Source organism: Pelagihabitans pacificus (assembly GCF_009371985.2).
In the GTDB taxonomy this organism is placed as follows: Bacteria; Bacteroidota; Bacteroidia; order Flavobacteriales; family Flavobacteriaceae; genus Pelagihabitans; species Pelagihabitans pacificus.
Genome location: NZ_VIKU02000007.1, coordinates 1 through 115,343, shown reverse-complemented (window position 1 = coordinate 115,343; position 115,343 = coordinate 1). Strand labels below are relative to the sequence as shown.

101 protein-coding genes (1 of these 101 running past the window's edge) are annotated in these 115,343 nt (G+C 44.3%); 32 read left to right on the top strand and 69 right to left on the bottom strand.

From position 1 onward, the window contains the following. From FK220_RS18425 to FK220_RS18405, 5 genes are all read right to left on the bottom strand, one after another. Positions 1-497, bottom strand: partial view of a thiol-activated cytolysin family protein gene (locus FK220_RS18425; RefSeq protein WP_152575835.1) — the start only. 1,576 nt of this gene lie to the left of the window's left edge; only the first 497 of its 2,073 coding nucleotides appear in the window; its start codon is at positions 495-497; its stop codon lies off the left edge, out of view. A gap of 240 nt (positions 498-737) precedes the next feature. Continuing rightward, positions 738-2,618, bottom strand: coding sequence for a tetratricopeptide repeat protein (locus FK220_RS18420; RefSeq protein ID WP_152575834.1), 1,881 nt, complete (start codon positions 2,616-2,618; stop codon positions 738-740). 136 nt (positions 2,619-2,754) lie between these two features. Then, positions 2,755-4,785 carry a glycosyl hydrolase family 95 catalytic domain-containing protein gene (locus FK220_RS18415; protein WP_152575833.1) on the bottom strand — a complete coding sequence of 677 codons (2,031 nt, stop codon included), beginning with the start codon at positions 4,783-4,785 and terminating at the stop codon, positions 2,755-2,757. 139 nt (positions 4,786-4,924) lie between these two features. Next, positions 4,925-6,688: a hypothetical protein gene (locus tag FK220_RS18410; RefSeq protein ID WP_152575832.1), complete on the bottom strand. Its 1,764-nt coding sequence runs from the start codon at positions 6,686-6,688 to the stop codon at positions 4,925-4,927. Between the two features lie 256 nt (positions 6,689-6,944). Continuing rightward, on the bottom strand, positions 6,945-8,807 hold the full coding sequence (locus FK220_RS18405; RefSeq protein WP_152575831.1) for a tetratricopeptide repeat protein: 1,863 nt from the start codon (positions 8,805-8,807) through the stop codon (positions 6,945-6,947). A 126-nt stretch (positions 8,808-8,933) separates the two neighbouring features. Between FK220_RS18405 and guaA the strand changes: the two genes are divergently transcribed. The 3 genes from guaA (at position 8,934) to FK220_RS18390 (ending at position 13,463) form a co-directional block, all read left to right on the top strand. Next, positions 8,934-10,469: a glutamine-hydrolyzing GMP synthase gene (gene guaA, locus FK220_RS18400; protein ID WP_152575830.1), complete on the top strand. Its 1,536-nt coding sequence runs from the start codon at positions 8,934-8,936 to the stop codon at positions 10,467-10,469. 2 nt (positions 10,470-10,471) lie between these two features. After that, the gene (locus tag FK220_RS18395; protein WP_238719108.1) at positions 10,472-12,640 is read left to right on the top strand and encodes a LysM peptidoglycan-binding domain-containing protein; all 2,169 of its coding nucleotides are present in this window, start codon (positions 10,472-10,474) and stop codon (positions 12,638-12,640) included. A 250-nt stretch (positions 12,641-12,890) separates the two neighbouring features. Further along, positions 12,891-13,463 (top strand): DUF922 domain-containing protein, encoded by a 573-nt coding sequence (locus FK220_RS18390; protein ID WP_152575828.1) that lies wholly within the window; start codon positions 12,891-12,893, stop codon positions 13,461-13,463. 66 nt (positions 13,464-13,529) lie between these two features. Here FK220_RS18390 and bshC read toward each other — a convergent pair whose 3' ends face one another. Continuing rightward, complete coding sequence (bshC, locus tag FK220_RS18385) at positions 13,530-15,137, bottom strand: bacillithiol biosynthesis cysteine-adding enzyme BshC (RefSeq protein WP_152575827.1); 1,608 nt, start codon at positions 15,135-15,137, stop codon at positions 13,530-13,532. Positions 15,138-15,526: 389 nt separating this feature from the next. Here bshC and FK220_RS18380 point away from each other — a divergent pair, with 389 nt between their 5' ends. The 4 genes from FK220_RS18380 to FK220_RS18365 all read left to right on the top strand — a co-directional run bounded on the left by FK220_RS18380 (position 15,527) and on the right by FK220_RS18365 (position 22,481). Continuing rightward, entirely contained in the window at positions 15,527-17,980 is a 2,454-nt protein-coding gene (locus FK220_RS18380; RefSeq protein WP_152575826.1) for a M14 family metallopeptidase, read from the top strand. Between the two features lie 176 nt (positions 17,981-18,156). After that, positions 18,157-20,574 carry a penicillin acylase family protein gene (locus FK220_RS18375; RefSeq protein WP_152575825.1) on the top strand — a complete coding sequence of 806 codons (2,418 nt, stop codon included), beginning with the start codon at positions 18,157-18,159 and terminating at the stop codon, positions 20,572-20,574. A gap of 48 nt (positions 20,575-20,622) precedes the next feature. Beyond that, positions 20,623-21,153 (top strand): CIA30 family protein, encoded by a 531-nt coding sequence (locus FK220_RS18370; RefSeq protein ID WP_317168348.1) that lies wholly within the window; start codon positions 20,623-20,625, stop codon positions 21,151-21,153. A gap of 242 nt (positions 21,154-21,395) precedes the next feature. Next, entirely contained in the window at positions 21,396-22,481 is a 1,086-nt protein-coding gene (locus tag FK220_RS18365; RefSeq protein WP_152575824.1) for a hypothetical protein, read from the top strand. 89 nt (positions 22,482-22,570) lie between these two features. Here the strand turns inward: FK220_RS18365 and FK220_RS18360 are convergent, their stop codons facing one another. The 6 genes from FK220_RS18360 to FK220_RS18335 form a co-directional block, all read right to left on the bottom strand. After that, positions 22,571-24,124 carry a serine hydrolase gene (locus FK220_RS18360; RefSeq protein ID WP_152575823.1) on the bottom strand — a complete coding sequence of 518 codons (1,554 nt, stop codon included), beginning with the start codon at positions 24,122-24,124 and terminating at the stop codon, positions 22,571-22,573. A gap of 109 nt (positions 24,125-24,233) precedes the next feature. Continuing rightward, complete coding sequence (locus FK220_RS18355; RefSeq protein ID WP_152575822.1) at positions 24,234-25,337, bottom strand: Gfo/Idh/MocA family protein; 1,104 nt, start codon at positions 25,335-25,337, stop codon at positions 24,234-24,236. A 13-nt stretch (positions 25,338-25,350) separates the two neighbouring features. Continuing rightward, positions 25,351-26,637, bottom strand: coding sequence for an aminotransferase class V-fold PLP-dependent enzyme (locus FK220_RS18350; RefSeq protein WP_238719106.1), 1,287 nt, complete (start codon positions 26,635-26,637; stop codon positions 25,351-25,353). A gap of 49 nt (positions 26,638-26,686) precedes the next feature. Further along, a complete protein-coding gene (locus FK220_RS18345) occupies positions 26,687-27,229 on the bottom strand; it encodes a DUF4287 domain-containing protein (protein ID WP_152575821.1) in 543 nt (180 codons plus the stop codon). A gap of 26 nt (positions 27,230-27,255) precedes the next feature. Beyond that, positions 27,256-28,416, bottom strand: a complete 1,161-nt coding sequence (locus FK220_RS18340) for a metallophosphoesterase (protein WP_152575820.1) — start codon at positions 28,414-28,416, stop codon at positions 27,256-27,258. Positions 28,417-28,552: 136 nt separating this feature from the next. Continuing rightward, complete coding sequence (locus FK220_RS18335; RefSeq protein WP_238719105.1) at positions 28,553-29,404, bottom strand: DUF5694 domain-containing protein; 852 nt, start codon at positions 29,402-29,404, stop codon at positions 28,553-28,555. Between the two features lie 148 nt (positions 29,405-29,552). On the opposite strand from FK220_RS18335, the gene FK220_RS18330 reads away from it, so the two are divergent. Then, entirely contained in the window at positions 29,553-30,137 is a 585-nt protein-coding gene (locus FK220_RS18330) for a GIN domain-containing protein (protein WP_152575819.1), read from the top strand. Positions 30,138-30,236: 99 nt separating this feature from the next. On the opposite strand, the gene FK220_RS18325 is transcribed toward FK220_RS18330, so the two are convergent. From FK220_RS18325 to FK220_RS18285, 9 genes are all read right to left on the bottom strand, one after another. Continuing rightward, on the bottom strand, positions 30,237-30,584 hold the full coding sequence (locus tag FK220_RS18325) for a hypothetical protein (protein ID WP_152575818.1): 348 nt from the start codon (positions 30,582-30,584) through the stop codon (positions 30,237-30,239). Positions 30,585-30,871: 287 nt separating this feature from the next. Beyond that, positions 30,872-31,585 carry a pirin family protein gene (locus FK220_RS18320; protein WP_152575817.1) on the bottom strand — a complete coding sequence of 238 codons (714 nt, stop codon included), beginning with the start codon at positions 31,583-31,585 and terminating at the stop codon, positions 30,872-30,874. A 267-nt stretch (positions 31,586-31,852) separates the two neighbouring features. Then, positions 31,853-32,491: a hypothetical protein gene (locus tag FK220_RS18315; protein WP_152575816.1), complete on the bottom strand. Its 639-nt coding sequence runs from the start codon at positions 32,489-32,491 to the stop codon at positions 31,853-31,855. Between the two features lie 374 nt (positions 32,492-32,865). After that, the gene (locus FK220_RS18310; RefSeq protein WP_152575815.1) at positions 32,866-34,194 is read right to left on the bottom strand and encodes a DUF58 domain-containing protein; all 1,329 of its coding nucleotides are present in this window, start codon (positions 34,192-34,194) and stop codon (positions 32,866-32,868) included. Positions 34,195-34,196: 2 nt separating this feature from the next. Continuing rightward, complete coding sequence (locus FK220_RS18305; RefSeq protein WP_238719114.1) at positions 34,197-35,141, bottom strand: AAA family ATPase; 945 nt, start codon at positions 35,139-35,141, stop codon at positions 34,197-34,199. 106 nt (positions 35,142-35,247) lie between these two features. Next, complete coding sequence (locus tag FK220_RS18300; RefSeq protein WP_152575813.1) at positions 35,248-36,459, bottom strand: DUF4350 domain-containing protein; 1,212 nt, start codon at positions 36,457-36,459, stop codon at positions 35,248-35,250. Then, positions 36,452-37,186 (bottom strand): DUF4129 domain-containing protein, encoded by a 735-nt coding sequence (locus tag FK220_RS18295; RefSeq protein WP_166204989.1) that lies wholly within the window; start codon positions 37,184-37,186, stop codon positions 36,452-36,454. The genes FK220_RS18300 and FK220_RS18295 overlap by 8 nt, the downstream gene beginning before the upstream one ends. Before the next feature lie 2 nt (positions 37,187-37,188). Then, positions 37,189-38,076: a hypothetical protein gene (locus tag FK220_RS18290; protein WP_152575811.1), complete on the bottom strand. Its 888-nt coding sequence runs from the start codon at positions 38,074-38,076 to the stop codon at positions 37,189-37,191. Then, positions 38,073-39,032: a stage II sporulation protein M gene (locus FK220_RS18285; RefSeq protein ID WP_152575810.1), complete on the bottom strand. Its 960-nt coding sequence runs from the start codon at positions 39,030-39,032 to the stop codon at positions 38,073-38,075. Before FK220_RS18285 ends, FK220_RS18290 begins: the two co-directional genes overlap by 4 nt. A gap of 33 nt (positions 39,033-39,065) precedes the next feature. Here FK220_RS18285 and FK220_RS18280 point away from each other — a divergent pair, with 33 nt between their 5' ends. Continuing rightward, on the top strand, positions 39,066-39,782 hold the full coding sequence (locus FK220_RS18280; RefSeq protein ID WP_152575809.1) for an RDD family protein: 717 nt from the start codon (positions 39,066-39,068) through the stop codon (positions 39,780-39,782). A 3-nt stretch (positions 39,783-39,785) separates the two neighbouring features. Continuing rightward, positions 39,786-40,400 (top strand): trimeric intracellular cation channel family protein, encoded by a 615-nt coding sequence (locus FK220_RS18275; protein WP_152575808.1) that lies wholly within the window; start codon positions 39,786-39,788, stop codon positions 40,398-40,400. Between the two features lie 119 nt (positions 40,401-40,519). Here the strand turns inward: FK220_RS18275 and FK220_RS18270 are convergent, their stop codons facing one another. Further along, entirely contained in the window at positions 40,520-41,257 is a 738-nt protein-coding gene (locus tag FK220_RS18270; protein ID WP_152575807.1) for a peptidylprolyl isomerase, read from the bottom strand. A gap of 3 nt (positions 41,258-41,260) precedes the next feature. Here FK220_RS18270 and FK220_RS18265 point away from each other — a divergent pair, with 3 nt between their 5' ends. Both FK220_RS18265 and FK220_RS18260 read left to right on the top strand, forming a co-directional pair. Beyond that, positions 41,261-41,902 (top strand): NUDIX hydrolase, encoded by a 642-nt coding sequence (locus tag FK220_RS18265; RefSeq protein ID WP_152575806.1) that lies wholly within the window; start codon positions 41,261-41,263, stop codon positions 41,900-41,902. A gap of 147 nt (positions 41,903-42,049) precedes the next feature. After that, positions 42,050-42,874: a lysophospholipid acyltransferase family protein gene (locus tag FK220_RS18260; protein WP_152575805.1), complete on the top strand. Its 825-nt coding sequence runs from the start codon at positions 42,050-42,052 to the stop codon at positions 42,872-42,874. 26 nt (positions 42,875-42,900) lie between these two features. Here FK220_RS18260 and FK220_RS18255 read toward each other — a convergent pair whose 3' ends face one another. From FK220_RS18255 to FK220_RS18245, 3 genes are all read right to left on the bottom strand, one after another. Continuing rightward, a complete protein-coding gene (locus FK220_RS18255; RefSeq protein WP_152575804.1) occupies positions 42,901-43,548 on the bottom strand; it encodes a hypothetical protein in 648 nt (215 codons plus the stop codon). Between the two features lie 4 nt (positions 43,549-43,552). Continuing rightward, on the bottom strand, positions 43,553-44,047 hold the full coding sequence (locus tag FK220_RS18250; RefSeq protein WP_152575803.1) for an RNA polymerase sigma factor: 495 nt from the start codon (positions 44,045-44,047) through the stop codon (positions 43,553-43,555). A gap of 146 nt (positions 44,048-44,193) precedes the next feature. Next, the gene (locus FK220_RS18245) at positions 44,194-45,621 is read right to left on the bottom strand and encodes an amidohydrolase (RefSeq protein ID WP_152575802.1); all 1,428 of its coding nucleotides are present in this window, start codon (positions 45,619-45,621) and stop codon (positions 44,194-44,196) included. 94 nt (positions 45,622-45,715) lie between these two features. Here FK220_RS18245 and FK220_RS18240 point away from each other — a divergent pair, with 94 nt between their 5' ends. Next, positions 45,716-47,005, top strand: a complete 1,290-nt coding sequence (locus FK220_RS18240; protein WP_152575801.1) for an NAD(P)/FAD-dependent oxidoreductase — start codon at positions 45,716-45,718, stop codon at positions 47,003-47,005. 76 nt (positions 47,006-47,081) lie between these two features. Here the strand turns inward: FK220_RS18240 and FK220_RS18235 are convergent, their stop codons facing one another. Together FK220_RS18235 and xerD are read right to left on the bottom strand one after the other, a co-directional pair. Beyond that, positions 47,082-48,767 (bottom strand): glycoside hydrolase family 13 protein, encoded by a 1,686-nt coding sequence (locus tag FK220_RS18235; RefSeq protein ID WP_152575800.1) that lies wholly within the window; start codon positions 48,765-48,767, stop codon positions 47,082-47,084. Between the two features lie 128 nt (positions 48,768-48,895). Then, positions 48,896-49,792: a site-specific tyrosine recombinase XerD gene (gene xerD / locus FK220_RS18230; protein ID WP_152575799.1), complete on the bottom strand. Its 897-nt coding sequence runs from the start codon at positions 49,790-49,792 to the stop codon at positions 48,896-48,898. Positions 49,793-49,923: 131 nt separating this feature from the next. On the opposite strand from xerD, the gene FK220_RS18225 reads away from it, so the two are divergent. The 4 genes from FK220_RS18225 to FK220_RS18210 all read left to right on the top strand — a co-directional run bounded on the left by FK220_RS18225 (position 49,924) and on the right by FK220_RS18210 (position 52,383). Then, the gene (locus FK220_RS18225) at positions 49,924-50,520 is read left to right on the top strand and encodes a porin family protein (RefSeq protein ID WP_166204987.1); all 597 of its coding nucleotides are present in this window, start codon (positions 49,924-49,926) and stop codon (positions 50,518-50,520) included. Positions 50,521-50,576: 56 nt separating this feature from the next. After that, positions 50,577-51,149, top strand: coding sequence for a porin family protein (locus FK220_RS18220; RefSeq protein WP_152575797.1), 573 nt, complete (start codon positions 50,577-50,579; stop codon positions 51,147-51,149). A gap of 220 nt (positions 51,150-51,369) precedes the next feature. Next, complete coding sequence (locus FK220_RS18215; RefSeq protein ID WP_152575796.1) at positions 51,370-51,891, top strand: hypothetical protein; 522 nt, start codon at positions 51,370-51,372, stop codon at positions 51,889-51,891. Positions 51,892-51,969: 78 nt separating this feature from the next. Continuing rightward, the gene (locus tag FK220_RS18210) at positions 51,970-52,383 is read left to right on the top strand and encodes a type II 3-dehydroquinate dehydratase (protein ID WP_152575795.1); all 414 of its coding nucleotides are present in this window, start codon (positions 51,970-51,972) and stop codon (positions 52,381-52,383) included. A gap of 223 nt (positions 52,384-52,606) precedes the next feature. Here the strand turns inward: FK220_RS18210 and FK220_RS18205 are convergent, their stop codons facing one another. From FK220_RS18205 to FK220_RS18160, 10 genes are all read right to left on the bottom strand, one after another. Further along, positions 52,607-52,903 (bottom strand): DUF3817 domain-containing protein, encoded by a 297-nt coding sequence (locus FK220_RS18205; protein ID WP_152575794.1) that lies wholly within the window; start codon positions 52,901-52,903, stop codon positions 52,607-52,609. 4 nt (positions 52,904-52,907) lie between these two features. Continuing rightward, positions 52,908-53,459 (bottom strand): PepSY-associated TM helix domain-containing protein, encoded by a 552-nt coding sequence (locus FK220_RS18200; RefSeq protein ID WP_152575793.1) that lies wholly within the window; start codon positions 53,457-53,459, stop codon positions 52,908-52,910. A 1-nt stretch (position 53,460) separates the two neighbouring features. After that, positions 53,461-54,852 (bottom strand): dihydrolipoyl dehydrogenase, encoded by a 1,392-nt coding sequence (gene lpdA / locus FK220_RS18195; protein WP_152575792.1) that lies wholly within the window; start codon positions 54,850-54,852, stop codon positions 53,461-53,463. A 211-nt stretch (positions 54,853-55,063) separates the two neighbouring features. Continuing rightward, a complete protein-coding gene (locus FK220_RS18190) occupies positions 55,064-56,122 on the bottom strand; it encodes a nucleoid-associated protein (protein ID WP_152575791.1) in 1,059 nt (352 codons plus the stop codon). 71 nt (positions 56,123-56,193) lie between these two features. Continuing rightward, entirely contained in the window at positions 56,194-56,688 is a 495-nt protein-coding gene (locus FK220_RS18185) for an IS1096 element passenger TnpR family protein (RefSeq protein WP_152575790.1), read from the bottom strand. Positions 56,689-56,714: 26 nt separating this feature from the next. Continuing rightward, positions 56,715-57,749, bottom strand: coding sequence for a COX15/CtaA family protein (locus tag FK220_RS18180; RefSeq protein ID WP_152575789.1), 1,035 nt, complete (start codon positions 57,747-57,749; stop codon positions 56,715-56,717). 145 nt (positions 57,750-57,894) lie between these two features. After that, entirely contained in the window at positions 57,895-59,325 is a 1,431-nt protein-coding gene (locus FK220_RS18175; protein ID WP_152575788.1) for a CCA tRNA nucleotidyltransferase, read from the bottom strand. Positions 59,326-59,470: 145 nt separating this feature from the next. Further along, positions 59,471-60,049, bottom strand: a complete 579-nt coding sequence (locus FK220_RS18170) for an L-threonylcarbamoyladenylate synthase (RefSeq protein WP_152575787.1) — start codon at positions 60,047-60,049, stop codon at positions 59,471-59,473. A 47-nt stretch (positions 60,050-60,096) separates the two neighbouring features. Beyond that, the gene (locus FK220_RS18165; protein WP_152575786.1) at positions 60,097-61,047 is read right to left on the bottom strand and encodes a glycosyltransferase family 2 protein; all 951 of its coding nucleotides are present in this window, start codon (positions 61,045-61,047) and stop codon (positions 60,097-60,099) included. A gap of 3 nt (positions 61,048-61,050) precedes the next feature. Beyond that, a complete protein-coding gene (locus tag FK220_RS18160; RefSeq protein WP_238719104.1) occupies positions 61,051-62,247 on the bottom strand; it encodes a glycosyltransferase family 9 protein in 1,197 nt (398 codons plus the stop codon). A gap of 14 nt (positions 62,248-62,261) precedes the next feature. Between FK220_RS18160 and FK220_RS18155 the strand changes: the two genes are divergently transcribed. Further along, positions 62,262-63,074 (top strand): glycosyltransferase family 2 protein, encoded by an 813-nt coding sequence (locus FK220_RS18155; RefSeq protein ID WP_152575785.1) that lies wholly within the window; start codon positions 62,262-62,264, stop codon positions 63,072-63,074. Here the strand turns inward: FK220_RS18155 and FK220_RS18150 are convergent. Both FK220_RS18150 and FK220_RS18145 read right to left on the bottom strand, forming a co-directional pair. Further along, complete coding sequence (locus FK220_RS18150; protein WP_152575784.1) at positions 63,056-63,850, bottom strand: glycosyltransferase family 2 protein; 795 nt, start codon at positions 63,848-63,850, stop codon at positions 63,056-63,058. The genes FK220_RS18155 and FK220_RS18150 overlap by 19 nt on opposite strands. A 96-nt stretch (positions 63,851-63,946) precedes the next feature. Beyond that, positions 63,947-64,762 (bottom strand): 2,3,4,5-tetrahydropyridine-2,6-dicarboxylate N-succinyltransferase, encoded by an 816-nt coding sequence (locus tag FK220_RS18145; RefSeq protein WP_152575783.1) that lies wholly within the window; start codon positions 64,760-64,762, stop codon positions 63,947-63,949. 104 nt (positions 64,763-64,866) lie between these two features. Here FK220_RS18145 and ruvX point away from each other — a divergent pair, with 104 nt between their 5' ends. The 4 genes from ruvX (at position 64,867) to FK220_RS18125 (ending at position 69,831) form a co-directional block, all read left to right on the top strand. Continuing rightward, positions 64,867-65,280, top strand: coding sequence for a Holliday junction resolvase RuvX (ruvX, locus tag FK220_RS18140; protein WP_152575868.1), 414 nt, complete (start codon positions 64,867-64,869; stop codon positions 65,278-65,280). Further along, positions 65,277-65,870, top strand: coding sequence for a peptide deformylase (gene def, locus FK220_RS18135; protein WP_152575782.1), 594 nt, complete (start codon positions 65,277-65,279; stop codon positions 65,868-65,870). The genes ruvX and def overlap by 4 nt, the downstream gene beginning before the upstream one ends. A 53-nt stretch (positions 65,871-65,923) precedes the next feature. Further along, positions 65,924-66,334, top strand: a complete 411-nt coding sequence (locus tag FK220_RS18130; protein ID WP_152575781.1) for a DUF5606 family protein — start codon at positions 65,924-65,926, stop codon at positions 66,332-66,334. A gap of 110 nt (positions 66,335-66,444) precedes the next feature. Further along, entirely contained in the window at positions 66,445-69,831 is a 3,387-nt protein-coding gene (locus tag FK220_RS18125; protein ID WP_152575780.1) for an amidohydrolase family protein, read from the top strand. 25 nt (positions 69,832-69,856) lie between these two features. Here FK220_RS18125 and FK220_RS18120 read toward each other — a convergent pair whose 3' ends face one another. From FK220_RS18120 to FK220_RS18030, 19 genes are all read right to left on the bottom strand, one after another. After that, a complete protein-coding gene (locus FK220_RS18120; RefSeq protein WP_152575779.1) occupies positions 69,857-70,513 on the bottom strand; it encodes a hypothetical protein in 657 nt (218 codons plus the stop codon). 673 nt (positions 70,514-71,186) lie between these two features. Next, positions 71,187-72,524, bottom strand: coding sequence for a S41 family peptidase (locus FK220_RS18115; protein WP_152575778.1), 1,338 nt, complete (start codon positions 72,522-72,524; stop codon positions 71,187-71,189). Then, positions 72,521-72,970, bottom strand: coding sequence for a MarR family winged helix-turn-helix transcriptional regulator (locus FK220_RS18110; protein WP_152575777.1), 450 nt, complete (start codon positions 72,968-72,970; stop codon positions 72,521-72,523). Before FK220_RS18110 ends, FK220_RS18115 begins: the two co-directional genes overlap by 4 nt. 373 nt (positions 72,971-73,343) lie before the next feature. Then, a complete protein-coding gene (locus FK220_RS18105; RefSeq protein WP_152575776.1) occupies positions 73,344-74,000 on the bottom strand; it encodes a hypothetical protein in 657 nt (218 codons plus the stop codon). Positions 74,001-74,014: 14 nt separating this feature from the next. After that, on the bottom strand, positions 74,015-74,509 hold the full coding sequence (locus FK220_RS18100) for a nuclear transport factor 2 family protein (protein ID WP_152575775.1): 495 nt from the start codon (positions 74,507-74,509) through the stop codon (positions 74,015-74,017). Between the two features lie 204 nt (positions 74,510-74,713). Beyond that, a complete protein-coding gene (locus tag FK220_RS20305) occupies positions 74,714-75,202 on the bottom strand; it encodes a LytR/AlgR family response regulator transcription factor (RefSeq protein ID WP_394352436.1) in 489 nt (162 codons plus the stop codon). Between the two features lie 688 nt (positions 75,203-75,890). Then, positions 75,891-77,426 carry a cryptochrome/photolyase family protein gene (locus tag FK220_RS18090; protein ID WP_152575773.1) on the bottom strand — a complete coding sequence of 512 codons (1,536 nt, stop codon included), beginning with the start codon at positions 77,424-77,426 and terminating at the stop codon, positions 75,891-75,893. Between the two features lie 6 nt (positions 77,427-77,432). Further along, the gene (locus FK220_RS18085) at positions 77,433-78,728 is read right to left on the bottom strand and encodes a DASH family cryptochrome (RefSeq protein ID WP_152575772.1); all 1,296 of its coding nucleotides are present in this window, start codon (positions 78,726-78,728) and stop codon (positions 77,433-77,435) included. A gap of 4 nt (positions 78,729-78,732) precedes the next feature. Next, positions 78,733-79,071, bottom strand: coding sequence for a DUF3140 domain-containing protein (locus tag FK220_RS18080; RefSeq protein ID WP_152575771.1), 339 nt, complete (start codon positions 79,069-79,071; stop codon positions 78,733-78,735). Positions 79,072-79,082: 11 nt separating this feature from the next. Next, positions 79,083-79,424, bottom strand: coding sequence for a DUF3140 domain-containing protein (locus tag FK220_RS18075; RefSeq protein WP_152575770.1), 342 nt, complete (start codon positions 79,422-79,424; stop codon positions 79,083-79,085). Positions 79,425-80,379: 955 nt separating this feature from the next. Then, positions 80,380-80,775, bottom strand: coding sequence for a VOC family protein (locus tag FK220_RS18070; RefSeq protein ID WP_152575769.1), 396 nt, complete (start codon positions 80,773-80,775; stop codon positions 80,380-80,382). Between the two features lie 48 nt (positions 80,776-80,823). Then, positions 80,824-81,210, bottom strand: coding sequence for a helix-turn-helix domain-containing protein (locus FK220_RS18065; RefSeq protein WP_152575768.1), 387 nt, complete (start codon positions 81,208-81,210; stop codon positions 80,824-80,826). A gap of 224 nt (positions 81,211-81,434) precedes the next feature. Beyond that, positions 81,435-81,632: a hypothetical protein gene (locus FK220_RS20135; RefSeq protein WP_238719103.1), complete on the bottom strand. Its 198-nt coding sequence runs from the start codon at positions 81,630-81,632 to the stop codon at positions 81,435-81,437. A gap of 646 nt (positions 81,633-82,278) precedes the next feature. Further along, positions 82,279-82,614: an amidohydrolase family protein gene (locus FK220_RS18055; protein WP_152575766.1), complete on the bottom strand. Its 336-nt coding sequence runs from the start codon at positions 82,612-82,614 to the stop codon at positions 82,279-82,281. A gap of 59 nt (positions 82,615-82,673) precedes the next feature. After that, positions 82,674-84,290, bottom strand: coding sequence for a family 20 glycosylhydrolase (locus FK220_RS18050; protein ID WP_152575765.1), 1,617 nt, complete (start codon positions 84,288-84,290; stop codon positions 82,674-82,676). Positions 84,291-84,415: 125 nt separating this feature from the next. Next, entirely contained in the window at positions 84,416-85,060 is a 645-nt protein-coding gene (locus tag FK220_RS18045; RefSeq protein WP_152575764.1) for a GDSL-type esterase/lipase family protein, read from the bottom strand. Between the two features lie 42 nt (positions 85,061-85,102). Further along, positions 85,103-85,984 (bottom strand): alpha/beta hydrolase, encoded by an 882-nt coding sequence (locus FK220_RS18040; protein ID WP_152575763.1) that lies wholly within the window; start codon positions 85,982-85,984, stop codon positions 85,103-85,105. A 19-nt stretch (positions 85,985-86,003) separates the two neighbouring features. Next, positions 86,004-86,729: an MIP/aquaporin family protein gene (locus FK220_RS18035; RefSeq protein WP_152575762.1), complete on the bottom strand. Its 726-nt coding sequence runs from the start codon at positions 86,727-86,729 to the stop codon at positions 86,004-86,006. A 50-nt stretch (positions 86,730-86,779) separates the two neighbouring features. After that, the gene (locus FK220_RS18030) at positions 86,780-88,015 is read right to left on the bottom strand and encodes a serine hydrolase domain-containing protein (RefSeq protein ID WP_152575761.1); all 1,236 of its coding nucleotides are present in this window, start codon (positions 88,013-88,015) and stop codon (positions 86,780-86,782) included. A 240-nt stretch (positions 88,016-88,255) separates the two neighbouring features. Between FK220_RS18030 and FK220_RS18025 the strand changes: the two genes are divergently transcribed. Further along, complete coding sequence (locus FK220_RS18025; RefSeq protein WP_152575760.1) at positions 88,256-88,588, top strand: DUF2853 family protein; 333 nt, start codon at positions 88,256-88,258, stop codon at positions 88,586-88,588. Between the two features lie 119 nt (positions 88,589-88,707). Continuing rightward, positions 88,708-90,921: a DUF5916 domain-containing protein gene (locus FK220_RS18020; RefSeq protein ID WP_238719102.1), complete on the top strand. Its 2,214-nt coding sequence runs from the start codon at positions 88,708-88,710 to the stop codon at positions 90,919-90,921. Positions 90,922-90,927: 6 nt separating this feature from the next. Here FK220_RS18020 and FK220_RS18015 read toward each other — a convergent pair whose 3' ends face one another. From FK220_RS18015 to FK220_RS18000, 4 genes are all read right to left on the bottom strand, one after another. Continuing rightward, on the bottom strand, positions 90,928-91,386 hold the full coding sequence (locus tag FK220_RS18015; RefSeq protein ID WP_152575759.1) for a DUF1569 domain-containing protein: 459 nt from the start codon (positions 91,384-91,386) through the stop codon (positions 90,928-90,930). 124 nt (positions 91,387-91,510) lie between these two features. Beyond that, positions 91,511-92,401 (bottom strand): SMP-30/gluconolactonase/LRE family protein, encoded by an 891-nt coding sequence (locus tag FK220_RS18010; RefSeq protein WP_152575758.1) that lies wholly within the window; start codon positions 92,399-92,401, stop codon positions 91,511-91,513. Positions 92,402-92,459: 58 nt separating this feature from the next. After that, the gene (locus FK220_RS18005; RefSeq protein WP_152575757.1) at positions 92,460-94,106 is read right to left on the bottom strand and encodes an N-acyl-D-amino-acid deacylase family protein; all 1,647 of its coding nucleotides are present in this window, start codon (positions 94,104-94,106) and stop codon (positions 92,460-92,462) included. Positions 94,107-94,116: 10 nt separating this feature from the next. Next, positions 94,117-94,950, bottom strand: coding sequence for a sugar phosphate isomerase/epimerase family protein (locus tag FK220_RS18000; RefSeq protein WP_152575756.1), 834 nt, complete (start codon positions 94,948-94,950; stop codon positions 94,117-94,119). 130 nt (positions 94,951-95,080) lie between these two features. On the opposite strand from FK220_RS18000, the gene mazG reads away from it, so the two are divergent. Further along, positions 95,081-95,854: a nucleoside triphosphate pyrophosphohydrolase gene (mazG, locus tag FK220_RS17995; protein WP_152575755.1), complete on the top strand. Its 774-nt coding sequence runs from the start codon at positions 95,081-95,083 to the stop codon at positions 95,852-95,854. A 102-nt stretch (positions 95,855-95,956) separates the two neighbouring features. On the opposite strand, the gene FK220_RS17990 is transcribed toward mazG, so the two are convergent. From FK220_RS17990 to FK220_RS17980, 3 genes are all read right to left on the bottom strand, one after another. Next, positions 95,957-96,484, bottom strand: coding sequence for a DUF1572 family protein (locus FK220_RS17990; RefSeq protein WP_152575754.1), 528 nt, complete (start codon positions 96,482-96,484; stop codon positions 95,957-95,959). A 92-nt stretch (positions 96,485-96,576) separates the two neighbouring features. After that, on the bottom strand, positions 96,577-97,077 hold the full coding sequence (gene msrB, locus FK220_RS17985) for a peptide-methionine (R)-S-oxide reductase MsrB (protein ID WP_152575753.1): 501 nt from the start codon (positions 97,075-97,077) through the stop codon (positions 96,577-96,579). A gap of 123 nt (positions 97,078-97,200) precedes the next feature. Then, entirely contained in the window at positions 97,201-97,779 is a 579-nt protein-coding gene (locus FK220_RS17980) for a collagen-like protein (protein WP_152575752.1), read from the bottom strand. A 202-nt stretch (positions 97,780-97,981) separates the two neighbouring features. On the opposite strand from FK220_RS17980, the gene FK220_RS17975 reads away from it, so the two are divergent. From FK220_RS17975 to FK220_RS17950, 6 genes are all read left to right on the top strand, one after another. After that, on the top strand, positions 97,982-99,919 hold the full coding sequence (locus FK220_RS17975) for an alpha-1,4-glucan--maltose-1-phosphate maltosyltransferase (RefSeq protein WP_152575751.1): 1,938 nt from the start codon (positions 97,982-97,984) through the stop codon (positions 99,917-99,919). Positions 99,920-99,921: 2 nt separating this feature from the next. Continuing rightward, the gene (locus tag FK220_RS17970) at positions 99,922-101,556 is read left to right on the top strand and encodes a maltokinase N-terminal cap-like domain-containing protein (protein ID WP_152575750.1); all 1,635 of its coding nucleotides are present in this window, start codon (positions 99,922-99,924) and stop codon (positions 101,554-101,556) included. Positions 101,557-101,686: 130 nt separating this feature from the next. Further along, positions 101,687-103,585, top strand: coding sequence for a 1,4-alpha-glucan branching protein GlgB (glgB, locus tag FK220_RS17965; RefSeq protein ID WP_152575749.1), 1,899 nt, complete (start codon positions 101,687-101,689; stop codon positions 103,583-103,585). A 101-nt stretch (positions 103,586-103,686) separates the two neighbouring features. Continuing rightward, positions 103,687-106,086, top strand: coding sequence for a glycoside hydrolase family 31 protein (locus tag FK220_RS17960; RefSeq protein ID WP_152575748.1), 2,400 nt, complete (start codon positions 103,687-103,689; stop codon positions 106,084-106,086). A 35-nt stretch (positions 106,087-106,121) separates the two neighbouring features. Then, positions 106,122-106,931 carry a M48 family metallopeptidase gene (locus FK220_RS17955; protein ID WP_152575747.1) on the top strand — a complete coding sequence of 270 codons (810 nt, stop codon included), beginning with the start codon at positions 106,122-106,124 and terminating at the stop codon, positions 106,929-106,931. 68 nt (positions 106,932-106,999) lie between these two features. Continuing rightward, positions 107,000-108,346 carry an MFS transporter gene (locus tag FK220_RS17950; protein ID WP_152575746.1) on the top strand — a complete coding sequence of 449 codons (1,347 nt, stop codon included), beginning with the start codon at positions 107,000-107,002 and terminating at the stop codon, positions 108,344-108,346. Between the two features lie 137 nt (positions 108,347-108,483). Here FK220_RS17950 and FK220_RS17945 read toward each other — a convergent pair whose 3' ends face one another. Genes FK220_RS17945 through FK220_RS17930 form a run of 4 tightly spaced genes read right to left on the bottom strand, consistent with a single transcriptional unit; the run spans position 108,484 to position 111,438 of the window. Beyond that, on the bottom strand, positions 108,484-109,209 hold the full coding sequence (locus FK220_RS17945; RefSeq protein WP_152575745.1) for a head GIN domain-containing protein: 726 nt from the start codon (positions 109,207-109,209) through the stop codon (positions 108,484-108,486). A 48-nt stretch (positions 109,210-109,257) separates the two neighbouring features. Beyond that, positions 109,258-110,343: a DUF4097 family beta strand repeat-containing protein gene (locus FK220_RS17940; protein WP_152575744.1), complete on the bottom strand. Its 1,086-nt coding sequence runs from the start codon at positions 110,341-110,343 to the stop codon at positions 109,258-109,260. Further along, positions 110,324-110,884, bottom strand: coding sequence for a hypothetical protein (locus tag FK220_RS17935; RefSeq protein ID WP_152575743.1), 561 nt, complete (start codon positions 110,882-110,884; stop codon positions 110,324-110,326). The genes FK220_RS17940 and FK220_RS17935 overlap by 20 nt, the downstream gene beginning before the upstream one ends. Next, the gene (locus tag FK220_RS17930) at positions 110,884-111,438 is read right to left on the bottom strand and encodes an RNA polymerase sigma factor (RefSeq protein ID WP_152575742.1); all 555 of its coding nucleotides are present in this window, start codon (positions 111,436-111,438) and stop codon (positions 110,884-110,886) included. Before FK220_RS17930 ends, FK220_RS17935 begins: the two co-directional genes overlap by 1 nt. Before the next feature lie 219 nt (positions 111,439-111,657). On the opposite strand from FK220_RS17930, the gene FK220_RS17925 reads away from it, so the two are divergent. Then, positions 111,658-115,343, top strand: a 3,686-nt coding sequence (locus FK220_RS17925) for a discoidin domain-containing protein (RefSeq protein WP_152575741.1), incomplete at its 3' end; no start/stop codon positions are given.

Here is a 115,343-nt window from a genome sequence, read left to right as displayed (position 1 = left end):
ACCGGTATATCTTGTGGAGTGGCCTTGTCCAAGGTTTTACCCTGCAATAGATTGCCCGGCCAGATTACGGAAGCGTTCGTATTGTAGAGAGGAAATGTATGGGTTCCGCCAGTTACATCCACCTCTTTTTCGGTACAGATCCACCGCTGTTCGATTAGCTCACCATCGGGACCGTCTTTTCGGGTATAGGGCTCATTTTCAGTTGTTTCGGTTCCAGAAACCTCTGTTTCCGTGGTGTTGGGTGGAAAATCTTCAAACTCATTTCCACTGGCTACGATGGCCGTAAGCCCGTTATCGTCAATAGGATTTTCAGGACACCCTTGATTACTTGCGGGGCCGGCCTCATTTGGGCAGGTATCGTTTTCATCGACAATACCGTCTTGGTCGGTGTCAATGGGCCCGGACGGGTCTGGATTATCGTCTTTACTACAGGCAACGATTACTACTAGAAGGAGCAACATTGCAAATTTGTTCAGTACTTTAAAATTTGTTTTCATCACATTGTTGTTTTGTGGTTAAACTTCATATGCTGTTTTGTGCGACCTGCCCGATTTTCGGACTGCAGTTCCTACCCCGGGCAAGACCACAAAACGGTTGTCATTGTCTAGATTGATTTCAATGACTCCACAAACCTAGCCTGATTGTTTTGGGAAGTAAAAAAACAAGGGTGGACATGAGGTGGACACTCCTAAAATAAACAGTGGACGAAAGGTGGACAGGCTTGTAATGCCTTTATTTTAAAGGCTTAAAACCAAATCTTGCAAAGAGTCTTCCGTGGTCAAATCCAACTTTTTACGCAGTCGATAACGGGCTTTTTTAATGCCTTCAGCGGAAATATTGAGGATATTGGCAATCTCTTTTGAGGATAAATTCATCTTTAAAAGTGCCAAAAGACGCAGTTCATTAGACGTAACATCAGGGTATTTGGTTTTCACGTTACTATTGAAATCTTTGTGTACTTCTTCGAAATAACGTGAGAAATTTTGCCAATTATTATCGTCTTGCAAATCGAAATTGATTGAGTGGATCAGTTGATTGTATCCCGCAACGCTAGATTCCTTGTCTTTTAGTTCTTGGGCCTTTAATTTTAGGTTTTCCAAGGTTTCATTCTTACGGGCTAGGTTCAAGGCATGGGTGGTGAGTTCTTTCTTTTTAAAGGCGAGTTCGGCATCCACTTTTTCTTTCTCCAATTTATTACGTTTTATTTTCTGGCGGACTGCATAGAAACCGATCAGGGATAAAAGAAGGCCAATACCCAATAGCAGTTTTTGAAGGTTACTTATTGATGCCTTTTGTTCCAATACGGTTATCTCCTTTTCTTGTAGCGCAATTTGTTGTTCTTTGGTTTCGATATCGAACATGGCGCGCATCTCCTCTATCTGCTGCGATTTTCTTACATTGAATAGACTATCGTTCAATTGGGCAAATTTGATATAATCGTCTAAAGCACTCTTATATTCCCTTTTTTTTCGTAGGGCCTTGGAGCGTTCGAAATAAGCGCTCCTTGTTTGTGGCAATGCCTTGAGACTGTCCGATATTCGAATGGATTCCTCCAAATATGTTATTGCCTGGTCTGGTTGATTCATTTGGTTGTATAATAGGCCGAGACTAGTATAGGTTTTATGTATTTCTGTTGGATTATCCATTTTCGAATACACTTCAAGAGATTTTTTCAAACTATTGATCGCCTCGGGGAATTTTCCCAAATTGGTATAAGCATTACCCAACAGGTTATACGCACTCGCCTCTTTCAACTGAAATTTATTTTCTCTGGATATGTCAATAGCTTTTTGAAGATATTTAATGGCCTCCTCGGGTTTGTTCAAGTACATGAGATTTTCTCCGATGAATCTTAACGCATCACTTTGCCATAAGAGATCTTCAAATTCGTTATAGACTTTGTATGCTTTTTCAAAGTGGCCAATACTACTTTTGTAGTTTTCCAATTTAATTTCTATTTGTCCCAGGAGGACATGGGCATCGGCGACAAAAAGTTGATTTTTTGCCCTATCCTTATATTCTCGCAGCGCCTTAAGTCCGTTCTGAAGAGCAAGATTGTATCGTCCTTGTTTTAAATCTATTTCTGAAAGCATGTAATAGGTTGAACCAATAAACTTGAAATCAATCTCACGGGCATATGAAATCGTATCCTTATTAGCATATATTTCTAAATTTGCAGCCAAATACTGTTTGGCCGTCTCAAAATCGTTTTGGCGATCATATAGGTTGGCGAAACGTGTGTTTGATGTTAGTATTCCGCCTATGTTTTGAGACTCGGTCACCATGTCATACGTAGCTTTTGTATAATAGTATGCGGAGTCAAGCTCGTCCCTATTGAAAAAATAAGAGCTTATCTGGTTTAACCCCCTTGCTACACCATCTTTATAGTCCAATTGCTTGGACATCTTGACCATTTCGTGAGCAAATTTGTATGCCCGTTCGGGATCAGTGTAAGTCAGGTTTTGAAGAATACGATCGGCAATGTTTACCTTAATGGTGTCAGTTGACCTTTTGTTATACGCATTCAGGAGGCTGTCAAGGTTCTTGTAGTCTTGGCCACAGAGCGGGGGAGATAGGGCACAAACAACCAAAAACCAACATATAATTTTGGACTTCATAGGTGTTTGGTTTGTTTTAAAGATACATTTTATTGTTAACAATCTTGTTCAGGAAAAATAAAAAACAGGCCTAAGCCTGCTTTCCATTTTTTCGATGTCATGCGTTTCTCAAGAACAACAAAATAAGTTTGATTATCTATTCCACCTTATAGGTTTTCTTTTCCGGTCCCACCCCGGTGATTGTAAGCGACTTCCATTCCTTGGGTAGTATCGGGTTTTTCTGTACGATACCCTCCTCGGTAATATGGAGTCCCCCAAAGCCAAATAATACTACCTGCAGCATGCCCCCGGCACCGGTCGCAAAATAGGGGTTATCGCTGGTGGCGGCCTCTGCCAAGGCTCCGAAGGGCGGACGTTTGTTGGGCTCGTAGCTGCGACGGAACAGGCGGTAGGCTTCTTTGGCATCGCCCAACCGGGCGTAGATGACCGCAAATACCGATTGCCCCATGGCCGGGCCTTCCTCAGCCAGTTTGGGCTCATAGTATTTCAAATCCTTGAGAACAGTTTCCTGGTCGTTCACGATATTCAGGGGATAGGTCAAGAGGTTCACATCGGCCTGTTTGATGCGTTCCCCGTCGTAGGTAGCATGTTCCCTGGTGGTGCCATCCTCGAATTTCAGGATGCGGATGTTGGAGGCTACATCGTTCCACATCAAGGGTATGGGCTCGCCTACTTCGGCAGCGGCCAGAATGGCGAACTGTAACGCAGTGATGGCCGATCCATTGGTAAAGGCGTTGTCATCTACGTTGGGAGCAAATTCGTTGGCACCGACCACGTTTTTGATGCTGTAGGAGCCATCATTGTTTTTGGTGGCCCGGCTGACCCAGTAATCGGCGACTTCCTTCATCAAGGGATAGCCCCGTTCCTTAAGCCACTCGAGATTTTGGGTTACCCGATAATAGTTCCAAAAGGCAATGGCCACATCGGCCGTGATATGGTGTTCAAATGTGCCGGTGAGTGCCCATGCCGGGGTGGCTTCCTCCCCGGTATCATCACTTTCCCAAGGGAACATAGCGCCCTTATACCCAAAATTGATCGCTTTTTCCTTGGCCTTGCCCAAACGGTCGGAACGGTAATTGACCAGGGAGCGGGCGATATCTTGGTTGAGCAGTAGGAGGGGAGGGAACATCCAAAGTTCGGTATCCCAAAAAATATGGCCGTTGTAGTTTTGGGAGGAGAGTCCCATCGGGGCGATGCTCAGGTTGGAATCCCCTCGGGAAAAAGCGTACAGATGATACAGCGCCAAACGCACATCCAATTGGTCTTGTACATTGCCCTCGATGATGATATCCCCTTCCCATAAGTCTTCCCATAGTTTGAAATGTTGACCTAGTAAATCGTTCCGAGGCGTCAATAAATTAAAGATGACAAAGCGCTCCGATTCGGTTTGGGGGTCTTCAAAGTCCTGGGTGGAACATTCGGCACCCGTCCATGCAAATTCAAAAACCTCTCCCTTTTTCAATTCTTGTTCAAAGGAAAGTCGATTGTCATATTCGGTTACTTTTTCGTGGGTGAGTTCGGGCCGTTGGTTTTCCCGGGTCGAATTGATGGCATGCCAAATAAAGGTGGCCGAGGTACCGACCGTGTGTCGCCCTAGACGGCTTTTGGCGACCGTTTGCAGAATCGGCATGGTCGTTTCCAGGTCCTGTAAGATGCGAAACGTACTGATGGGGTCTTGATACGTTTCGGGAGTGCTTATTTTTCCCGTTACCTTCAATTTTAACAATTTTGTAGGAATCACCTTAACATCAACATAACCAGTGTATTGCACATTCCGAAGTGCATAAATGGTATAAGAAATATTCGCTTTGTCCTTAAAGGTGAAGGAAGTGGTAAAAGCCGCGGTTTTCATGTCCAATTCCTGCCGAAAATCACTGATATTATCCTTGGTCACCAACTCCCCGTCGACTTCCATATCGAGATTGGCGAAGTTCATCCCAAGGAGAATTTTGCTTACCCCAAGAGGCGATTCCTTGTCATACACATTGTTGAGAATGATCGATTTGGTCTGAAAAGGTTTGTCCTCGGGAAGGATTCCAATACGTCCATTGGCAGCGACAATTCCAGTGTATTGATCCACCTTTCCACTCGAGATTGTCCAGCCGTCTTCTTGGGCAGTTCCTATGGCACTGAGAAGAAATAGTAAAGCGATTAAAAGAGGTTTCATATGTGATAGGTTTATCTCGTATTCGGACGATGAATATACCAAACCAAGCTTTTGCATGCAAACCGTGGATTGTTGCCCGATGGAAAATAAAAAACAGGCCCGAAGGCCTGTTTTGAAAACTTGCTCAAATCCGTAAGTTTTAATTTTGACAATTCGCGTTGACCTCTTGCACATCACTTTTAGAATTGAAGATCTTGTCCATGGTCGCAACACCTCGTATGGTGACCTCGGCATAATCGGGGCCGATTTGTGTGATTACCCCATCGAAACCATTAAAGTGGAATTGTGTAGCGATTTGCTTTCCGCTCAAGGCTTGATTGTTGATTTGGTTTCGACCTTTGACCTGAACCCGCTGAACAACGTTTACCTTTATGTTGTCATATCTTTGAAAAGCATCGTAGGCGAGAACGGCACTTTTGGCAGGTACCGTGATTGTACGTTCAGAGAAAAAGGTTTGACTTTTAGTACCGGTCGCTTCGTTCCAATTGCTTGTTTCCGTTGAGCTTTGGGTCGTAAATTGAGCACCTGCGGAAGCTTCTGCCGAATATTTGGCGCCGTTGCCGAAGAACTTACCTTCTACTTCCATGCCAACGGTCAGGGAGAAACTTGAAGTGTTGCTAGACATGAACGAAAAGCTTTCTTCCCAACCCACCGTGGTGATCGTTTCCTCGGTTTGTGAGTTGCCGATGGTCTGTTCCAAAGAGCCGCTACCGCAATTGGTCAGTGTACTGTTGTAGCTAAATCCATTTTGTGCTGCGGGCAACAAGGGCTCCAAATAGTGGGTTTCGATTTCTTGAACCTCCCAATCGATGTTCATGGGTACCAATCTCACCAATAATTCCTCACCTTCGGCGGCACCTACGGTAAGACCGACACCGGGTGTAACTTTGATAGGTTCAAAATAGGCATCCGTCACACGGTAAACCCCATTGGTTACTTTATGTAAAACAAATTGTTGGTTTAGCCTATCGGTTTTTTCATGGCCTACTTTTATTCCGTCATAACCTAAATCGAGAAAGCCATACTTCATTAGTTCGCTTTTTAAATAGCTGTCCGACGCTTGGTGTTTAATATTGAAATGATTCGCTTTGCCTTCTATGGCTTCAAAAAAGAAGGAGGAGTTCTCTTCATCACCCGTGAATTCAATGGTGGATGTCATGCTCAATAGATCGTTGTACAAGTAACTCGACTGATCTAACGGGTTCTCTCGCAAAATCCGACGAAAAGCTGCCCTGTTTTCAGGTTCTACTTGGTTGTTTTCATATTTTACGGCTTGTATATAATAAGCAGTGTTCTCGACTACTTCGACTTCGGTATTCAAATCGGGTAGATTGTTAGGGTTACAGGTTGCAGGTACCGGGTTTGGCTTGAACAAAATGCTGGTAAAGGTTTCCGTGAAAATTTCAGAGCCCCCTGCATCGAACAATTTGGCGATAACCTCAACCCCATTTTTTAGAGTTTCGAGGTCAGCCTCGCTCAAATCTTCAACCGGCAATTTGATTTGACCCATAAATGCGTAGGGATCTAGATCAATGGTTTGAGAATAATCAGCCGAGGTGCCTTTAACTTCAAGTTGGGCCTTTACGGGGTAATAACCTTTTTTGGCTAATTCCCTTGTATTGAGCACCATGCCGATATCCCCTTTATACGTTTCGAGGTCTTCTTCGGTAATGCCATCGTTTTCGGTGATTTGTCCATCACCTCCGGTATTGTCAGGACACCCCTGATTGCTGGCAGGTCCGGCTTCTGAGGGGCATTGGTCATCGGAATCGGTAATGCCGTCTTTGTCGGTATCGACTACCTGTACCGGGGGTACCACTTCGTCTTTGCTGCATGAAGTAAGGCCTATGGTCAAGATAACCAATAAGACAAGTCTAAAAAATCTGTTTTGCGTTTTCATCATCTATTTGTTTTGCGGTTAAACTTAAATTTGATTTTGTGTGACCTACTCGGTTTTGATCTGCAGTATCGAACCGAGCAAGACCACAAAACTTGTTGTTGACATATAACAACACCACAAACCTAAAGCTTGGGTTTCGGGTCTAAAAAAAGGAAGGGGGTACGAAAAGGGTACGCCTAATTTAAGAGGGGGTACAAAAAGGGTACAGGTTGGAAACCCTCGATTTTATTGGGTGTTCGGGAGGATAAAATTTGAACAATCAAATAGCCATCACCGTGGTTTCAAGGGAATCTTCTGGTGAAAGGTCCATTTTTTTGCGCAAACGCTGGCGGGCTTTTTTGACCCCGTCGGAAGAAATATTGAGGATATTGGCAATCTCCTTTGAAGAGAGGTTCATCTTCAACAAGGCCATGAGGCGGAGTTCATTTTTGGTGATATCAGGGTATTTTGCCATGGCCAGTTTCGCAAAATCTTTATGCACCGCCTCAAAGTATTGTGTAAAATTCTCCCAGGCCTTGTCGTCTTGTTGGTCAAAGTTGATGGTCTGTATCAAGGTCTGGTAGCCTTTTTCCACATTTTCCATTGATTTCAGTTCTTTGGCCTTTTGTTTTACTTGTTCCAAGATTTCGTTCTTTTTGGCCAAGTGCAGGGCGTGGGTGGTCAATTCTTTCTTTTTAAAAGCTAGTTCGGCCTCTACCTTTTCTTTTTCAAGTTTGTTGCGTCGATTTCGTTGCCGAAAACCATAAAAACCAAAACCAAGTGCTATGAGCGATAATCCCAGACCGCCACCCAATATCAATTTTTGAAGATTACTTACTTTTTCGCGCTCTTCCAAAAGATTGATTTCAGTTTCTTGTTGGGCGATTTGTTGTTCCTTTTTTTCGGTGTCGAAGATGGCACGCATTTCCTCAATCTGTTTTGACTTTGCATCATTCAAGAAGTTTTCCTTTAATTCATGAAAATTCTTATAATCATCAAATGCTTCAGTCAGATTACCTGATTTTTTATTTGCTAATGCCCGATGATAATATGCTTCTGCGAGAAAGGAATTAGCTTTTTTATTTTCTCCTACCTCTACGGCCTTATTTAGATATCGCAAAGCACTATTTTCATCGTCTAACTTATTGTGAATATTTCCCAGCATGTTCATCGATTCAAGGATACCGTTTGATATTTCGATCTTTTCGTAAATCTGAAGCGCTTTTTTGGCGTGGTCCAAAGCCTGGTTCAAATTTTCTTGGTCAAGACTTATCTTGGCTAAAATGTTGAGCGCATCAGCCTGCATTTCAGGGGCTTGCATTTCAGTTGATAATTTCAGCCCTTTTTGGGCAAATTTTTCCGCATTTTCTAATTTGTGCAAGTCTAAATAGTTTTCACTAAGATTGATGTTGGCGACAGCAGAAAAATAATTATTGTTGTTTTTCTCGAGAATTTCCAACGCTTCAAGATTGTACTTGATCCCTTGTTCAAAATTACCAAGGCTATTCTCGACGATTGCCAATTGAACCAAAGCATCGGCCTTACCACTTTCATTTTGGAGCGCATTGTAAATTTGATATGAGTTCAAGGAGCTTTGCAATGCACGCCTGTAGAAACCTTGATGTTCGTAAACACGGCTTAACATATCATAATTATAAGCTACATCTACAGAATCATTTAAAGACTTATATGCCTCAATGCTTTTTGATAAAACACTATCTGCATATTTATAATTTCCCTTTTTAAATTCTAGCAAGGCTATGTTATCTTCAGCTCTCGCAATGGCAAGAATATCATTTTTTTGTTTTCGAAGGTCAAGGACTTCTCTATAATAGAACTTAGCGGAATCATTTTGTTGCGACTGATGATAAAATCCGGCCAAATATTCATTTGCGATAGCTAGATGTTCATAATTTTTGGTTTTATTCGCTATCCTTAAAAGTTCACGCGCGTATTCTTCGGACTTCGGCAGATCATTTAAAAAGGTCTTTTTGTAAAGTTCTCTGGTAGTTTGAAACTTTACGCTGTCCGCGATATTGGCATTATTGTAAATGGATAATAAACTGTCTATCTCTTCTTGTGCGTATGACAGCATGCATGAAAATAAAAGTAGAATGATTTTGAGGGTCCTGTAAAACTTCATATCGGTTTGGCTTTGTGGGGAGTTCTAAAATACAGATTTTTTTAACATTTGGACTCTTGTTAAAAACCTCTTGTAAATATCCAGCAAGAACGCTTCCCCAAATTTCCGATTTTCCTATTTTTGCCCATGCAAAACAACGTCCTTATTCTCGACTTCGGTTCGCAGTACACCCAACTCATTGCCAGAAGGGTACGTGAACTGAATATTTTCTGCGAAATCAAACCCTATAACAAGCTTCCCGAAGACCTTTCCGCATATGGGGCGGTCATTCTTTCGGGATCACCATACTCCGTACGGGCCGAGGATGCCCCCCATCCCGACCTGTCGGAAATCAAGGGAAAAAAACCGCTCTTGGGGGTTTGTTACGGGGCACAGTACCTGGCCCACTTTAATGGGGGTAGTGTGGAAAAATCGAATACCCGGGAGTACGGGCGGGCCAACCTGACCGCCATCTCCGGTACCGAACCCTTTTTCTATGAGATTACAGATGGCTCCCAGGTATGGATGAGCCATGCCGACACCATAAAGACACTCCCGGAAAACACGACCTTGCTGGCCAGTACCCACGACGTTAAGAATGCGGCCTTTAAATTCGATGGGGAGGATACCTATTGCATCCAATTCCACCCCGAAGTATACCACACCACCCAAGGCAAGCAACTATTGGAAAATTTCTTGATCCATATCGCGGGCCTCAAACAAACCTGGACCCCGGATGCCTTCGTGGAAAAAACGGTTGCCGAACTCAAGGAAAAAATAGGGAGTGACGACAAAGTGATTTTAGGGCTATCGGGCGGGGTCGATTCCACCGTGGCCGCCGTTTTGTTGCACAAGGCGATCGGAACCCACCTTCATTGTATTTTTGTGAACAACGGTCTGTTGCGGAAAAACGAGTTCGAGGATGTGCTCGAACAGTACAAGGGCATGGGCCTCAATGTAAAGGGTGTCGATGCTTCGGCACGTTTTTTGGACGCCTTGGCCGGGGAGAGCGATCCCGAGAAAAAAAGAAAGATCATCGGACGGGTGTTTATCGAAGTATTCGACGACGAGGCACACTTGGTCGAGGATGCCAAATGGCTGGCGCAGGGCACCATCTATCCGGATGTGATCGAATCCGTCTCGGCCACCGGCGGCCCTTCAGCGACCATCAAAAGCCACCACAATGTTGGGGGCTTGCCCGATTTTATGAAACTGAAAGTGGTAGAACCTTTAAAGATGTTGTTTAAGGACGAAGTACGGCGTGTAGGGGCCAGTTTGGACATCCATCCCGAACGTTTGGGCCGTCATCCCTTTCCCGGACCAGGTCTCGCGATCCGCATCCTAGGGGATATTACCCGGGAAAAAGTAGCGATTCTACAAGAGGTGGATCATATTTTTATCCAAGGATTACGCGATTGGGGATTATATGATCAGGTCTGGCAGGCCGGAGCCATGCTTTTACCCGTACATAGTGTAGGGGTGATGGGCGACGAGCGCACTTATGAAAAATGTGTAGCTTTACGGGCGGTGGAAAGTACCGATGGAATGACCGCCGATTGGGTGAATTTGCCCTATGAATTTTTACAAAAAACCTCGAACGATATTATCAACAAAGTACCGGGCGTGAATCGTGTGGTGTATGACATCAGCTCCAAACCCCCGGCGACGATAGAATGGGAATAACCATGAAAAGCTATTTCAAACACATAGGCTTTGCATTACTATTTGTAGTGTTCAGTTGCAAGGTAACGGCTCAAAAATTTACCAGTCATAACGTACAACAGGGGGAGACCCTGGAACAAGTGGCCCAAAAATACGGGGTGACCATTGCCGACATTCTTATCTACAACAAAGAAATCAAGGTGGGTCAAGACCTCAGGCCCAATACCATCCTAGTGATTCCGGCAAAAAGACAACAGGCTGGGGCCAAACTACCCGATGCCACCTATCCCCGGGGAGGGGAAGATACCAAGGAGTTGGCAACGTTGCAGGAGGCACCTATCGGCTTTACCTCCCACAAGGTACGAAGAAAGGAAACGCTCTACGGTATTGCCAAACGTTACAATATCACCGAGGAAGACATTAAACGCTATAATAAGGAGTTGTATTCCTCCCAGTTAAAGAAAAAGATGGTGCTCCGTATCCCGAAATACAAAAGGCCCAGGCCTGAAGATATGGAACTGTCGATGGATTCCCTAGATACCTACACCGTGGCCCCCAAGGAAACGCGCTGGAGTATCGCGCATAAATACGGCATTACCATCGATAGCCTATTGGTTCTGAATCCCGATTTATCAAAAACCTCGGATTATTTAAGGGAAGGACAGGAGCTAAAGGTTCCCAGAAAACCGGGTAGTTCGATCAAGGAACAGGAGACGCAATTGTACCGATCCTACACGGTACCGCCCAAAATGAATTTTTATCAGCTCGAACGGCAGTTCGGGGTCAAGGCCGAAGAAGTAGTGCGCTTGAATCCGGAGATCAGTGAACGGGGCGGCCTCAAGGAAGGCATGGTCATTCGACTCCCGGAACGGAAGCTGGATCCCGGTGATGTGAATACCGACAATTACATTTTTTACGAAGTGAAACCCAAACAGACCGAGTTCTCGCTGACCCGTAAGTTGGGCATTGGCTATAGGGAGTTGTTGGAACTGAATCCGGCACTGAAAGACGGACTCAAGGCAGGGATGGTCTTAAAATTACCCAAGACCCAAAAGGGCAATTTTGAGGTGCGCAATGCCCTGGTGCTCGACAAGATCGATTTGATGGACAGTATCAACCCAGCGGTGAAGCCCAAAGTGTTGTTCCTGTTACCCTTTCGTTTGGATCGCCTCAACATGGGCGAAAAGGAGTCTGTAAAGGAAGCCATAACAAAAAGAAATGATGTAAAATTGAGCCTAGGACTGTATTCGGGGGCGTTGATTGCTGTCGATTCTATCGCCGAATTGGGGATTTCCGTCGACGTGAAGACTTTGGATAATGAGTTGAACCTGAACAAGACCAAAGAGTTATTGTCCAGGGAAAGTTTAGGGGAGTACAATGCTATCTTCGGTCCCTTGGACGCCCTTTCGATAAAAGAAACCGCGGTCAGGGCATCCGGTGTGGAAGTGCCGGTGGTAGCTCCAATACCCGTTCAGAGCAACATCAGTTTGCCCAATGTATTTTTTACCTATACCCCCCAGCACATACTGCGTGAACAAATGCTCACCTATATGGATAGCTTGGTCACCGATCAAAATATCATAATCATCGCCGATAAAAAGAACGATACGGTTCAAAAGATGCTTTTACAACGGTTTCCCCAGGCAAAAGTGGCCGAATTGATTGAAGAGGAAAAGAACATTTCGCTCGATTTGGAAAAATTTGTGGAACTGTTATCGCCCGAGCAGGAAAATTGGGTGTTCTTGGAAACCGACAACGAGAAATTGGTTCCCAGTGTGAGTTCCATCCTCAACTCGAGCAATACCGAGGAGGTGAAAGTACGCATGTTTACGACCAACAGGAACAGGGCCTTTGATAACGAGGCCATTTCGATAACCCACCTGTCAAATTTGAGATTCACCTATCCCTCAGTGAGTAGGGAGGTCGCCAACAACGCCTTTGTAAAGAGGTATCAAGAGCGATTCGGGGATGTGCCCGATCGATTTGCAGTTCGTGGTTTTGATGTGATGTACGATCTACTATTGAAGCTGGCCTACAAGAACGACCTCTTCGCAATCTCCAAAATTATTGGGGAAACCGAATATGCCGGAAACAAATTCAGTTACGAAAAAGACCCAGCCTCGGGTTATTTCAATCAGTCTTCCTATATCATTACCTACGAGGAGATGCGGATAAAGGAACTGAAACTTTAAAACTCCTACAACCACCACATCAACTTCTTGGAACACGTGATACAAAACGTGTTGCGGCATTTTGTCTTGGGCATACTTTTGGCAACAAATTTCCGTTAGTAATGGTAGACTCCCTCCGGGCAGTCCCACGAGGCAGTCAACTGAAAAAATATGTCGACTTTAAGACCTTTTGCCATCGAAATGGCTTTATGAGGACGGCCAGGTTTTAAAGCATTAAAATCTCGATTGCCGAGTCAATTGGGTTTTTGCAATGCAACTTACGCAGGTGCAAGGCCCTAAAAAAGTTGTATTCTTGGGTATCCGTTCGTACATTATAATTGGTTTGCTGGTAGTTTGCTCAGCGTTTGTACATCCCGTTCAAGAGGAGACCATAGCCTGGACACCCAATACCAGGTTGAATTGGAACAATTTTAAGGGAAGGCCCAGCAATTCAAGGGCGGCGGCGGTAACCGCCAGTGGAATTTCCTATACGTTTTCCTCGATGATCAACGGGGATGACGTACAGCTCGATTTTCGGGTAAGTGCTCATTTTTACCCCGATCAATCGTGGTATCAGCCGGCACTTTGTGATTCGGTCATTTTAGGACATGAACAACTGCATTTCGATATCTCGGAACTCTATGCCCGTAAAATGCGAAAGCGTTTGGCGGAAACCAAGTTTACCAAAAACGTAAAGGCCGAGATAAAGGCCATTTATCGGGAGATTACCAAGGAATTGAACGATTTTCAGAACCATTATGACGAGGAGACCAATTTCTCAAGGAATCGGGAGCAGCAGTTTGAATGGAACGACAAAATCGGTGCGGCCCTGGGCAGAAAGTAAACGTTTTGTCGGATGGTCTATTTTGGACAAGAAAAACTTTTCAATATTTACCTGCACAAGTAGCATTTACTTCCCATATTTCAAAATCATAAACTCGGTTTGTAAAGGTTTTAGGCTTTTTACGAGCGTCGGAATCAACTCCGTTCCCAGTTCCAGGTAGACCTCTGCAAAGTTTTGATTTCTTTCTTGAAGCGACTGGTTGGGAAATAATTGGTTCTGTAAATCGGTCATCCGCTCGACGTGGTCGGCCAATTTACGTTTCTGTGCCTTCAGTAGTCGCTTTTCGAGTTTGTCCAGTCCGTTTTTCTGCTTAACCTCCTGGGCTTTGACCGCCCCCAAAAAGGAAGGGTCGGTCTTTTCGGCTAGTTCGTAAAGCGCCTCGAACTGTTTTTCCAAGTGTTGCTTTTGCGGAGAAAAGTCGATATCGATGTTCGAGATTTCGCGGATTTTCTTATTGATGTAAGCGTGTTGTTCCAAGAATAAGTCCTCCACCGAGAGATTCAGCTTCCCCAGTTTCTTTTGTTGCTTTTTGGAGATGAGCAAAGCGGAGTTACGCAAAAGCAGTATGGGAAACGGCACTTGCATGGCATCGAACATTGCTTTGAGTTCCAACCAATAGGCTATTTCACCGCCCCCACCGATATAGCAGAGGTTGGGAAGAATCACTTCTTGATATAGGGGCCGGGCGATTACGTTGGGAGAGAAGCGCTCCGGGTGTGTTTCCAACTCTGTTAATAGGGCCTCTTTCGAAAACTGCAAATTAGTCTCATTGACAAAGAAATGGTCGTCTTTCTCGATAATGCGTTCGCGAAGACCATCTTTAAGATAAAAATAATTGATTTCCCTCGGGTTCACCTGAATCCCATATTTTTCCGGTAACCCATCAAGTGCTGCAATGGTTTCGGAGACCATGGAAAAGGCCAGGTTTTCCAATAGATCCCTTTTGGCGTATGGCACAAGCAGTCGCTTCAAAGCCGCATCATCCCCGTCCAAGATGACAAGTCCGTATCCCCCAAAAAGTTCATTCGCCAGATATCGGGTCGCCTCGGTCAGGGTGTCGTGTTCCAAATACGCTTTCCGGAAAAGTGATTTCAGTGCCTCCGCGTTTTTACCGGGCCCGATTTCATTCGCCAAGGCATCGTAGACCTCTTGGAGCCCTTCTGTGGCCAAACGCCCTACCGCCCCCTTGACCTCTTTGTTCCACTGCAGTTTTTTTCCCTTAAAGTTGAAGTAGTTGATTTCGTCGAAATCATGGTCTTCGGTAGCCATCCAATACACCGGCACAAAATTGAACTTTGGATACGCCGTTTTCAATTCTTGGGTCAGATTGATGGTCGAAATGATTTTATAGAGAAAATACAAGGGCCCGGTGAACAAATTCAATTGATGTCCCGTAACCGCCGTAAAGGTAATCGGTTCCTTTAATTGCCTAAGGTGATCCTTGGTCTTTTTGGAGGTCTTGGTATCCCGATACTGCCGTTGTAGGGCGTCGTACAGTACCTCGCGATGGGCGAGGGGGAAATGGGTCGCTTTTTCTTCGAGCTGGCCCTTGAAATCCTTCAAGTGGAAAAACCGATTATAGAAAGGGTGCAGCGTTTTCTTTTCGTCGAGGTAGTCACAAATGAGTTTGGAAAAATACCCGGTTTTTGTAAAGGGAATACAGTCAATGTCCATAAGAGGCGTAAAATGCTGGTAAATATAAAACGCTTAGCGTTTTTTGGTTCCTAAAAATACGTTAATGAACTCATTTATACTTTTTCTTTTTCCTGCAAAATTCACATTTTGCACCATGTCCTTGTCATTTTTCACCATCGGAGCACCGCAATGCCCTATAAAAACAGCAACATCGCGCCGAAGAGGCAGGGATTTCCGGTTCCTAATAAAAAGTACAAATACCTTCAATTGCATTCATCCGGAATTTTGTTCGGGGCAACGGATTTTAAGTCGCTTTTTACTTCAAATTCACTAGATTTGAAGGAAAGGGACAACCTCGGTGTTTTGTGGGTTTCGGCGTAGTTCTTTGTTCCCTTCCCAAAATATAACAGTAATCTAAATTGCATCGTTTGAGAACACTTTTACATTCCTTTTGTTTTGTCTTTTCCTTTTCGGTAATCGCGCAGGATTTAAAATCCCCCTCCGAGTTCTTGAGCTATGAACTGGGTACCCAGTTTACGCGGCATCATGAGGTAGTCGATTATTATCAATATGTGGCGGAAACGGTGCCGAATCGCATGCAACTGATCCAGTATGGGAAAACGAATGAGCGCAGGCCGTTACTAGTCGCATATCTTTCCTCGGCGGCCAATATGGCCGACTTGGAGAACATCCGCCAAGAACATCTAAAAAATACCAATGGGGGTGGTACCCCTTCCAAGGCCATTGTATGGTTGAGCTACAACGTGCATGGGAACGAAAGTGTGAGTACCGAGGCATCGATGCAAACCTTATACGACCTCCTGACCGATAAAAGTGATTACCTGGAGAATACCGTGGTCATTATGGATCCCTGTATCAACCCCGATGGGCGTGACCGTTATGTAAATTGGTACAATCAGAATAAAAATACCCCGAATAATGCAGACCCGAATAGCAAGGAACATCACGAAGGATGGTTGACCGGACGTTCCAACCACTATATGTTCGACCTCAATCGGGATTGGGCCTGGTTGACCCAAGTAGAAAGTCAACAGCGGTTGAAGTTCTTTAATAAGTGGTTGCCGCATGTACACGTTGATTTTCACGAGCAGGGGGTAAACAATCCCTATTACTTCGCTCCGGCGGCAGAGCCTTTTCATGAGGTCATTACCGATTTTCAACGCGATTTTCAGGTGACCATTGGAAAAAACCATGCGAAGTATTTTGACGCCAACGGATGGTTTTACTTTACCAAAGAGGTGTTCGATCTCTTGTATCCCAGTTATGGGGATACCTACCCTACCTACAATGGGGGAGTTGGAATGACCTACGAACAGGGCGGTAGTGGAAGGGCCGGTCTCGGTATCGTAACCCGTATAGGCGACACCTTGACCCTAAAAGACCGAATTGCCCATCACCTGACGACGGGACTCTCGACCGTAGAGGTCGCTTCCAAAAATGCCCAAAGACTGAACGATGAATTCAAGAAGTTTTATCAAAATAAAAATTTTAAGTACAAGAGTTATGTGCTGCAAGGCGATGCCGACAAAATCGATGCACTGACCGCTCTGCTCGATCAACATCAAATTGAATACGGTACTGCTGATGGTGCCACCGCAAAGGGCCTGCGATATGGCAACGGAAAAATGGGAAGCATCAAGATTTCCGACCCATCCTTGGTCGTTTCGACAAACCAACCCAAGGGGACTTTGGTGAAGGTGCTTTTTGAACCCAATGCCAAGCTCAGCGACTCGGTCACCTATGACATTACCGCTTGGTCCCTTCCATTCGCCTACGGATTGGATGCAACGGCGACTACCAATTTGATCCAGGGAAGTTCCTATGAAAAAAAGACGGTAAACAATTCAGGACTGGACCCACAGGCCTATGCCTTTTTAACCGATTGGAGCAGTATGAAGGATGCCCGTTTTTTGGCGGCCCTCCTACAGAAGAAAATACGCGTACGCTACGCTCAAAAACCCTTCGTAATGGATGGGAAAAACTATGACCGTGGTACCTTGATCATCACTAGGGCCGATAATAAGAATCATCCAGATTTTCTCGGCACCCTGTCCACGGTGGCGAACGAGCACCTTATTTTGCTCACGGCTACTTCCACCGGTTTTGTCGAAGGGGGCAAGGATTTTGGCTCGGGTTATGTGCAAATGGTACCTGATATAAAGGTGGCGGTGCTTTCCGGAGAACCGACCTCGACCTTGCGGTTTGGGGAAATTTGGCACTTTTTTGAGCAGCAACTGCACTATCCCGTTGCGGTCATTGATAGCGAGTACATGCGTCGTGTCGATTTATCCGAGTATGACGTATTGATACTGCCGGGAGGCAGGGGCTATCAAGGTTTCATCGATGAAAGCAAACTCTCCGAATTAAAGGAATGGGTGGGTAACGGCGGTAAACTGATTGCCATGGGAGGAGCGATAAAAGGCCTTACCGGGGAAGGGGGATTCGGACTTAAACCGACCGAAAGTAAGAAAGACAGTGCGGTGAACCCACAGTCCTACGACGCATCGGAAAGGGACCGTATCAAGGGAGCTATCACCGGAGCTATTTTCAAGACCAAGGTCGATACTACCCATCCCTTGGCGTACGGATACGGGGATTCCTATTTTAGCCTTAAGTTAGGTGCAGACGCCTACCAATATATGGATAGTGGTACCGTGGTATACCTGGAAGAGGGGTATACGGAGCCGATTGCCGGTTTTGCTGGAAGTGAAGCCCAGGGCAAAATCGGGAACACCCTAGTATTCGGGGTAGAAAATAGGGGTAGGGGCTCGGTCATTTATATGGTCGACAACCCTCTTTTCAGAGGTTTTTGGGAAAACGGAAAGCTGTTTTTTGCCAATGCCCTTTTTATGGTCGATTGAGCCGGGTTACCATAGCATTGCGTTTTTGTTGCCCCTCCCCATTGCAACAAGGCCGGGTATAGGCGGATGAAGGAGCTGTCGGTATTCAAAAATATCCCTTAGTAACAGACATCGGTAAGGGGTATTCGACAAACAAGCACTTTATTTTGTAATTTTCTTCATCCACAAGAACAGCTATGAAATATTTTAAACGTCCGCTCCTACTTTTGATGGTTGCACTTCTTTTGCTGAACTGTAAAAAGGAGGGTGATGGTACCCGCGAAATCCACCTACAAGGGTTGCAGCAAACTGTGGAGGTCATTCGGGATGAGGCCGGCATCAATCACATCTATGCCCAAAACCAGCACGATCTCTTTTTTGCCCAAGGCTACTGCGCTGCCAAAGACCGCTTGTTCCAGTTTGAAATCTGGCGACGACAGGCGACGGGAACGGTAGCGGAAATTCTCGGGGAGCGGGAACTACAACGCGATATCGGTACACGTCTTTTTAAATTTCGGGGAGACATGAATGCCGAGATGCAATATTACCATCCCGATGGCATCGAAATTCTTACGGCCTATACCGATGGCGTGAACGCATACATCGAGGAAGTACTCCAGCATCCGGAAGCGCTTCCCATACCCTTTAAAGCCTTGGACATCCTGCCCCAAAAATGGACCCCCGAAGTAATCATCTCACGACATCAGGGACTACTAGGGAATAGTACCGAGGAGCTCGCCATCGGGAGGGCAGTGGCCAAGTTGGGGGTCGATAAGGTAAAGGAGTACACTTGGTTTCACCCAAAAGAGCCGCTATTGGAATTAGATACCGCTATCGACGGACGGCTATTGCAAGCACCTATTTTAGCGCTGTATAATGCCTATCGAAAACCGCTTACATTCGAACCATCCGATATAGTACCGGAATACCGGGTGGCCTCCAATGAACAACAAGAGGTCGGAACTACATGGGAAACCCGGGAGATGGAAAAAGACCAGATCTTTTTAGGAAGCAATAACTGGGTTACCGCCCCCTCACGTTCCGAAAACGGTCACGCCTATATGGCGAACGATCCCCATCGGCGTTTGGCGATACCCTCCCTACGTTACTGGGTACACTTGTCCGCACCCGGATGGAATGTCATCGGTGGAGGGGAACCCGAGATTCCCGGGGTATCCATCGGTCACAATGAGTATGGGGCTTGGGGTCTTACTGTTTTCGAAACCGATGGGGAAGATCTCTATGTGTATGACCTTAATCCCGATAATCTGCTAGAGTACAACTATCAAGGAGACTGGGAGGCTATGAAAACGCTCCAAGAGGTTGTCAAGGTCAAAAACCAAGGGGATGAAACGGTAACGCTGCGCTATACCCGACACGGCCCGGTAACCTATATAGATTCCGTGAACCATAAGGCCTATGCGGTACGTTGCGCCTGGATGGAACCTGGTGGTGCGCCCTATCTGGCCTCCCTTCGGATGGACCAGGCGAAAAGTTGGGAAGAGTTCCGGGAAGCTTGCAACTACAGCCACATTCCAGGAGAAAACATGATTTGGGCCGATACGGAGGGGAATATCGGTTGGCAGGCGGTGGGAATCGCCCCCATTCGTCGCAATTTTAGTGGGTTGGTTCCCGTACCGGGCGATGGGCGGTATGAATGGGATGGATACCTGCCGATTGTCCAAAAGCCAAGCTCCTTTAATCCGTCGGAGGGATTTATCGCCACGGCCAATCAAAATGTCACGCCTGACGAGTACACCGAATGGGACGCTATCGGTTACACTTGGGCCGATCCCTATCGTGGAATGCGAATCGATGAGGTCTTGGGCTCCAATAAGAAACTTTCCATTGAGGACATGAAGGCACTGCAGACCGATTACCACTCCATTCCGGCGCGTACCTTGGTGCCGCTACTGCTGTCTTTGGACTTTGAGGACGCAACGGTAGCCAATGCCAGGAATCAGTTAGTCGACTGGGATCATAGACTCCATAAAAATTCGGTTGCCGCGGGGATTTATGTCGCGTGGGAAAAAGAACTTGTGAATAGACTTTTGGAATATGTGCCCGACCCCGGGGCGGAAGAACTTTTGGATAATCTTCAAATGGCCAGACTGATGCAATGGTTGCTTCAACCTAACTTAAAGTTCGGTAGTGCCGCCAAAAGGGATGCCTATCTGGCAGGCACGTTTGAATCTGCCGTTCTCGGTCTTTCTCAAAGGCTCGGGGAAAACATAGCTTCTTGGAAATATGGTCAAGCCGCCTATAAGCATGTACAGATCAAACACCCCTTGGGTGAGGTGGTCAATTCCGAGCTACAGGCGAAACTGAATACCGAATTGAAGCCTAGGGGCGGCAATCAACATACTCCCGGGTCTACGGGTAGTGCCGACAGCCAGTTGTACGGAGCTACCTTTAAGATTATAGCGGATGTAAACGACTGGGACCGGACCATCGGCACCAACCCTCCTGGACAATCCGGAGACCCGGAAAGTCCCTTTTATAAAAATTTATATGACGGTTGGGCCGAAGAGGAATACGTTCCCATCTATTTTTCAAGATCAAAAATTGATTCCGTTGCCCAAAATCGCCAGATACTCGTACCAAAAGAACCATAAAGTTGTTGATTATTGCTATCTTGAGGGATGTTGCCAAAACGTTGGATGATGCCTCCCACAGCTATCGTAATCCTAATTATCCTGATGACGCAGTCCGCTATCCTATTTGATTTTAACACGGCCAGTGATATATCCAACTGGTACGTGGTCGATGACGGGGTCATGGGTGGTCGTTCGGCGGGTGAAATTGCGTTGAGCGACGAGGGTCATGGTGTTTTTAAAGGCACGGTTTCCCTGGAAAATAATGGTGGGTTTTCCTCGGTTCGTCATCGATTTGCATCCAAAGATGCAAGTTCCTACAATAAGTTTGTCATCCGGTTGAAGGGCGATGGTAAAAAGTACCAATTTAGGGTGAAGACCCGTACCGGGGACTACTACTCGTATATCCACGTGATGAAAACTTCGGGGAAATGGGAGTCTATCGAAATTCCATTTGATACCATGTATCCCGCTTTTCGGGGAAGAACGCTCGAACTGCCCAATTATCCAGGGGAGACGATGGAAGAAATTGCCTTTCTCATCGGGAATAAAAAGGCGGAGACGTTTCGGCTGGAGATCAACCTGGTCGAAATTCGCTAGGCCAAGCCTACTTTAATCCAACGTTCTTTATACCAAAAAAGTCATTGGTTACATGGCTTCAAACGTTCACTAATACCGATTGCTTGGAACCGTATATACAGAGTTTCCAACCGTTTATACAAATCAATTCTTTCCAATAAAAGGATATTTTTAATTTCGACCACTGTTTGTCAGTACTTCCCTCGACATTCCCCTGTACGCTCGTTACGAGTACCGTTTGAAATAATCTAAATTCACATAGTATGTTAACAAAAGACGTCACTAAAACAGTGAGCTTGGGGCCCTTGGGTTTACAAGCAAAGCCATTAGACCTTTACATTCCAAAAGACATTGCCGAGCAAACGGGAATCAATGCTTGGGCGTTGTCTAGTTTAAACAGGGTGAAACCCGTCAAGATCAACGAGGAGATCGCCAAATCGGTGCGCCGGGTTCAATTTAAGAGAAAGCCCCTTGATAAAAAGAGGGTATTGCGATTAGCGGGAAGCGAGACAGATGGTGCGCCCCTTATTCGGGAAAACTATATTGAAATCAGCATCAGTAACGGCAACGATACCCACGGTAGTAATGCCGATTACATCCTATTGCATTTTGGGGATGGCCATACCGTGCGACTGAACGGCAGACCCACAACCAAGTTCCAGAGAGGGGATACCCTTAAATGGGATTTTAATGGTATTCAGGACTTTATGGAAAATATTCATACCGATGCATGGGACGAGTTAATGTTGGAAACCGAAAGTGGTGATGGTATCAAGATTGAACACATCAAAGTGGTCCATAGCGGTGAAACCATCTTGGATTGGAATGAGACCCTATGGTTAGACGATTCCACAATGGAAGCCAGTAGATTTATTTCACTGACTGCCCAGATTTTGCAGACCAAGCTAGACCAAATCGACCATAGTTGGATTGCACAGATACACTGGGCCGCAAGGGAAATAGGAAAAACCGACCCTACAAAGTATGGTACCGAAAATGCTTGGTGCAGTGAGTTCGCCAGTTGGGCGCTTCAAAAAGCGATGTGGGGTACCCCGGATGGTAACATTGGATCGCAGTCGATGGAAAATTATTTTGCGGGAATCGGCCGGGCGCATCAGATCAGTGAAATCATGAACGGTTCCTATGTATTGAATCCCGGGGACTATTTGCGATTTGAGTGGGCCAGCGGCGGACAACATAGCGGTATCTTCATGGACTTTGTAGACGACCCGAATAATTTGACCAATAATACTAGGATAAAGACCATAGAGGGTAACACCAGTTCCACCGTCAGGGTACGTACCAGTCGAAAGCTTGGAGATGTCATCTCTTGTGGTAACACTCGGTAAGACCGTAGTAAGGAATATGGATATAAAAAACCACGGTCTCAAACCGTGGTTTTTTATGAATTCCCGGTATTTTTTGAAAGCGGGGATGGTTATTCCCCGACGATTCTGGTTAGGTTCAAATCTTGAAAATCAAAACTGAAATCAATGTTCGGGGATATCCCTTTCATCTTGATACTTTGTGCCTTGCCTTCCTCATCCAAGCCAAACATGGCGAAGGCATCAGCGTTCATATCTTGGTACTCCCATTTAACGGCGAAGGTGTTCGCTTTGTAAAGGCGCATGGGACCGTTCAGTTTGGGAGAGCGGTGACACTTCATCCATAATTGTCCGTTGTTGTCAAATACTTCGACCTTTCCGAACCAGGGATCTTTGTAGATTCCGATAAAGTTCTCTTTGACGATGTCGGTATTTTTGGCCGCTTCAACGGTTTTCCATACATTTTTTGTCACTTCGTCCCCCGAAGCCATTTTTTTCTGCAGATAGTCGTAGTTCTTTTGTACCCATTCCCCATTGTCCAGTCCCAGATAGCTATCCAGTATGGTTTGGGAAACCGAGTTAAAAAAGGCCCCGCCCCCGGGTTCCGTATTGGTCAGTACCACGATGCCCAATTTTAAATCGGGAACCAAAATGGTTTTTGACAACATTCCGGGGAGCCCCCCTGTATGGGAAACGATCATATTCCCGAGGGCATCGTTCAAAAACCATCCTAATCCGTAACCGCTAAAATGACTATGATACCGTGGGTTGGTACTGGCATTTAAGGTAGTATGTATTTTCCACATTTCGCGCTGACTTCGCACGGTAAAAAGGGTGTCTTGTAACTGCCCACCATAGGCGCCTTTATTTAGGTGTACCAACATCCATTGTGTAAGGTCGTCGACATTGGCGTAGATACCCCCGGCGGCCCCGTTGACCATTTCCTCATAGTCGGAAAAGGTTTGAAGTTCTCCATAGGCGGTCGTGTGGGGCGATGCCAATGAACTTTTGTCGGTCGCTTGTTTAAGGGAAGGATAGGAACGGTCCATCCCCAAGGGCTCGAAAATCCGTTTTTGGACAAAGGCCTCCCAACTCATGCCACTTTTACGCGCAATGAGCTCCCCAGCCACCAGATACAGCAAATTGTCATAATCGAATTGGGTGCGAAGCGCCGAAACGGGTTTGAAATATTGAAAGCTGGTAAGGATATCATCGATGGTGAAATCCGATCCATCCGGAAAAATCATCAGATCCCCGATACCCAACCCTAATCCGCTTCGATGGGTCAACAAATCCTGAATGTTAAAATTTTCGGTTACATACGAATTGTACATCTTGAATTCCGGAATATGGTCGACCACCTTGTCTTTCCAATCTATTTTTCCTTCTTCTACCAAGAGGGCCAGTGCAGTGGTTGTGAAGGCCTTGCTGTTGGACGCGATGGCAAAATTGGTGTGTTCATCTACTTCCCCTCCCGTCGCCACCGATTTGATACCATAGCCTTTGCTATGAACAACTTTGCCGTCTTTTACGATGGCAACGGCCGTACCCGCTACCTCGAACTTATCGAGGGCATCGAGCACCAGGGAGTCTATCTGTTGGTTGGTATATTGGGCTTGGGTCAAAAATGCGGTAAGCAAAAGAGTGGTGAAAAAATATCGGATCATTGTATCAACTATTAGAAGAGTAAGGTACGGAATTCTACGTTTTGGATGCCAAATCGATAGACCCCTTAAAATTGCAATAAAAAATAGTGCATAGGTTGTTGGAAAAAAATCAATCCCTTAAAATGATGGTACTATTTGTTTCGGCACTACGAAGGGCGGCATCCAAAATTTCCATGGTAATCAGGTTATTTTCCAATGAATAGGGGTCGTACGGACCCAAGGTGATTTCTCCTCGGATCACCGCGGCAAATAGGGCGAAGGGATCGTGATAGGGGGCGGTACGTTCCTCCAAATTAAAAACCTCTTCGGAAAAGCCATCATAGCCTTCCGAAATGCGGAGCCGTAACCGATTTCGGTTATCGGCATAAATAACGCCCGTTTCACCATAGACCTCCATATCCTTTCTACCGATGGGCCAGTTCCATGAGGGTTCTAGAATGGCCATGGCATTTTTGTAGGTAAGGATAATGGTGGCATCGTCATCGACCTTGGGATTGTTTTCGGGCTGCAACTGTTGGGTAACGGCGGTGACCGAAAGGGGGCGTTCGCCCTGCTGCAACCAGGTCATTAGATTGCCCCCGTAACAACCGAAGTCCATTAGTGCTCCACCGCCGTTTAGTTCAGGGTCGGTCAACCATTCCAAGAATTCTGGGCTAACGCCGATTTTTTTTGGTCCCTTATGACCATCCCGAACGATGACCTTGCGCAATGCACCTACTTTTCCTTCCTTGAGCAGTTGGTATGCTTTTTCGTTTGTGGGATACCAGGAGGTTTCATAGTTGGTCAGTAAATGGATACCGTACTCATTGGCCAGCCTACCCATCTTTTGGGCGTGTTCCCAATTGACTGCCATAGGTTTTTCTACCATGACATGAATTCCTTTTGGAGCGCAGGTCTCCACTACGGTCAAATGGTCTTTGATATTGCCAAAAGCCGCAACGGCATGGGGCTTGGTGGCCCGGATCATCTCCTCTAGGGTTCCATAGACGATCTCCATCGAAAAACCGTGCTGCTTGGCCAATCGCAAGGCCAGTTCGTTATTGGTCTCCACGATACCTACCATATTGATGTCATCTGAAGATTCCCTGTTTAGGATCCATCCTACATGACCGTGGGTCAGACCTACCACGCCCAATCGCAAGGGTTCTTTTTGTGCTTGTATCTGGAGCAAAGGCAGAAGAACCAGTATTACTATAATCAATCTTTTGGGCATTTCATTTTCTGTATTAGGTCCTAGCGATGGTATCCAAAGCTTCGATGAGGTCGTCGATTTGTTCTTTAGTGATAAAGATGGCAAACGAAAGGCGAACGGCATTCAATCCGAATTTGGTCATGGGCCGGCAATCGATGCCATATTCCTCAAAAAGTTGGTCCTTGACTTTCTGGACATCTTTCCCCACTACTTCTACTACCTGAATTCCCGCAGAGAGCGTATCGGGGCCGGGAGTTTTCAGTAGGAGCTTTGGATGTTGTTTTATTTGGCCTCTGAAATAATGTTTTAGGTCATAGGTGCGATCCTGTATTTTCTGTGCCCCGATAACGTCTCGATAATCCAGGGCAGCTCCTAGGGCCAGTAACTCGGGCAGGTTACGGGTATTATAGTTTTCCAGTCGCCGAATGCTGGTATCTTCATAACCTCGGGCCACGATCAAGGGTCGTAAATGATGTTGCGCTTCCTTTTTTGCGTAAAAAATACCCATTCCTTTGGGGGAAAAGAGCCATTTATGGGCACTCACTGTATAAAAATCACAATCCATTTCCGTTAGGTCGGTATTTAGCATGCCGGCACCTTGGGCCCCATCGACGGCTACCAGGATACCCTTTTTATGGGCCATTTCCGAAATTTCCTTGATAGGCAGCAGCATCCCATTGGTATTGACCAAATGACAGATAGAGATGACCTTGGTTTTTGGACCGATGGACTTTCGGTAAATGTTGATTATTTCATCCGTACTTTCGGGAAGTATGGGTAGGGTAGGACGCACGAGTCGAATGCCTTTGGGTCCTTGCCACACCGTCCACGGGGCGACTGCGCTCGTATGCTCATGGTCGGCCAGGATGACCTCGTCACCTTCCTTCAAATCGATACCTCGGGCGATGAGGTTCATGCCTTCGGTGGTATTGTGGATCAAGGCGATTTCTTCGGATGAAACTGAAAAAAGGTCGGCTACCTGTGTACGAACCGTTTCTTTTTCGGTTTCCCATCCGCCCCACATGTACTTGGAGGGAAAATCGTCTAACATATTTCGAAAGCTATGCGCTGCCTCCCGAATGGGTGCCGGACATGCACCAAGGGAACCATTGTTGAAATAGGTGAGTCCTTTTGCAAAGGGAAATTGGGATTGCACCGTCTCCCAGTATGACTCCGAACCGTTCGTCGCTTGACCTCTAAGTGCATCAATGGCATATTGCACCGGCTTCGTTGCCTGCGCCCATAATTTGTCGGGAGTCATGAGGCTTAGGGCCGCACCGGATCCGACGGCTTTCAGAAAGGTTCTTCTGTTTTGTGGCATTGGTTAAAGATAGGAAAATGTACCGGATGTCACCACTAATTGGAAGTCGTTACCCTGCCATTTCGTAGGCCTCGGTCACCCATTTGATCAATTCATGGTCTACCTCCGAAACTTCGAAAAGCTGCACCCGATGGGTGCACATCGTGCCGAAGGGCCCCGAATTTTGCAGGCGGGCGGTCAATTCCTTACCGGGCAGTTTCAATCCCAAATCGATACGGGTTTTGGTAGCGGGCTTTATCAAGGCGAATTGTCTTTTTCGAATGATGCTGACCGCACTTTTTTTAGGGGTGATGGTTACATCGGGTCCTAGCGCCTTCACTACGGTAAGTAAACGTTCATAAATGGGGAGTAGGGATTCTTTACCGCTATATTGATCGGCCACCAGATCTTCCGGTTCATTGTTTTCTGCCTTGGATAAGGTGACAATAGTATTGGCAAAACCATGGGTCACCCCGTGTTCCTCTTTCAAAAACTTGACCGCCTGCCCATGCTTTTCAAACGCTTGGGACTGTAATATTTTCTTCCATTCTTCCAACGATTTGCCCGTTTTTTCCGGCATGTTGTCAACCATGGTCTGTAGTGCTTTTTCCATTTTCAGGTTGTTTTGGAAACCTTAAGTTATGGAAAATTGAGCGGAATAAATTGGCTGGAAATAATTTTTCCATCCTTTACCTCGTATAGTGTGAAGCCGGAACGAACGCGAAATCCGTTGTATTCAAAAGTATCCGGCCGTGTGATGGCAGAAGTCTGTGCGAATCTGGTGGAGGACCCCAAGAAGTCACTTTCTTGGGCAGCATGGTAATGTCCGGCCAAGGCCAGGGGGTACGAACGGTTTCCAATGATCGTTTGTACTTTGGAAAAATTATGTACGATATGGCGATGGGCAAGTCGTCCTTTTTGTACCAGTAATTGCGGTCCATAGAACTCGTGATTTTCGAAATCCTGAAACGAAAAGCCCGGAGAGACAAAAGGAATGTGGTTAAAGGTTATGATTGGGGTATCCAAAGGGAGATGCTCTAGGTCTTTTTCCAGCCACCGCAGTTGTAGCGAATCGACTCCCCCAAAATAGTACTGATCTTGATAGTCGACCCCATCGATGGAAACAAAGTGAATTCCACCGTAATTAAAGGAGTAATAGTTAGGTCCCAAATACTTTCTAAACATTTTTTTCCCGTAGAGCGGATGATCTTTCGAAACGTTCGATTTGTCCCGTTCGATTCCGAACAGTTCATGATTACCGACCCCGCTGTAGACCGGCATCTTGAATTTGGCAATTTCCTCGACATAGAGTTGATAGTAGTTGCCGGCGACCTGCTCGTTCACACGCAGCGCGTCCCTGATCAGATCGCCGGAGACCACAATAAAATTGGCTTCGACCGAATCGGCCAGTTGTCGAAAACGCTGCATACGGGGAAGGTTGAGCGAATCAACATGGGTATCGGAAGCATGTATGAATTTAAAGTGTTGCTGGTTCTGCCGTTGCAATGGGAAATTTAGCTCCGGAGCCTTAAGGTGGTAGTAGGTACCGGTATAGCCGGTAGGCAAGCTGATAAATACGTAGGGAAAATTGTCACTGGGACTGAGCACAAAAGCGCCTTCTTCATCGGTCTGTACGGTCTGCCATTGGTCGGAAACGGTTACCATGGAAATACCCTTTTCACCTAAATCCTTTTCTCCATTACGGTTGTCGTCTTCAAAGACCATTCCCCTTATTTCAGCCGTTTGACCAAAAAGGTGGGCCGAACATAGCAGGCCAATGAATAAGAAGAGTATTTTCATAAACGGGTCGTTACCGAAAGATAGTGATTTTTTGGATGTTGGGGGGTCGAGTGTTTCGCATAGCGGATACGGTATCCAAAGTAGATAGAAGTCTGAATCTGCGGGAATTCGATGATTATATCATTAAGAAATATGACTACTTCAGGTATTGGAATACGTCGACGGTCCCGTATTTTGGACTTCTATTCAAAAATTCATTGAGAAAGGCGGTATGGCTTCCACCGGACAGAACAAAGACCCGATCGTTGACCGTCATGGGAATTCTATTGAGGTTGGAATAGATGCGCAAGTTACGCTGGTAGTATTTGGCCGCCTCGTCGGCACCCTCAAAGCCATTTTCAGTACCTGCAAAGGCCAATATATCGGCATTGACGTTGATCAAAAAGTCGAGAAATTTTGGATGGTTCATCATTTTGAGTTTATCCAATAGCGGAAGGCTATCGAGGTTGATGGTAAGCTCGGTATCAAACTTGAAAGGGTCTTTAAAGTAGTCCTTATAGGTGGTGGAATCGATGGCATTTTCAATTTGCTCCCCGATCATGTAGTTGTACCCCATTTTATGGTCGATGCCATAGAGTCGGGCGAGTTCGCTTAAACGACCTACTTCGAAGGCAACAAGGCCCACCTCCCCGTAATAGGTCGTCGGTTCGGGGTTCGAAAGATAGGATTGGTACTCCTGATTGAGTTCCTCGTTCTCCTCCCACGGAACTTCCACGCAGATGATCGTAGGTTTGAATTGGGCGATCATCGCCGCAATGGTTTTGGCGTCCTCTTGATTTTTTCGGTCGTTCTCATCGAATTCCGTGCTGTTGGCATCGGAGGTCTGTCCCATGTGGAACGTTGCAAAATTTAGTACAGGTATCTTCTGTAGCCTATCCGAGCGGGGCGTTTCTACTGACTTGTTTTCGGGTTCGACCACTGTTTCATCGGAAGTGTCCTTGCAACCGAGAATAGCCAAAAATAGCAATAGTGTAATAGCATGTTTCATTTTATTCGTTTTTTAGATGGAATGGGATGATGAATGAGTTGGTAAAATAGGTATTTTTTCCCGATTGGGATAAAGTTTCCGCTATCAGTGTAACATTTCCTTTTCCGACTAGTCTTTAGGGTAACAATCAATCAAAAAACGAACAATCATGAAACTTCGAACCGTTGCGCTTCTCCTCCTATTTTCTACTTCAAGCCTCATCATCGCCCAGCAAACGGAGAACCGGAATTTGGAATCTTTTAATGAAGTAGTACTTTGGGGCAGGGTAGAACTGTATTTGGTCAAGAGCAACGCTCCTTCGATAAAAATCGAGATGAAAAAGAAATATGCCATGACCGACTTTGTAACCAAAGTACGCAACGGGAAACTTCAAGCATATTATAAAAAACCCCATAAACACGATACCGAGCCAAAGGTTATCGTATACCTCTACTATACCGAATTGGAAGGACTTGAGTTAAGTGGATTGGTGACACTTGTTTCCGAAGAAACCATTCACACCGAAAGTCTGGAAATTCAAGGTGATGGCATTGTCAAAGGGGATATCGACGTGGAGGTCAAAAATTTACGTATTTCCCTGGATGGTATCGGCAACATGACCGTCTCCGGAAACGCAGACTGCGCCGAGCTACGGGTAGACGGACTCGGAAAAATAAACGCACGTAAGTTGACCGCTAACGAATTTGAACAACATGCCGATGGTTTTGCCAAAGTACGGATAGGTTCACGGTAACTAGAGAAAGGACTATTCAAAGGTACTCCCTGTTTTTTAACTAATCAAGTAGAGGATGTTTTCCAATAAAAATAGTAGGTAATCAAAACTACTTGCTTTCTACCTTAAAAGGGAGAGTACGAAGTGGTGGGCATTTAACACCACAAAGGTAACCACCGCCATCATTACGAATTTGAGATGGTTTTCTATGAGGGCTTTGTCGACGATCTTTTTTCTTCTATTTAAGAAGGTGAGTCCTACACTGGCGAACAAGGCGGGAAGGAATAGTCCTAAAATAGTATAGAAAAATGCGTAGGCGGCCGCCAACTTTAGTTCCTGCTTGACCGTCGTATGATACAACAGTAACATCACTAGATTAAAGGAACAAATAATGCTGTATGCGATATTTAAAAGCTTAATGCTTCGATATAACATCTGTGGGCGTTGTGCGCTGTCGTTAAGTAACATACTAGCATTTAGGATTTGAATAGGATGATAACGTCGGGGAAGTGGTTTTCGTATGTCTAATAATCCGTAGTAGCCAAAAATAAACGAAGTGTTGCAAAGCGGTTTGGTAAGACCAAAACGCTTGTGTTTTTAACTACCCGTACTATGGAAAAATAGTATTGCGAAGCATGCTTCGCTCTTGCCCGGTAAGGGGTGGTGTTACTACCGTTGGCAACAAAAAAAGGCCCACGATTGTTAGTGGGTCCTTCTTTACATGCTTGTGACAGGCATATTTAAATCAGCCTTTTTTACAAGGCCATAGGCACTTCCATCAATAGCACCTTGGCATCGGTGGTAGCGGTTAAGTCGAATTTTTCGAGTTCCCAGAGTCCATAACCATCCCTTCTTTCGAGTTTTTGACCGTTGACTTCCACTTTGCCTTCTATGACAAAGAGGTAGACACCATTGCCCCCATTATTGAGGTGGTAGGTATCGTTCTTACCCGCTTCGAATTCGCCCAAATGAAACCAAGCCTCTTGGTGTATCCAAACCCCTTGCTCTCCTTTATTTGGGGAAAGAATTTGATAAAAGCGGTTCGGTACCGCGATATCTTTCAACGATATCTGATCGTATCGGGGTTCCACCTCGTTTTTGTTGGGAAAGATCCAAATCTGAAGAAACTTTACGGGCCGATCTTTGTTTTTGTTGTACTCACTATGTTGAATACCGGTACCTGCGCTCATGACCTGTACATCGCCTTCCTTAATAACCGTGGAGTTGCCCATGCTATCCATGTGCTGTAGATCTCCTTCCAGGGGAATTGAGATAATCTCCATATTACGATGCGGGTGGGTACCAAAACCTCTGGCCTCTGAGACCACGTCGTCATTCAATACCCGTAATACCCCGAAGTTCATCCTTTCGGGATTGTGATAATTCGCAAAACTAAAACTGTGATGGGAGTTCAACCAACCATGGTCGGCGTGCCCTCTGGTGTTTGCCTTATGCAAAACTGTTTTCATATTCTTTTCCTTTCTTTTTGTTCGACGTTTTAGTCGTAGCATACCCCAAAAAATTACATGGTTTGAAATGCCTTCGGCAAGTTTTATAGGGTGCAAGGTACGGTACTATACCATTCAAAACTTATTTGTAAAGGCTGCTGGGTAAACGTAATCCATGGATGTATACAATGGAGCTATCGGGAGCTAAATAAGGATAAGGTAGTGATCTAAGGGCTGTCAGATTAGGTAGTAACCCTATTTCGGTTAGGTACCAAGAGCAGAAGGCAATTAGTTGACGGGTTCAGGCAATCCATCTACAATCCTGTACCTTGGTTCTTTTACCATAACGAGCTTATCATTGTAGCCCGATTTCCTAAACGCCCGGCTAAGTCGGCTAAACCGATGTCCGCAACTGGTAAGTTCCAACTTTTGATCGGTCGTTTTGATAAGTATTTTGGTGTCCTCAACCTGAAACTCATTGGGATCTAAACTAAAGTGACGGGCAAAGCAACTGGAGGCCCCTAATGAAGAAAGAATATGAATGGGAGATAACTGAAATGTGTCGATAATCTGTTTGCCCCGTATCAGGGTAATTGATTCGATTTCGTTCGAAAGGATGGAGATGGCATTACGTCGGTGTGGAAAATCGCCTTTCAGCAAAAGCCCCGCCTTAAATATTTCAATACCACAGGGAGTATCTTCCTGTGTGAAATCCGTCCTTAAAAATTTATTTTGAAAGCCTTTTAACCGGTATTCAAACTTATTGCCTTGCAGTGTAAAATTCAATTTTGGCAATACTTTTAGGCCCTGTTGGCGCAATCGCAACAATATATCCATCCCCTTAAAGCGGTTTAAATTAAGTGATTCATAAGATTGAGGCAGTGCACGAAGCACCTTCGGGGGAAGGGCCAAGTTACTATTTTTCACCTAAGTTTTCTATAGTTTTTTCGGGATTAGGATTCAAAATGGCACTAACCCGATTACAGTTTGTCGATGAGCCAGCGTAAAAGACAGGGGGAGGCTGCTTGCCATTTTTGACAAAAAGTTATCAACAATTGCATATTTAATAGGAACATTCGCCCCAAATTTCCACGTCAAACAAACGACCAAGCGAAAGGATGTTATTCATTATTCATTGTAAACGGACAGAAAATGTCCACGGTCGAATGTTTTGGTCCGGTGTACCGCCATTCCAATCCGGCCAAGGCAAACCGAAATGGATGGGAATGCGCGGGACGATAGGAAACCCTGTTTTGAACTTATGTTCTTTGCTGTATTCGATTTTGATTAATACCAACCCGTTAAATAAGACCCCGTGCCTTGATTTCAAGATACTTGTTGATGGTGTTGATAGTCAATTCTTCAGGTTTGGTAAGGATGGTTTGAATTCCGTGTTTTTGCAGTTCTTTTTGCATCAGTTTCTTTTCAAGTGAGAATTTTTCCGCAATGGTCTTGTGATAAATAGCCTGGAGATTTTCGGCATCCGAGGCGATAAGTTCTTCCAACTCTGTGTTCTCGAAAAAAATGACGACTAGTACGTGTTGTTTGGCGATAGCCGTCAAAAAGGGAAGCTGCCTTTTTAAGGCCGAAATATGCTCAAAATTGGTATAAAGCAGCATCAGACTGCGATGGGTAACCTTTCTTTTGAGATGTGCGTAAAGCAAACCGAAATCGGAATCTGTGAACTCGGTAGCGATGTTGTACAGTTTTTCCAGGATGGTGTTTAAGTGTGTCAACTTTTGTACGGCGGGAACAAAGGTTTCTATTTTCTTCGAAAAGGCAATCATTCCTGTTTTATCGTTCCGCTTGAGGGCTACATTGGAAAAGGCAAGGGTTGCATTGATGGCATAATCCAGCAATTTGAGTTCGTTAAAGGGCATTTTCATTACCCGGCCCGTATCGATGATGCTGTAAATAGGTTGGGAACGTTCATCTTGGTATTGGTTTACCATTAAGTGTTTATGCTTGGCCGTAGCCTTCCAATTAATGGTCCGGAAGTCATCACCCAATACATATTCCTTAATTTGCTCAAATTCCTGTGTATGACCGATACGACGAATTTTCTTAAGACCGATTTCGGATAAGCGGTTGCTGATAGCCAGAAAATCGTACTGTTGCATCTGTATGATGCTTGGATATACCGGTACCATTTGGTCCTTTTGGAATACGAAGCGCCGTTTGACGATTTTTAAGGGAGACGAAGCGTAGATATTGAGGTTGCCAAAAACATACTCACCCCGGTCTACGGGCCGAACCGTATAATCGAATTCCCTTTTTTCACCTTTAAGCAAATCGCTCTCGTGTCGAAAGTCGCGTTTTTGAAACTGAACGGGCAGTTCGTCGATGATGGAGATAAAGGTCCTAAAGAAATAGTTTGTTTCGTACTTGATTTTTATGGGATTTAGGTCGCTGTTCGACAGTTTCTGGGGGAGCTTTCGGTCGGCTTTGATGCCCTCTACCGTATATAAGAGATATATATCGAACAGGAAAAGCGCTAGGAGCAACATGGTGAGTAGCCAGGCTACCGGATAGATTGCCGGTACCCAATATGAGAGCATAAAACAGGCGGAAAGTATGGCGATGTACCAGAAAAAAACAGAGTGTATATAGAACGACTTTACAAATTTCATCCTTATCGGGGAATTTCGACCGATTCGGTAATCATTCCCACGACACTTTCGGTGGTCATTCCTTCCATTTCCCTTTCGGGCGTTAGAATTACCCGATGATTTAGTACGGGGACCAAGGCTCTCTTTACATCTTCCGGTATCACGAAATCGCGTCCATTGATGGCGGCAAATGCCTTCGCCGCGTTCAAAGTGGCGATGGAAGCCCTGGGAGAACCACCCAGATACAAATGGGGATGATTACGGGTTTTGGTGATGATGTCGGCGATATAACGAATGATTTTTTCCTCGACAATGATATCTTGGATATTGGCGCGGAAAGCTACCAATTGTTCCGGGGTTACCACGTGGTCGATTTGTTCCTGAGGCTGTTTGCCCTTGCGTTCATGGTGCGTTTGAATAATACGTACTTCCTCTTCGACCGAAGGATAGTCGACTTTGATTTTAAAGACAAAACGATCCAATTGTGCCTCGGGAAGGGCATAGGTGCCCTCTTGCTCGATGGGGTTTTGCGTCGCCAATACCATAAAAGGAAGGTCCATTGGGTAGGTAGTACCATCCATGGTTACCTGGCGTTCCTCCATGGTTTCGAACATCGCGGCCTGGGTTTTGGCAGGGGCACGATTGATTTCATCTATGAGCACGATGTTGGAGAAAATCGGTCCTTTCTTGAATTCGAACTCGGCGTTTTTTACATTAAAGATAGAGGTGCCCAAAATATCGCTGGGCATTAGGTCGGGGGTGAACTGTATTCTGTTGAAGTCCGTTTTTAAGGTTTTGGCAAACAGTTTGGCGGTAATGGTCTTAGCAATACCCGGGACCCCTTCGATCAGAACATGGCCATCGATCAGCAGGGAAACAATCAGTAGTTCTATAAAACCTTCCTGCCCCACGATTACTTTGGCCAGCTCGCTCTTGATATTGGCGACCGCATTTTTGAGGTCTTCCATGGGAATTCTATTGTCGAAATTCAAGGGATCGGTGGTTTCGGGATTGGTTGCCTCGGAGGTATTCTTGATTTCCTCGGGATTTGATCCACCTTCTTCGTTGCCTGTATTATGTTCTTCCATCAGCTCTTTTTTTAAATTTTTCTATGGAGGTATTCAATTTTTTCAATTCTACATCGGTAACTACTTGTTGATTGCGCAAGCGTTCAAAAAATTCGAACAATGACTTCACTTCGTTCACGCTATGAGAACTCCGGGAGGCTAGGTTCTTATAGAAATCTTCTTCCCGATGGATGGTTCCCAAATAAAAGTGAGATCGAATGTACTCTAGAAAGTAGTCTATTTTATGTTCCGCAATCGGTTTTTGCTCCTGTTTTTCATAGTACATGTCGGCAATGGTACGTGTAAATGCTAGGGTTTGATTTTTTAGCGGGCGTACTATGGGAATCGCCCTCTGCTTTCGTTTACCTTCAAAGAGCACATAGATAAGGGCGCCGATCAACGCGAGATAATAGGCCCATTTTAAGGCCTTATTGTTCAAAAATATGTACATGGGCGACGTATAGAAGGCTTTTCCATCCTTATAATAATTATCCATATACAGTGTGCTTTTTTTGTCGATGTAGGAAAGCAATCCCGCGGTGTAGTCTTTATTGCTATTTTTAAGAATAAAATAATTGGTGACTGCCTTTGGGAACGTACTTAGGATGATGGTCCCCTTGCCAAATGGCTGTTTTACAATATTGACATACTCCTGATTTGAGGTACCGGAAAAGTCTTTGACCATGCCGAGTATCTTTGTCCTTGAGGTATCTATTTCACCGAAGTACGGGGTGTAGCTATCCTTTAGGAAGGGGTATTCCTTTTCCGGATGTAGTTCGGGATGTACCATGCGGTGACCAAAACCTTGGTCATCATTTAATTCCATAAACAGGTTTTGGGTGTCGAGCCCCAAGGTATCCAACAGTTCCGGTTCAAAGGCACTGGAAGCGATGAAAAGGCTGTTCCCTTCCGCGGTCCATTCCAATAAGGTGTTCAATTCGGCTTCCGCGAAGGCCACGGAGCCGTTCGCGAAGAAATAGGTCCCTTTGATATCGGGGTGGTCGTTTAAATATTGGTAAGGGGGTCTCGTGACCTGCTGCGTGTTGGGAAAAAGTTCCTCCACGAGCGTATTGAAAACATAAGATCCATATGGGATTTTGTGTTGGGCCACAAAGGAGGGGAACCAATTCAGTTTTTTGGGTTGGTTGTATTGCAACAGTAGCAACAGCCCCAAAGTGAGTACGGCAATAAGAATGTAGACGCCTCCTTTTTTACGCATTTCGATCCAAGGTTTGTTGTAGTTTTTGAAAAGCGCGTTCGGCTCTTTGGTACTTGGCTTCGTCCAAACTAAAACTGCCGTACCATATATAATCGTACAAACGGGTAATTGTTCGAAATGGTCCTTTGAGTTCCTTGGATTGAAGTTCCTCCAAATAATCGTCGTTCGTTTTCTGCAATTGCCATTCAATAAGATTTTTGGCACTCATTTTTTGAAGGATGAACAGGTAATAGTAACGAATTGCCAAACGGTAGTCTTTTGCGGTCAATGCCTTTTGAATCAGTACTTGGATATCTTCATTTTTGATAAGGTGTTCCTCTTCGGATAGTACTACCAACGACTCGTCCTTTTTTGCCAGTTCCATGGCATTGGCGTTTGCTTTAAGGAAAAACTTGATCAAAATAAAAATAAGTACTCCCAGCAGTATATAAGGAATGATTCTTATAAAATTAGCTAGAAATCCTACCGCCTTTTCCGCTCCAAAGACCCATTCGAAAAAACGAAGGAGTACATTTCCAAGCCATTCCTTGAAATCGTCCCACCACGTTCGTTCGGTCTTCACGACTTCATAATCAAAGGCCGGGTCGTTTCGATAGGCTTCCAAACGGTCCTCACTGATTTCCACTACTTCCAATGGCTCCCAATCATATGTAATGGGAATAGTATCTTGACCGAGGGAAGCACTTAGGCTCAAACCAAAAAGTAGGACGAAAAGCAGTTGCTGCATAATTAGTTTTCGGGGGTTTCACCTAGATTTTGTATCCGCTCATAGGCCCCGGTAAAATTTTTCTTCTCGTTAAGATTGAAATAAATGAGCGCTCCGGCAACCAAAGAAATGATGTTGAGCATAAATTGGGCTACCGAGGCCATGATGTTCAAAAGAATATAGATAGGGTCTTTTACGGTATCTATCATACTTTCTGCATCCATTTCCCCACTGAGAATTCCCATTTTGGCATAGGTATAAATGGTTCCCGGTAACGCAAAGGCATAGCCGGCGATTCCTACAATGACGGCCACTATCAATAGGGTGGCAAAGGTCATCCACCAATGGTCTTTAACCAGGTTAAAACTATCGCCATAGGCCTCTACCGCCCCTTTCCGGTTGAATACCATGATACTAAATGCCAACGATAGGGGCACCCATAAATAAATACCTGGAAAGCAGCAGATCATAAAGCCAGCGACCAAGGAGATGGCAACTAAAAAAATAAGTCCGATGAATGACAGTAAAGTGGCGTAAACATCGTTACGAATCGCTTCGTAATTTATTTGGCCTCTTCCCGCCGTGTACGATTTGATATAGTGTAACACGGTCGATTGTGAAACAGCGTACACGATCAAAATAGAGACCGCATAGAAAAACATCAGGCCGAAAATCAAGAAACCGTTCGTCAAATCCGGGTCGTACGACTCCAAGGCAAAATTGAATTGATTGCCGACGTAATAAAGGTAAAGTGTCAGGGCAATGATCATTACCAAAAGGTACGGACCGACGATTTTAAAAAAAACGCTGAAAAATGATTTGAATTCATTTCGCATGAAGGCAAAGGTATCCGACAGAATATCCCCCAGTTCCCGTTGTTTTTTAAATTCGATGAAGGTATCGGTATTCATAAGATGGTTTTTTTATGTAATTGGCGTGGATAAACTACGTAGTAAAAAAGAATCAATGCCAGCGATGCTGTGATGATAACGATGGCCAACCAATCGGGCATTTCGGTATGCCTGGTAACGAAGCCTTCCAAAAAACCGGCGACTATAAAAAAAGGGACCGTACTCAACATAATTTTTAATCCGTTAATGACCCCCCTTCGAAATGATTCGAGCCGCGTGTAGGTACCGGGAAATAACATGCCGTTTGCAAGCACGAGACCGGCACAACCCGCTACAATAATGACTGCGATTTCGATGGTGCCGTGAATCCATATGGTGCGTGCCGATTCCCAAAAGAGTCCCTTTTCGTAAAAAAAATATTGAAAGCTTCCCAACATAATAGCGTTGGACATCATTACGTATAAAGTGCCGATACCCAATAGGATGCCAAAGGCAAATGCCAACATCGCAACCCGAATGTTATTGATGGTAATGCCCAGGAACATATTGAATTCCCCCATTTGTTTGTAGACTGCCATTGGATCCCCGTTCTCGATATTTTGCAAGGTCATGTTTACGTAACCGTCCCCAAGGATGGAACGCACAAAATCCCCTTCATTGGCCGAGGAGAAGGCCCCAACTGCGGTAAAAAATGTGAAGACAAGAAAGGCGATGAATAATTCACGTTGATGGCGGTAAAAAAGGGATGGGAATTCTGTTTTCCAAAAACTAATAATTCGATTTTTGGACTCTTTCCTGGTCTTATAAATCTTCTGATGGGCTTGGGATGCCAAGGCATTCAGGTAGCGTTCCGTATTGCTTTTTGGGTAAAAGGTCTGGGCGTAACTAAGGTGGTCGGTAATTTCGATATAGAGGTCGGACAATACATCGGGGGCTATCTTCGTTCTGTTGGAGAGTGCACTTTCAAAAGTGGCCCATTTGTCTTTATTTTGCTTGACGAAGGCAGCTTCGCGCATTTCAAATTTGGTTTATACCAAAGAAACAAAACTATGGAACAATTTCAAATAGAAACTGCCCAAAATATAAGCATCAGCCAGAATACGGCGCATTTGGGAGACCGCATGTTGGCTTATATCATCGATAGTTTTGTCATTATGGTGTACGTTATTCTCACCATTGTGCTGTTGGTCTCGATGGATGTAGATCCCGCCGATCAATGGGCCTTCTATTTGCTGTTGAACCTTCCCGCTTTTTTATATTACTTGCTACTGGAAACCTTCATGGATGGTAAGACCATTGGTAAAAGCCTGATGAATATTCGTGTGGTGAAGCTCGATGGCTCCAAACCTAATTTCTCCAGTTATTTCATTCGGTGGATTCTTCGAGTTGTGGATGTGTCCCTGACCTCGGGCGGACTCGCGGTATTGACCATTCTCGTGCGTGGAAAAGGGCAACGTATCGGGGACTTGGCGGCAGGTACGACCGTAATCAGTGAAAAGAAACGGGTGAGCCTACAGGATACGCTCTTACGGGAACTCCCTGTCGATTATCAGGCCAAGTTTCCCCAAGTAACCGTTTTTAAGGATTCTGAAATACAGACCATCAAGGAACTTTATGATTCGGCAAAGCGAAACGGGGATCACCAAATTATAGTTTCCCTCAGCGACCGGATCAAGAAAGTTACCCATATCGCTACCGATTTGAAACCCATCGATTTTGTTGACATTGTAATCAAGGATTACAATTTTTACACCCAACAACTCTAAGAAATGTTCTATTTCGCCATTGATATTTTAGGCACCATAGCATTCGCTATCTCGGGAGTGGTGGTCGCAATGGAGAAAAAGTTGGACCTTTTTGGAGTCTTTATTATTGCTTTCGTTACCGCAGTGGGTGGGGGAACCTTACGGGATATTTTGATTGGTTCCACACCTGTGGTCTGGCTTACGACGTCTGTATATCTGTTTACGATTTTGGGGGCGGTAATTTTTGCCGTACTCTTCATCGATTATCTGAAATACCTAAGAAAGTCTCTTTTTTTGTTCGATACCATCGGAATCGGCCTTTATACAATGGTGGGTATCGAAAAAGGAATCTCGGCAGACCTGATACCCATGATGTGCGTTGCCTTGGGGACCATCACGGCAAGCTTTGGTGGGGTTATCCGTGATATTCTATGTAATGAAATTCCGGTAATCTTTAGAAAAGAAATTTATGCCACCGCTTGTATTCTGGGAGGGGCAGGCTACTTTGTCCTGAAAAGACTGCCTATTGAACCGACATACGCCTATATAGCCGCCATTGTGATGATTATCATCATTCGATTATTCGCGGTGCGGTATCATATTTCGTTACCAAATATTTACAGAAATGGGAATCGGTGAGGTGCAAGCCCAACTGTCAGGTTCAAGACCTGGGATAAGGGAGCTTATACCAATTGTAAAAGTACATATCCAACCTTCCTTCTGCCTGCTGCCAACACCTACCGGATACTGAATACGGCTCATTCAAGAACTTCCATCTTTTCTATGTAGATATTTTGATAGGGCCAGTCCCCTTTGCCTACAGGCTGTTGATTTATTTTGTCGACCACGTCCATTCCTTGGATTACCTTTCCGAAGGGGGTATAGTCCCCATCCAAGTGGTAGGATCCCGGTTTGGTCACTACGATAAAGAATTCATAGGGGGAGGCCAGCATATGGGGGTTGTTGATTTCACTACTGGGCATCGAAATGGTTCCACGATGGTGTTTATAGCCTTTTCGAGTATCGGGTGGAAGCAGATAACGTCCTATTTCCTTTCGTTTGTTGGCTGTTTCCATATCGTCGGAATTACCGCCTTGGATAATGAAGTCTTTGACCACCCTGTGAAATTGGGTGTTGTCAAAATAGCCTTTACGCGTCAAATAGATAAAGTTTGCCTTATGGTAGGGTACGTTATCGTAGAGTTGCACCGTGAAATCCCCCAGGCTGGTAGTGATTTTCACTTTGTTTTCGGTAAGCCCTTTTTGGTAATCGAAGAAAAAATCAATAGCATTTTCCTCATTGAGCTTGAATGGCTCTTCTTCTTCCTCTTTTTTCTCCTCGATCTGTGCTACGACGGAATCTTTTTGAACAGGGGCCGTTTTAACGGGAGTGGGGGTCGATTTGGGTTTATCTTTGCATCCACCCAAAAAAAATAGTGCTATTATTGTCGTAATGGCGACTTTTGCAAGAAGGGAAAAAGATTTCAACGGGTCCATACAATGAATTTTCAGTTATTCGCGCAACGCGTTTCAAAAATAAAAAATCTACCCTTACCGGGGGAAGACTCCCATTTTAAAATGGCCCCGGCTTTTCGTTTACGGGAATTGGCTGCATTACGAGCAAATAGGAAAAACCCTAAGAAGGCAGGCGTACTGGCTTTGTTCTATCCGGATACGGAAGAGCTTACACGTCTGCTGCTTATCCTTCGAAAAAAGTATCAAGGGGTACACAGTAATCAAATCGGCTTTCCCGGAGGAAAAGTGGAGCCTCAGGATAGTGATTTGATGGCAACCGCCTTGCGGGAGACCCATGAGGAAGTAGGGGTGCCGCCCAAGCAGATCCAAGTAATCAAATCGTTGAGCGAGGTATACATTCCCCCTAGTAATTTCGAAGTAAAGCCCTTTATTGGACTGGGCAAAGGCAAGCTTTCGTTTACCCCTCAGGAAAGCGAGGTAGAAGCCCTTGTGGAAGTACGTCTGACCGATTTTATCGATGATGCCAGGCTGTTCACCCAAGAATTGAGTACCTCGTATGCCAACAAGGTAGAAGTCCCCGCGTTTGATTTGAACGGGCATACCGTTTGGGGTGCTACGGCCATGATGCTCAGTGAGATCAAAGAACTGCTTCGGCAAGTTTTGTGAACTAGGGAATAGGGAAGAGAAGTCAAGGAATATGACTTGGGGCCTTGAGGAATTACGGCAGGGAATATAAAAAGGGAGGCATGGGCAAGGCGAAGAAGCTCTGTACTTTTAGATTTCGTACTTCTAATTTCGTATTTTAGCGTTCCTATGGGACTATTTAAAAAAAATCCTTTTGGCCATATTCTCTTTTTAAAGAAATGGCTCATCCGAATTCTAGGAGTAATTACCCATGCCCGATACAAGCAGTTCAATAAGCTGGAAATCGAGGGATCTGACGTTATTCGAAACCTCCCCGATACCAACGTGCTTTTTGTAAGCAATCACCAGACCTATTTCGCCGATGTAGTGGCTATGTTTCATGTGTTCAACGCCAGTTTGCACGGTAGGGACGATACGATAAAAAATTTAGGATACCTCTGGAAACCCAAATTGAACGTTTACTATATCGCAGCCGCCGAGACCATGAAAAAGAGTTTGCTGACCAAGATATTGGCCTATGCGGGATCGATCAGTGTAGAACGCACGTGGCGCTCAGAGGGCAAGGAAGTGAACCGGCAGGTAAAGATGAGCGACATTTCGAATATTGCCAAGGCCCTCAAAGACGGGTGGGTCATTACGTTTCCCCAAGGAACCACCACCCCGTGGAAACCTTTGAGAAAGGGAACCGCACACATCATTAAACAATACAAGCCCATCGTTGTTCCCGTGGTCATCGATGGTTTTAGACGCTCTTTTGATAAAAAGGGATTACGAATCAAGAAAAAAGGGATTTTGCAGTCAATGCATATCAAGGAACCCTTGGAAATAGATTATGAAAATGAATCTTTTGAATCGATCATAGAAAAATTGGAATACGCGATAGAGCAGCACCCTTCCTTTTTAAAGGTAATTCCACAGGAAGAACTTTTAGCCTATGAGGAAGAACATAAGGAGCGCAGATGGCGCAAAACAAAATCGGGTACCAGTGTATGAATCGAGAGGATATCCAGACACCTGACTTAGACCTCCAATCTTCTCAATTCGGTATAGTTCTTTTTTAACTTTCTTAGAAGTAGGCCATATAGTAGAAAATAAATAACCCCCATGGCAAAGGTAAGTAACACCCCGACAATACCTACGGCCATCATAAGGCTTAGTTTCAATTTTTCAGGGGAAACATCCTTGGCTTTTTCACCGAAATCCAAATCGCTTAGAAAATCGTTGTTGAGGTAGATTCCGATAACGATTACGATAACCATCACCAGTACCATCGAAAGGGAAAAGATGATGTAGTTTTTTACGGTTCTGCGGGTCTTGATGATCTTACGCATTAAATTTTTGGAATTGTCCAAGACGGAGATTTCCCTGTAACGGCGATAAAACTGGAAAATGAAATATAGGGCAATGCTATAGGAAAAAATTGACATGGCCACAAAATAGGGCGACATGCTATTGTTTTGATACACACTCAATACGTCCCTGGAAGAAGGTAGTATATATAACAAATGAGGTAGCGTAAACTCCAATATACTGATAATCAATATCCATTTAACGATGGAAGAAGATTTCTTCCAGGTCATTTTATGGATTTCATCGTATGACAATTTGGGCATTAGTTCGTCTTTCTTCTGCCAGTCCTTTTTTAGTAATTCGAGTTCGTCCATCATATCCTTAGGGATTCAGTATGGTTCTTAATTTTGTTTTGATACGGTTCATCTTTACACGGGCATTCACTTCGGTAATACCTAGCGTTTCTGCTATCTCCCCGTAGTTTTTATCCTCTAAATACAAAAAAACCAAGGCCTTGTCGATATCGCCCAGTTGTTTTACCGCCTTGTACATGAGTTTCAGCTGTTGCTCCTGAGTCTCGTCGTATTCGTCGGCCTTAATCTTAAAAATTACCGATTCATAATCTTGTGTCCGTATTCTTTTTTTCGACTTACGGTATAACGTAATTGCTGTGTTCAATGCAACACGGTACATCCAAGTACTGAATTTGCTGTCACCCCTAAACTTTGGATAGGCCTTCCACAATTGAATGGTTATCTCCTGAAACAAATCGTTATGGGAATCCCTATCGTTTGTGTACAGCGAACACACTTTATGAACAATATTTTGATTGTTCTCCAGTTCCGTCACAAATTGATGCTCCAGTTCCTTGTTCACGTATAGGTTGGGTGGGTTGTTACTGATTAGTAGAAGAATATTTCAATTTGTTACAGCGAAATAAAAAATTCCACGTGCCAAACGTACACTTCGAAGTGATATTTTTGGCAGCACTGATCCTGAAGCCGGACGCTTTTAACAAATCACTATTTTCGGTAATCCAAAGCGGGAGCCCTATCGCCTACCAGCGGATTATATTCGAAATCGGCCCCTCTTCGCTCGAGGAACTCTTCTTTGGCCTTGCTTATCAAATCTTTGTTTTGGAAAAGTTCGATAGCGGTCAGGGTCAAGGTCTTTGCAGCGACCATCATGCCTTTCTTTCCTATAGAGGTGCCCCCTGCGGCTACTGCTTGCCAGCTATGGGCAGGTGTTCCAGGCACCCATGTGGCCGTACCAAACCCTACGGTGGGAACTACAAAACTCACATCCCCCACATCCGTTGAACCATAAGCCCTGGCCTCTTCCTTGTAGGGTTGTACCTTTTTTGCCGCCTCGAGGTCTGCGCTTTTCTGTCCCAAACTAACGGCAATCTTATCGGCAAAAGCCCTTTCTTCGGAAGTATACTCGATTCCGCCCACTTTGCTGAGGTTGGCATGGACCAATTTCTGTAAGGTGAGATTTGGCAAAAGCTCGTGTACGCCGTTGACAATCTCATAATCCATGGTGGTTCCAGTGCCCAAGGCCGCCCCTTCGGCAGCTTTTACAATACGGTCGAAAATTGCCTTTACCACATCTCTTCTTTGATGCCTTGCATAGTAGTAGACCTCCGCAAAATCAGGAACCACGTTCGGGGCTTTGCCCCCGTCTGTGATTACATAATGAATACGGGTTTCCTGGGGAATGTGCTCCCGCATCATATTGATCATGGCGTTCATGGCCTCGACCCCGTCTAGCGAGGAGCGACCCTTGTCGGGTGCCCCCGCTGCATGGGCAGAAACCCCATGAAACCGAAACTTTGCCGAAATATTTGCCAGTGCGGCGGCAGCGCTTGCAGCGTTTTGCGAACTCGGATGCCAGTGCAGGGCAACATCAACGTCGTCAAAGAGTCCTTCCCTTGCCATATATACCTTTGCACCGCCCCCTTCTTCCGCGGGAGTGCCGTAAAATCGAATGGTTCCTTTGGTCTTGTTTGCCTCCATCCAATCTTTTACGGCGATGGCCGCTGCCGTTGAGGCTGTTCCGAACAAGTGGTGGCCACAGGCATGGCCGGCCGCCTTCCCGGCGGATTTCTTTTCGGCCACCGCTTCCTGCGACAGTCCGGGGAGCGCGTCATATTCTCCCATGATGGCGATGATCGGTGAGCCGCTGCCGTATTCCGCGGTAAAGGCGGTAGGAATGTTGGCAACACCTTTATTGATGGTAAACCCGGCATCGGCAAGCGTGTTTTGCAAAAGTGCCGAGCTTTGTTCTTCTTGATAGCCCATCTCGGCCAGTTCCCAAATGTTCTGTGCAATGGTGCCGTAGGTTTCGGCATTTTTGTCGAGCTTCTGTAGCACGGCATCCACTTTTTTTTGGGCAACTAGCTGGGACGTCATAAAAGTGAGTAAAAAGGCGAGGAGTATCGTTCGTTTCATTTTGGGTTTGTATTTTAATTAGCGATTAAATATAACGAAAAGGTACCTTTAATTATACCGGGCTTTGTTTAATTTTACACCGTAAAATGGTCCTATGAACATTCCAAGATCAAGCTATCCCCGCATCGTAATCATCGGTGGCGGCTTCGGAGGTATTTCCCTAGCTAAAAAGCTGGCTCATAAAGAGGTACAAGTGGTACTGCTGGATAAGCATAACTACCATACGTTTCAACCACTCCTATATCAGGTTTCTACGGGTGGACTTGAACCCGATTCGATTGCCTATCCGATTCGAAAGGTCTTAAAGGACTACCCCAACTTCTTCTTTCGATTGGCGGAAGTATTTCAGATACATCCGGAAAAGAAATCGGTAGTTACCAACATAGGCACACTTCATTATGATTACTTGGTACTGGCGACCGGATCCGAAACCAACTACTTTGGCAACTCCGAGATTGAAAAAAACGGGATGTCCATGAAATCCATTCCCGAGTCCTTAAACTTACGAAGCCTCATTCTGGAAAACTTTGAACAGGCCCTTTTGACCGATGACCTGCACGAGCGCGATGCACTGATGAATTTCGTTATCGTTGGGGGAGGGCCTACCGGTGTTGAGCTTGCCGGGGCCTTGGCAGAGATAAAAAAGGGGATTCTTCCAAAGGACTATCCCGATCTCGATACCCGCAGGGCACAGATAAACTTAGTACAGTCCAATGGACGTATCCTTAAGGAAATGAGCGAAGAAGCATCAAGCAAGGCAGAAGATTTCCTGGAAAAACTAGGGGTACAGATTTGGAAGAATACCCGGGTGACAGGATACGATGGCAAACTAGCTACTACGGCAACGGAACTCACTTTTGAAACGGCTACCTTGATATGGGCCGCAGGGGTAAAGGGGGCCTTGGTACAAGGTTTGGATGCAAAGGACTTACTTTCCGGCGGTCGCATTCGAGTAAATGAATTCAATCAGGTCGAAGCTTGGCCCAATATATTTGCAATAGGCGATGTTGCATGCTTGGTGAGCGAGAAATATCCAAGAGGGCACCCTATGATGGCCCAACCTGCCATTCAGCAGGGCCGAAGTCTTGGGGAGAATTTAATACGCTTGATAGAAGACAAACCTATGAAACCCTTCAGCTATTGGGACAAAGGGAGTATGGCCACGGTTGGTCGTAACAAAGCGGTCGTTGATCTTCCAAAATTCAAATTTCAAGGGGTATTTGCTTGGTTCGTATGGATGTTCGTGCATCTTTTTTTTCTTATCGGGTTTCGGAACCGGATGGTGGTTTTCGTGAATTGGGTTTACAACTACGTCCGTTTTGATCGTGAAGCAAGATTGATCATAAGGCCTTTCAACAAAGATTACAGTGCCTTTAAAGATTGAATCATCTGAGCCGAAATACTTTTTCGAACAACAACCTTGAATACGTGGAGTTTAAGAAGGCCTTTGATTCATGGGACTAATACAGCCGATAGACACAAGCCTGATAGGGCCGTAGTTCGAAGGTTTTTTTCCAGGCTTTCTCAACAATTTCATCATTCGATAAGAGTAATTCGGCCCGTTCAAAATTGATTTCATCCAAGGTAATCTCCGATTTTGAAGAAGAAAAACCCAATAAAATCAAAAACCGATCTTCTTCCCAAGTGCGGGAGTAGGCATAGATTTCCTCATGAGCCTCTTGAAGCAATTGATATGCACCGTACACCAAGGCCGGGTGGTCTTTCCGAAGTTGTACCAACCTTCTAAAATAATTCAAGACCGACTGGGTATCCCGCTCCTGAACCGCTACGTTGATTCCCCTTGTGTAGTTATTATTGACTTTTAACCATGGGGTCGTGCTGGAAAATCCGGCGTTCTCGCTTTCGTCCCATTGCATAGGGGTCCTTGCATTATCCCGACTCGCCGATTTTTCATTTTCGATGAAAGCGGTCAAATCCCCCCCTTCTTTTTTGACGATCTCATATCGATTCAAGGTGTTGATGTCCTTATAATCGGTTATATCATCAAATTTTATGTTGGTCATCCCAATTTCTTCCCCATATAAAAAATAGGGGGTGCCCCGCATGGTCAACACAAAGGTTTGCAACATCGTGGCAGCGTTGTGCCAGGTCGAGGTGGAATCGTTGCCCCAGCGGCTCACGCTTCGGGGAAAATCATGGTTGTTAAGGTAGATGCTCCCCCATCCTTTTTCTGCAAATGCGGCATCCCACTTGCTATGGATTGCCTTAAACTCGCGCAGTTTCCAAGGCTCTTTCCGCATCAGGAATACCTCGTTTTCTTCCCTGTCAAGGGCCATTAGGTCAAAGTGGAAGAACATGTTCAACTCTTGGCGGTCCCCGTCCACAAAATCCAATGCCCTATCCAGGCCGATACCGGGGGCTTCCCCAACGGTCATTACGTCATAACGACCAAGAACTTCGGTGTGCATTTCATGTAGGTATTGGTGCAATCGAGGCCCGTTTGAATAGTATGAAACGAAATCACCCTTATATTTTTCCGGTAATTCCGGATAATCGGGGTCCTTGGAAATGAACGATATGACATCCATCCGGAAACCATCCACTCCTTTATCGAACCAAAATCTCATAATATCGTGTATTTCCTTTCGCACCCTGGGGTTTTCCCAATTTAGATCGGGTTGCTTCTCCGAAAAATAGTGCAAATAATAGGCGTTGGTGGTTTCATCATATTTCCAGGCACTGCCCTCAACATCGAAATAGCTCCATCTCTTAGGGGGTGTACCTTTTTCCGCGGGCCACCAGTGATAATAATTCCTATAGGGGTTGGTTCTAGACTTCCGGGATTCCTCAAACCATTGATGCTCATCACTGCTGTGATTAACGACCAGGTCCATGACCAATTTGAGGCCGCGTGCCTTCATACCGGCCAACAGATGGTCAAAATCGGCCATCGTGCCGAATTCAGGCATGATGGCGCGGTAATCGGCTATATCATAGCCATTGTCATCGTTGGGGGATGTATAAACCGGGTTCAGCCAAATAATATCGACCCCTAAGCTTTTGATGTAATCAAGCCGCCGAATAATCCCTTGAAGATCTCCCACACCATTGCCGGTCGTATCCTGAAAACTTCTGGGATAGATTTGATACACAATTCCTTCCTTCCACCACTTGCGGTCGTTCATTTGCTTCATTTGGTTGTTATTTCAATGCTAAATATATCAATTACATTCCTAAGAAAATAAGGCCCAACGGCTTTAAACCAACTATAACGATTGCGTTTACCGGTTTTCCGATTTAGACTTGTTACCCTTTATTTTCTGGGGTGGAAGTTGTTTAGCACCTCCGATAGATGGGAGCGGTCTACATGTACATACACCTCGGTGGTGGTGATGCTCTCGTGGCCCAGCATCTGTTGAATAGCACGCAAATCGGCACCATTTTCCAACAAGTGGGTCGCAAAGGAGTGCCGAAAAGTATGTGGACTGATATTTTTGTTCAGGTCAATGGCTTCCGCCAATCGTTTGATGATCGTAAAGACCATGGCACGGGTGAGTTGTTTGCCTCTTCTATTAAGAAATAAAATATCTTCATGGCCCTTGGAAATTTTTATATGAACCCGTACTTCGTTACGGTATAGCTCTATATATTTTTTATTTACCGAACTGATGGGTACGAATCGTTGTTTATCACCTTTTCCCGTTACTTTGATAAAGTCCTCCTCAAAAAATAGGTCCGATATTCGCAGGTTGATCAATTCCGATACCCGTAGGCCGCATCCATAGAGAGTCTCCACCATGGCGCGATTACGTTCCCCATGCGGCTTCGAAAGATCGATCGCTCCAATGAGGGCATTGATTTCTGAGATTGAAAGGGTATCCGGTAGTTTTCGTCCGATTTTGGGAGATTCGATGAGATCCATCGGGTTGTCTTCCCTATAATCTTCAAAGACGATGTAATTGAAAAAACTCCTTAACCCGGAGATAATCCGAGCCTGTGAACTGGCATGTACACTTTTGGCAATTTCGTATATAAACTGCTGCACGGTTTCCTTTCCAATCTGGAGAGGGGTCTCTACTAGCCCGTTTCTTTCAAGGAAGCCGATCAGCTTCTCAACATCCATCGTGTAATTTGAAATCGAGTTATCGGAAAGCCCACGTTCGATTTTGAGGTAGTGCCGATAGTCTAGAAGCGCTTCTTTCCATTTCATGGACCAAAGGTAGTATAAAGCGCGGTTTTCCAAACCATTATACTTTTCGTTGAAATACCTTGAAAGGGCATAAAACGAAGCACAAAGTTTCCTATATTTGAGTAAACATGAAAAACCATAACGCAAACACTATGAAAAAAATACTTGTAGCTTCATTGTTCAGTTTTTTTACCGCCAGTACATTATTTGCTCAAGGAACCTTTAAATTTGGTGTCACCGGGGGCCTTCTCAATTCAAATGCCGATATCGATTTTTCGATTTTCAGCGTAGACCTGCTCAACATCGATGCCGTTAATAAATACGGATTCTACGTAGGTGCCATTGCGGATGTGGGAGTGAGTGATAAATTCCACGTACAACCTGAACTTACCTATGGAAGTGCTGGTGATCTTGCCTATATTTATCTGCCTATTATGGCCAAGTATTATATCATTCCCAAATTATATGCTATGGCCGGACCACAAATAAGTTTCTCTTCAAATCTCGACGATATAAAGGACACTATCCGTGATATCGACGACATAACAGGAGCCAATACGAATCTCGACGATGTCTTGCGCACTACCGGAGTAGACCTTGGTTTTGGCGCTGGCTTCGATATCCTGGAAAATCTATCCGCCCAAGCACGCTACTCGATCGAGCTTACCAACAGATATACGGGCCCCCTGGACAATTCACTAACGATACGGGCCTCGACCTTTAATCTAGGGATTGCTTATTTCTTTTGATTAGAAGATCTAAATGCTCTCTGTAACGTATATTAATCTAAAACAGACCCTATATCATGAGAAAACTACTTTATTTGACGGCATTGGCCTTTCTAGCAATCCAAGGCGTGCAGGCGCAGAATGTGATACAAGGCACCTCTTCCATGGGCTCCGGTGGAGACTTTAGGTTTGGTGCAAAAGCGGCGTTTATGCTTACCGATCTATTAGGGGATGGAATCGTTGACAATACACCCCTTCCCGGATTTCAGGCTGGAGGTGCCATGGAGATACCCATTACCGATGAAATCTATTTTGCACCGGAGGCCCTTTTTTCCTTGCAGGGAGCGGGGGGTATTGCCGACAATCTGCGGTTGTTTTATCTAAATTTTCCCTTGATGGGAAAATATCACATCACAGAGGAGTTTGCAGTCGAGTTTGGACCGCAATTGGGTATCCTGTTAGGCGACAATGTCGATGATTTTGGACTCGAGACCAATGCCCTTGATATTGGAATTGGTGCTGGAGGGGGGTATCGGTTGAATGATAATATTTACTTTCAATTGCGCGTCAATACTGGTTTTATAAAAGTACTGGAGAACGTAAAGGCCTATAATGCAGCACTTCAGGTGGGCGCAATCTACTATTTCTAGGAGATTCTTACAAAACAACAAGTAGCGATATCCATGGGTATCGCTTTTTTTATTTCATAACACGGGGAATCGGCCAATAGCCCCCTGAGTTATAACCTTTTTAGTTGCTTCAAGTACATTACCCGGGGTTGTACCACGATAATCGACCATTTGACAACAAAAATTATCGTACCAGCCGTCAAGATCTTAGTTTAGCTTTAGTATTGAAATTCATTTCCCAATGAAAAAAGTATTTTTATTACTGACCATTTGTTTTTTTGGTTTCAACATGTCGGCCCAGGAGGGATTCAAAATTGGAGCCCATGGTGGAATACCGCTTGGGGAATACAACGATCTGGTCGGCCTGGTGATTGGGGCAGATATCGGATATATGTGGGCTCCCAACAAGACTTTTGATTTAGGTATTAAGACCGGTATCGTTCATGGTTTTCCCGAAACTTTCAGGGACGAGGTAGTTCGTGAAAAATTACCAAGTGTTGATTTTCTTCCAGTCGCACTTTCAATTCGTGTCTGGCCGGGTAAATCGTTTTCGTTCGGAGGTGATGTAGGGCAGGCATTTGGAATCAATGATGATAATGAAGGAGGGTTTTACTATCGTCCCCAAATTGGGTTCCAAGTAGGGCCGGGCTCCGAAATAAACTTCTCATATTCCGCAATTCAAAACGATCCGGATACCTGGTCTACGGTAACGATGGGTTTTGTTTACACCTTTTTATCGAAGCGTACCCTCCGTGGCAGGTAATCTTGCTCCGCAAGACGTCTTCTGTCCAAGAGCATTTTCCTTTTTTTATAATGTGTAACAATTCGTTACTTTTAGCAAATGAAGCTAATCATTATAAACGGACCCAACCTGAACCTTTTGGGAAAACGGGAGCCCGAAGTATATGGCGACCGAACCTTTGCGGACTATTTTTCCCAATTACAGTTCAAGTTCAAGGAAGTGCAGCTCGAATATTTTCAATCCAATATCGAGGGTGAGCTTATCGGAAAACTACAGGAAGTAGGTTTTTCCTATGACGGCATTGTACTCAACGCCGCCGCCTATACCCATACTTCCGTCGGAATCGGCGATGCGGTAAAAGCCATTGAAACCCCCGTGGTCGAGGTGCATATTTCCAATACCTTTAAGAGGGAAGACTTCCGGCATGTCTCCCATATCTCGCCGGGTGCCAAAGGCGTTATTCTGGGATTCGGACTTCAAAGCTATGACCTGGCCATACACAGTTTTCTATAGGAGGCTCGTCTTTTGAACATTTGTTTCAATCGATACAAGTCCTTCGCTTTGCTGATCTCACCCATATTTAAGAACACCACATCGCAAGGCTGCCTCCCAAACCATAGAAAATCCATAAGACGGCATTTAGACGTATTTCTTCCTTGCTATCCGCCCGAAAGACCCCATCAAAATAGCCGTTAATTAATAAAGGCGATGTAATACATTCCCTGTTTTAGGGTATTCAGGCAACTATTTCGGGGGAAACCTTCGAAAGGTATTTTTGATCTACGTAAAACGTAGCGAAGGGAAGAAGAGAGGCAAGGATTAAAATGGCCATGCGTTTAAAACCCCATTTTTTGTTCATGCAGAATAGTATGGCTAAAACCAGATAAATAATAAAAAGTACCCCATGCGCATAGCCGACATATTTGTTGGGTAGCGGAATATCGGCCATGTATTTCAGCGGCATTGTGATGGCAAAAAGTGAAAGATAGGAGATGCCCTCAAGTATCGCGGTGATTCTCAATGCTGCCAACATATGCTTATGGGAATAGTATTAAAAATATAAAAGGAAAAATGAGGCCTGCCAAAGCCAGTTTCCAGCCTCTTTTTTTGAAGCTGTTACTACCTTTGGTGATCATCATGCCGGTGATGGCGATAGTCAACATGGCGACCCCAAAAATATCGGAATACCAAATCCAAAAATTATTCGTCGATTTATGAAGGGTCATCGTGTGTCCTAGAATAGGTACTTTTCGTTTGTATTCCAGTAGGGCGTTGCCGGTTTCAATATCGGCATCCAAGATAATATTGTCTTTATAGAATACCCTTAGCTCCTTGCCCCGTATTCGGTGTCCATCATAGTCGGACGCCAAGTCCCACTCTTCGGAAATCTTTTTGATATATTCCTCGGAATCCAAGGTCTCTATATCCAAAGGCAAATCGAGTTGCACCTCTTTTGTATCATAACTATAATCCATCGGATACCAATCTTGACGGTGGTTTAGAATAATACCCGAAAACGAGAATGCGATAATGAGCCCGATATAGAAATAGGCGATATCCCTATGAAGGTTTCTGTTTGTAAGCTTCATTTTAGAGGTGAATCACTTCATCATAGGCATCTGCCACCGCTTCCATCACTGCTTCGCTCATGGTAGGGTGGGGGTGAACGGCCTTGAGTACTTCATGACCAGTGGTTTCCAGTTTTCGTGCAACCACTGCTTCCGCAATCATATCGGTGACACCGACACCGATCATATGGCATCCCAACCATTCGCCGTATTTCGCATCGAAGATTACCTTTACAAAACCATCGGAAGCACCTGCCGCTTTTGCTTTTCCACTAGCGGAAAACGGAAATTTGCCCACTTTGATTTCATATCCTTGTTCCTTGGCCTGCTTTTCAGTTAGTCCGACCGAGGCTACTTCGGGCATGCAGTAGGTACATCCAGGGATGTTTCCGTAATCCAATGGTTCAACATGCATCCCGGCAATTTTTTCGACACACAGGATTCCTTCAGCGGAAGCTACATGCGCCAAAGCCTGACCGGGAGTAACATCCCCGATGGCATAATATCCCGGTATGTTGGTTTGGTAGTAGTCATTGACCATGATTTTGTCCCTATCGGTGGCAATACCTACCTCTTCCAACCCGATGTTCTCTATATTCGATTTAATACCCACGGCTGAGAGTACTACATCCGCCTCCAAGGTCTCTTCCCCCTTATTTGTTTTTACGAACACTTTGACGCCCTCTCCCGAGGTATCTACCTTGGTGACCTCGGAGGAGGTCATGATCTTGATGCCCGATTTTTTAAAGCTTCGTTCCAATTGTTTGGAAACATCCTCGTCTTCGACCGGGACGATATTGGGTAGAAACTCCACCACGGTGACCTCTGTTCCCATGGCGTTGTAGAAGTAGGCAAATTCGATTCCAATCGCACCGCTGCCTACGACCACCATTTTTTTGGGTTGGTTTTCCAAGGTCATGGCCTTGCGGTACCCAATAATTTTTTGTCCGTCTTGCGGAAGACTTGGCAATTCACGGCTTCGGGCTCCCGTTGCGATGATGATGTGGGAAGCGCTGTATTCGGTTTCCTTTCCATCTTCTGCCTTCACCGACACCTTTTTTCCTGGTTTTAGGGTACCATAGCCATTGATAACTTCAATCTTGTTCTTCTTCATTAAAAACTGTACCCCTTTGCTCATGCCATCGGCAACCGAACGACTTCGTTTGATTACTGAATCAAAGTCTTTGTCGACACCTTCGGCCTTTAGTCCATAGTCCGATGCATGTTTGAGGTATTCGAATACCTGAGCAGATTTCAATAGGGCTTTGGTGGGAATACAACCCCAGTTAAGACAAACGCCGCCAAGACTTTCTTTCTCGACTATAGCGGTTTTGAACCCTAATTGTGAAGCCCGTATCGCAGTAACGTACCCGCCCGGTCCGCTGCCCAAAACAATAACATCGAAATTGCCCATATCTAAAATTTTTGAGATTAAATTGAAGTTGCCAAAAGCAGGTGCAAAAGTACGGAAATCAAATTCCAAAAACCAACTCTACAAATTCCAAATATAAAATCCCAAAATCCAATACAGGATAGTTGGGATTTGTACTTGACATTTTCAGAATTCTTTATTCGATGATCGGGATTAAAATGTTCCAGGCTTGCCCCGAGGTCGTTTACTTCGATTAACTTTTTTCCTCTTTGTTGAAGTATACTAGATAATAGTACATCTGGCGTTCCTCGTCCCAACCTTTTTCTACGAATTTTTGCGCCGATTCCGGATTGATGAAGTCCATCTTTATTTGAATATTGGTATCCAGATTAATGACGTTCTTGATTTTTTTTCGAGCATCGGATACGGCCTTGTTGGCAATGTCAAAGTTCGACACGTCCTCAATACTGTATTTGGGCCCCTTTTCCACTTTGTAGTGTTTGAATTCGGGAATCAATTCAGGATTTTCGATGACCTCGTTTAAAAAATTACTTTCTTCAAAAGCATCGTTTTTTGCGAAATGGTTCACTGCCCGGTTCATGAACAATACCTCTTGCTGTTTATCTTCTGCCGGCAATACCACATCCTTGGCAAAGTTTTGACAAAATTTAAGGTAGTTCTTGGTATAAAAGTTTTCATCTGCCAACACGTCGACCCCTAGAAAATCTTCTAACCAATATTTGGTGTCATATCGGTTGCCGTCCACGGAAAGCACTTTGTAACCGTTTTCTTTGTCTACATTAAAAATAAGGCATCCCTTATCGAGTTTGTTTACGTTGACACCCTGCTGTATCACAATATCGAGATTGCTCCCTTTTTCCTCGAACTGAAGAAAATCATTTTTCACTTCGCTTTTAAAAATACCGATGGCATCTACTTTTACATTATCCAAGAGCACATTGCTTAGATAGGTGATGTATACTTCGCCACTTTTGATATGGGGGTGATTTGATTGCTCGAACAAATGGGTCGCTACCTTTTTGGAATTGTTATGCATGCTAGCCGGGTCGTTGAAAATTTCGGAGGCTATCTTGTATAAGGTATTGAACTCTAGATCTACTTCATTGGATAGTTTAAAATAGTTTTCCTCTTTTTCCCGAAAGGGTTTGAAAAAATATTCCTTGAGTAGTCCTGTTGTCTCGTCGTTCAAGGCAAATGGCTGTTGGGATAGGAAAACACCCTCATTTTTATTTTTGTTGCCCACACGGTGCAGTGAAATGGTTTCAATTTGGGTCGGGTACAAATTAATCATTGAATTCGTTTATTTTAAGAATTTTACATTAGGGCCTCTATGTAGGATGACTTTGAAGCTAATTGTCGTCATCAATTCCAATTTTCATCGAAATCGAGATCATCATAATTTTCGAAAGTATCATCAAAATCAAAGGTGGGGTCGGCCTCGAACCTTTTCTCGGGAGGTGAATCGGGTAATTCCCCAAAACTAAAAAGCAGGTTGGGATAAGCACGGCCATCTTCCTTTTCAACGATGTCGGCCAATTCTACGAAAAAGGTCCACATGCTCAGGAAGTCGTACACATAAATCAGTTTGGGATTCTGTTCGGTAACAACATCCTCCAACAAAGTTTCGCTCATCAGCCTCGCTTGGCCGCCTCCTTCACTCATGTCGAAAAGGGCTATTTCCTCTTCTTGGTTCCATTGTTCATCACAGGTATAGAAAGAAGCCATCTCGTTGCCCAAGAAGCCAAAGGCCTGGGAGATAGCGTTGTGTAGTTCTTCCAAAGTGCTATCGGCCGTGATTTCGATGTCCCTAAAGATATCTTCCTCGGCATCCAAGATAATCCTGATTTTGTAGATCATTGCCCCAAATTAAGGTGAAGGCAAAGTTACGAAGTTTTAGGACTTTTCTTGACATTTAGCACTTCCAAAACCAAATAAAACTGTGTACCAAAGAGTAGTGAGGCCAGTATTAAGTGGATAGGCTGTGTGGCGAAGGGAAAATCCAAATAGTACATGAGCATGCCGCTGACCACTTCTAAAAAGATAATCGCCAATATCCAGTTTATTTTAGAGTATCCCAAACCTTTGCGGTAAATTCTAACCCCGAGGTATATATTCAGTAGCACTACTAGGATGGAATACGAACGATGGATGTAAAATGATATGGAGGGATTTTGCAACCATAGATTTTTGGCAGTATCACCTACCATATCGATTTGGTGGTCTACGAACTGACGTACTTGGGTACCCAGAATTATTTGCGTCAAGGTAATGATTGCCGCGAGCACGACAAAAACGACCAGTGGCTTGTCGTATTTAAAGGTTGCGCTGCGATCCTTGGTTCGATAAATGAGGTAAAGTAACATGGCAACAATAATCAATGCCATGACCATGTGAATGGTGATTTTTACCGGTTCCAAGACCGAGTACACGACCGTAGCACCCAACCAAGCTTGAAAACCCATTGCCAAAACCGTCAATACGGATACAATCGTTACCACTTTCTTTTTCCTCCAAAAACGAAATGAGGCAATGGCCATAATTAAGGTTGCCAAACCGGCCAAGGCACCCAATAGCCGGTTGATGAACTCGATCCACGTATGCCATGGATTGAATAGCGCATATTCATGTTTGGTATATGGTTCCCAGTTGGCTTCTGAATAGGTGGAGCCTGTATTAAAATCTTCCTTCGCTACCTGAAGCGACTCATCAACGATGATAACTTGCCCTTTTTTATACGCCTTCCCGGATTGCCACTGTAATTCGATAGCCTCGGTTGGCGGAATGTAATACCCAAAGCATTTGGGCCAGTCGGGACAGCCCATACCGCTGCCTGTCATGCGAACAATTGCTCCCGCGGCGATGACCAAGTAAACCAAGACTAGTGATACTTTTGCAGTTTTCCGGAAGTTGAGGTGCATAGCGGTGGGTTCAATTTTTTTGCAAAATTACCATATCTTTTTCTTTAGTACTTCAAGTTTGGATAAAATAGAGAGGCCATCCGAAACGGGTCACTTTTATAGCAAAAAAGAAATGCGCTACTTCATCTTGCGTTGAAAAACGCTCCTATCCCGCAGCTATGGAAAGGCCCAGCTCAATTCCTTTTTTTAGCATGTACTCTTTAGCGGCATCATACTCATTGGGAATTTCCCCTTCCAAAATAGCTTCTTTAATCGCATCTTTGATAACCCCGATTTCTTTGGAAGGCCTTAGATCAAAGGTTCTCATAATCTCTTCGCCGCTTATCGGAGGTTGAAAATTGCGAATGTGGTCACGCTCTTCTACCTCTATGATTTTTTGCCGTACTTTTTTAAAGTTGTTTTTGTATTTGCGTTGTTTTTTCGGGTTTTTGGTTGTGATATCGGCCTCACAAAGGGTCATCAAGTCATCGACATAGTCTCCTGCGTCGTACACCAAACGCCGTACAGCCGAATCGGTGACATAGTCTTCCGATAATACAATGGGTCGGGAGCTCATCAATACCATTTTTTGAACAAATCTCATTTTGTCGTTCAAGGGCATCCTGAGACGTTTAAAGAGTTTATATACCATTTTGGAGCCAACGAACTCGTGCCCGTGAAAGGTCCACCCGATTTTTTTATGGAATTTTTTGGTAGGGGCTTTTCCAATATCGTGCAGTAAGGCCGCCCATCGCAACCAAATGTCGTCGGTTTTCCCACTAATGTTGTCGACCACCTCCAAGGTATGCCAAAAATTATCTTTGTGACGTTGACCCTCTATTTCCTCGATACCTTCCAAGGCCGTGAGTTCAGGCAAAATATTGGATAAAAGCCCCGTTTTATGCAATAATGAGAAACCAATTGAGGGTTTTTGGCTGGCCAGTATTTTATGTAATTCGTCTACAATGCGTTCCTTGGAGACGATATTGATACGTTCCTTATTTGCAGTAATGGACTGTAACGACCTTATCTGAATAGTGAACCGCAACTGTGTCGCAAATCGAATCGCCCGCATCATTCGCAGCGGGTCATCGGAATAAGTGATGTCGGGATCAAGGGGCGTACGAATTAGTTTTCTTTCGAGGTCACCTAAGCCATCGAAGGGATCGAGTAGGTTTCCAAAGTTCTTTTCCTGTAAAGATAGCGCTAAGGCGTTAATGGTAAAGTCCCTTCTTTTTTGATCATCTTCAAGGGTGCCGTCTTCTACAACCGGTTTTCTACTGCTGCGGTCATAACTTTCCTTTCGGGCACCCACAAACTCGAGTTCCAGATCTCCGTGTTTGATCATGGCCGTCCCGAAATTCTTAAAGACCGATACGTGGGGATTCCCCTTTAATTTGGATGCCACCCTTTTGGCAAGGGCGATACCACTGCCCACTGCTACAATATCGATGTCTTTGGGCATTCCCCTTTTTAAGAGGTAATCGCGAACAAACCCCCCGATTACGTAACTATCGACACCCAATTCGTGGGCGGACGCCTGGACAATTTCAAAGACCGGACTTTTTAAGGCTTGTTTGTAGTTTTTTATCGACATATCGGCTGTGGAATTGCCCTCGGTTTTATGTATCCGTGTCTTTCTTTGCTACTTTATTTTTGCAGACACAAGGTGACCATTCTGTTCCTCTTTCTGGCTTGTCAGGAGGAAAAAGGGAGGATAAGTGATTTTATTTTTGATATGGTCACTCCCTAATTATTTTTACAGTGCTGTCATTGCCTAATTTAATGATAGACGAGGGTGTTCCGGTTTTCTGGTTGCGGTTCAAATTTACCACATAGTCGGCACCTTTTAAAATCGCTTCATCGATTTCTTGAAAATCCAGGGGAGTTGGTCGCCCTGAAATGTTCGCATCGGTAGCTACCAAAGGCTTTCCGAATTTATTGATGAGATACCGGCAAAACTTGTCGGATGCAACCCGTATGGCCAGCGTATTATCCGGGGGGATTAGATTTTTGGCCACACCCTTCGGTTTGTCATAAATAATAGTTACGGGCTTTTCGCTTAGGTCAATGATATCGTAGGCTATCTCAGGAACTTTTTCCAAATACTTTTCGAGCATAAAGTCATTCGCCACCAGGCAACTGAGTGTTTTGGTGTCTTCCTTTTTTTTTAGTTGGTAGATTCTCTCCACTGCATCCTCGTTGGTCGCATCGCAACCGATGCCCCAAATCGTATCGGTAGGGTAAACTATGAGGCCCCCTTTTTCCAGAACTTGGATTGCCTTGTTGATTTCCCCGGAAAGGTTTTCTTTTGTTTGCATACCATTTATAACGATAAAATACATTCTCCCCGAATCACTTCATCACATCAGTCACGGATTTGCTGTTTTTGTTTCAAGGATTTTCCGAGGGGTAGTCCAATTAGGATACGGTGAAAAAGCGGGGCGTATTTGGGTTTTATCAAAGTGGTAAGTCCGTACCGAAAGACAAAGAACAGTCGAAGCAATTGGTAGTGTAGATATCCGTAGTTTTTCCGTATCACGTAGAACATCGAGGTCTTCAATTCGATTTTTGTGGCGATAGGTATTCCGGTTTTATCGATACTCTTTCCTTGATAATGCAGGTAGGATGGCGTGGGTAAAAAATAGGTGTACCTGCCATTTTTCCTTAGTCTATGGCAAATATCACTTTCTTCGAAATAGAGGAATATGTTGGTGTCGAAGCCGCCTACGGCATTAAAGTCCGAAGCACGAAAAAACATAAAACTTCCATTTACGTAATCTACGGCAATGGGATTTGTATAGGTCTTTCTTCTATCGGGTTTGGAAAGCAGGGATTCAATCGCCTTTTTTCCGAAAACCTCCCGGGCAAAAGAGGTGAAATGGTCAAAACTAACCTCTTTTTTATGATACTCATTGTAAATTTGGGCACCACAAACAGCCGCATCCTCCGTCTTTTCCATGAAATCATGACAGTAGCTGACTGCATCATTCATCAAGAGGGTATCATTATTCAAAAAAAGATAGTATTCGGCATTGGCTTGCTGTACCCCATACATGTTTCCACCACCAAAACCAGTATTGATCCTGCTTCGATGAAGGATGACTTTTTCGCTATTTAACTTAAAGATAAAATTTTGAAGAAATGTAAAATCTTTTTCCTCTGATGCATTATCGACTATGATAATCTGTAGGGATAAGGGGCTTTTGCTTTTTTCCAATACCCTTTCTATGCATTGAATGGTATACTCCGATGAGTTGTAGTTGACAATGATGATGGCAACATCGTATCGGTGCTTTTTCGTTGGAGTTTTGTTCATACCTTATTCTTTACAATATGTATCGAGAAAATCGACCAGATTTATTTTGAAAAGATCGGGTTCAAAGGCTTGATATAATGTTGCTATGTTTTCTTTGATGTCCTTCTTGTTAAGACCTGTAAAAAGTTCCGGGCGGTAGTCTTTGAGATGCTCCCCATGATGTTCTTTTCCAGTTTCGTTATGCCATGCTCCCTTTATAATGAACGGGCTAAAAATACAGAAGGTGGGTACATTCAACGCTTTCGCCATGTTTACGGCTCCGCCTTCGTTTCCAATCAAAGCGTTGCATTGCGACAACAAAACAATAAAATCCCTGAGGGATGGAGCATAAAAATCAAAAGCAACTTTTTCTCGGGTGGTTGGCTTGCATTTGTCAAAAATAGTCCTCGCTTCTTTTTCCTGACTGGGAATATAATTAAAAAGTAACCTTACTCGGGTGTTATCCGCGATGGTGTCTATGACCTTGGCCATGTATTCGGCCGGATAGGTTTTTAAATTACTACTTCCTAGGATACTGATCATCACTATCTTTTGTCCTCGGTACGTGCGAACCCTATCTATTTTAGTGGAAGCCGAATCGACTTCGCTCTGTGAAAGATAGATTTTCGGACGCGTCTGGAATTGATTTTTATGCCCCAATAACGGATTCAATAGCTGCAATCGATTCTCTACGGCCAGTGGTAGGCTCTTGTTTGGATGAAGATTTTCTTCCACAGTATCCGTGTAGAGCCATTGGGTATACCATTTATGATGTGAAATCTTGTACTTGGCCCCTGAAAAATAAGTCATCAGGTTGCTTTCCAATTTCCCGTATGCATCGATAACAGCGTCATACCTTTCCTTTTTTATCTTTTTTAAGAAACGGTATAAGGCCCTTTTATTGGTACGATGCTCATTTTTGAAGGTGATTATTTTATCAATATCAGGGTTGTTTTGAAGTACCGGCAAGGTACTCTCATTCGCTATAAAATGAATCTCGCCGTCGGGATATAAATGTCTTAGGTTTTCACAGATAATGGTACTGGTCAGAACATCGCCAATCATTTTTTGTTGTATTACCAGGAACTTCATAGGGATCTCCGAACTACCATTGTCGAGGGTAAAGATAGCTAATTTACCACATCGGAAAATGGCAGGTGTTTTTAAGTTTTTAATTAGTTTGGCGATCGTCTTCAAAAAACTACATTTGTAAAAAACCATCACAATCCAATTTAATGAGCACTGTCAGTGTCATCGTTAGTACCTATAATAAGCCCGAATGGTTAGAGAAGGTTTTATGGGGGTTTCACTACCAGACCTATAAAGATTTTGAGGTTGTAGTGGCAGATGATGGTTCTACCTATGAAACCAAGGAACTTATCTATCGGCTACGAAATGAATTGTCTTTCCAGATCAAACATGTGTGGCAGGAAGACGATGGTTTTCAAAAGTGTAGAATCCTCAATAAGGCTATTTTGGAATGTAGGGCGGAGTACATTATTATGACTGATGGGGATTGTATTCCAAGGGAGGATTTTGTGCAGGTACATTACATCAACAAGGAACCCGGGTATTTCATTTCCGGTGGCTATTATATGCTGCCTATGAATATCTCGCTTGCCATTACCAAGGAGGATATTAGAAAACAAAACTGTTTTAACATTCAATGGTTAAAGGAGATGGGCATTCCTAAAACGTTTAAAAACAATAAGCTTACCGCTAGAGGATTCATTTCCAAATTTTTCAACGCCGTAACCCCTACAAATGCAAGTTGGAACGGGCACAACTCATCGGGTTGGAAAAAAGACATCCTAAACGTCAACGGATTCGATGAGCGTATGCAATATGGTGGGGAAGATAGGGAATTTGGGGAACGACTATTAAATTATGGAGTAAAGTCAAAGCAATTGCGCTATAGCGCAGTATGTGTGCATTTAGACCATGAGCGGGGCTACAAGACCCCGGAGGCCATTGCTAAGAATCAGGTAATCCGTAAGGAAGTTAGGCAAAAGAAAAGTGTCTGGACCTATTATGGCATCAGCAGGTAATAGGCAAGCTCGTTCTTTTTCTCCAATTTCTTTAGTTCCCTGAAACGCTCCAAATCGGAAAGGGCATTGAGATAGGAAATGATGATTCCCTTCCTGCCATCGAGAAAACCGAGCCTGATAACGTAGTGATTAAAGAATTTCCAAAGGGGCTTGACGACGTAGGAAATATAGTTGAATTGTTTTTCCCTGTAAAAAGATTCCTTGGCCTTTAGTCTACCATAACGAAGCATCTTGCCCTTATAGTCCTCGTAATTCTTGTAACAATAATGGGTCAATTTCTCCTTAAGGATACCAGATTTCCCATCCACATCAAGGGTTTCATGTACGATTTTCTTATCGGAGAATTGTGCCTTGCTTTTTCTGAAAAGCCGGTAATTCTTATCGGTTTGCCATCCGCTAAAGTGCAACGGACTGTTTTGGAACATAAACCTTCGATAGAACCAGTAAGCCGCAATATCGGTATCACTGTTTACGGTAGCTATAATTTCGTTTTTTAAATCTTCCGACACCACTTCATCCGCATCCAAAAACAATACCCAGTCGTTTTGCGCCTGCTTTAGGGCATAGGCTTTTTGTAAGGTAAAATTCGAGAAAGGATGTTGAATGACCCTTACCTTGGGATGGTTTTTTAGGTATTCATAGGTGCCGTCGGTACTGTAGGAATCCACTACGATAATTTCATCGGCGAAGGTGACCGATTCAACACATTTTTCGATATATCCAATCTCATTGTAGGAGATAATCAATGCCGATATTTTCTCTTTTTGGTTGTTCATGACGCTGCTAATAAGTAGGTGTCTCGGTTTGGTAACAAAATTATAACAGAAAAAACGGAAAAAAAGTATGTTTCATTATAAAATTCCTACAAAAAACTAAACGGCTACATCATATTCCCTTAGCGCATCGTTCAAAGAAGTCTTTTTATTGGTGCTCTCTTTTCGGGTGCCAATTATCAAAGCGCAAGGCACTTGATATTCCCCGGCAGGGAATTGCTTGGTGTAGCTCCCTGGTATAACAACCGAGCGGGCGGGGACCCTACCTTTTAATTCTATAGGATCTTCTCCTGTAACGTCGATTATTTTGGTCGATGCCGTCAATACCACATTGGCCCCAAGAACTGCCTCTTGTTCAACTCGAACCCCTTCGACTACAATACATCTTGAGCCGATAAAGGCATTGTCCTCAATGATGACGGGTGCGGCCTGTAATGGCTCCAATACGCCGCCGATTCCGACCCCCCCACTTAAATGGACGTTTTTGCCTATTTGGGCACAGCTACCGACGGTTGCCCAGGTATCAACCATGGTTCCCTCGTCTACATAGGCACCGATATTTACATAGCTGGGCATCAAAATGGTACCGGAAGCAATGAAGGCCCCGTGCCTTGCCACGGCGTGCGGTACCACGCGGATTCCTTTTTCCGCATAGCCTCGTTTCAACGGTATTTTGTCGTGGTATTCGAAGATTCCCGTTTCCAAAGTTTCCATTTTTTGTATCGGAAAGTAGAGCACTACGCCCTTTTTGACCCATTCGTTAATTTGCCAGCCGTGTTCGGTCGGTTCTGCACAACGCAATTTACCGACATCCAATAGGCCAATCACCTTGCGGATGGCTGCCTGTGTGGTCGATTCCTTTAAAAGCTCCCGGTTTTCCCAGGCATTTTCTATGATTGTTCTTGTTTCGGTCATGCTTGCGCGTAAAATTTCTGCAAATATAGGAGGTGATGAATGAATTCGGCTTTCAATTTTATACTTATAACAATTTATGGGCTATTTTTGCCAAAAAATTGATGGTGGGAAGAATTGTAGCCTTGGATTATGGAAAGAAAAGAACCGGAATTGCGATTACCGATGAGTTGCAACTGATCGCATCCGGTTTGACAACCGTTCCCACCCACGAGCTGTTTAGCTTCCTAAAGGACTATACCAAGACCGAAAACGTAACGGGCTTTGTAATAGGGGAGCCTAAGCAGATGGACAATACCCCATCCGAATCGGAAGCCCTGATTCAACCTGTTATCAAGAGATTGACGAAATTGTTCCCACAGATACCGATCGAACGACAGGACGAACGCTTCACCTCAAAATTAGCCGTTCGGTCGATGATAGAGGGCGGAGTAAAAAAAAAGAAAAGAAGAAACAAGGCTTTGGTAGATGAGATCAGTGCCACATTGATTTTGCAGGCCTACTTAAACCGTATTGAATGACTTTACCGATTATTGCCTACGGAGATCCCGTGTTGCGCAAGGTGGCGGCCGGGATAGACAAAGATTACCCTAACCTAAAAGCGTTGGTCGAGAACATGTGGGAGACGATGTACAATGCAAATGGTGTTGGATTGGCGGCTCCACAGATAGGACTCCCCATTCGTCTTTTTTTGGTCGATACTACCCCTTTTGCCGATGATGAGGATTTGTCAAAAGAAGAACAGCGGGCCCTGAACGGTTTTAAGAAGGTATTTATCAATGCCGAAATAGAGCAGGAGAAAGGTGATGAATGGACTTTTAACGAAGGTTGTCTCAGCATCCCGGACATACGGGAAGATGTCAAAAGAAAAGACACGATTACGATATCGTATCTCGACGAAAATTTCAAACCACATAGGGAGACCTATGATGGGCTTCTTGCAAGGGTAATTCAACATGAATACGACCATATACAAGGAATACTTTTTACCGATAAATTATCGCCCCTAAAAAGACGCTTATTAAAGGGACGCTTGAAGAATATCTCGCAAGGAAAGATTTTAGTGGATTACCGAATGCGTTTCCCTGAGCTGAAAAAAGCAAGGGGATAGGTGGGGAATCAGTTAAAAAATAGCATATTTGCGTTCGAATTTTTAAAAGGAAAATGGGTTTAGAAAAAATATTGGCCATTGGAGGCAAACCAGGGCTGTTCAAATTAGTAACGCAAACACGCACGGGATTTGTGGCGGAATCGTTGCTCGATGGCAAGAAAGTGACCGTGGGTTTACGAAACAATGTGAGCGTTCTTTCGGAAATCGCAATTTATACCTTGGAGGAGGAAATTCCACTTCGTCAAGTGTTCCTAAATATTCAAGTGAAAGAAAAAGGAGGCAAAACCTCCATTGGTCATAAAGAAGACAAAATAAAACTGGAGGAATATTTTTTCGAGGTGCTACCCGATTACGATGAAGATCGCGTGTACCCGAGCGACATCAAAAAAGTAATTCAATGGTACAACATACTCCATGACCATGGAATAACCAATTTTTCGGAGAAGGGTGATTCCGAGGAGTAACTGTAACCCATCGAAAGTATGAGGCCCTGGACATGTTCAGGGCCTTTTTTGTGTTTGGGGGTTAGGGTGCAATGGTTATATTTAGCCTATTCTTTTAAAACGAACCGTTCATGCGCACTTGCAACCACTTTTTGCTCATAGCCCTATGGGGGTTATGTAGCCTTAACTCAATTTTTGCCCAACAGCAAACCCTCGAAAACGATACCCTTAAAAAAGCGACGGAAGAACTTCCGTTGGAACCGGAACGAACGGTCTCCTTTAGTACCGACAAGGGTACCTGGATTTCGTTGGACGTAAGCCCCGACGGGAGGACCGTCGTTTTTGATTTGATGGGGGACTTGTACACGATTCCAATAACGGGTGGAAAGGCGACCCGCATTACAGCTGGGATGCCCTACGATGTGCATCCGAGGTATAGCCCCGATGGGAAGACGTTGGTCTATATTTCCGATAAGAGCGGTTCAGACAATATCTGGACCATGGATTTGGCTACCAAAGAACAAAAACAGATCACGGAAGAAAAGAAACACAATTTCTTCTCTGCGGAATGGACACCTGATGGAGATTACCTGGTGGGCGTCAAGGGTCGTCGAAATATTAAACCCCATATCTATCATAGGGATGGCGGTGGCGGTAGCCAATTGGTCGACAAGCCAAAAGAGCTGAAGCTTATCGATCCAGCCTTCAGTGCCGATGGCAAGCTACTCTATTTTTCGCAACGTCGCAACGCTTGGAACTATAACGCGCAACTGCCCCAATACCAAATAGGTACCTATGATATGGAGGATGGTGATATGGCCGTGATTACCTCTAAATATGGATCCGCTTTTACGCCTACCTTATCTCCCGATGGGAAGTGGCTGGTCTACGGTTCCCGTTTCGAGGCCGAGACGGGTTTGGTACTACGGGATTTAAATACCGGTGATGAACGGTGGTTGGCGTATCCGGTGCAACGCGACGAGCAGGAATCGATTGCACCCCTGGGGGTGTTGCCAGCCATGTCGTTCACGCCCGACAGTAAAAACCTCATTGCTTCCTATGGCGGAAAGATCTATTCCATTTCCTTGGAAACCAATACAGCGGTCGAAATACCTTTCACTGCCGATGTACAAATCGATATGGGACCTCGTTTGGCCTTCAAATATCCTATCGAGGACGCTGAGGAAGCCTTGGCCACACAGATTCGGGATGCCAAACCGTCCCCTGATGGATCCCGATTGGCTTTCACTGCCTTGAATCGATTGTATGTGATGGATTTCCCTAACGGCACCCCAAGGCGTTTGACCGATCATAATTATATCGAAGCACATCCCGCTTGGTCCCCCGATGGCAAATTTATCGCTTTTACCACTTGGAAAGAAGGTGGTGGCCACGTGATGAAAGTGAATGTCGAAGGAAGACCGCGCCCAGTAGAATTAACGCGTCAAACCGGGCTGTACACCTATCCCGAATGGTCCTATAAATCCGACCGAATTGCTTTTCATCGGGGCACTACCCAAAGCTTTCAAGATTTATTGGGACTCTACTCTAGACGCATGTTCGAAGATTTGGTCTGGATTGATTCCAAGGGAGGCCCTATCAATATGATCGATAAATCGAAGGGTCGGGTGCAACCCCATTTTATCAAAACCGATGACCGGGTGTATTTGAACAATCCGGAGAAGGGACTACTGTCTATCAGGTGGGATGGAACCGATGAAAAGGAACACATTAAATTAAAGGGAATCGTGACCTACGGATCTCAGGATTTGTTGGATGAACATCATGTACTGCCCACCAAACAAGAAGCCGATGACAAGGATAAATCTTCCAAGCCCGATGAAATACGAATCTCGCCCGATGGCAAATCGGTTTTGGCGAAAATCAATAACGATATCTATGTGGCAACGATTCCACGTTATGGAAAAACGCCCACCGTTTCTTTGGCAAAAGCCGATAAAGCCGCCTTTCCAGCAATGAAATTAACGGTCATTGGGGGCGAATTCCCTTATTGGTCTTCCGATAGTAAAAGGGTACATTGGTCGTTGGGCAGCAGCCACTTTCGATACGATGTTTTGGCAGGGAGGCAATTTGCCGACAGTTTGGCCACGGCGAAGAAGAAAGAAAAAGAACTGAAGGATTCCGGGAAAACGCAAGATACCACCGATACGGATAAAAAAGAGGATACGGATAAAAAAGATCCCAAGTTCAACGCGGAGGAATTTAAGATCAGGGTGTTCTATAAAAAGGATACCCCGAGGGGAACGCTTTTGTTGAAAGGCGGCCGAATCATCACCATGAAAGGCAAGGAAGTCATTGAAAATGGCGATATCCTGATAGAGAACAATCGGATCAAGGCAATAGGTTCTTCCGGTAGTCTTACAGTTCCTCAAGGCACCGAAGAAATCGACGTCTCTGGCAAAACCCTAACTCCCGGCTTCGTAGATACCCATGCCCATTTACGCCCGGCTTGGACCATACACAAAAACCAGGTATGGATGTATGCTGCCAACCTTGCCTATGGGGTCACGACTACGCGAGATCCCCAAACGGGTACTACCGATGTCCTGACCTACGCCGATATGGTAGAAGCGGGGATGGTCGATGGTCCACGGATTTATAGTACCGGTCCCGGATTGGGCTTTTGGGGCTATCAGTTGGAAAGTTTGGAGCAGACCAAGGAAGTGCTAAAACAGTATAGCGATTATTTCGATACCAAGACCATTAAAATGTACTTGGTAGGGAACCGCCAACAGCGGCAGTGGGTCATCGAAGCCTGTAAGGAATTGAAATTAATGCCTACTACCGAAGGCGGACTCGATTTTAAACTGAACATGACCCAGTTGATAGATGGGTATCCAGGGCACGAGCATTCCCTTCCTATTTATCCCATATATGAGGATGTGATTAAAACAGTAGCGGAATCACAGATGGCGGTGACTCCCACCCTGTTGGTTTCCTACGGTGGCCCGTGGGCGGAGAACTACTATTACTCCAGGGAAAACGTTTGGGGCGATAAAAAGCTACAGTATTTCACGCCCTACAAGGAACTGGCGCGAAAGAGTCGAAGACGGCCAGGCTGGTTTATGGACGAGGAACACGTGTTCAAGAAACACGCCGAGTTTATGACAGCACTGGTCGAAGCAGGTGGTTTGGCCGGTATCGGCAGTCACGGACAGTTACAGGGCCTTGGCTTTCATTGGGAACTGTGGTCAGTGGCCAGTGGGGGTATGGATAATCATGATGCACTAAGGGTGGCAACCATTACGGGAGCGGAGGCCATAGGACTGGATGGGGACCTGGGCAGCTTGGAAGTTGGCAAGTTGGCGGACCTATTGATTTTGGAAAAAAACCCGTTGGAGAACTTGCGTCATACCAAAACGCTCACGCATGTTATCAAAAACGGGAGGGTGTACGAAGCCAATACCTTGGATGAGGTTTGGCCTATACCTCAAAAGGCCGAGTCCTTCAATTGGCAAACCAAAAAACCCGAAGGCTTGCCCGGCATACCGCATTAGAGAACCAGATTTTGATTTCAGGCGGTTAGTTTTCCGGAAACGCTACCGGCTCTACAATGTCTTGCTTGAAGGTCTTGATAGTAAGTGCCCTTTGGCTCTGGGTTTTAATGGCTACCAAACCGTATACAGTTTTTCCTTTGCCGATAGTAGTATTTACAAGATTGTTTTCGAAAAGGTTAGCCTTAAATTTCTGATTGGCAGAACCGGCGGCAATCATATTTCCAAAAGATAATCCAGGGCCCAAGCCCAAGCCAATAGGAATTACCGTGGTATTATCCCTACCTTGTTCGGTATTCCCAATATAAAGATTCACAGGTGTTAACAATAAATATAGTAAGTATTCCGCGGTTCCTTGCCTTAGCTTTTTGAAAGCTATGTTGGAAGGAAGTATTTCAACTTCACTACCATCCATGAAGGTAAGATAGACGTCCTTACCAAAAATGATGTCTTTATTGGAATTATTAATAACTTTGATTGCAACTACCCTAATGCTTTTCTTCAATTCCTTTTTTGCATATTTATCTTTTAAGAGATTGTATCTATATTCCAAGATTAGGTTATCGGTAGAATTTTCAGACCGATAGGTAAGCGCCGTAGGGTTAATAGGTTTGTAACGGGTCGTGGCGCAACTTTGAAAAAGACCTGTAAGAAACACCAGGATAATGATTTTGGTTGACTTCATGTATTATATCTAAAGTGTTGATATGGGATTGGGTTAAGATTCGGCCCATTGATTGTTGTTCTTATTGAAATCACCACTCAAAGTGGATGTACTTTTCCGTTGTTCGAACAACAAGGGAAACTTTACTTAACGCGTGTAATTCAACGCAGTTTAAAGAAAAGTATTGTGTTAATATTTCTGTAAGTAAATTACGACAGATTACTATTTACTACTGATGTAAAACTGGTAAAGCGATTTTATGTCATGGTAGACACGGCAACGGATATATGATGCTTCTCATTTCTCGCTCAAGACTTCTTCTTATAAAGTCATGATACTATTTATTATCGTAGGAAAGGTATGGGTAACGCTGTAATGGAGGTTCTTTTATATTCCGATGGTTTTCACTAAACCAATCGTTTTCTTTAGCCCAAACGCCGTTTGACAGGTCTGAAACCGGCTATTGGATATCTACTTTAGATGTTTTTGGAGATATACAACTACTCTATCAGAGCGTCGGTAAGAGGCTATCGGGCAATCACCAAAGGCATTTTACGTACGCCAATAATATCCTGTAATCAGCGCTTTTTTTAGTATGATTATACCCTTGGCCACACAGGTCATAACAGTTCACTCCATAATTTCCGAAACTATCTTAAACAGCGGTAGCAATCTGAACGAAATGAGTGTAGCCTTATTCCTTGTCTTTGTGATTTTTGTCTGTACGGCCATTGCTATACAATCCCTGCAGCGCGCGTACTTGGTCGCCTTCCGTGATAAAACGGATGCGAAAACTGTCCAACCCTTTTAACATGAACTCACGATCGCCGTAGGGGTACAGTTCATATTTTGTTCCATTGTCCCTTTGATAAAACAGTGTACCGTTTTCCATACTTATTTTGCGGGGGCCATAACTTCCGACAAAGGTTTGAAGGGTCGTCACATCTAAACGTACGGGATTTTTCAGAGCCTTCAATCGGGTAATCGGCCATTCATAAAACGCTTTGCGTTCTTCGTCGGTCTGCTGCTCCATTAAACTTTCAAGGGCTTTGATATGGGCGACCTCCAACGCCTCCTGCACAGGAACCTCAATATGCGGACTCACTCCGGTTCCCTCCCAGTTCGTATTGGTAATGGGGTTGATGGCGCGACCCGTTGGAACCCAGATGGTAAATCGATCGGTAGCCACAACAGAACCACCAGGATGGGCGCCCCCTCCCGTGGTTTTCCCGATTAAGGTGGCACGTTCCAGATTCTTGAGATTGTAGCTGAACTCCTCCGCTGCGGAGAAGGTATTGGGACTTGTCAACACATAGACCGGGGTATCCGGACTGCGTTTGCCGGACACATGGGGCAGAGTCCATGTCTGGGAGTTGGAATCGGTGGGGCGCCAGTAGAAGTTGTTCAAATGAACGGGATCGCTACCAAAGAGATAACTCGTGATGAGTTGTATCATCGCCGGACTGCCGCCTCCGTTGTTGCGAAGGTCAATGATCATCGCATCGGTATTACTTAAGAAATTCATGGCGGACACGGCCGTTTCCCCTCCATATTCCACATTTGAAAAGCTGCGCAGATCTAGATAGCCAATATTCCCCTCAAGGATTTTCAATTCCTTGAAACCAAAATTACCTCGTTTTAGACTCGCAATATAACGATTCAAATAGGCGATGCTGTCTTCCGCGGTTACGGTCTGTTGTTGTTCGGCAATTTGCCTGGGTTCAAAAGACACCCGTAGATGTTTGTCCTTACTTACGGCTTGCAGGTCGGTGGTGAGCAGCGCGGCAAACTCCTGGGGATCGCGAATATCCTTGTAAGCTCCTTTACCTTGCCTGGTTCGGAGGTTTTCGATCATTTGGGTGGCCATCTCGGGGAAGACATAATTTTGGTCAAGTTTACTGGCAATGGAATCCAAGACGGTTTGCCGTTCTTGTCGAGTCAATGGGGCCGGGTTCTCCTGAGCCTGTGTGCAATAGGAGAGAAGAAGGAGAAAAAGGGCTAGAACAAGGGAAAGGGTGTTTGCAGTTTTCATGATTTCGTTTTTTTTAGGCAATTGGTCCTTATCTTGTTTAAGGTATTTTCCAATTGCGTGATTTCGTTTTTTGTGATTCCTTTTAGTGATGAATTTCTGTTATGATGTATGATTGGGGGCAGAAGTTGCAATACTTCCATCCCCTTGTCGGTGATTTCAATTTTATACCGTCTCCGGTCCTCTTTGTGTATGGAACGTTTCAAATATTTTTTTTGAACCATGGTGTTGATCATTCGGGTCATAGACCCGTTATCCTTGAATACCAATTCGGCGATTTCCTTTTGTGTCAGCTCCGGATATTCGTTGAGAAAAATGAGAACCATTCCCTGATCTAATGTCATATCCTTTATTTTTTCGGAGATGTTCTGCTGAGCAAATCTTCGATATTCCTTAATGGTGCTTTCTATGGAGTGAAATATCGTTTCCGACGGGAGCGCTAGTTGCATTCATTTATTTGTTTGACACAAATATAATTGATATATCAAATAAATATGGATTTTTAACCTTTTTTTTGCCAAAATCGCTTTGCGAATGTATAAGTGCAGGCAGGAAACAACCTCCCAGTACCAGGAAGCATCTGTTCCCTGCTGTGCCGCTACCTGCATAAATAACCTACGTGAAAGGTCTTCAATAACCATTTAATCGATGGCCGTACAAGCAAGGGTTGAATACGGTAAGTCACAATTTCGAACAGGGCCGGACAATTTCTGGAAAAGCATTGGAGTCCGATGAAAACTAATGGAGCGAATACGGGTTGAAAAGCATCATTTTTTCAGTTTCTTGTTGGCATACTTTCTGTAGTTCCGAACGTTACACTTATTAAGATTTTGGTAGTTTTTTTAATCCGAATTTTTTAAAGTAAACCATAAAACCTATTATGATCAGTATTCCCATAACTGATGGAATATATTGACTATGCGGTTGGTATTTTTCAAACACCGTTCCAATAAATGCGGACAAAAGAGCCGCAAAGGCACTGGTCATTTTATAAATATGTTCATAAAGCCATATTTTATGCATTTTATACTTCTCTGTTGAAATGAAATACCTTAGAAAATCATATATCACAATAAACAGAAAAGCACCAACAGTGCTATAGATGATAATTGGAGACCATATCATACCTATGGACTTAAAATAATATAAAAAATATGCCAGCACCAGTAGACTACCAACGGCAACCAAAATATCCGTTATTTTAGGTTCATTGGTTTTCAGCACCAATGTCCTATAACCGGAGAAGGAAACATATCCACTTAATACCGTAATGACCAGTAAGAATGTGTTTCTGCCAAAGATGAAAACGCCTATCAAACCGGTTAAAATAACAACCGAGATAAATCTCAAAAAATATTTTCCACTTCTGGTATGCAGCGTATCCCCTTTCGTACTTAGCAGGGCAATGAGTCCTAGTAGTAGCGCAATGGAACCTGTTACGACATGAAGTATAATATTTGATTGGTGTACTATTTCCATAAGTTCGGATTGATTTACTCGGGCCTTGCCAATTCTTTATCGATGTGAGTAACTTTTTCGGCTTCCAGGATTTCTGTCCAGTTATCGTCTTGATAAAGGTAGATTCCAGACCCTAGACCACTGTACGATGGCCCTTGGCCCATCGGGTATACTTTCCATTTGAAGTCTACCAAGACTATTTCATCCGATAAAATTTCAAGATCCAATTCCAGTATTTCCATCCTTACATTTGGAAATTGCTTAAATACATCTGCAAATCGTTCACGCAACGCATCAATTCCAAAGTAGGTACCGTCTGTCCCGTACATTCTGATATCCGAGTCAAAATTTCCCAAAAATGAATCCAGTTTACCTTGATTAAATGCCTCGATCGAAGACATATAAAGTACTCTTACAGGATGATTGTAGTTGGTTGATTTTTCCCCGAGTCCTTTTGAGTTACCGGTCTTGCATGAATAAAGATTAAGTAGTAGTGTACCCAATACTCCGAAAATTAGGATTAATCTCATTGAATTACCTTTTTATCGTTCATACTTCTAATTGTTGTTAGTTAGAATGAATCCCGTAGGACCACCGCAAATAGCATAAAAATAGGATGGTAAAAAAGGGAAGAAGGGTGAATGGTCGAAATAGCAAGTGAATGATACGCTATTAATGGTAAGTGATTTAATCTAACCATCTAAATGGTGGTGCTAAAAGGTCAGTTACGCGCGTTATTCAATCTTAATAAGTTTCCGAATGGTCGCTGAGTAACTTTTACTACTCATAACGGGGGAGATTTGATTACCAAACAAAATTACGTAACGGCCATTTAAATGGGGTTTTATTTGTTCAATATGACCTTTGTTAACAATGTATTTTCTGTGGACCCTGGAAAATTCCTCGCCTAATCTTGTTTCAAGAAAAAGCAGTGAGTAATCACAGAGTTTTTTCTCACCCTTTTTATCGTAAACGAAAGAGTAATTGTCGAAAGCCTCGAAATAGACTATATTTTCAATGGGAACAAATAAAATATTTTCACCTTTCTTAATGGGAATATGGCTAATAGGAACCGAAGACTGTGAATTTTGCGGGGTTTCTTGCTTTTGCTTAGGTGATTTTTTTTGAGAGTCAACCGATAAATGGTTCTTAGTCGTCGAAAAGGCGTATTGAAAAAAACCGATTCCCAAGACCAACGATATGATTCCGTTAAACAGATACATGTTGCCGGCCGATAAAATCTGGTATTGCTGCTCTTGAAAAACCAATGATCTGATTATTTGTTCGGTTTCCGTAGCAATAAAAGCAGCTAAAAAGTATGCAACTGAGATTACGAGATATAGTTTCCACCTAGGTTTGAAATGCAGTTCAAACCAGGATTTATGGGATTCTATAGCGATTAATGTATACCCGATAATGAAACTAGTCGATAACGATTGAATCGTATACTGAAGCCAATTGAGATTTTGGTGCATAACGTAATTGGCGGTTCCTATTCCTATGCCTACCAACATGATTTGAGGTAAAAACCGGACTGTCTTTTTTAAATCAAATCGTTCTGTAACCATGTTGATATTGATATACCTTTTTCAGTACCGGTTAAAACGAATACCCATCCGGTACCATGTGAAGTCTACGCATTTTCATGGAAATATAGTGAAAAATCCCCTCACAGGTTTTGGGGTACTGGGAATGAAAGTAGACGGTACATACAAACGTGGCCCATACCCTGGTTACGTTGGGATATCTAAGAACAATGGGTACAAACAGTAAAAAGTAAGAAAACGGTTTTAACAGCAGCGAGGAACGTGAAACGCGACCGAAATAATCTTTATGATTCTTAAAATCGATTCCTTTTCAGTCGTTAAAATCTCCCCATAATCGAGCTAAAGCTGCTTTCACTTTTTCTTCTTAGAAGTCCGTAGGGTTTTTAATAATCGCTTTAGCTCTCTTTTTCATAGCATTCAGTTGATCTTTGTCCATTTTGTTCAACATAGCCATCATCATGTTCATGCGCTGGTTGTCTTTGAAATGCTCTTGCTTTTCATCCAAAAAATTCCAGTATAGAGCATTAAAAGGGCAGGCGTCTTCACTGGTTTTTTTGGAAACTTTATAATGACAGCTTTTACAGTAATTACTCATTTTATTTACATAGCTGCCACTGGATACATAAGGCTTTGTAGCAACGATACCTCCATCGGCAAATTGGCTCATACCTCTTGTGTTGGTTATTTCGACCCATTCGATTGCATCGATATAAATTCCCAAATACCAATCACACACTTCATCGGGATGTGTCATCGTGAGCAATGCATAATTACCCGTGATCATCAATCTTTGTATATGATGCGCGTACGCCTCATCAAGACTCTGTTTTATCGAATGGTGCAAACAATTCATTTTTGTATTCGCTGTCCAATAGAAATCGGGTAACGAATTCTGGTTATCCAGTTTGTTGCTTCTTCGGTATCCCGGCATTTCCTTCCAATAAATACCACGCATATATTCCCGCCAACCAATAATTTGCCGAACGAATCCTTCTACCTGTGATATGTCGATATCGTCTTTGTGATCTCTCCAATAATCGATGACCGCTTCAACAACTTCCTTGGGATGTAACATTTTACTGTTCATCGCAAAGGAAAGACGGCTGTGAAACAGGAATTTTTCATCGGTATGCATGGCGTCTTGGTAATCGCCAAAGTGTATCAACAAGTTTTTACGGAAATAGTTCAAAACGGAAAGACAGTCTTCCCTGGATGTTGGCCAACTGAAATTGGTAGCGTCTATGTTTCCTATGGTTTCCACACCGTGTTTTTGAATCATATCAACAATGTCGGATACCTCTTTACGGAAACCTCGTTCGTGCGGGATCTCATGCTCCCCTTTCCATTTGTTTCGATTGCTTTTATCGTAATTCCATTTACCGCCTTCCGGATTGGAGTCGTTCACCATCATGATATCATATTTTTTGCGCATGTGGCGATAGAAATACTCCATGGTCAATTGTTTCTTTCCTTCGTAAAACTCCGTTAAATCGGTTCTTGAGGTTAAAAAGTGTTCCGTATCAAAGGATTTGGTTTCAATATCCAACGATTTGCAAAACTCTTTTAATTGCTCATCCAAACGATATTCGTCCGGTAGTTGGTACTCAAACCTATCCGCTTTTTGATCCTTAATGATTTTTTGCAGATTTTTGGTCAAATCCTGCTCGTTGTTGTTGTCATCCAATCGATAATAAATCACCTGGTGACCACGTTCCTCGAGCCAATCTTTAAAATTTCGCATACTTTGAAAAAATGCGACCACTTTCTGTATGTGATGGCGGGTGTAATCGGTTTCTTGGCGCATCTCCGCGATAAAATAAAATACCTCGTCATCGGCAGTACCCGAATACCAGGAATGTTTGTGATTCAATTGATCTCCTAAAAGAAGCCGTACGGTCATAATTTCTTAAAATAAGGTGGTTTGAAGCCAAAGATTTTGGAACTTTTGATTGGGGTCGTATCGTTCGGCCTGCGACTTTATATTGAATTTACGATCTCTCGGATCGTTCCCCACTCCTGCAACGTACATCCAATTTCCGTAGTTACTGTGTACATCATAGTCTAAAAGTAGGGACTCAAAATAGGCCGCCCCGATACGCCAGTCCAATTCCTGTTCCTTGGCAAAAAAGGAAGCGACATTTTGGCGGCCCCGATTGCTCATCCAACCGGTTTCCATGAGCTCGATCATATTGGCATTGACGAATGGTTCGTCCGTTTTGCCATGTATCCATTGATCAACGAGGTCTTTATCGGATTTCCAATCATACTCTTTATGCAAAATACCACCGATTTTAAAAATATCATTACCGTGTTTGAGGGAGATATACTTAAAAAAGTCTCTCCATATTAATTCAAAAACAAGCCAATAGGTCGAGTCGTTCTTCCCTATTCTTTGCTCGTATTTTTTAACCTCTTCATAAATGGTTCGGGGTGAAATACTTCCGTTGGCCAACCAAGCGGATAATTTGGAACTGTAATCCGTGCCTATTAGACCGTTCCGTGTTTTTTTATAGTAGGAAAGTTTTTTGGTATCCCAGAAGTATTGCTGAATTCGTTCAATAGCATGGTTTTCCCCTCCGCGAAAGGGAAAAGCCGTTCTTGTATCGGTCTCAAAGGCGTCAAATCCCAAATCCTTTAACTGTGGTATTGGCTTCGTTTGGGCTAACAGATTTTTATTCGAAAGAGGTTCCACGCCAATCGGTTTTCGTATGCTGCCGTACTTTTCGCACTTCTTTCTGAAATTGGTAAAAACGTTGGGGACGTTGGCTATTTCGAAGGGGATATCTTCAGGATGATATAAAAACTGATCATAGCTTTCTACCCACTCGGTCGCCTTGGGAACCTCTTGCTTTACATTGATCAAAACCTCCTGCTCCTCTTTTGTCCATTCCTTTTGTAAAAAAACAGTGGCTATGCCGTGCTCTTCAATAAGGTTCGGAATCACAATTTCAGGGTTCTCCGAATAGACCAGTAACGTAATGTTGAGTGCTTCCAGGTTTTTCCTTAATTCCGACACGGATTCAATTAGAAATTTTGCCCGATATTTTTCAGTTTTTTTAAAGCCAAATGCATCGGATTCAAACATTTTCGGGTCGAAAACATAAACACCTAGTACGTACTCGTTTTGATCCATCGCTTTTTTGACCGACACATTATCCTGAGACCGCAAATCATTTCTAAACCATACCAATCCTGTACCCATATTTTTATTTTAACGCGTCATGGCCCCAATTTTTCAGGGAATAATACCAATTGCTATTTTCAATATTGTCGTTAGGTTTTTGTGAGGGATTTATTTTTTGATGATACACGCCTACGGTCTCATTGATTCGGTCCCAATTGGATTCGGTAAGCTCTGATTTTTTCTTTTGCTTTATCTTGAGGATCGACCTTCCGGCACGATGCCCTATGGTTTCCCCATTTTCCATCTCCTTCCCGGCATTTTTGGAGGTTTCGGTTTCGAGCCATTCCTCCAATTCCGCATTGGACATATTTTGTTTTTCCTGAAATTCTCTCCAGATTTCTTCTTTATCGTAATCAGCCATATCGCATGTTTTTAACAGTCTATTTCCTTACAAGGATCGTGCCCCCAGTTTTTAAGGCTATACCGCCAATCGGATTCTTTGATATCACTATCAGGCTGTTGTGCCTTATGCCGTTTGATGTAACCGATGACCTTACTCATATGGTCGTAGTGATCCTCGCTTAGATTATCTTTTTTGGTTTCTTTGATATCGATAATTTTTTTACCACTCTTATGACCAATGGCCTCGCCATCGCCACTATCCTGACCTACACTTTTTGATTTGTCGGTTTCCAGCCAATCTTTTAATTCGCTGGGAGTCATATTGACCAGATCATAAAACTCCGAATAGATTTCATCCTTTGATTTTGCCATCTTTTTAATTTTCAAAGTACTAAAATCAGTTTGTTGAGGTTGATACAAAAGCTATTATTATAAACGCAATCACCCTATATCCGATTGAAGCATATCGTTTTCCTTATGGGAGAATTCAGATAAAATTACATGTCGGTAGGAATTTCCCGAAGGATGATTATCTGCGAAAATTTGTAAAATAGATTCGTTAGCTACGGAATTGGGTTGACCAACACTCAATGTCTAAAATAAAGAATTCCGGTGCAATTCACCAATAACGCTGAACTAATGGGCAACTTATATCTAGGAGGATACGACCTCTGGTGTAGTCGCTGTTCTTTGCTTGCTCGCTTCAAAGAGCTGGGGTTTTCGGTGAATTAAATTAAGTTACCGGTTTCGATTTGCGGTTCTACCTTGTTGTCCGTTGGCTTTCCCTCGTTTTTAATTCGACTCGGATCTATACTTTTTCCATTGATAAACAGCAAATATTATTTTATCAATTTGTAATCACTGCTTTCAAAAACAAGCTACCTTCCCATGAAATATGCAATTATCCACAAGGCCGGGCTGAACGAAGTTGTATTCAACACGCTAGGGATTCAAATTCAAGGTAATTGCCATTATAGATTTGATCTTTTGGAATAGCGCCCTTGGCATGTAGTGCACAATTCCTGGACAAAACGAAAGAAGCTGCTAGCAATATGAAATTTTTCATACGTAATACCAATGATCATGGCTGGCATGTTTATAGCTAAGTCTATATTTTTCATAAATATAGTCGTTTCCTTTTATCGATTAGAGCTGAAAATAGAAGGGGGCAGAGAGGTCTTCGCCAGCCTTTTCAGGCACCAAGCAGTACAACAAAAGAGACTCTATGCACTTGTGCTGCACACTGGGAATAGGGGATATTGTCACCAGCTGTATTTTAAGTAAGAAATATATATTGCTGAACTTCAGGGAACTCGACTAGGGTTTTTTACAATTCCTCCACGAGTTGAATATTATTTCCACAGGTGTCATTGAACACGGCAATTTTTACTGTTCCCATTTCAGTTGGTTTTATACTGAATACAACACCGAGATTTGTAAGTCGGTCATATTCATTTTGAACATCTTCAACATCAAATTGCGTGTAGGGAATCCCAGCATCCATCAATGCATCTTGAAAGACTTTTGATGGTTCAAAATGATTTGGTGCCGGTTCCAATAATAATTCAGGTCCGTCCTGTGATTCCTTGGAGACCAGGGTCAGCCATCTATTACCACCTTCCAATGGTACATCCTTCTTTTTAATGAAACCTAATTTTTCAGTATAGAATTTTAATGCCTTTTCTTGGTCTCGAACTGGAATACTTATCAACGTAACCCTCATTTTTTTTGTTTTAGATTATTTAGGCAAATTCCAAAATCAAAATCAAATTTACTTCTCGAAAATTGCTCTTTTTTGAAATTCGCGAGGAGTCAATCCGTTTCTATTTTTAAAAAGTGTGCTGAAAGAGCTTAAGCTCTCAAATCCAACAGCGAAACAAGTTTCCGTTACTTTCATTCCACTCTTTAGACATTCTTTCGATTTTTTAATCCGTACGTCGGTCAGGTATTGTTTTGGCGTTTGACCGTAATATCTCTTGAATAAACGTAACAAATGATATTTGGACACGTATCGAAGGTGTGACAAAAAATCTAAATTCAAATTGATGTCATAATTATTGTCGATATAATTGCGAACCCCAATAACGGTATCTATTTGTCCTTGGTTCGAGTAGATTTTCTTTCTAATTCTTTTTATTTCCGTTTCGTAATGAGTCATTCTACATTTTTCTCACATCACCGTCAAGAGTCATGTATAAAAAGCGTAGCTGACTCATGGCGAGCAGCTGTTCGCTAAATTTGGTAGCACTGGCACGCGACACGTCAAGTCCACTCCCTTATGGTCCCTGTCGACCGTACATTAATTCCATTAAAAATACTGGTTTTCTGGGAACACACCAACCGGCAATGCGTTTTATGTGTTGACAGTGGTTCGTACTTTTGTTATTTGGGTATATTTATGGGAGTAAATTCGGAAAACAGATTTTCCGATTCCTTTATCGCTCCAATCGGTACATATTCACAAACCTTTGAGTATTCTATCCACATTTCTTGGACCTTTGGATTTGAATGCGCTTGTTCCATGGCCGTTTTGGATTTCCAACCGAAAACTTCAATGATATCGCCTTCTTGGGATTCCATGATTATTGGTTTGCGATAAGAAACCAAGCCTATATCATAGAGCAGTTCCCAATGTTTTAAGGACAATGACTTTAGTTGTTCACTTTTTCCTGGTAGCGGTCTGTATGCAACAATCACAATTCTTTCCATAGTTCGTTTCAAATATCGCAGCTAACGGTTTGCACTAGCAATTAATTCTATACCCTTTTTACTTACATTTTTCAATTCGACTGCGAATAATTGAGTCAAATTTCTGTTCCTTAGGAAAATCGTACTTCAAAGCCGTATCTCGCAAAACTTGAAATTCCGAATAATATACTGTTAGGGGTGATTCAGATGAAAATCCGGCGCTTGGCATTTCGCCAGGCAAATTTCCGGATGCACCAAATCCAATTCCAGGAATATTTTTAGTGCCATCTTTATAGTTTTCATATTGTTCAAGTTTTGTTCTTTCCCCGTTTTTGTCATATTTCGATTTCAGATAACGGTCTCAGGAATGAGCAGTTGTGTGGTACCTCCAACGACCCTGAGCTTGTGGAAGGCGCGCGGAAAGCAATAACACTTAATCTTGCAAGTACACACCAAATTGAAAACTCGTGAGCCCCGACCCTCGGGGTTTACATGTAGGCATATACCATCAACTAATTGTATACGGTGCCGTAGCATGTTATTTTATTATTTCTCCGTTTTTCCAAATGTGCTTGCCTCTTTTTAAAGAGGTTGGGTATTCAAGAGGATTACCTTCGAATAAAAGCATATTAGCAAATAACCCTACTTCAATTTTGCCGATATCTTTCAATTGAAAAATACCACTTGGGTTTCCCGTTGCAGATTTTAATACCTCGGGATTTGAAGTTCTGGCTTCATTATATATTAGTGGTTCTTTATGCAAATCATCTCCATAATTAATGCCAAAGTTTGGCGTATCATTTCCGGCAAGAATTGTTGCTCCGGCTTTATGTAGACGCAGCAACTCACTTTTAACTAATTTCGATAGATGCAAAACACATCGTTATACGCCTAGCTTGACATTAAAAGTGACGACGGGGTGCCTCTTTTGAGTTAGTCCTTTGGAATCTCTTCGTATGTATACTTGCTCTTTTTCCAATCGATCAAAGGCGAGGGGTAGTACTGCACGTTCATCCTATCGAGGAAGGGGGCCTGATTGGCCAACCGTATCTTGTAGTTTTCCCAATCGCGGTTTTCCCTGGGCGTCCAGCTTAATTCTGAATAGCCGATGGCACGGGGAAAGGCCAAATACTCCAACTCATCGATGTTGCTAATGGTTTCGGACCAGAGTGGCGCCTCCAAACCTAGGATATTTTCCAAGGGGATGCCTTCATATTCCTCGGGCGTCCAGATATAGGCAGTGTCTACCGGGATATAGGCCGCCCAGTGCAATCCGTGTTTGGAGAGCGTATCGTATTGCATGTCGAGATAGGCTTTTTTTGCCGGACTCATAATGATTTTCATGCCTTTTTCCACGGCTAACTGTGCGTTTTCGGTACTGGCCCAGAACTGGGCGATTGAGGTGGAATCGATATCGGCGGTCGCCACTTCGTCCCAGCCGATCATACGTTTCCCGTGTTTTTGTACGATTTTTTCGACCCGCTCCACAAAATAGATGTAATCATTCTTTTTGGTCACATGGCTTTCATCGCCTCCGATATGAAAATAGGGCCCGGGCGTCATTGCGGCGATTTCCCGTACCACGTCGTCAATGAATTGATAGACCGTATCTTTTCGCGTGTCGAAGGTGCTAAAACCTACCTTCATGCCTTCGTACAATTCAGGCGTTTTACCGTTTCCATTCAGAAAGGGATAGGAGACAGAGGCCGCATTTGTATGGCCCGGCATATCGACTTCGGGCACTATTGTGATATGGTGCTTGGCGGCATAGGCCACAATACCCTTATAATCCTCTTGGGTGTAGAAACCGCCAGCTTCGCCACCCACCTCGGTGCTACCTCCTATTTCGGTGAGTTTGGGCCATGATTTAATCTCGATACGCCATCCCTGATCGTCGGTTAGGTGCAGGTGCAGTACATTGTATTTATAGTAGGCCAGAAGATCGATATACTTTTTCACGTCTTCCACGTTAAAGAAATGCCGGGCGACATCCAACATGCTGCCTCGATATTCAAAAGAGGGTCTATCAATGATTTTTCCGGTGGGAATGGTCCATACGGGATAGTCGGCCAGGGTATCGTTCGATGCTTCCGAAATGATCTGCCGGAGTGTCTGTACGCCTCGGAAGGCGCCCTCTACCGTATTGGCGTTCAGGATCACCGAATCTGTGGTGATGTGCAATTGATAGGCTTCCGGAGCATTCATTTCGAGACTGTCGGATTGATTGATGTAAATGACGCCTTCCCGGTTCTCCTGTGGCCCACTATTCACGGGGATATCCAAATTGGTCTTTGCCTTAATTTTTTCCGCCAGGAATCCGCCGACATCCTCGAATCCGGTCGCCGTTTCGGAAGTGTAGATGGCCGAAAAGCGGTCTAGGGCAAATCCGCCTTCGGCAGCAATCACTTTTAAAGGTTTTGGGATCATATTTTCAGCCGCCAAATTGGTGGTCGGAAACTGCAATACCCGTTTCTTTTTTTCTGTTTCACACGATAAGAAGGCAATTATGCCAAGGGAAAAGAGGAGACTTTTAATAAGGGTCGATTTCATCGTATCTAGGTGTTTATTATTTGTAGTCGGTTGATTTGTACTTCTATTCGAAACGGTCGATTCTTCATTAGTGTTTGAAATTGCATTTTGTCAAATAAATACACTATACCCGGTCCGGTCTTTTGTCATTTAACGTACGGCTTTAGCACTTCGTACCAGATATCATAGCCCTTCCCGTTCATATGCAAACCGTCTTCAATAAATAGTTCTTCGTTGATCTTTCGGCCCTCGAGCATGGGTTTCCAAACATCCGCAAAGTCGATCAAGGAATCTTTTTGGCTCCACCGTTTCAATTTGCGATTCAGTTTTTTGTATTTCCGTTTCATTTGCCAACGAACGATACTGGGTTTGGCAGCGATCAATACGATTTCGGCGGCCGCGTTCTGTTCCCGAATTCGAGCGATGATGTTGGCCAGGGTCTTTACAATGGCCCGAGGTTTCTTTTTTGCCGAAAGGTCATTGTCCCCTTCGTAAATAAATACTTTTCTGGGTTTAAAGCGAAGTACCAAGGCATCCGAATAAGCGAGCAGATCGGTGGCTTGCGACCCTCCAAAACCCGTGTTGACGATCTGATAGTCGGGAAAGCGCTCTTGCAAATCGTTCCAAATCCGTACGCTAGAGCTTCCTGTAAAGACGATGGTTTCTTTCGAGGCATCCCATAAGGTGTCGTATTTCTTTTGAATGGCATCGACCTCCTCCATAAAATCTGATGCTTCCTGGGCTTGGCCAAGGGTCATTAAGAAAAGTGGAAAGAGATACAGGTATTTCATTCAGTTAGATACTTTTGGTAATATACAAACGACCCAATGCTGTTATTGGCCACCCACGTGTTCCGTAATACCCTCCGCAACCGACCAGTCATAGAATCGGGAGATCCAACTATCGGAGGGTAGGCCTTGTTGCTTCATCCCAAATCCGTGGCCGCCCTTGGCGTACATATGAAGTCCCACTGGTTTGGCGGCTTTTAACCAAGAGGCATAAAGCTCCGTACTGCCACCAGCCAATCCCAAGGGGTCGTCACTGGCACAAATGACCAACATGGGCGGGGCATCGGCAGGTACTTCCTTAACAGGCATGGCGTAGGTCCACGGGTATACGGGCACCAAAAAATTAGGACGGTCGGGTTTGCTATAACCATAGGCGACCCCCATGGTGACAGCCCCTCCGGCAGAAAATCCCATAAAACCTATTTTTTCAGGATTTATGGAATAGTCTGCGGCGTTCACGCGCACATGGCGAATCGCGGCAAGACCGTCTGCTACCGAGTAGGGCAATACCGGCTCGACTTTTTTTAAAATTTTCGAGGGATCGGGCGAACTGTCGTCGGTGATATCCTGTACTCCATCTTCGCCGGTGGGTACCAATCTGTATTTTAGCACGAAGGCCGTAATGCCCTTTTGATTTAACCACTTGGCTACGTCGGTACCCTCGCTTTGAATGCTCAAGGCATAGAGCCCACCCCCAGGGGCCACGATCACGGCCGTTCCGTTCGGCTGTTCCGGGCGAAATACTTCCATGGTCGGAATGGAAACGTTGGTGACGACCTGATTGTCCCAAATTTTGGAATAATATTCCTTTTCCCCATTTTCCCACTCGACCCCTTCGGCATTCTCATGGGGCAGTTCAACAATCTCTTGGGCGATGGAAAGCTGTGCAAGATTCATTGCCATTATTAGGGTAACTAGTTGTCTCATGTTTTTCGTATTATTTTTATTACATACCGATTCCTACGTATATCAAACCCGCTAATCCGCCTCCCAACAAGGGACCCAGAATGGGGATTAAAGCGTATTTCCAGTCGCTGGTTCCCTTACCGCGAAGTGGAAGCAGCGCATGCATGATTCTCGGGCCGAAATCCCTTGCAGGATTAATGGCATAACCGGTAGGTCCGCCCAACCCAAAACCGATTCCCATTACCAAAAGTGCTACGGGAAGGGCATCGAGTGATCCCAATGATACAGGTTCTTCCCCGAAGGTACCCCCTGCGATAAAGAATACCCCAAAAACCAGCACGAAGGTGCCGATGATTTCGGTAACCAGATTCCAAAACGGACTCCGTACCGCCGGACTGGTACAAAAAGTGGCACGTAAGGCTTCGGGATCCCCCGTGGCATCGTATTGCTTTTTATAGCTAAGCCATACCAATGTAGAGCCCATCATGGCCCCCAGTACCTGGGCTAGCATATAGCCTGGAACCAACTCCCAGGAAAACTTCCCAATTACGGCGAGGCCTAATGTAACTGCCGGGTTCAAGTGGGCACCACTGGCATCGGCAGCAATGAACACCGCGACAAAAACGGCGATTCCCCAAGCCAGTGCTATACCGACCCAACCCGCATCGGAACCTTTGGTGTTTTTTAAAACGACATTCGCAACAATACCGTTCCCCAGCAGCAAGAGCATAGCGGTTCCGATAAATTCAAAAAGATAGGCGATCATCCGCGTCGGTTATTTGTTGGTCTGAAGATAAATAATTTACGCCAGAAATATTAATCGGTGAGGGATTGATACACGAATTGCCGCAGTATGCTTCCGTAGTAATTATTATAGGGTTGTACCTGAGTCATTAAAATGGCGATCAGCTCTTCCTGGGGATCGATAAAGAAATACGTGCAATAAGCGCCACTCCAATAGTACTGTCCCTTGGAGCCCAAACTTTTACTATTGGCGACATCCGTAGTGACACCAAAACCGAGTCCAAATCCTTGACCAGGGGCTTGGTACAGAGCGCCTACTTGGTTCATGGTCATAATGTCGAGGGTCTTCGGACTTAAAAACCGGATACCGTTCCATGAACCACCATTCAATAACATTCGACAAAAAAGCATATAATCGGCAGCGGTTGAGAAGAGCCCGTGCGTTCCGCCGAATACCGTATTTCCTTCAATGGGTAGTTGGTCCTCCGAAACAACCATCTTTCCTTCCTCATTGATATTATGAACGGGTCCCCAACGGGCCTGGTCTTTCTTGTCGATATTATAGCCGGTATCATTCATGCCTAACGGGCCAAAAATTCGTTGTTGAAGGAATTCCGCCGTGCTGATACCCGAGAAATGTTCGATGAGCAACGATAGCACGTCCGGGGAGGCACTATAATACCATTGCTCCCCGGGCTGACCGATCATCGGGAGGGTTACCAAAGTGTTCACCCGGTCTTCGATATTCTCTTGGGGCTCGTAGTAAAGGGCCTTGGCAATGGCATTGTCCAATTCGTTTCCTCCAAGACCATGGGAGAACCCTGCGGTGTGGGTTAAAATTTGATGAATAGTAATTTCTTTGTTGGCCGGTTCCGTTGTTTGATCAAGGCCCTTGGTCACATCAGTGGCTACCCTGAGGTCTTTGAACTGTGGAAGGTATTTGGATACAGGATCTGTTAGGAAAAAGTGTCCTTCTTCGTATAGCATCATGAAACCAACGGTAACGATGGGTTTGGTCATTGACATGATATGCAGTATTTGATCTTCACGCATGCTTGCCTTGTCTTTTAGACTGCTGTACCCATAAGCCGCCTTATGTACGACCTCTCCTTTACGTACGATATAGGAAACTGCGCCTGGAAGACGCCCCTCGTTGATTTCTTTTTGCAGAAAGGTGTCGTACCGTTCTAACCGATCGGTCGAAATTCCCGGTATCTTTGAGGAACTTTCGACCGCTAATTGACCACTAAGGTTTCCAGTGGAAATAAAAAGTAAGGCGCTACAATACCAAGGAATCAATTTCTTCATTTTTTTTGTTTTAGTTAGGAAATTACTACTCATAGGAAAGGTCGAATCTACGGGGGAAATTATCGATTTTTTAAATAGAGGCACCAAGATAGGTTTTTTTGATACTTTTTTGACTCATTTAATGGTGAAAACTAAATTTCTAGACTGGTTTTCATTTTTTTGTTAAAGAAATTTTTTAACTTGTTCATGTTAAATTGAAACAGTTTCAACACACTATCTAATAACCCTAAAATAAGTACAATGAGCGAAAGAGATGACAAGTTAGCGGCCTTAAAGGCAACCGCGGTGAAGCAATTGAATGAATGTGGTGTTTCCAATATTGATCACGATCAATTGGATGGCTATGTGAATAGCTTAAAATCAATGGTCGATAATAAAGATGCTACCTTGGTCTCTAGCCAGGACGAGTCCGAATTGGAAACCGTTCGTAGAAATTTCGTGGAGAAAAAATTAGGCGTGACCGATAAGGATAAGGCCATGGCCGCTATTCATGCAGTAGCCGATAAGATGTCAGGTATCCGTATGAAAAGTCGACCTGCCTTTTATTACTTGGTGGCACATGAGTTGGGCTAATCGATAAAGACCGTGGAACTTTGGGTTCCGGTTCGAGAAAAGCCCTGACGGTTGGCGTCAGGGCTTTTTTTATTCGGGAAAATCATGCTATTTTTAAATATAAACCAACCTCGACCAACTTGACGCGTTTCCTTCCACTACCGATTATTTTTCTTTTGTTTTTAATAGTGCCGATACGTTTTGTCGCACAGGTAACGACCGTTTCAGACGTAAAGGAAAGGCCGACAGCAACCGCTGTAGCGTTGGAAACGGGGCCTGTGATCGACGGGGAGGTAATGGATGATCCGATTTGGCAGCAAATCGAACCCTTTGGAGATTTTACCCAAGCCCAACCGAATTTTGGACGGCCGGCTACCGAAAAGACCGATGTGCGCGTCGCTTATACGAAAGAGACGTTTTATGTATCGGTGGTCTGTTATGACGCACGCCCCGAGAATTTGGTGGTATCGGATGCGCGACGCGATGCCGATCTCGATAATACCGATGCCTTTCTTTTTATATTGGATACCTATAAAGACGGGCAAAACGGATTTGTTTTCGGTACCAATTCCCTAGCGGTGGAGTATGACGCGCAAGTAGACAATGAAGGCCAGGGAAATTTCAATGCCAATCGCCAACAAGGGGGTACTATTGGTGGATTTAATCTTAATTGGGATGCTTCCTTCGTAGTGCGCACCCAAGTGAACGATTATGGATGGAGTGCCGAATTTGCGATTCCGGTCCGTACCTTACGATTTCAGGCGGGGAAGGATTGGGGAATCAACTTCCGGAGAAATATTCGAAAGACCAACGAAATAGTTTATTGGGCATCCATGCCGGTAGGGTTGGATTTGAAACGTCTATCCCTAGCGGGTACACTTACCGGTTTGAATCTTCCTTCCCCCGGGAATTTAAAACTGATTCCGTATGTGCTGGGTCGAATGGACAAAGACTTTAACGATGTCGATCCCAAAAATAGATTCGATGCCGAAGTAGGGGGCGATGTTAAGTTTAGTGTAACGCCTAGCCTTACTTTGGACCTTACGTACAACACCGATTTTGCCCAGGTCGAAGTAGATGACCAGCAAGTAAATTTGGACCGTTTTAATCTCTTCTTTCCTGAAAAACGGCCGTTTTTTTTGGAAAATGCAGGTTTGTTCAGCGTGGGAAGTCCTGGAGAGGTCGACCTTTTTTTTAGCCGTCGCGTCGGTATTGGAGAGAATGGCAGTGTGGTGCCCATCATCGGTGGGGCCCGACTTTCCGGTAAATTGAATCGTACCAACGTGGGCTTTCTTTCGATGTTTACAGAAGAGGTAGCGGAAAACGGGATTGAGGAAAACAACTTTACCTTGGCCAGGGTTAATCATGAATTCAAGGGGCGTACTGCCTTAGGGGCTGTATTTGTCAATAAAGAGGGTTTGCAATCGGACAATTACAATCGAACCTTGGCCCTGGACGGAAAATTAGGGTTGGGTAGAAAGGCCCGGATGTCCGGTTTCTTTGCAAAGACGGAAGACCCTAACGACACCATCAATGCCCATTCATTCAAGTTCCAGACCGATTATAATTGGAACAATTGGGAAATGCGTGCCGCGTACACGGAAGTAGGGCAGGGTTTTAATCCGGAGGTAGGTTTTTTACTGCGTTCGGCCTTCCGTAAGCCAGAGGGTTTGGTGCTGTACCATTTACGCCCAAAAAATCCGAATGCGAAGATTCTGGAATACCGACCCCACATCTCCTATCGAGGCTATTGGAATTTTGATGGATTTCTGGAAACGAGTTTCCTTCATATCGACAACCATTTTGAATGGAAAAGCGGTAACGAACTTCATACCGGTCTGAACATTACTACGGAGGGGGTGGTCAATGCCTTTGATATTTCACGCGGACAGGATGTGGTGATACAGCCCGGAACGTATAACCATGCCGAATCACAGATTGTATTCTTCACCAACCGAAGCAATCCGTTGTCGATCAATATCCGTTCGGTCATCGGGGGGTCTTTTGGCGGAACACGTTTTGTGGAAAGCATCACCGGGCGATGGCGAATCGGGGATAAGTTCAATTCGGAGCTAACTTTTTTATACAACAACTACCAACTTCCCGTTGGAAATTTTACGGCCAATATCTTAAGTACACGCTTGTCGTATGCCTTTAGACCCAATATTTATTTACAAGGACTCATTCAGCATAATACCTCGGACAAACTTTGGGCGGCGAACATTCGTTTCGGTTGGTTGCAGCAGGCCAATACCGGACTCTTTATTGTCTGGAATTACAATGTGTTTGACAATGAGCCATTGAATAACAGCATTATTATAAAATATACCCGAATGTTCGATTTGGTGAGATGACAGGGGCTATACCCCGAATTGTTGTAAATGATGATCTAAATGTTTGGAAAAGAGGGTGTTCCACTCTTTTTCGGTCAAGGGACCGAATGCGTGTGATTCCTTACCTTCGAAATGGGTGCCTCCTAGTTGTTGGGTCTTTTTGATATGCGCTATCAGCCTGTTTTTTTCTTCCTCAAATTCCCGCTGGTCGCTTATTAAGAATATAGGTGCGGTTCGGCTGTTTTTTTTGTATGGTTTGGGGCCCACTACACTATTTTTAGCAAAAAGTTTGATCATGAACTTCTGGAACCCCTTAGGTCTGGGATGCTTGTTTGTATACACCAATTCATAGGCCACATTACAATGGGCCAACATTTGGGCGACATTCATCTTACCCCACTTGGGTTGGGTTTCGGGAGTAAGGGCGTTGATACGGTCAATGGTTTCCTGCGCCTCTTTTTCGCTAAACAGATTTTTCCATCCCATCACCTCGCTATTTATACAGTGTACTGAGAAAAGATTACTTTAAGATACGGATTTTTAGTAATATAAACTCTCTTTATTTGATTTGCTTAATACTGTGTTGCTCTTTAGGCGCACCGAAGGCTGATTAGCGAACCCCGTGCACATTCATGGCAAGCGTATACACTGAATCCATCGCCGTAATGAACAAGGTTTTCTGATCTAGGCCTCCAAAAGTAACATTGGCCGTCCATTTTTCGGGAACTTGGATGTGATGGATTTGTTTCCCATTTTTATCAAAAACCGTTACCCCATCCCCGGTCAGATACACATTCCCTTGATTGTCTAGGGTCATGCCGTCCGAGCCCAATTCACAAAATAGGGTTCGGTCGGAAAGGCTACCGTCTTCGTTCACGGCATATACATAGGTCTTCCCATCCTTGATATCGGCAATGTATAGTGTTTTGCCATCCGCGGAACCGATAATCCCATTGGGCATCACAAAACCTTCCGCTACAATGGTCAGCTCCCTTTTGTCCGGAGATATATAGTAAACGCGTCGTTCCGGGATTTGGGGTTCGGTATGGTTCCACCAAGGTCTTTCATACAGGGGATCCGTGAAATAGATGCCTCCTTTGGGATCGACCCATAAGTCGTTGGGTCCGCCCAAACATTTTCCCTCAAAATTGTCGACTAGCACGGTGACCTTCTTCTCGGGATCAATTTGCCATAATTCGTTCTTCTCATCCGCACAGGAAAGCAGATTGCCCATATGATCGAAATACAGTCCGTTGGAACGCCCTGACGGCTTCATCCAATCGGTAACCGAATTGTCGGCAGCGTTCCATTTGACGATGCGGTCGTTAGGCTGGTCGGTGAAGTAGACATCACCGTTGGCGGCCACTGCGGGGCCTTCGGTGAAATCATAACCGTCGGCGACCAAGGTAAGTTGGGCCCCCTTGGCAATAATCCCGGGATTTTGCGCTTCGCAGGAGATAAAAGTCGTTAAGAGTAAAAGTAAGGCAAGGCTCGTTTTCATAGGTATTGTTTTGATGCATTAGTTCGTTTCTTCAATTTAGATAAGGTATGGAAACAAATTAGGGTTTCCATCCCGGTCCTTTCACGAATCTTCCGGTAAAGGTACCGGTATGTTCGCCCTCGTTCAGCACCTGGCCACCATTTACAAATACATGATGCATGCCTGTAGCATATTGATGGGGTTTTCCAAAAGTGGCATTGTCCCTTATTTTGTCCGCATCAAAGATGACCACATCGGCATAGTAGCCTTCACGGAGGGCTCCTCTTTTTTCAAGCTTCAGATTGGTAGCGGGCAAGGTGGTGAGCTTGTATATGGCCTCTTCCAAAGGAATCACTTTTTCCTCGCGAACATAGTGGCCCAACAACCTGGCAAAAGACCCATAGGCCCTGGGATGCGTGCTCTGCTCCAAAAATACCCCTTCATTGGTGTAGGAACCTGCGTCGGAGCAAATGGCCATATAAGGCAGTGCCAACTTTTTCTTGATATTTTCCTCAGACATGGAGAAATAAACTACTTGAATTCTGCTATTGTCTTCATAAATCAAATCGACCAAGGTTTCATTCGGCGATTTGTTGCGTTCCTTGGCGACATCGGCGAGGGTTTTGCCAATGTGGCTTCTTAAATCTTTATTCCGAAAGCCGACCAATAGAATTTTTTCAGGAGGCACGTGAAAATCGATTTCATCCATCATCCGCTTTCTTTTCTCCGGGTCTTCGATAAGCTTCATGGTAGCGTTATGGCCACCTTCCTTGGCCCAAGCCGGCAATACTACGTTGAGTCCTGTGGAACTGGCGTTATACATGTACATGTCGGTTGTGATAGGGAGACCCTTTGTTCGAGCATTGTTGACCATTTGTATGGCGCTATCCAATAAATGCCAGTTGGCATTACCCGAGGCCTTGAAATGATAGATTTCGGAGCGGATAGCGGCTTTTTCGGCAATGGTAAGCAGCTCCTGTACCGCTTCCAACAACTTTCCCTCCTCATCCCGGATATGGGAAATGTACATACCATCGTATTCGGCCGCTATCTTGGCCAATTCAATGATCTCTTCGGTCGCGGCATGACCGCTCGGTACGTAAATTAAGGAAGTGGAGAGTCCCACGGCCCCTTCTTCCATACCCTGACGGAGCAATGACTTCATGGTTTCCATCTCTTCTCCGGTAGGAGGTCTTTTCTCGATGCCGATGACGTGTTCGCGCAGGGTCGCATTGCCCACAAAAGAGGCTACGTTGGTAGCGATTCCCTTGTTTTCCAAATAATCCAGATACTCGCCCAAGGTCGTCCATGGGATATCATATTTGATATCGCCTTGATTTTCCTTCATTTTTGATTTCATGGCTTCGTTCAATGGTCCCATGGAGGAACCTTCGCCGAGTACTTCCAAGGTAACCCCTTGGCGGATATCGCTTTGGGAGCGCCCGTCTTCGATGAGTGAAACATTTGCCCAACTCAACATATTGATAAAGCCTGGGGCCACCGTCAATCCGGTGGCGTCGATTTGCTTTTTACCTCGGGCTTTATCGAGATTTCCGATAGCTGCTATCGTATCTGCATTGATAGCGATATCACCGAGATAAGGGGTCTCGCCGGAACCATCGACCAGCTGTCCATTTTTAATGAGGATGTCATAGGTCTGCTGTTCAGTACAACCTAACAATAAAAAAACAAGCGTAAAAATCACGGGGACTCCTTTCGGTTTCATTGGTATGGGATTAGAGATTTCTTAAATAGGCCATGTTGTGTTTCATGCTTTCAATTGGAGTACTGGCGTACTCTTCCTGCTCGATAAAAATATGTTTGACACCGGATGCCTCTTGGTGTCGCATGAGGGTCTTGATATCCAATCCACCCTTACCGAACTCGGTGCTTTCCCTTTTTTTCATGTTCATATCTTTCAAATGCCACAAGGGAAAACGCCCTGGGTATTTTTTAAAATAATCCAAGGGATCTTTTCCACCGACGATTACCCAGCCGAGGTCGAGTTCCATATGTACTAAATCAGGATCGGTGTTATCCATTAAAACATCGTATAATACTTGCCCATTTTCCGATTCGAATTCGTATTCATGGTTATGATAGCCGAATTTAAGTCCTACTTTTTTGCAAGCTTCCCCCGCTTTGTTGAACGCCTCCGCCACTTTTTTGTAGTTGTCCACGGTTTGTCCCCGACTTGGCATGGAGGAACAAATCACATATTCCTGACCGGAGGCCACGGCTTGCTCCATGGTATCTTGAAAGTTATCGTCTAATGCTACATGCCCACTTTTCAGGGTCATACCTAAATCCACGCAGGCAGTTTTCATTTCCTCGGGAGAAAGGCCGTAATACAGCCCCTTTTTGCTTCTTGCCGATTCAATTTCCTTGATACCGATGGCAGCGATCTGTTGCAAGGTCATCAATGGGTCTTTGGCCATTGCCTTTCGAAAAGAATACAGTTGTACTCCGAATTGTTGCTCATTGGTGTTGGTCCAGGCCAGAGTAGGTAACATCCCCATTCCCAAGGTACCGATGCTTAGTTGTTTTAAGAAGCCTCTTCTCGTTTTCATTTGGGTGGTATTTGATTTTTAACGGTGTGCCGTGAGTGTGTTGTGATTCATCGGGCGACTTCTAAAATACACTATATTTTCCATACCCTAAAAGGGTAGGTCTTTGTACTTTTGCCGAAACCACATCGCTATGAACTCCAGAGAAGACCAACTCAAAGCCTTTGACCGTTTGTTGACCATTATGGATGAACTTCGTGCTCAATGCCCATGGGACAAAAAGCAGACGATGCAAAGCCTTCGACATTTGACGATCGAGGAAACCTATGAATTGGGCGATGCTATTTTGGACGACGATCTCGAGGAGATTAAAAAAGAGCTTGGCGACGTGTTGTTGCATATCGTATTTTATGCGAAGATCGGAAGTGAGACCAAGGACTTCGACATTGCGGATGTTTGCAATGATATCTGCGAGAAGTTGATTACCAGACATCCGCATATTTACGGCGACGTGGAGGTAGCTGATGAGGAGGAGGTAAAGCGAAACTGGGAGAACATTAAATTAAGGGAAGGGAAGAAAAGCGTGCTCGAGGGGGTGCCAAACGGATTGCCGGCACTCGTAAAAGCGAATCGTATCCAGGATAAGGTAGCGGGGGTAGGTTTTGATTGGGAACGACCTGAACAGGTTTGGGAAAAATTGCAGGAAGAATTGGGTGAGTTTCAGGAGGAAGTGAAACAAGGTCACGCCGATCGTAGGGAATCGGAATTCGGTGACGTATTGTTTTCAATGGTCAATTACGCCCGATTTTTGGGCATTAATCCTGAGAACGCCCTGGAACGCACGAATAAAAAGTTCATCAAACGTTTTGAATACCTGGAAGGAAAAGCAAAGGACCTGGGAAAATCGTTGAAGGAAATGACGTTGGCAGAGATGGATGTGTTCTGGAACGAGGCAAAGGAAGTTTAGGCACGAACGCTACGTTCGATTTTTGAAGAGATTACTTTTCCGATTATACATCAGACGTGGGTCAAACTGTACCTTTTCAACGCCAACTAAGCGCCAAACGGTTCAACTTCCAAACATTTCCTTGTTGAAGGCCTCCGAACCTCCTTTCGGAATCGAGAGTGAAATCCAATCGATACCTTTGATCATCTTACCCAGCAGTACAATTTGCCCTATATGGCTTGCATAGTGCGCCAATTGCCGATTTACCGCTTCAATGATGGTATGTTCCTCGTTCCTGATTCTGATGGTTGTGTCAAAATTCCGGTCATTCACCGAAGCCAGTGCATCGAACAGACATTTCCAGCCTTCTTCCCACGCATTTATTAATTCCGATTTTGAAGCATAGGCACCTTCAAACTCTGTTTCGCGATTTCTCCATGGCTTTTCACCGTCTTGGGTCAAAAAATGCGTCCATCGACTCTTCATGTTGCCCACCAAATGTTTTACGATCAAGGCGACACTATTATCCGTTTCCCGATACTTCCAATGAACGTCTTCCTCCGAAAGCTGTTCGAACGTTTTGTCGCCCAATGTTTTGTAACGGCGAAATTCGAAGAAAACGCTTCTTAAATAATCGGAAGACTGTAACATACAAGCTAAGTTTGGGTCCTTTTCGAAAAATCCCAAATTCCAGGCTAGCCTTCGATACGCTCTTTGGAATTTGGGATTTGGTACTTTGAAATTTACTTGGATTCCGGCACGAAATCCAAAGCCACTCCGTTGATGCAATGTCGTTTGCCTGTGGGCGCTGGTCCGTCATCAAATACATGTCCTAAATGGCCTCCGCAGGTTGCGCAATGTTCTTCGGTCCGCGCGTAGCCGATCTTATAGTCTACATCGTACGCCACATTGCCTTCGATTTCCTGATAAAAACTGGGCCATCCGGTGCCTGAATCGAACTTTGTCTCGCTTTCAAAAAGAGGCGTTCCACATCCCGCACATACGTAGGTGCCTTTTTTCTTATTATCTAAAAGGTCGCTCGTAAAGGCATTCTCGGTAGCCGCTTTGCGGAGTACGTAGAATTCTTCGTCGGTCAACTCTTTTCGCCATTCCTCTTCCGTCTTTGACACTTTATAGGTGGTCTCGGTCTCTTCGGTCTGGTCCGCGACCATTTCCTTTTTTTGGGAATTGCCTTTGCATCCTACAAAAATCAAACAGAGTCCCAGTGCTATTTTCTTTATCATATTTTTCAATTTTCAGTATTCGTCGAATCGTTTTTCTTTTCCTTTCAAAAATAACATATTCCCATACACAAAAAACCCTGTCCTTGTTTTAAGGACAGGGTTTAACGTTTATTTACAATGTATTCAATCGATATGGATCTTTTGCACCTCGTTCAATTCGAGCCCCATTTTTCCCATAACGGAAGAAATGTTGCTTTTGTCGATATCGTTGTTCTGCAAGAACTCACTAGGAACGATGACTACCCGGAAAATTTGATCGTCGGTGAATATGGGATCAAGCAGCGAAAGATCAAAATTGCCGTCAATGAAGATTTCGAAATCTACAAAGGTATGGGCTACCGTGTATTGAATGGTTCCCTCCGGAACAAAGAAGTTTTGGGGAACAAGACTCCAGGCATCGGCCGTACTGCCATCGCTTAGGTCAATTTGCCCGTCGAATCGATATACCAACACGGCATCGGATTCAAAAATTTCAAAATTGGTATAGTCGGCAAAGGTCTCCAAGGCGGTCCATAGATTGCTACCGGCATCATAACCGAAATTTATCCCTTCGATTTCAAAAACCTGTCCCTGTATGCCATCCTGACCATCTAGGCCGTCAAGACCATCCAAGCCATCAAATCCGGGAGGGCCTTGTGGTCCTTCGCAGGATATAAAAAATAGGGTTAAAAATGCTCCGAGTACTAAAGTCGCTTTTTTCATGGTATCTGTTTTTACTATTATGTTGTCGATACAACTTCATCATGAAGCCTATCGATGTATTTTTTTTAACGTTTTCAAAAAGCGTTCCAAAAATGCTTTTTTGCCGGTATATCTTCATGGTATCGTCAAAAATTATCAATAAGGGCCATTTAGATTAGCGGTAATTCCCTATTTTTAACACAACCAATCAAAAGTAAACTTTATGCTGAGACAGCAACGGGTGGTCATCGAAAATGTGTCACCACAGCTCCAGGGAGGGGCTTTTTTTATTAAGCGGGTCGTTGGGGAAAAGATTACGGTCTATGCCGATGTATTGGCCGACGGACACGATGTAGTAGAGGCTGAGATACTTTTCAAACATGAAAATGACAGGGAGCCACAAACAATCAGGATGGCGCATTTGGGCCAAGATGTCTTCAATGCCTCATTCTCAGTGACCAAACAGGGATTTTACGAGTATCAGATACGTGGCTGGGTAGACCATGCCCTGAATTGGCAGCATGGTATCGAGGCCAAACTAAAAGATGGACAGTATGTAAGGAGCGAATTATTGGATGGGGTGCAGTATGTGAAGTTTCTGCTGAAAAAGGCATCCAAAAAAATGGACCCTTACCTCAAAAAAACGATACGGCTCTTTCAAGACGAAGATAAATACGAGGCGGCAGTACAAGAGGCCACCTCTGAAAAGCTGCATCGATTGTTCCTTGATTTTCCACAACGTAGTTTAGCCAACAAAAGCCATCTGCTCCAAGTATATGTAGATAGAAAAAAGGCCAACTTTAGCACATGGTATGAGTTTTTTCCAAGGTCTGCTTCACCAGAACCACACAAGCACGGGACTTTTAGGGATTGTAACAGGCTGCTTCCGAGAATTGCCGATATGGGCTTCGACGTGCTCTATTTTCCACCTATTCATCCCATAGGGGAGGTAAACCGAAAGGGAAAGAATAATGCGGTCGAAGCCCAAGAGGGAGATTCGGGAGTGCCATGGGCGATAGGTTCCAGGTATGGGGGGCATAAGGCCGTTCATCCTGAATTAGGTACAGAGAAAGACTTCAAGGCCTTGGTCGGGCAGGCAAAGGAAATGGGTATTGAAGTCGCGATGGACCTCGCATTTCAAGCGGCACCCGACCATCCGTACATCACCGAACATCCTGAATGGTTCCGGCAAAGACCCGATGGAACCATCCAGTATGCGGAAAACCCGCCGAAGAAATACCAGGACATCGTTAACTTCTATTTCGAATCCAAAGCCTATAAAGAGCTGTGGGCCGAACTTTTGAGCATCACCCTGCATTGGGTACACTGCGGCGTACGCATATTTCGGGTAGATAACCCGCATACCAAGCCCTATTACTTTTGGAACTGGTTGATGATGCAGGTGAAGAAAGAACATCCCGACGTGCTCTTTTTGGCAGAGGCTTTTTCGCGTCCGAAGGTAATGCAACAATTGGCCAAACAAGGCTTTTCGCAATCGTACACCTACTTCACCTGGCGGGTAAGGAAACACGAGTTGATAGAGTATATGGTCGAGTTGACCCAGTCGGAGATGAAAGAATACTTTCGGCCGAATTTTTGGCCGAATACACCTGATATTAATCCGTACCACCTTCAAGGAGCCAATGATGCCATGCACTTGATACGCTACGCACTGGCGGCCACCTTAAGTGGTAATTTGGGTATTTATGGCCCAGTGTTCGAATACATGGTGACCGATGCCATGCCCGGAAAGGAAGAGTACTTGAACTCGGAGAAATATGAAATACGACATTGGGACTGGAGTGCCGAGAACAAACTAACGTATCTCATTTCCCAAATAAATGCGGTACGAAAAGAACATGCTTCGCTGCAGCAAACGAACAATATTCAATTCTGTGCCGTTGAAAATGAAAACCTGATTGCCTTTTATAAATGGAGCGATGACCGAACCGATGAGACCTTATTGGTCATTAGCCTTGACCCACACCATACGCAAATAGGCCATGTTCAGTTGCCAATGTCCCAATTGGGAATACATCATGGGGAGGCGGTTCAATTGTTCGATATGATCAGTAATAATAGCTACATTTGGAACAGTGAATGGAACTACGTGGAATTAAGTCCCAATCTTCCCTTTCACCTGTTCCATATTAGGAAATAGAGATGTCTAAAAAAAAGTCTGAAAAACTACTACGCCCACCATATGTCTTCGATTCGAACTGGGAGAATCTGTTGGACGATCCAGCGTTTATCAAGGTGTTTTTATCAGACGTGTTGGAAGACTACATATTGAGGCAGCGTTGGTATGGGGGTAAATCGAGCAGTTTAAAGTACATAGAACTTCACCAATACTTCAGAATTCAGCAACATGGTGAGGTGTATTATGGATTATTGCTAGAGGTGAATTTTAATGAAGCCTTTTATCAACATTACTTTCTTCCCATCGCTTTTGTAACTGACGGGAGTTTTGCCAAAGAAGAAAGAATACTACCCCTGACCATCAGTGGACAGGCCGGTTATATCATTGATGCCATAAATCTGGAAGCCTTTAGAAAGTTGGTATTTGAACGCATCATGACTTCCGTACCAAACGATTTAACGCCCGTACGTTATCATAAGAGCTCCTATTTTACCGACACTGCCTATGAGTCTTCGAGATTTATGGGGATGGAACAAAGCAACACTTCGATTATTTATAATGACTCCTCGGTCATCAAGTTTTTCCGAAGAATCTACCCCGACAAAAACCCTGACTTCGAAATGAGCCAGTTCCTATCTGAGAAAAAGGGTTTTAAGAATACTCCCGCCTATTTGGGAAGCATCAGTATCCTCGACAAGGACAATGATAACATTACCATTGCGCTCTTACAAAAACTGGTACCCAACGAAGGCGACGCCTGGGACTTTATGTTAAAAGAAGTCGATAAGGTCTTTAGTAATTTGGAGTATAAAAAAATTAATGTTGATCGATTACCGTCGACCGAATTGTTCGAACGTTTGAAGATAAAGGATGTTCCTCCGGAAATCATCGATTGGGCCGGACTTAGTATCTTTTTAAGGTTACAGATCATGGCGAGGCGTACCGCTGAAATGCACGTAGCCCTGGGCTCCGAGTTCGAGGATACTGCATTTACACCAAAACATTTTAACAGTGATTATGAGGTATGGTTGAAGAATCGGTTGTTGTACCAATTTCAAAATCGCTTGAACAGTGTGGAGAACAACTTACACAAATTGGAAGGGCGGGCGGCAGAATTGGTCAAGGAATTTTTGGAACGAAAAAACGAAATTCGAAGACGTTTTGTACAATTCGATTGGACAAAGCTCAAAGGTGAGCGTATACGGATCCATGGCGATTATCACTTGGGGCAGATTTTAGTGCAAGGCGATGATTTTTATCTGCTGGATTTTGAGGGAGAACCCGAGAGTACCATTCGCGATCGAAAGGTAAAGCATCCTCCCTTAAAAGACGTAGCCGGGATTTTCAGATCTTTCCACTATGCGATCTATGCGACTATTTTCAATAATGGGGAAAAATACCCGTATTCCCAGGAGAATCTCTTTAAGGCCGGTGAAATCTTGTATAAATTTTTTATCGGGGTTTTCTTGGAGTCCTATGTAACCATTATTCAGGCCAATAACCTGAACATCGGGTATCGGCAGGAACGTATTTTCATTTTAAAGTACTGTATGCTCGAAAAGGCCGTATACGAACTCGGCTATGAAATGAACTCGAGACCCAGTTGGGCGGTCATTCCGCTCGAAGGTATTTTGGGGATTATCAATGACAAGTGGTAACCGCTCCACCGACCAGTGTTGGTATGGCAACTAGGGCTGTATAGGACGAATACCAGTACGGGTCGAAAGCCCTGTAGACCACGAAGACATAATACCGATAAAATGCATCAACTAGAAAAAAATAAAAAATATGGGTAAAGTAATACCACACAGTTTATTTACTGACTTTGATATAAACCTCTTTAAATCCGGGAAGCATTTTAAACTCTACGAAAAATTGGGGTCACATCCGATGGAGGTCGATGGGGTGGAAGGAACCTATTTTGCCGTTTGGGCCCCGACCGCGAAGTCCGTTTCGGTAATCGGTGACTTTAACTACTGGTTGGATCACGAACACCCGTTGAATGTGCGCTGGGACGAGAGTGGCATTTGGGAGGGATTTATCCCCAATGTAGGCAAAGGTGAAGTCTACAAATATTATATCCGTTCCCATAACCACGGTGTTGCCACCGAAAAGGCCGACCCGTTTGCCCGATATTGCGAAAAACCCCCGCATACGGCATCGATCGTGTGGGACGGGACGTATAGATGGAAGGATAAAAAATGGATGGAAAACCGAAAGGCGAATAATGCCTTGGACGCCCCTTTCTCGGTTTATGAAGTGCATCTAGGTTCCTGGAAACGGAAGGAGGGAAACGAATTCTTATCCTATCACGAGCTAGCGGTCGATTTGGTGAACTATGTAAAGGAGATGGGATTCACCCACGTAGAGTTTATGCCTGTTATGGAATATCCGTACGATCCCTCATGGGGGTACCAACTCACGGGGTATTTTGCTCCCACATCGCGATTTGGCGAACCGGAAGGTTTTAAATTGTTGGTCGACAAGCTACACCAGAACAACATCGGGGTCATCTTGGACTGGGTACCCTCGCATTTTCCGGAAGATGCCCACGGACTTGGATTCTTTGATGGATCACACCTCTATGAACATCCCGACAGGCGAAGGGGCTATCACCCTGATTGGAAGAGCCTCATTTTCAACTACGGCAGAAATGAGGTTCGGGCGTTCCTGATTAGCAATGCGCTATTCTGGTTGGATCACTATCATGCCGATGCCCTAAGGGTCGATGCGGTAGCTTCTATGCTGTACTTGGATTACTCCAGGGAGGAAGGGGAATGGGAGCCGAATATGTACGGGAACAATGAAAATCTGGAAGCGATGAGCTTTATTCGGGAATTGAACGAAACTGTCTATGGAAATTTCCCTGATGTACAGACCATCGCCGAAGAATCGACCGCGTTTACCGGGGTTTCCAAACCCGTGAATTTAGGAGGACTGGGTTTTGGTATGAAATGGATGATGGGTTGGATGCACGATACCTTGGAATATTTCAAAAAAGACCCCGTATATCGCAAATACCATCAAAATGACCTCACCTTTAGTATGACCTATGCTTTTACCGAGAACTTTATGCTTCCGTTTTCGCACGATGAGGTCGTCTATGGCAAACAATCATTGGTGTATCGAATGCCCGGTGATGAATGGCAGCGATTTGCCAATCTGCGACTGCTGTACGGCTATATGTTCACGCATCCCGGCACCAATCTCATTTTTATGGGTGGAGAATTCGGGCAGACTTCCGAATGGAATTTCCAAGAAAGTCTGGACTGGCATCTTACCCAGTATGAAGGACATGCGGGCATACAGGAGACCATCAAGGAGTTGAACAAGCTGTACAAAAACTACCCAGCCTTGTATGAAAGACAGTTCAGCCCGGAAGGCTTCCAATGGATCGACTACGGGGACCACGAGAACTGCGTGCTGACCTATATCCGAAAAGGGAACGACCCCAAAAACGATATCTATATAGCCCTGAATCTCACTCCGACCCCCCGCGAGAAATATCGAATAGGTGTCCCTAAAAAATCGGGACAGCCGAAGGAAATCTTCAATAGCGATGACAAGAAGTACGGAGGGTCTGGAATGGCATCCGATATTTCAAAATTGCAAAATACTCCTTGGCATGGTCATAAAAAATCGGTCGAAATGACGCTGCCGCCTTTGAGTATTGTCATTTTTGAGTAGCGTTGGTCGAAGAAAATGTAATAGTCGTCAATTCCACATGATATCTTTTCATTTTTAGGTTTTAAAGTGCTTTTTTTGCGTTTCCCAATTGATACATTGTTATGATCACGAATACTGAACTGGAATACAAAGGGAATCTATACCCCAACCAAATAATAGATTTTAAGCAAGACACCGACAAACTTTATTTTACCACGGAAAACGGCGTCATTCTCCAAATTACGGTTATGCGTAATAGCACAATCCGTTTTCGATACGCTACCGGTCATACCTTCGAACCCGACTTCTCATACGCGGTAAGCGAAGATGCCAGTAGGGGTTACAATCGCTTGGAGGTCACAGAGACCGATAATGAGTATTATATTGAGACTACCCGAGTGAAAATATTGGTCGATAAGGCCAGCTTACGAATCCAGATATCGGACCTTGAGGGTAATATCTTCAACGAAGACGAAATAGGTTTTCACTGGGAAGAGAACTACGAGTATGGTGGAAATACCGTTAAGATGAGCAAGATAACCCAGACGGGCGAGAGCTTTTACGGTATGGGCGATAAAGCCACCCATTTGAACCTAAAAGGCAAAAGGGTCAACAACTGGGTTACCGACCAATACGCCTATGGTAAGGACCAAGACCCCTTGTACAAGGCTATTCCATTTTATATAGGACTTCACCAAAATAAGGCCTATGGTATCTTCTTTGACAATACGTTTCGTTCCTATTTCGATTTTGCCCATGAACGGCGAAATGTAACCAGCTTTTGGGCAGATGGTGGCGAGATGAACTATTATTTCTTTTTTGGTCCCGATATTTCAAAGGTCGTTCGCCTGTATACCGATTTAACGGGAACGCCCGAGCTACCACCATTGTGGGCGCTAGGATACCATCAATCAAAATGGAGTTATTTCCCGGAAAGTAGGGTTAAGGAAATAGCAAAACAGTTCAGGGAACTTCGTATCCCTTGTGACGCCATCTATTTGGATATCGATTATATGGACGGATTTCGTTGCTTTACCTGGGATAAAGATCATTTTCCCGAGCCAAAACGCATGATGAAGGAGTTAAAGGAAGATGGCTTTAAGACCGTCGTGATGATCGATCCGGGAATCAAGATAGACAAGGATTATTGGGTATATCAAGAAGCCATGGAGAAAGGCTATTTCTGTAGGCGCGGAGATGGCCCCTATATGCATGGAAAGGTATGGCCAGGAGAATGCAACTTCCCCGATTTTACGAACCCTGACGTAAGGGCATGGTGGGCGGAATTGTACAAGGAATTCATGGCCGAGATGGGAGTCGATGCCGTTTGGAACGATATGAACGAACCTGCGGTGATGGAGGTGCCTTCAAAAACCGCTCCTTTGGATACGCGGCATAATTTTGATGGCCACCCTTGTACGCACCGCAAGGCACATAATGTGTACGGCATGCAGATGGTACGTGCCACCTATGAAGGTGTTAAGAAATACGTCTACCCTAAAAGGCCCTTTGTAATTACCAGGGCCGCTTTTGCCGGTACCCAACGATATTCCTCCACGTGGACTGGCGACAATGTCGCGACATGGGAACATTTGTGGATCGCCAACGTGCAAATGCAGCGTATGTGTATGAGCGGCTATTCGTTTGTGGGCTCGGACATCGGTGGTTTTGCCGAACAGCCCAACGGGGAACTATTTGCGCGCTGGGTACAGTTAGGGGTTTTCCATCCATTTTGCAGGGTGCATTCCAGTGGAGATCATGGAGACCAAGAACCGTGGTCGTTCGGTACCGAGGTAACCGATATTGTTCGAAAGTTCATTGAATTGAGGTATCAATTGCTTCCATATCTGTATACGATGTTCTATCAGTATACCACACATGGAATTCCGATGCTGCAGTCATTGGTGTATTACGACCAAGAGGATAGCCAAACCCATTTCAGAACCGATGAGTTTATCTTTGGAGACCATATATTGGTGTGCCCGGTACAGGAACCGAACGCCCAGGGGAGACGCATGTACATTCCGAGAGGGAAATGGTACGACTTCTGGACCGAGGAGGTTATCGTTGGCGGGAAGGAAAAATGGGTAGCTGCGGATTTGGATAAAATGCCCTTGTTCATCAAGGAAGGAGCGATAATTCCAAAATATCCTGTTCAACAGTACGTGGGAGAGGTGCAAATCGAAGAGTTGGTTTTAGACCTTTACTACAAAGAGGGAGTAGAATTGTCCTCGGTATACGAAGATAGCCAGGAAGGGTTCGATTATACCCAAGGAAAGTATAGCCTTCGAAAGTTCAAACTGATAGGGAAACCAAAGGAATTGATTATTCAACAGCACAAAGACGGTGCGTTTATCACACCCTATGAATCATTCAAATTCAATTTTCACGGACTTCCCTTCAAGATTAGTGGCATAGAAATTGACAATGAAAAGGTGGCTTTGAAAGATTTGAAAATTAACGGTAACAACTCGCTCATAGTGGACAAAAATTTTACCGAACTACATATCGTAGGGAAATAATTTTCGTATTTTTCAAGTACTAAACACGATAAAAAATGAAAAAAATAGTTTTGGCTCTGGCGATTTTTCTAAGTGTCGTCGCCTGTAAGACCAACCCGTTCACAGGGAAGAAGATGTTGAATTTTTATGGCAACAGTCAAATTTTTCCCATGGCTTTTGCCCAGTACGATCAGTTTTTAAGCGAGAACAATGTTGTAGAAAGTGGTGCGGAGGCACAAATGATTACCAAGGTAGGCCAGCGTATCTCTTCCGCAGCCGAAAGATGGCTCACAGCGAACGGATATCCGGGATATTTAAAGGATTACCAGTGGGAATATAATCTGGTCAAGGATGAAACCGTGAACGCTTGGTGTATGCCCGGCGGCAAGATTGTATTTTACACCGGAATTTTACCTATAACACAAACTGAAACAGGTGTGGCGGTTGTCATGGGCCATGAGGTGGCTCACGCCTTGGCCGATCACGGTGCGCAACGCATGAGCGCCGGCACATTACAACAACTAGGGGCGGTTGCCGGCAATATCGCCATTAAAGATGAACGCACCCGCAATACATTTAATCAGGCATATGGTGTTGGTTCCACGGTTGGACTCATGTTGCCTTTTAGTCGAAGTCACGAGACCGAGGCCGATCGTATTGGATTACAAATTATGGCCATCGCCGGATACAATCCCGATGAGGCCGCAGATCTCTGGAGACGCATGAAAGCCAAAAGCGGGGGGCAGGCTCCACCGGAGTTTTTGAGCACGCACCCATCCAATGATACACGTATTCAAAATTTGACCGCTTGGGCGCCCCTGGCCAAAGAGGAAGCAGCAAAATTTGGGGTAACGACTTTTAAATGAAACCACGCTAAGCGTATTAATCGTATATTGAAAGCCGTTCACCTTTGTGGACGGTTTTTATTTTAAAAATGGCCAGACCAACACCCATTAAAGGAAGCAAAAAATTATTAAATGCGTGGGCATTTTATGATTGGGCCAATTCGGTATATACCCTTACTATCGCATCCTCGATATTTCCCTTGTTTTATTCAACCCTGTTTTCCTCGAATGAAGTGCGCGTGGCGGCTTTCGGTTTTGAGATGAAACAAACGGTTCTTATATCGATCGTAACCGCTTTCACTTTCTTGACGGTTGCCGTAATGTCCCCGATTCTGTCGGGCATTGCCGATTATATTGGTAACAAAAAGAATTTTATGAAGTTTTTTTGTTATCTCGGCAGCTTAGGCTGTATTGGTCTCTACTGGTTCAATATCGATTACATTCATTTAAGTCTTTTGTTTTATTTCATGGGACTTATTGGATACTGGGGCAGCCTTGTATTTTACAACTCATACCTCCCCGACATAGCCTTCGAGGAACAACAGGATGCCATCAGCGCGAAGGGGTTTTCTTTAGGGTATATCGGCAGTGTACTTTTGTTATTGCTCAATTTAGCGATGGTCATGAAGCCCGAATGGTTCGGTTTTGATGTCGGTACCACCGAACAGGAAGCAAATCTGGCAAAGGTCCGGGCAATGAAAGTATCTTTTATCACCGTTGGGATATGGTGGGCACTCTTTAGTCAATATACGTTTTTTATATTGCCCAAGGGAGAATCTTTTGGTAACAAGGTCAGCAAGAATGTGGTACTCAATGGTTTTCGTGAGCTTGGTAAGGTTTGGTCCCAGCTCAAACAAACTGTACGTTTAAAACGCTATCTCGGAGCGTTTTTTGTTTTTAGCATGGCCGTACAAACGATTATGCTGATGGCGGTGTATTTTGGTGAAAAGGAAATCAATTGGTCAGGACCGGATCAGAAGACCCAAGGATTGATTGTGAGCATTCTGGTGATACAACTGGTGGCTGTCTTGGGGGCGGTGGCGACATCAAGGGCATCTGCCAAGTTTGGAAATATAAAAACACTCATAACGGTGAACGCCATCTGGATGTGCCTCTGCTTCTATGCCTATTTCATGGTGTCGCCCCTCCAATTCTACATTGCGGCGGGATTGGTAGGGCTTGTGATGGGGGGTGTACAATCATTGGCACGTTCTACTTATTCCAAGTTTTTGCCGACTACGGAAGATACCACCTCTTATTTCAGTTTTTATGATGTGGCCGAAAAAATCGGAATCGTTATCGGGATGGTTATTTTCGCAGTGGTCGATGAAATCAGTAGCATGCGGTACGCGGTTCTCTTTCTCTTTAGTTTCTTTTTAGTAGGTATTGTTTTGTTGCTTCGTGTACCAAGGGAGGAAATTAGTGTCGGTAACTAAGGCTTGTTGCCATCGTAAAATTATGCCCCCTGAAAGCCGGTAAGCCGGGAACGCTACTCTGGAAGCGATACTCTTGTCAAAAAAAAGGCCTCCGTAAAACGAAGGCCCTTGTAGCATGATGATGTTCGTTTCTTGATTTAGCCTTTTGAGATATCCCCCGATCCGGAAGTTTTTGTATCTAGTTTTTTAGGATTTCCCCGATAACTGATATCTCCGGAGCCCGATACCCTTGCCTTGAGCATCTCTTTGGCGGTCACCTTGATATCGGCCGAACCTGATACGGTGGCATCTACCACATCTGCCTCTAGGTCATAGGCTTTTATATCGCCGGAACCGGAAATTGTGGCTTCAAATGTTCCAGTGGTTCCGCTTAAGTTTATATCACCGGATCCCGACATACTTGCGGTCATATTGTCCGATTCGATATCAAGTGTAATATCACCGGATCCGGACATCGAGGTCCTAAAAGAAGTTGCTTTCAGGGTCTTTTTGCCTACAATATCCCCGGATCCCGACAAAGCAACACTGTTTATAGATTCTACCGGTACGGTGACCCGAATACCTTCATTCCAATTGGAAGGCTTTAAATTATAGCCTTTTTCTACCTTAATGACCAACTTTCCATTTCTCACTTCCGTAATGATGTATTCCAAAAGATTCTCTTCCCCTTCCAAGGTGAGTTCTCCCTCGTTTCCATCCACTAAGTCTACATCGAACCAACCCGATACCGACACACCCTCATAGTCCCCAACGCTTCGTTCGATACTTACCGAATTACCGTTTCCTTTAATTCTCTTTCCCCATTGTGCGGTACATGAGGTGGTTAATACTACTACTAAACTAAGGCTCAATAATTGTTTCATAATTTTAGTTTTTACCCTGCGTTCATACAAGGTTTGATTGATGATGATTTAATTTTTATAAAAAGTAATACCCCCATAATCGCTGGTTATGGTTATTAAGTTGCCACTATTGGCCGATCCTCGATATCCCTTATAATATTTACTGGTCGATTTAACGTTGCTAATGTTCATCTCAAAATCTTCCTTACCGCTGACCCCCGCATAGGACGTCGAGATTTCGAAGTCGAAATTATATCCATCGTCATAGCCTATTTTTACCCCTGTATAATCTGTTCTGATGAAAACATTTCCGGCATCTGAGGCTAATTTAGCAATTTTTATGGAGCCGTAATCAGCCGTTATATCCGTGTTGCCATGAATAGTTCCCAAACGCACGCTTATATAGTCCCCATTTCCGTTAACGTTCTTCACTTCATCAATTTCAATCTTCCCATAATCACAGGAGTATTCCAAGTTGCCCATTTCTTCCACCTTTGAGTTGGTATAGTCGGCGTTGATTATCAAATCCCCGGCTTTTTCGATGGTAAATCCGGAATAATCGGCCGAAATTTTACCACTGTTCATGTAGCCGATAGTGGAATTCGAGGTGTAATCAAAATTGAGTTGGTTATTTCTTCCTCGGAGTTCACCGATGTCCAATCGTCCGTAATCACAGTTGATTTTAGCATGACCGTCGATCCGGTCCAACGCGATACTACCGTAGTCGTTATTAAGATTTACACTGTTCTTTACAGGCAACTTAATGGTATAGTTGATCTGCATATTCACCTTGTTGTTGTTGCCCCATCCCCAACTACTTTTACCTTTGTTAAATACGGTTTTGGCAGAAACCATACTGTTACTGCCGTCGAAATCAACGGTAATTTGGTCCAACTTTTTTTGCACCTTCTCCTCATTATTCCCATTGGTCTTGATATGTACTTCTATCAATATTCGATTCTCGTTCCAGGAGGTGATGTTCAGATTACCATAGCTATTACTTACTTTTAGTAAGGCATCGGAGTTGACATTAAATTCCTTTTTGATGGTTTTTTCTTTGGTGTACCTTCCTTTCGGTTTGCCGTTATGTGCCAAAAGCACTACTGGGCAGACCAAGAAAAGTATAGTCGCATATTTAAATAGTATAGTCTTCATCTTCGTAATTTTTAAAATTTTTAATGGTTTCGATTTTGTCGAGCACATCTTGCAAAAGATCGATTCTTGTTTGGAAATTAGTAATCATCGCACTTAAGATCAATTTACTGTTGCCACCGTTGACAAGGTCTTGCTCCAATTGATTGTAATCGTCTTTCAATTTGTTAAGCTGCGCCATGGTGTCATCCACAATGCGCTGGGTTTCTGGTGAGCTTTCACTTTCCAGCAACTTCACTTGTTCTTCAATGAGACTAGCAAAGTAAAAATGGCTTTGGGACACTTCCGGTGAAATCTCCGCAACTTGCTCTTCAAGGGTAGGCCTGGTGTTTAAAACGCCTAAACCTATACCAATTAGAATGGCAACAGAGGCCGCTATGGAGAAGGGTTTCCACCATGAATTTCTTTTTTTATAGATACTTGTTACGCCCTTGGAGGCATTAAGTTTCTCCAAAAACCGGTCTTGGTGTCCTTGGGTTGGCTCTTCGATGTCGAAAGAACCTTTCAACCTTTCAAACAGATTATCTAAATTTTCTTTTTCCATTAGTAGGCATTTATTAATTTTTTTCTCAAACTCTCCTTCGCTCTTGAAATGGTAGTCCTGCAATTGGCATAACTGATATTCATTATAGTACTTATTTCTTCATAGTCATATCCTTCGATTAAATGTAAGGTCAAAGAAATTCTGTAATTGTCTTTTAAACAGCGCATGGTTTCCATCACTTTTTGAGCCTTCAGTTCGGTCAACTCATGATCTGAAACAACTTCATCATTATCTTCGACCTTGTATAGTATATTTTCCAGCGCAACTTCATTTTTTTTCTGTTGCTTCCGGTAATGATAGATACTGTTGTTCACTACAATTCGTTTCAACCAGGATCCGAAGGTGACCTCTCCTTTAAATGTGTGCAGTTTCGTAAACGCGTTTAAAAACGATTCTTGCATCACATCCTCAGCTTCAGCACTATTTTTTACAATTCGGAAGGCGGTATTGAACATGGCCTTGTAATAGCGATTGTAAACTTCAAGTTGGGCACTTTGTTTCCCGTTAATACATTCTTGTAGCAATGCATCAATATGTTCTCTTTTTCGGCTCAAAAAGTGAATGGTTTGTCTTAAAGATGAACCAAGGTAGCGATTGTTACACTAGGCGGTAAAAAATTTTATTTTGCGTTTAATCGATTATATTTAAAGTTCATCGATCATCTGCGGCACTTCCTCGATTTATTGGGCGTATCGGCTAAATTTAAGCACCCATTTTAGTTTCCCTCAGGACATTACCTATATTTTTATTAGACCAAACTTAAAACGATACCCATGGGAAACAACTACTCCTATTTCATTGCCTTATTAACTTTTTTAGTCTTTTCAATTTTCAACGGAAATGCCCAAGATCCCTCGCAAGTGGGGTCATGGGGCAACGTAATCCCATTCGATATCGTACCTGTGGCGGTAGCCAATCTTCCAGATGGTAGAATCATCACTTGGTCTTCAAAATACCACGATGATTTTGGGGGCGGTGATGGTTTTACATTTACCCAAATCTTCGATCCGTCTTTGGGTACCGAGGGCACGGTCCTGCCAAGAACGGCGACTCAGACCAATCACGATATGTTTTGTCCGGGGATAAATAATCTTGCGGACGGAAGAATATTGGCTGCCGGCGGAAGCTCGAGCGAACGTGTTAGCCTGTATGACCCCAACACCGGAATCTGGACAAGGGCCGATGATATGATTGTGCCCAGAGGCTATCAGGGTAATGTTACGTTAGCTACGGGAGCTGTGTTTACGTTGGGCGGATCCTGGAGCGGTGGTATTGGGGGAAAACATGCCGAGATTTACAGCTCAGAGACTGGATGGATAGCACTTCCGTCCATTCAAGGGGAGTTGCTGATGGATGGTAATGACAATATCTTGGATGAACCAGACCCTTCCCAGCGGTTTTATCGCGGGGATAACCATGCCTGGCTTTGGGCGGCTCCCAACGGAAAAGTATTTCATGCCGGTCCTGGTACCGACATGCACTGGCTCGATGTGAGCGACATAAATAATCCGACCGTGCAAAACCTTGGAGCTCGTACCGGTGATGTCTACTCTATGAAGGGCACTTCGGTAATGTATGATATTGGCAAGTTGTTGAAAGTGGGAGGATCCCGGACCTATAGTAGCGGAACCCCAGCCAGTGACAAGACATTCATTATAGATATCAATAACGAGACTCCGCTAGTGACCGAAGTATCTGGATTTCAAAGGGCACGCACCATGCACAATAGTGTTGTCCTCCCTGACGGAAAGGTTCTGGTAACCGGCGGTCTATCTACTGCAGAGGTATTTAGCGACCTCGGTGCGCGATTTGTTGGTGAAATCTTTGATCCAGTTACCAATAGCTGGAGCGACACGGCACCTATGCAAATACCTAGGACCTATCACAGTGTAAGTATTTTACTTCCGGATGGTCGGGTTTTCGTAGGTGGGGGAGGTCTTTGTGGCGATTCCCCGGGCTGTGATAACCATCTCGACGCCGAAATCTATAGCCCTCCTTATCTTTTTGGTCCAGGCGGTGGTTTAGCCGCCAGACCCACGATACAAGCGCCCGATAATGTAGATTACAATAGCACCATGCCGGTTACGGGCAGTCCTGGAATTACGGAATTCAGCTTTATAAGGCTTTCATCTGCTACTCACAGTACCAATAATGAGCAGCGAAGGATTCCACTATCATTCACCTCAAACCAGGGAACTTATAATGTTGAGGTTCCTAATAGAGAGTTGTTACCCCCTGGATATTATATGCTTTTTGCCCTTGATACTAATGGAGTACCCAGCGTTGCGGAACACGTGAAGGTAGGTTCCGCTATCTCCATTGGCAACTCACCTAATTTGGTATTGAATTTGAAATTCGATGAAGGCTCGGGAATCGATGTGGCGGACAGTTCCAACTTTGGTAACGATGCCACCATGGTCGAGCGAGACAATGATAAAAATCCCATCCCTGTGACTCAGAGCTACTGGACTGCCGATGGGTTATTTGGCAGTGCCATGGAAATGGACGGGAAAGAGTTCGAAAGTAATAGCATCGTAGAAGTACCTTATTCCGCTTCGATGGCATCGATCAAGGACGAGATGACAGTGATGGCCTGGGTCTATCGGGATGAAATTGAAAAAAACGTGGCTATTTTGGCCCATGACTATCCAAAACTTTTTTTTGGTTTCCACAATAGTTTGTACAAGTTGGAGTTCCCGACCTCGACAGGGAGCTCCGTGAACTGCTATGTCGGATATTCACCCGCTAGCAAGTGGGTACATGTCGCGGCCACCTTTAATGGTCAGGTAGGGCGACTATTTGCCAATGGGATAGAGATATGTACTGATAGTGCTACAGGGGAGATTACGTTGGAAACGAGCCAACAATATCAGTCTTCCTTTACGACCTCGGGGTTTTATGACGACCGTCAGCCACAGAGTCTAAGTGGCATTACCGATGAACTGGATGGTAGGATAGATGAGCTAAGGGTATATAACAAAGCCCTATCAGCGAGCGAAATCACTTCTTTTTATGAAATTGGAAAACAACAAGGAAACCCGGAGGTGGTTGTTTGTCCTCCAAATACGATTACCGCTGAGTATAGGATAGGTTCGGGGGGTACTTGGCAAAGTGGAAATATTGTCAATGCGGAAGAAGGCCAAGAGGTTTATATTCGGGCCAATGTTCCCTCGGGGGAGGAATACTTCGTGACCTTACCTTTCAGAGATCAGAATAGATTCAGTTCCGTTGTTGATTTTCCAAATTTTGAAGACACATCGGCCTACAAAATAGACACCTTCATAAATGGTGGAAACGGTCTGATCGCACAGAACAATACGGGCCTTTACGCCCTTACTACCAGCAGTGGTTGTATAGCCACAATCGACCTTAGATTGAGCGGTGGCTGTCAGAACGAGGTTATTCAGGAATATCGTATCAATGGGGTATGGCAGAGTGGCCTTTCCGAGATTACGGTCGAGGAGGGAGACGATGTGATGTTGAGCATTTTACCGAATGGTCTTGGCGTTACAATTACCCTTCCGAATGGTTCGCAAGTGGGGGATAACTATAGCTTAGGAAGTGTTACCACTGCCGATGCCGGGGTATATGCATTGACCTCCGATGAAGGATGTACCAAATACCTCACCATCAATGTACGCAGTTCTGTTTCGTGTGTTGATGTAATACCAATATATACAGTAAACGGAGTAGAGGGTTCTGGTGAACAGGAAATAACAGTGAATGAAGGTGATGGTATAAATTTGGCGATCTCGATTCCGGGAATCGATTTTTCTGTATCCGATCCCGATGGGAATACCCTACCGGGAAGTGCGGCAACCGGATTTGAAATTGAGAATATAACGACGACACAAGAAGGTGTCTACACGTTGACAACACCCCTTCCTCCATTGATAACCACCATAAATTTTGCGGATAGTTCAAACCCCCGCCATGATCCGGAGTTGGCCATCGATGGGTCTGATGCTACTTTTTGGCACACGAAATGGGAGAACGGTATTGATCAACTACCCCATGAGATACAGTTTGATCTGGGCACTAGTGTTTTAGTGGAAGGATTGACCTATCTACCGCGGCAAGATGGTGTTTTGAACGGTACGATAGCTTCTTACGAGATATACGTGAGCGAAAACGACACGGATTGGGGCTCCGCAGTCTCTTCAGGCACTTGGGGTGCAAATAGCAGCCTAAAAACGGTAAGCTTTACTCCGAAACAAGGTCGCTACGTACGCCTTCGGGCACTTTCCGAAGTAAATGGCAACCCATGGACCTCGGCAGCGGAAGTGGAGATTGTGGTTTCCGACTCAAGCCTTAATTGTACGGATTTATTGACCATAAATGTGACTGCACCGCCACAGGGCTCGCTCCTTCAGGTGAGCGGCACGGGCCGTACGGTGTCTTCCTTTGCTCCTTCGGACCAGGACTTCGGTTCTGGGGAGGTTCAGGATTCGGGCAGCAC

Bases quoted from the DNA above. Each gene is read 5' to 3' on its own strand.
- FK220_RS18420 (WP_152575834.1), bottom strand. From the start codon at position 2,618: ATGAAGTCCAAAATTATATGTTGGTTTTTGGTTGTTTGTGCCCTATCT.
- FK220_RS18415 (WP_152575833.1), bottom strand. From the start codon at position 4,785: ATGAAACCTCTTTTAATCGCTTTACTATTTCTTCTCAGTGCCATAGGA.
- FK220_RS18410 (WP_152575832.1), bottom strand. From the start codon at position 6,688: ATGATGAAAACGCAAAACAGATTTTTTAGACTTGTCTTATTGGTTATC.
- FK220_RS18405 (WP_152575831.1), bottom strand. From the start codon at position 8,807: ATGAAGTTTTACAGGACCCTCAAAATCATTCTACTTTTATTTTCATGC.
- guaA (WP_152575830.1), top strand. From the start codon at position 8,934: ATGCAAAACAACGTCCTTATTCTCGACTTCGGTTCGCAGTACACCCAA.
- FK220_RS18395 (WP_238719108.1), top strand. From the start codon at position 10,472: ATGAAAAGCTATTTCAAACACATAGGCTTTGCATTACTATTTGTAGTG.
- FK220_RS18390 (WP_152575828.1), top strand. From the start codon at position 12,891: ATGCAACTTACGCAGGTGCAAGGCCCTAAAAAAGTTGTATTCTTGGGT.
- bshC (WP_152575827.1), bottom strand. From the start codon at position 15,137: ATGGACATTGACTGTATTCCCTTTACAAAAACCGGGTATTTTTCCAAA.
- FK220_RS18375 (WP_152575825.1), top strand. From the start codon at position 18,157: ATGAAATATTTTAAACGTCCGCTCCTACTTTTGATGGTTGCACTTCTT.
- FK220_RS18370 (WP_317168348.1), top strand. From the start codon at position 20,623: ATGCCTCCCACAGCTATCGTAATCCTAATTATCCTGATGACGCAGTCC.
- FK220_RS18365 (WP_152575824.1), top strand. From the start codon at position 21,396: ATGTTAACAAAAGACGTCACTAAAACAGTGAGCTTGGGGCCCTTGGGT.
- FK220_RS18360 (WP_152575823.1), bottom strand. From the start codon at position 24,124: ATGATCCGATATTTTTTCACCACTCTTTTGCTTACCGCATTTTTGACC.
- FK220_RS18355 (WP_152575822.1), bottom strand. From the start codon at position 25,337: ATGCCCAAAAGATTGATTATAGTAATACTGGTTCTTCTGCCTTTGCTC.
- FK220_RS18350 (WP_238719106.1), bottom strand. From the start codon at position 26,637: ATGCCACAAAACAGAAGAACCTTTCTGAAAGCCGTCGGATCCGGTGCG.
- FK220_RS18345 (WP_152575821.1), bottom strand. From the start codon at position 27,229: ATGGAAAAAGCACTACAGACCATGGTTGACAACATGCCGGAAAAAACG.
- FK220_RS18340 (WP_152575820.1), bottom strand. From the start codon at position 28,416: ATGAAAATACTCTTCTTATTCATTGGCCTGCTATGTTCGGCCCACCTT.
- FK220_RS18335 (WP_238719105.1), bottom strand. From the start codon at position 29,404: ATGAAACATGCTATTACACTATTGCTATTTTTGGCTATTCTCGGTTGC.
- FK220_RS18330 (WP_152575819.1), top strand. From the start codon at position 29,553: ATGAAACTTCGAACCGTTGCGCTTCTCCTCCTATTTTCTACTTCAAGC.
- FK220_RS18325 (WP_152575818.1), bottom strand. From the start codon at position 30,584: ATGTTACTTAACGACAGCGCACAACGCCCACAGATGTTATATCGAAGC.
- FK220_RS18320 (WP_152575817.1), bottom strand. From the start codon at position 31,585: ATGAAAACAGTTTTGCATAAGGCAAACACCAGAGGGCACGCCGACCAT.
- FK220_RS18310 (WP_152575815.1), bottom strand. From the start codon at position 34,194: ATGAAATTTGTAAAGTCGTTCTATATACACTCTGTTTTTTTCTGGTAC.
- FK220_RS18305 (WP_238719114.1), bottom strand. From the start codon at position 35,141: ATGGAAGACCTCAAAAATGCGGTCGCCAATATCAAGAGCGAGCTGGCC.
- FK220_RS18300 (WP_152575813.1), bottom strand. From the start codon at position 36,459: ATGCGTAAAAAAGGAGGCGTCTACATTCTTATTGCCGTACTCACTTTG.
- FK220_RS18295 (WP_166204989.1), bottom strand. From the start codon at position 37,186: ATGCAGCAACTGCTTTTCGTCCTACTTTTTGGTTTGAGCCTAAGTGCT.
- FK220_RS18290 (WP_152575811.1), bottom strand. From the start codon at position 38,076: ATGAATACCGATACCTTCATCGAATTTAAAAAACAACGGGAACTGGGG.
- FK220_RS18285 (WP_152575810.1), bottom strand. From the start codon at position 39,032: ATGCGCGAAGCTGCCTTCGTCAAGCAAAATAAAGACAAATGGGCCACT.
- FK220_RS18280 (WP_152575809.1), top strand. From the start codon at position 39,066: ATGGAACAATTTCAAATAGAAACTGCCCAAAATATAAGCATCAGCCAG.
- FK220_RS18275 (WP_152575808.1), top strand. From the start codon at position 39,786: ATGTTCTATTTCGCCATTGATATTTTAGGCACCATAGCATTCGCTATC.
- FK220_RS18270 (WP_152575807.1), bottom strand. From the start codon at position 41,257: ATGGACCCGTTGAAATCTTTTTCCCTTCTTGCAAAAGTCGCCATTACG.
- FK220_RS18265 (WP_152575806.1), top strand. From the start codon at position 41,261: ATGAATTTTCAGTTATTCGCGCAACGCGTTTCAAAAATAAAAAATCTA.
- FK220_RS18260 (WP_152575805.1), top strand. From the start codon at position 42,050: ATGGGACTATTTAAAAAAAATCCTTTTGGCCATATTCTCTTTTTAAAG.
- FK220_RS18255 (WP_152575804.1), bottom strand. From the start codon at position 43,548: ATGATGGACGAACTCGAATTACTAAAAAAGGACTGGCAGAAGAAAGAC.
- FK220_RS18245 (WP_152575802.1), bottom strand. From the start codon at position 45,621: ATGAAACGAACGATACTCCTCGCCTTTTTACTCACTTTTATGACGTCC.
- FK220_RS18240 (WP_152575801.1), top strand. From the start codon at position 45,716: ATGAACATTCCAAGATCAAGCTATCCCCGCATCGTAATCATCGGTGGC.
- FK220_RS18235 (WP_152575800.1), bottom strand. From the start codon at position 48,767: ATGAACGACCGCAAGTGGTGGAAGGAAGGAATTGTGTATCAAATCTAT.
- xerD (WP_152575799.1), bottom strand. From the start codon at position 49,792: ATGAAATGGAAAGAAGCGCTTCTAGACTATCGGCACTACCTCAAAATC.
- FK220_RS18225 (WP_166204987.1), top strand. From the start codon at position 49,924: ATGAAAAAAATACTTGTAGCTTCATTGTTCAGTTTTTTTACCGCCAGT.
- FK220_RS18220 (WP_152575797.1), top strand. From the start codon at position 50,577: ATGAGAAAACTACTTTATTTGACGGCATTGGCCTTTCTAGCAATCCAA.
- FK220_RS18215 (WP_152575796.1), top strand. From the start codon at position 51,370: ATGAAAAAAGTATTTTTATTACTGACCATTTGTTTTTTTGGTTTCAAC.
- FK220_RS18210 (WP_152575795.1), top strand. From the start codon at position 51,970: ATGAAGCTAATCATTATAAACGGACCCAACCTGAACCTTTTGGGAAAA.
- FK220_RS18205 (WP_152575794.1), bottom strand. From the start codon at position 52,903: ATGTTGGCAGCATTGAGAATCACCGCGATACTTGAGGGCATCTCCTAT.
- FK220_RS18200 (WP_152575793.1), bottom strand. From the start codon at position 53,459: ATGAAGCTTACAAACAGAAACCTTCATAGGGATATCGCCTATTTCTAT.
- lpdA (WP_152575792.1), bottom strand. From the start codon at position 54,852: ATGGGCAATTTCGATGTTATTGTTTTGGGCAGCGGACCGGGCGGGTAC.
- FK220_RS18190 (WP_152575791.1), bottom strand. From the start codon at position 56,122: ATGATTAATTTGTACCCGACCCAAATTGAAACCATTTCACTGCACCGT.
- FK220_RS18185 (WP_152575790.1), bottom strand. From the start codon at position 56,688: ATGATCTACAAAATCAGGATTATCTTGGATGCCGAGGAAGATATCTTT.
- FK220_RS18180 (WP_152575789.1), bottom strand. From the start codon at position 57,749: ATGCACCTCAACTTCCGGAAAACTGCAAAAGTATCACTAGTCTTGGTT.
- FK220_RS18175 (WP_152575788.1), bottom strand. From the start codon at position 59,325: ATGTCGATAAAAAACTACAAACAAGCCTTAAAAAGTCCGGTCTTTGAA.
- FK220_RS18170 (WP_152575787.1), bottom strand. From the start codon at position 60,049: ATGCAAACAAAAGAAAACCTTTCCGGGGAAATCAACAAGGCAATCCAA.
- FK220_RS18165 (WP_152575786.1), bottom strand. From the start codon at position 61,047: ATGAACAAAACTCCAACGAAAAAGCACCGATACGATGTTGCCATCATC.
- FK220_RS18160 (WP_238719104.1), bottom strand. From the start codon at position 62,247: ATGGTTTTTTACAAATGTAGTTTTTTGAAGACGATCGCCAAACTAATT.
- FK220_RS18155 (WP_152575785.1), top strand. From the start codon at position 62,262: ATGAGCACTGTCAGTGTCATCGTTAGTACCTATAATAAGCCCGAATGG.
- FK220_RS18150 (WP_152575784.1), bottom strand. From the start codon at position 63,850: ATGAACAACCAAAAAGAGAAAATATCGGCATTGATTATCTCCTACAAT.
- FK220_RS18145 (WP_152575783.1), bottom strand. From the start codon at position 64,762: ATGACCGAAACAAGAACAATCATAGAAAATGCCTGGGAAAACCGGGAG.
- def (WP_152575782.1), top strand. From the start codon at position 65,277: ATGACTTTACCGATTATTGCCTACGGAGATCCCGTGTTGCGCAAGGTG.
- FK220_RS18130 (WP_152575781.1), top strand. From the start codon at position 65,924: ATGGGTTTAGAAAAAATATTGGCCATTGGAGGCAAACCAGGGCTGTTC.
- FK220_RS18125 (WP_152575780.1), top strand. From the start codon at position 66,445: ATGCGCACTTGCAACCACTTTTTGCTCATAGCCCTATGGGGGTTATGT.
- FK220_RS18120 (WP_152575779.1), bottom strand. From the start codon at position 70,513: ATGAAGTCAACCAAAATCATTATCCTGGTGTTTCTTACAGGTCTTTTT.
- FK220_RS18115 (WP_152575778.1), bottom strand. From the start codon at position 72,524: ATGAAAACTGCAAACACCCTTTCCCTTGTTCTAGCCCTTTTTCTCCTT.
- FK220_RS18110 (WP_152575777.1), bottom strand. From the start codon at position 72,970: ATGCAACTAGCGCTCCCGTCGGAAACGATATTTCACTCCATAGAAAGC.
- FK220_RS18105 (WP_152575776.1), bottom strand. From the start codon at position 74,000: ATGGAAATAGTACACCAATCAAATATTATACTTCATGTCGTAACAGGT.
- FK220_RS18100 (WP_152575775.1), bottom strand. From the start codon at position 74,509: ATGAGATTAATCCTAATTTTCGGAGTATTGGGTACACTACTACTTAAT.
- FK220_RS20305 (WP_394352436.1), bottom strand. From the start codon at position 75,202: ATGTATCTGTTTAACGGAATCATATCGTTGGTCTTGGGAATCGGTTTT.
- FK220_RS18090 (WP_152575773.1), bottom strand. From the start codon at position 77,426: ATGACCGTACGGCTTCTTTTAGGAGATCAATTGAATCACAAACATTCC.
- FK220_RS18085 (WP_152575772.1), bottom strand. From the start codon at position 78,728: ATGGGTACAGGATTGGTATGGTTTAGAAATGATTTGCGGTCTCAGGAT.
- FK220_RS18080 (WP_152575771.1), bottom strand. From the start codon at position 79,071: ATGGCTGATTACGATAAAGAAGAAATCTGGAGAGAATTTCAGGAAAAA.
- FK220_RS18075 (WP_152575770.1), bottom strand. From the start codon at position 79,424: ATGGCAAAATCAAAGGATGAAATCTATTCGGAGTTTTATGATCTGGTC.
- FK220_RS18070 (WP_152575769.1), bottom strand. From the start codon at position 80,775: ATGAGGGTTACGTTGATAAGTATTCCAGTTCGAGACCAAGAAAAGGCA.
- FK220_RS18065 (WP_152575768.1), bottom strand. From the start codon at position 81,210: ATGACTCATTACGAAACGGAAATAAAAAGAATTAGAAAGAAAATCTAC.
- FK220_RS20135 (WP_238719103.1), bottom strand. From the start codon at position 81,632: ATGGAATCCCAAGAAGGCGATATCATTGAAGTTTTCGGTTGGAAATCC.
- FK220_RS18050 (WP_152575765.1), bottom strand. From the start codon at position 84,290: ATGAAATCGACCCTTATTAAAAGTCTCCTCTTTTCCCTTGGCATAATT.
- FK220_RS18045 (WP_152575764.1), bottom strand. From the start codon at position 85,060: ATGAAATACCTGTATCTCTTTCCACTTTTCTTAATGACCCTTGGCCAA.
- FK220_RS18040 (WP_152575763.1), bottom strand. From the start codon at position 85,984: ATGAGACAACTAGTTACCCTAATAATGGCAATGAATCTTGCACAGCTT.
- FK220_RS18035 (WP_152575762.1), bottom strand. From the start codon at position 86,729: ATGATCGCCTATCTTTTTGAATTTATCGGAACCGCTATGCTCTTGCTG.
- FK220_RS18030 (WP_152575761.1), bottom strand. From the start codon at position 88,015: ATGAAGAAATTGATTCCTTGGTATTGTAGCGCCTTACTTTTTATTTCC.
- FK220_RS18025 (WP_152575760.1), top strand. From the start codon at position 88,256: ATGAGCGAAAGAGATGACAAGTTAGCGGCCTTAAAGGCAACCGCGGTG.
- FK220_RS18015 (WP_152575759.1), bottom strand. From the start codon at position 91,386: ATGGGATGGAAAAATCTGTTTAGCGAAAAAGAGGCGCAGGAAACCATT.
- FK220_RS18010 (WP_152575758.1), bottom strand. From the start codon at position 92,401: ATGAAAACGAGCCTTGCCTTACTTTTACTCTTAACGACTTTTATCTCC.
- FK220_RS18005 (WP_152575757.1), bottom strand. From the start codon at position 94,106: ATGAAACCGAAAGGAGTCCCCGTGATTTTTACGCTTGTTTTTTTATTG.
- FK220_RS18000 (WP_152575756.1), bottom strand. From the start codon at position 94,950: ATGAAAACGAGAAGAGGCTTCTTAAAACAACTAAGCATCGGTACCTTG.
- mazG (WP_152575755.1), top strand. From the start codon at position 95,081: ATGAACTCCAGAGAAGACCAACTCAAAGCCTTTGACCGTTTGTTGACC.
- FK220_RS17990 (WP_152575754.1), bottom strand. From the start codon at position 96,484: ATGTTACAGTCTTCCGATTATTTAAGAAGCGTTTTCTTCGAATTTCGC.
- msrB (WP_152575753.1), bottom strand. From the start codon at position 97,077: ATGATAAAGAAAATAGCACTGGGACTCTGTTTGATTTTTGTAGGATGC.
- FK220_RS17980 (WP_152575752.1), bottom strand. From the start codon at position 97,779: ATGAAAAAAGCGACTTTAGTACTCGGAGCATTTTTAACCCTATTTTTT.
- FK220_RS17975 (WP_152575751.1), top strand. From the start codon at position 97,982: ATGCTGAGACAGCAACGGGTGGTCATCGAAAATGTGTCACCACAGCTC.
- FK220_RS17970 (WP_152575750.1), top strand. From the start codon at position 99,922: ATGTCTAAAAAAAAGTCTGAAAAACTACTACGCCCACCATATGTCTTC.
- glgB (WP_152575749.1), top strand. From the start codon at position 101,687: ATGGGTAAAGTAATACCACACAGTTTATTTACTGACTTTGATATAAAC.
- FK220_RS17960 (WP_152575748.1), top strand. From the start codon at position 103,687: ATGATCACGAATACTGAACTGGAATACAAAGGGAATCTATACCCCAAC.
- FK220_RS17955 (WP_152575747.1), top strand. From the start codon at position 106,122: ATGAAAAAAATAGTTTTGGCTCTGGCGATTTTTCTAAGTGTCGTCGCC.
- FK220_RS17950 (WP_152575746.1), top strand. From the start codon at position 107,000: ATGGCCAGACCAACACCCATTAAAGGAAGCAAAAAATTATTAAATGCG.
- FK220_RS17945 (WP_152575745.1), bottom strand. From the start codon at position 109,209: ATGAAACAATTATTGAGCCTTAGTTTAGTAGTAGTATTAACCACCTCA.
- FK220_RS17940 (WP_152575744.1), bottom strand. From the start codon at position 110,343: ATGAAGACTATACTATTTAAATATGCGACTATACTTTTCTTGGTCTGC.
- FK220_RS17935 (WP_152575743.1), bottom strand. From the start codon at position 110,884: ATGGAAAAAGAAAATTTAGATAATCTGTTTGAAAGGTTGAAAGGTTCT.